Origin of the sequence: Nitrincola iocasae (assembly GCF_008727795.1) — a bacterium.
Lineage (GTDB): Bacteria > Pseudomonadota > Gammaproteobacteria > Pseudomonadales > Balneatricaceae > Nitrincola > Nitrincola iocasae.
In genome coordinates this window covers 2589694-2705036 of the sequence record NZ_CP044222.1, presented here as the reverse complement: position 1 = coordinate 2705036, position 115343 = coordinate 2589694, and the positions used below count along the sequence as shown (strand labels likewise).

95 protein-coding genes, 2 tRNA genes and 2 pseudogenes (2 of these 99 only partly in view) are annotated in these 115343 nt (G+C 50.6%); 73 read left to right on the top strand and 26 right to left on the bottom strand.

Annotated elements, in window-relative coordinates:
• Window positions 1-413 carry the 3' portion of a 23S rRNA (uridine(2552)-2'-O)-methyltransferase RlmE gene (rlmE, locus tag F5I99_RS12470; RefSeq protein ID WP_151056471.1) on the top strand. The gene continues 208 nt to the left of window position 1, outside the view, so the window shows 413 of its 621 coding nt (coding positions 209-621); its start codon lies off the left edge, out of view; the stop codon is at window positions 411-413.
• On the opposite strand, the gene F5I99_RS12465 is transcribed toward rlmE, so the two are convergent.
• From F5I99_RS12465 to F5I99_RS12455, 3 genes are all read right to left on the bottom strand, one after another.
• Entirely contained in the window at window positions 410-3175 is a 2766-nt protein-coding gene (locus F5I99_RS12465) for a bifunctional diguanylate cyclase/phosphodiesterase (protein ID WP_151056469.1), read from the bottom strand. The two genes, rlmE and F5I99_RS12465, sit on opposite strands and share 4 nt — an antisense overlap.
• Before the next feature lie 2 nt (window positions 3176-3177).
• Window positions 3178-3978, bottom strand: coding sequence for a PhnD/SsuA/transferrin family substrate-binding protein (locus F5I99_RS12460; RefSeq protein WP_151056466.1), 801 nt, complete (start codon window positions 3976-3978; stop codon window positions 3178-3180).
• 416 nt (window positions 3979-4394) lie between these two features.
• The gene (locus F5I99_RS12455) at window positions 4395-5336 is read right to left on the bottom strand and encodes a helix-turn-helix domain-containing protein (RefSeq protein ID WP_225307398.1); all 942 of its coding nucleotides are present in this window, start codon (window positions 5334-5336) and stop codon (window positions 4395-4397) included.
• Between F5I99_RS12455 and F5I99_RS19850 the strand changes: the two genes are divergently transcribed.
• The gene (locus F5I99_RS19850) at window positions 5335-5463 is read left to right on the top strand and encodes a hypothetical protein (protein WP_267903000.1); all 129 of its coding nucleotides are present in this window, start codon (window positions 5335-5337) and stop codon (window positions 5461-5463) included. The two genes, F5I99_RS12455 and F5I99_RS19850, sit on opposite strands and share 2 nt — an antisense overlap.
• 177 nt (window positions 5464-5640) lie before the next feature.
• On the top strand, window positions 5641-6756 hold the full coding sequence (locus tag F5I99_RS12450) for an alpha/beta hydrolase family protein (protein WP_151056462.1): 1116 nt from the start codon (window positions 5641-5643) through the stop codon (window positions 6754-6756).
• On the opposite strand, the gene F5I99_RS12445 is transcribed toward F5I99_RS12450, so the two are convergent.
• Complete coding sequence (locus F5I99_RS12445; protein ID WP_191905847.1) at window positions 6734-7255, bottom strand: Slp family lipoprotein; 522 nt, start codon at window positions 7253-7255, stop codon at window positions 6734-6736. The genes F5I99_RS12450 and F5I99_RS12445 overlap by 23 nt on opposite strands.
• A 157-nt stretch (window positions 7256-7412) precedes the next feature.
• On the opposite strand from F5I99_RS12445, the gene F5I99_RS12440 reads away from it, so the two are divergent.
• The 3 genes from F5I99_RS12440 (at window position 7413) to F5I99_RS12410 (ending at window position 14283) form a co-directional block, all read left to right on the top strand.
• On the top strand, window positions 7413-8054 hold the full coding sequence (locus F5I99_RS12440) for a DsbA family oxidoreductase (RefSeq protein WP_151056458.1): 642 nt from the start codon (window positions 7413-7415) through the stop codon (window positions 8052-8054).
• Between the two features lie 323 nt (window positions 8055-8377).
• On the top strand, window positions 8378-13054 hold the full coding sequence (locus tag F5I99_RS19845) for an autotransporter domain-containing protein (protein WP_191905846.1): 4677 nt from the start codon (window positions 8378-8380) through the stop codon (window positions 13052-13054).
• Window positions 13055-13278: 224 nt separating this feature from the next.
• Window positions 13279-14283: an AraC family transcriptional regulator gene (locus F5I99_RS12410; protein ID WP_151056456.1), complete on the top strand. Its 1005-nt coding sequence runs from the start codon at window positions 13279-13281 to the stop codon at window positions 14281-14283.
• Window positions 14284-14471: 188 nt separating this feature from the next.
• On the opposite strand, the gene fdhA is transcribed toward F5I99_RS12410, so the two are convergent.
• Window positions 14472-15671: a formaldehyde dehydrogenase, glutathione-independent gene (fdhA, locus tag F5I99_RS12405; RefSeq protein ID WP_151056454.1), complete on the bottom strand. Its 1200-nt coding sequence runs from the start codon at window positions 15669-15671 to the stop codon at window positions 14472-14474.
• A gap of 275 nt (window positions 15672-15946) precedes the next feature.
• Here fdhA and F5I99_RS12400 point away from each other — a divergent pair, with 275 nt between their 5' ends.
• The 3 genes from F5I99_RS12400 to F5I99_RS12390 all read left to right on the top strand — a co-directional run bounded on the left by F5I99_RS12400 (window position 15947) and on the right by F5I99_RS12390 (window position 20225).
• The gene (locus F5I99_RS12400; RefSeq protein WP_151056452.1) at window positions 15947-16339 is read left to right on the top strand and encodes a DsbA family oxidoreductase; all 393 of its coding nucleotides are present in this window, start codon (window positions 15947-15949) and stop codon (window positions 16337-16339) included.
• A gap of 328 nt (window positions 16340-16667) precedes the next feature.
• Complete coding sequence (locus tag F5I99_RS12395; RefSeq protein ID WP_151056450.1) at window positions 16668-19217, top strand: autotransporter domain-containing protein; 2550 nt, start codon at window positions 16668-16670, stop codon at window positions 19215-19217.
• Window positions 19218-19406: 189 nt separating this feature from the next.
• Window positions 19407-20225 (top strand): alpha/beta hydrolase family protein, encoded by an 819-nt coding sequence (locus tag F5I99_RS12390; protein WP_151056448.1) that lies wholly within the window; start codon window positions 19407-19409, stop codon window positions 20223-20225.
• Window positions 20226-20377: 152 nt separating this feature from the next.
• On the opposite strand, the gene F5I99_RS12385 is transcribed toward F5I99_RS12390, so the two are convergent.
• From F5I99_RS12385 to F5I99_RS12375, 3 genes are all read right to left on the bottom strand, one after another.
• Complete coding sequence (locus tag F5I99_RS12385) at window positions 20378-21031, bottom strand: peroxiredoxin (RefSeq protein ID WP_151056446.1); 654 nt, start codon at window positions 21029-21031, stop codon at window positions 20378-20380.
• A 239-nt stretch (window positions 21032-21270) separates the two neighbouring features.
• Window positions 21271-21347: transfer RNA gene (locus tag F5I99_RS12380), tRNA-Pro, on the bottom strand.
• A gap of 12 nt (window positions 21348-21359) precedes the next feature.
• Window positions 21360-21435, bottom strand: a tRNA-Asn gene (locus tag F5I99_RS12375).
• 182 nt (window positions 21436-21617) lie between these two features.
• Between F5I99_RS12375 and ycaO the strand changes: the two genes are divergently transcribed.
• The 4 genes from ycaO (at window position 21618) to F5I99_RS12355 (ending at window position 28936) form a co-directional block, all read left to right on the top strand.
• On the top strand, window positions 21618-23360 hold the full coding sequence (gene ycaO / locus F5I99_RS12370) for a 30S ribosomal protein S12 methylthiotransferase accessory factor YcaO (protein WP_151056444.1): 1743 nt from the start codon (window positions 21618-21620) through the stop codon (window positions 23358-23360).
• Window positions 23361-23470: 110 nt separating this feature from the next.
• Window positions 23471-24865 carry a Wadjet anti-phage system protein JetA family protein gene (locus tag F5I99_RS12365; RefSeq protein ID WP_151056442.1) on the top strand — a complete coding sequence of 465 codons (1395 nt, stop codon included), beginning with the start codon at window positions 23471-23473 and terminating at the stop codon, window positions 24863-24865.
• Window positions 24865-25515 (top strand): DUF4194 domain-containing protein, encoded by a 651-nt coding sequence (locus F5I99_RS12360; protein ID WP_151056440.1) that lies wholly within the window; start codon window positions 24865-24867, stop codon window positions 25513-25515. Before F5I99_RS12365 ends, F5I99_RS12360 begins: the two co-directional genes overlap by 1 nt.
• Window positions 25502-28936 (top strand): SbcC/MukB-like Walker B domain-containing protein, encoded by a 3435-nt coding sequence (locus F5I99_RS12355; protein ID WP_151056438.1) that lies wholly within the window; start codon window positions 25502-25504, stop codon window positions 28934-28936. The genes F5I99_RS12360 and F5I99_RS12355 overlap by 14 nt, the downstream gene beginning before the upstream one ends.
• A gap of 140 nt (window positions 28937-29076) precedes the next feature.
• On the opposite strand, the gene F5I99_RS12350 is transcribed toward F5I99_RS12355, so the two are convergent.
• The 3 genes from F5I99_RS12350 to F5I99_RS12340 all read right to left on the bottom strand — a co-directional run bounded on the left by F5I99_RS12350 (window position 29077) and on the right by F5I99_RS12340 (window position 33305).
• On the bottom strand, window positions 29077-29700 hold the full coding sequence (locus F5I99_RS12350) for a hypothetical protein (RefSeq protein WP_151056436.1): 624 nt from the start codon (window positions 29698-29700) through the stop codon (window positions 29077-29079).
• Between the two features lie 170 nt (window positions 29701-29870).
• A complete protein-coding gene (locus tag F5I99_RS12345) occupies window positions 29871-32519 on the bottom strand; it encodes an HD domain-containing phosphohydrolase (protein ID WP_151056434.1) in 2649 nt (882 codons plus the stop codon).
• A 129-nt stretch (window positions 32520-32648) separates the two neighbouring features.
• Window positions 32649-33305, bottom strand: coding sequence for a hypothetical protein (locus F5I99_RS12340; RefSeq protein ID WP_151056432.1), 657 nt, complete (start codon window positions 33303-33305; stop codon window positions 32649-32651).
• 133 nt (window positions 33306-33438) lie between these two features.
• On the opposite strand from F5I99_RS12340, the gene F5I99_RS12335 reads away from it, so the two are divergent.
• The gene (locus tag F5I99_RS12335; RefSeq protein ID WP_151059167.1) at window positions 33439-34764 is read left to right on the top strand and encodes a DUF3422 family protein; all 1326 of its coding nucleotides are present in this window, start codon (window positions 33439-33441) and stop codon (window positions 34762-34764) included.
• Complete coding sequence (locus F5I99_RS12330) at window positions 34761-35069, top strand: BolA family protein (protein ID WP_151056430.1); 309 nt, start codon at window positions 34761-34763, stop codon at window positions 35067-35069. Before F5I99_RS12335 ends, F5I99_RS12330 begins: the two co-directional genes overlap by 4 nt.
• 5 nt (window positions 35070-35074) lie before the next feature.
• Here F5I99_RS12330 and F5I99_RS12325 read toward each other — a convergent pair whose 3' ends face one another.
• Window positions 35075-36013 carry a LysR family transcriptional regulator gene (locus F5I99_RS12325; protein WP_151056427.1) on the bottom strand — a complete coding sequence of 313 codons (939 nt, stop codon included), beginning with the start codon at window positions 36011-36013 and terminating at the stop codon, window positions 35075-35077.
• A 78-nt stretch (window positions 36014-36091) separates the two neighbouring features.
• Between F5I99_RS12325 and F5I99_RS12320 the strand changes: the two genes are divergently transcribed.
• Together F5I99_RS12320 and F5I99_RS12315 are read left to right on the top strand one after the other, a co-directional pair.
• Window positions 36092-36673, top strand: coding sequence for a cytochrome b (locus F5I99_RS12320; RefSeq protein WP_151056425.1), 582 nt, complete (start codon window positions 36092-36094; stop codon window positions 36671-36673).
• The gene (locus F5I99_RS12315; RefSeq protein WP_151056423.1) at window positions 36660-37250 is read left to right on the top strand and encodes a YceI family protein; all 591 of its coding nucleotides are present in this window, start codon (window positions 36660-36662) and stop codon (window positions 37248-37250) included. The genes F5I99_RS12320 and F5I99_RS12315 overlap by 14 nt, the downstream gene beginning before the upstream one ends.
• Before the next feature lie 118 nt (window positions 37251-37368).
• Here the strand turns inward: F5I99_RS12315 and F5I99_RS12310 are convergent, their stop codons facing one another.
• Window positions 37369-37650: a hypothetical protein gene (locus F5I99_RS12310; protein ID WP_151056421.1), complete on the bottom strand. Its 282-nt coding sequence runs from the start codon at window positions 37648-37650 to the stop codon at window positions 37369-37371.
• Between the two features lie 398 nt (window positions 37651-38048).
• On the opposite strand from F5I99_RS12310, the gene F5I99_RS12305 reads away from it, so the two are divergent.
• From F5I99_RS12305 to F5I99_RS12245, 14 genes and pseudogenes are all read left to right on the top strand, one after another.
• Entirely contained in the window at window positions 38049-39026 is a 978-nt protein-coding gene (locus tag F5I99_RS12305) for a dipeptidase (protein WP_151056419.1), read from the top strand.
• A 55-nt stretch (window positions 39027-39081) separates the two neighbouring features.
• A complete protein-coding gene (locus F5I99_RS12300; RefSeq protein WP_151056417.1) occupies window positions 39082-39615 on the top strand; it encodes a 4-vinyl reductase in 534 nt (177 codons plus the stop codon).
• Window positions 39616-39637: 22 nt separating this feature from the next.
• The gene (gene dgcA, locus F5I99_RS12295) at window positions 39638-41707 is read left to right on the top strand and encodes a dimethylglycine demethylation protein DgcA (RefSeq protein WP_151056415.1); all 2070 of its coding nucleotides are present in this window, start codon (window positions 39638-39640) and stop codon (window positions 41705-41707) included.
• Window positions 41708-41721: 14 nt separating this feature from the next.
• Complete coding sequence (locus tag F5I99_RS12290; protein ID WP_151056413.1) at window positions 41722-43671, top strand: (Fe-S)-binding protein; 1950 nt, start codon at window positions 41722-41724, stop codon at window positions 43669-43671.
• A complete protein-coding gene (gene etfA / locus F5I99_RS12285; protein WP_151056411.1) occupies window positions 43668-44927 on the top strand; it encodes an electron transfer flavoprotein subunit alpha in 1260 nt (419 codons plus the stop codon). The genes F5I99_RS12290 and etfA overlap by 4 nt, the downstream gene beginning before the upstream one ends.
• Window positions 44917-45741, top strand: a complete 825-nt coding sequence (etfB, locus tag F5I99_RS12280; RefSeq protein WP_151056410.1) for an electron transfer flavoprotein subunit beta — start codon at window positions 44917-44919, stop codon at window positions 45739-45741. The genes etfA and etfB overlap by 11 nt, the downstream gene beginning before the upstream one ends.
• A gap of 198 nt (window positions 45742-45939) precedes the next feature.
• Window positions 45940-46965, top strand: coding sequence for a TRAP transporter substrate-binding protein DctP (gene dctP, locus F5I99_RS12275; protein ID WP_225307397.1), 1026 nt, complete (start codon window positions 45940-45942; stop codon window positions 46963-46965).
• On the top strand, window positions 46965-47510 hold the full coding sequence (locus F5I99_RS12270) for a TRAP transporter small permease subunit (RefSeq protein ID WP_151056408.1): 546 nt from the start codon (window positions 46965-46967) through the stop codon (window positions 47508-47510). The genes dctP and F5I99_RS12270 overlap by 1 nt, the downstream gene beginning before the upstream one ends.
• Window positions 47511-47579: 69 nt before the next feature.
• A complete protein-coding gene (locus tag F5I99_RS12265; RefSeq protein WP_151056406.1) occupies window positions 47580-48905 on the top strand; it encodes a TRAP transporter large permease in 1326 nt (441 codons plus the stop codon).
• A 240-nt stretch (window positions 48906-49145) separates the two neighbouring features.
• Window positions 49146-49922, top strand: a pseudogene (locus F5I99_RS19975) (PAS domain-containing protein); the annotation flags it as partial.
• 108 nt (window positions 49923-50030) lie between these two features.
• Window positions 50031-50465 (top strand): methyl-accepting chemotaxis protein, encoded by a 435-nt coding sequence (locus F5I99_RS19970; RefSeq protein WP_233282128.1) that lies wholly within the window; start codon window positions 50031-50033, stop codon window positions 50463-50465.
• 139 nt (window positions 50466-50604) lie between these two features.
• Window positions 50605-52323, top strand: coding sequence for an NAD(P)H-dependent oxidoreductase subunit E (locus F5I99_RS12255; protein WP_191905845.1), 1719 nt, complete (start codon window positions 50605-50607; stop codon window positions 52321-52323).
• Between the two features lie 3 nt (window positions 52324-52326).
• Window positions 52327-55113 carry a formate dehydrogenase subunit alpha gene (fdhF, locus tag F5I99_RS12250; protein ID WP_151056404.1) on the top strand — a complete coding sequence of 929 codons (2787 nt, stop codon included), beginning with the start codon at window positions 52327-52329 and terminating at the stop codon, window positions 55111-55113.
• 19 nt (window positions 55114-55132) lie between these two features.
• The gene (locus F5I99_RS12245; RefSeq protein ID WP_151056402.1) at window positions 55133-55363 is read left to right on the top strand and encodes a hypothetical protein; all 231 of its coding nucleotides are present in this window, start codon (window positions 55133-55135) and stop codon (window positions 55361-55363) included.
• Here F5I99_RS12245 and F5I99_RS12240 read toward each other — a convergent pair.
• Window positions 55351-55980, bottom strand: coding sequence for a CBS domain-containing protein (locus tag F5I99_RS12240; RefSeq protein WP_151056400.1), 630 nt, complete (start codon window positions 55978-55980; stop codon window positions 55351-55353). The genes F5I99_RS12245 and F5I99_RS12240 overlap by 13 nt on opposite strands.
• A 143-nt stretch (window positions 55981-56123) precedes the next feature.
• Here F5I99_RS12240 and F5I99_RS12235 point away from each other — a divergent pair, with 143 nt between their 5' ends.
• On the top strand, window positions 56124-56948 hold the full coding sequence (locus F5I99_RS12235) for a lipoprotein N-acyltransferase Lnb domain-containing protein (protein ID WP_151056398.1): 825 nt from the start codon (window positions 56124-56126) through the stop codon (window positions 56946-56948).
• Window positions 56949-57004: 56 nt separating this feature from the next.
• Here the strand turns inward: F5I99_RS12235 and F5I99_RS12230 are convergent, their stop codons facing one another.
• Window positions 57005-58261: an aromatic ring-hydroxylating oxygenase subunit alpha gene (locus F5I99_RS12230; protein ID WP_151056396.1), complete on the bottom strand. Its 1257-nt coding sequence runs from the start codon at window positions 58259-58261 to the stop codon at window positions 57005-57007.
• A gap of 275 nt (window positions 58262-58536) precedes the next feature.
• Between F5I99_RS12230 and F5I99_RS12225 the strand changes: the two genes are divergently transcribed.
• The 8 genes from F5I99_RS12225 (at window position 58537) to F5I99_RS12190 (ending at window position 68686) form a co-directional block, all read left to right on the top strand.
• Window positions 58537-59643: a hybrid-cluster NAD(P)-dependent oxidoreductase gene (locus F5I99_RS12225; protein WP_151056394.1), complete on the top strand. Its 1107-nt coding sequence runs from the start codon at window positions 58537-58539 to the stop codon at window positions 59641-59643.
• Window positions 59644-59811: 168 nt separating this feature from the next.
• Window positions 59812-61107 (top strand): serine hydroxymethyltransferase, encoded by a 1296-nt coding sequence (gene glyA / locus F5I99_RS12220; protein ID WP_151056392.1) that lies wholly within the window; start codon window positions 59812-59814, stop codon window positions 61105-61107.
• Between the two features lie 21 nt (window positions 61108-61128).
• On the top strand, window positions 61129-62379 hold the full coding sequence (locus F5I99_RS12215) for a sarcosine oxidase subunit beta family protein (protein WP_151056390.1): 1251 nt from the start codon (window positions 61129-61131) through the stop codon (window positions 62377-62379).
• A 14-nt stretch (window positions 62380-62393) separates the two neighbouring features.
• Window positions 62394-62702 carry a sarcosine oxidase subunit delta gene (locus F5I99_RS12210; RefSeq protein ID WP_151056388.1) on the top strand — a complete coding sequence of 103 codons (309 nt, stop codon included), beginning with the start codon at window positions 62394-62396 and terminating at the stop codon, window positions 62700-62702.
• Entirely contained in the window at window positions 62699-65716 is a 3018-nt protein-coding gene (locus F5I99_RS12205; RefSeq protein WP_151056386.1) for a sarcosine oxidase subunit alpha, read from the top strand. Before F5I99_RS12210 ends, F5I99_RS12205 begins: the two co-directional genes overlap by 4 nt.
• The gene (locus F5I99_RS12200) at window positions 65709-66335 is read left to right on the top strand and encodes a sarcosine oxidase subunit gamma (RefSeq protein ID WP_151056384.1); all 627 of its coding nucleotides are present in this window, start codon (window positions 65709-65711) and stop codon (window positions 66333-66335) included. Before F5I99_RS12205 ends, F5I99_RS12200 begins: the two co-directional genes overlap by 8 nt.
• 68 nt (window positions 66336-66403) lie before the next feature.
• Window positions 66404-67270 (top strand): formyltetrahydrofolate deformylase, encoded by an 867-nt coding sequence (gene purU, locus F5I99_RS12195; protein WP_151056382.1) that lies wholly within the window; start codon window positions 66404-66406, stop codon window positions 67268-67270.
• 36 nt (window positions 67271-67306) lie between these two features.
• Window positions 67307-68686: an L-serine ammonia-lyase gene (locus F5I99_RS12190; RefSeq protein WP_151056380.1), complete on the top strand. Its 1380-nt coding sequence runs from the start codon at window positions 67307-67309 to the stop codon at window positions 68684-68686.
• Window positions 68687-68752: 66 nt separating this feature from the next.
• Here F5I99_RS12190 and gbdR read toward each other — a convergent pair whose 3' ends face one another.
• Window positions 68753-69919 (bottom strand): choline metabolism transcriptional regulator GbdR, encoded by a 1167-nt coding sequence (gbdR, locus tag F5I99_RS12185; RefSeq protein ID WP_151056378.1) that lies wholly within the window; start codon window positions 69917-69919, stop codon window positions 68753-68755.
• A 255-nt stretch (window positions 69920-70174) separates the two neighbouring features.
• Between gbdR and F5I99_RS12180 the strand changes: the two genes are divergently transcribed.
• The 4 genes from F5I99_RS12180 (at window position 70175) to fghA (ending at window position 74254) form a co-directional block, all read left to right on the top strand.
• Window positions 70175-71059 (top strand): LysR family transcriptional regulator, encoded by an 885-nt coding sequence (locus F5I99_RS12180; protein ID WP_151056376.1) that lies wholly within the window; start codon window positions 70175-70177, stop codon window positions 71057-71059.
• Window positions 71049-72083, top strand: coding sequence for a CobW family GTP-binding protein (locus tag F5I99_RS12175; protein ID WP_151056374.1), 1035 nt, complete (start codon window positions 71049-71051; stop codon window positions 72081-72083). Before F5I99_RS12180 ends, F5I99_RS12175 begins: the two co-directional genes overlap by 11 nt.
• Before the next feature lie 127 nt (window positions 72084-72210).
• Entirely contained in the window at window positions 72211-73320 is a 1110-nt protein-coding gene (locus F5I99_RS12170; protein ID WP_225307658.1) for an S-(hydroxymethyl)glutathione dehydrogenase/class III alcohol dehydrogenase, read from the top strand.
• A 70-nt stretch (window positions 73321-73390) separates the two neighbouring features.
• A complete protein-coding gene (fghA, locus tag F5I99_RS12165) occupies window positions 73391-74254 on the top strand; it encodes an S-formylglutathione hydrolase (protein WP_151056370.1) in 864 nt (287 codons plus the stop codon).
• Here the strand turns inward: fghA and F5I99_RS12160 are convergent, their stop codons facing one another.
• A complete protein-coding gene (locus F5I99_RS12160) occupies window positions 74255-75388 on the bottom strand; it encodes a GNAT family N-acetyltransferase (protein ID WP_151056368.1) in 1134 nt (377 codons plus the stop codon).
• 106 nt (window positions 75389-75494) lie between these two features.
• Between F5I99_RS12160 and F5I99_RS12155 the strand changes: the two genes are divergently transcribed.
• From F5I99_RS12155 to nadA, 18 genes are all read left to right on the top strand, one after another.
• The gene (locus F5I99_RS12155; protein ID WP_151056366.1) at window positions 75495-75941 is read left to right on the top strand and encodes an HIT domain-containing protein; all 447 of its coding nucleotides are present in this window, start codon (window positions 75495-75497) and stop codon (window positions 75939-75941) included.
• A gap of 230 nt (window positions 75942-76171) precedes the next feature.
• Window positions 76172-78211, top strand: a complete 2040-nt coding sequence (locus F5I99_RS12150; protein ID WP_151056364.1) for a hypothetical protein — start codon at window positions 76172-76174, stop codon at window positions 78209-78211.
• A gap of 26 nt (window positions 78212-78237) precedes the next feature.
• Window positions 78238-80154, top strand: a complete 1917-nt coding sequence (locus F5I99_RS12145; RefSeq protein ID WP_151056362.1) for a DUF2207 domain-containing protein — start codon at window positions 78238-78240, stop codon at window positions 80152-80154.
• Window positions 80155-80282: 128 nt separating this feature from the next.
• Window positions 80283-82046, top strand: coding sequence for an aspartate--tRNA ligase (aspS, locus tag F5I99_RS12140; RefSeq protein WP_151056360.1), 1764 nt, complete (start codon window positions 80283-80285; stop codon window positions 82044-82046).
• Window positions 82047-82194: 148 nt separating this feature from the next.
• Window positions 82195-82932, top strand: coding sequence for a YebC/PmpR family DNA-binding transcriptional regulator (locus tag F5I99_RS12135; RefSeq protein ID WP_151056358.1), 738 nt, complete (start codon window positions 82195-82197; stop codon window positions 82930-82932).
• A 33-nt stretch (window positions 82933-82965) separates the two neighbouring features.
• Window positions 82966-83481 carry a crossover junction endodeoxyribonuclease RuvC gene (ruvC, locus tag F5I99_RS12130; protein ID WP_151056356.1) on the top strand — a complete coding sequence of 172 codons (516 nt, stop codon included), beginning with the start codon at window positions 82966-82968 and terminating at the stop codon, window positions 83479-83481.
• The gene (locus F5I99_RS12125; RefSeq protein ID WP_151056354.1) at window positions 83478-84179 is read left to right on the top strand and encodes a trimeric intracellular cation channel family protein; all 702 of its coding nucleotides are present in this window, start codon (window positions 83478-83480) and stop codon (window positions 84177-84179) included. Before ruvC ends, F5I99_RS12125 begins: the two co-directional genes overlap by 4 nt.
• A gap of 2 nt (window positions 84180-84181) precedes the next feature.
• Window positions 84182-84811, top strand: coding sequence for a Holliday junction branch migration protein RuvA (ruvA, locus tag F5I99_RS12120; protein WP_151056352.1), 630 nt, complete (start codon window positions 84182-84184; stop codon window positions 84809-84811).
• 16 nt (window positions 84812-84827) lie between these two features.
• Entirely contained in the window at window positions 84828-85841 is a 1014-nt protein-coding gene (gene ruvB, locus F5I99_RS12115) for a Holliday junction branch migration DNA helicase RuvB (RefSeq protein WP_151056350.1), read from the top strand.
• An 88-nt stretch (window positions 85842-85929) separates the two neighbouring features.
• A complete protein-coding gene (locus F5I99_RS12110; RefSeq protein WP_191905844.1) occupies window positions 85930-86205 on the top strand; it encodes a TraR/DksA family transcriptional regulator in 276 nt (91 codons plus the stop codon).
• 126 nt (window positions 86206-86331) lie between these two features.
• Window positions 86332-87009, top strand: a complete 678-nt coding sequence (gene tolQ / locus F5I99_RS12105) for a protein TolQ (RefSeq protein ID WP_151056346.1) — start codon at window positions 86332-86334, stop codon at window positions 87007-87009.
• A 6-nt stretch (window positions 87010-87015) separates the two neighbouring features.
• On the top strand, window positions 87016-87435 hold the full coding sequence (gene tolR / locus F5I99_RS12100; RefSeq protein WP_407670301.1) for a protein TolR: 420 nt from the start codon (window positions 87016-87018) through the stop codon (window positions 87433-87435).
• A 7-nt stretch (window positions 87436-87442) separates the two neighbouring features.
• On the top strand, window positions 87443-88402 hold the full coding sequence (locus F5I99_RS12095; RefSeq protein WP_151056344.1) for an energy transducer TonB: 960 nt from the start codon (window positions 87443-87445) through the stop codon (window positions 88400-88402).
• Window positions 88402-89700, top strand: coding sequence for a Tol-Pal system beta propeller repeat protein TolB (gene tolB / locus F5I99_RS12090; RefSeq protein ID WP_151056342.1), 1299 nt, complete (start codon window positions 88402-88404; stop codon window positions 89698-89700). The genes F5I99_RS12095 and tolB overlap by 1 nt, the downstream gene beginning before the upstream one ends.
• Window positions 89701-89757: 57 nt before the next feature.
• Window positions 89758-90282: a peptidoglycan-associated lipoprotein Pal gene (gene pal / locus F5I99_RS12085; protein WP_151056340.1), complete on the top strand. Its 525-nt coding sequence runs from the start codon at window positions 89758-89760 to the stop codon at window positions 90280-90282.
• Between the two features lie 10 nt (window positions 90283-90292).
• Window positions 90293-91093 (top strand): tol-pal system protein YbgF, encoded by an 801-nt coding sequence (ybgF, locus tag F5I99_RS12080; RefSeq protein WP_151056338.1) that lies wholly within the window; start codon window positions 90293-90295, stop codon window positions 91091-91093.
• Between the two features lie 14 nt (window positions 91094-91107).
• Window positions 91108-91800, top strand: a complete 693-nt coding sequence (gene queC / locus F5I99_RS12075; RefSeq protein ID WP_151056336.1) for a 7-cyano-7-deazaguanine synthase QueC — start codon at window positions 91108-91110, stop codon at window positions 91798-91800.
• Window positions 91801-91896: 96 nt separating this feature from the next.
• Window positions 91897-92940 (top strand): quinolinate synthase NadA, encoded by a 1044-nt coding sequence (gene nadA, locus F5I99_RS12070; RefSeq protein WP_151056334.1) that lies wholly within the window; start codon window positions 91897-91899, stop codon window positions 92938-92940.
• Between the two features lie 16 nt (window positions 92941-92956).
• Here nadA and F5I99_RS12065 read toward each other — a convergent pair whose 3' ends face one another.
• Window positions 92957-94441 carry a M48 family metalloprotease gene (locus F5I99_RS12065; protein ID WP_225307396.1) on the bottom strand — a complete coding sequence of 495 codons (1485 nt, stop codon included), beginning with the start codon at window positions 94439-94441 and terminating at the stop codon, window positions 92957-92959.
• A 77-nt stretch (window positions 94442-94518) separates the two neighbouring features.
• Here F5I99_RS12065 and F5I99_RS12060 point away from each other — a divergent pair, with 77 nt between their 5' ends.
• Entirely contained in the window at window positions 94519-94758 is a 240-nt protein-coding gene (locus F5I99_RS12060; RefSeq protein WP_151056332.1) for a sulfurtransferase TusA family protein, read from the top strand.
• Between the two features lie 30 nt (window positions 94759-94788).
• Window positions 94789-95892, top strand: a complete 1104-nt coding sequence (locus F5I99_RS12055; RefSeq protein ID WP_151056330.1) for an AI-2E family transporter — start codon at window positions 94789-94791, stop codon at window positions 95890-95892.
• Between the two features lie 37 nt (window positions 95893-95929).
• On the opposite strand, the gene F5I99_RS12050 is transcribed toward F5I99_RS12055, so the two are convergent.
• Window positions 95930-96397: a peroxiredoxin gene (locus F5I99_RS12050; protein ID WP_151056328.1), complete on the bottom strand. Its 468-nt coding sequence runs from the start codon at window positions 96395-96397 to the stop codon at window positions 95930-95932.
• A 192-nt stretch (window positions 96398-96589) separates the two neighbouring features.
• Between F5I99_RS12050 and dapA the strand changes: the two genes are divergently transcribed.
• From dapA to F5I99_RS12030, 4 genes are read left to right on the top strand one after another with little or no spacing between them, the layout of a single operon-like run.
• Window positions 96590-97465 (top strand): 4-hydroxy-tetrahydrodipicolinate synthase, encoded by an 876-nt coding sequence (gene dapA / locus F5I99_RS12045; RefSeq protein WP_151059155.1) that lies wholly within the window; start codon window positions 96590-96592, stop codon window positions 97463-97465.
• Window positions 97462-98877 (top strand): outer membrane protein assembly factor BamC, encoded by a 1416-nt coding sequence (bamC, locus tag F5I99_RS12040; RefSeq protein ID WP_225307395.1) that lies wholly within the window; start codon window positions 97462-97464, stop codon window positions 98875-98877. Before dapA ends, bamC begins: the two co-directional genes overlap by 4 nt.
• 59 nt (window positions 98878-98936) lie before the next feature.
• Window positions 98937-99650, top strand: coding sequence for a phosphoribosylaminoimidazolesuccinocarboxamide synthase (gene purC, locus F5I99_RS12035; protein WP_151056326.1), 714 nt, complete (start codon window positions 98937-98939; stop codon window positions 99648-99650).
• A 16-nt stretch (window positions 99651-99666) separates the two neighbouring features.
• The gene (locus F5I99_RS12030; protein WP_151056324.1) at window positions 99667-100614 is read left to right on the top strand and encodes a 2-hydroxyacid dehydrogenase; all 948 of its coding nucleotides are present in this window, start codon (window positions 99667-99669) and stop codon (window positions 100612-100614) included.
• 16 nt (window positions 100615-100630) lie between these two features.
• Here the strand turns inward: F5I99_RS12030 and F5I99_RS12025 are convergent, their stop codons facing one another.
• Window positions 100631-101251, bottom strand: coding sequence for an RluA family pseudouridine synthase (locus F5I99_RS12025; RefSeq protein WP_151056322.1), 621 nt, complete (start codon window positions 101249-101251; stop codon window positions 100631-100633).
• The gene (gene rlmD, locus F5I99_RS12020) at window positions 101248-102588 is read right to left on the bottom strand and encodes a 23S rRNA (uracil(1939)-C(5))-methyltransferase RlmD (RefSeq protein WP_151056320.1); all 1341 of its coding nucleotides are present in this window, start codon (window positions 102586-102588) and stop codon (window positions 101248-101250) included. The genes F5I99_RS12025 and rlmD overlap by 4 nt, the downstream gene beginning before the upstream one ends.
• Before the next feature lie 165 nt (window positions 102589-102753).
• Between rlmD and nfuA the strand changes: the two genes are divergently transcribed.
• The 4 genes and pseudogenes from nfuA to F5I99_RS12000 all read left to right on the top strand — a co-directional run bounded on the left by nfuA (window position 102754) and on the right by F5I99_RS12000 (window position 108317).
• Window positions 102754-103347 carry a Fe-S biogenesis protein NfuA gene (gene nfuA, locus F5I99_RS12015; RefSeq protein WP_151056318.1) on the top strand — a complete coding sequence of 198 codons (594 nt, stop codon included), beginning with the start codon at window positions 102754-102756 and terminating at the stop codon, window positions 103345-103347.
• Between the two features lie 149 nt (window positions 103348-103496).
• On the top strand, window positions 103497-105941 hold the full coding sequence (gene lon / locus F5I99_RS12010; protein WP_151056316.1) for an endopeptidase La: 2445 nt from the start codon (window positions 103497-103499) through the stop codon (window positions 105939-105941).
• A 127-nt stretch (window positions 105942-106068) separates the two neighbouring features.
• A pseudogene (locus F5I99_RS12005) lies at window positions 106069-106350 on the top strand (HU family DNA-binding protein); the annotation flags it as partial.
• A gap of 86 nt (window positions 106351-106436) precedes the next feature.
• Complete coding sequence (locus F5I99_RS12000) at window positions 106437-108317, top strand: SurA N-terminal domain-containing protein (protein ID WP_151056314.1); 1881 nt, start codon at window positions 106437-106439, stop codon at window positions 108315-108317.
• Between the two features lie 26 nt (window positions 108318-108343).
• Here the strand turns inward: F5I99_RS12000 and F5I99_RS11995 are convergent, their stop codons facing one another.
• The 5 genes from F5I99_RS11995 to F5I99_RS11975 all read right to left on the bottom strand — a co-directional run bounded on the left by F5I99_RS11995 (window position 108344) and on the right by F5I99_RS11975 (window position 114413).
• A complete protein-coding gene (locus tag F5I99_RS11995) occupies window positions 108344-109945 on the bottom strand; it encodes an ABC transporter ATP-binding protein (protein ID WP_151056312.1) in 1602 nt (533 codons plus the stop codon).
• 29 nt (window positions 109946-109974) lie between these two features.
• The gene (locus tag F5I99_RS11990) at window positions 109975-111381 is read right to left on the bottom strand and encodes a two-component system sensor histidine kinase NtrB (RefSeq protein ID WP_151056310.1); all 1407 of its coding nucleotides are present in this window, start codon (window positions 111379-111381) and stop codon (window positions 109975-109977) included.
• 102 nt (window positions 111382-111483) lie between these two features.
• Entirely contained in the window at window positions 111484-112098 is a 615-nt protein-coding gene (locus F5I99_RS11985; protein WP_151056308.1) for a hypothetical protein, read from the bottom strand.
• A gap of 33 nt (window positions 112099-112131) precedes the next feature.
• On the bottom strand, window positions 112132-112890 hold the full coding sequence (locus F5I99_RS11980) for a TSUP family transporter (protein WP_151056306.1): 759 nt from the start codon (window positions 112888-112890) through the stop codon (window positions 112132-112134).
• A gap of 11 nt (window positions 112891-112901) precedes the next feature.
• Window positions 112902-114413, bottom strand: coding sequence for a peptidoglycan DD-metalloendopeptidase family protein (locus F5I99_RS11975; RefSeq protein ID WP_151056304.1), 1512 nt, complete (start codon window positions 114411-114413; stop codon window positions 112902-112904).
• Between the two features lie 259 nt (window positions 114414-114672).
• Here F5I99_RS11975 and F5I99_RS11970 point away from each other — a divergent pair, with 259 nt between their 5' ends.
• Window positions 114673-115343, top strand: the 5' portion of a protein-coding gene (locus tag F5I99_RS11970; RefSeq protein WP_151056302.1) for a DUF294 nucleotidyltransferase-like domain-containing protein. It continues 442 nt past the right edge of the window; the window shows 671 of its 1113 coding nt (coding positions 1-671); the start codon lies at window positions 114673-114675; its stop codon lies beyond the right edge, outside the window.

Genomic DNA, 115343 nt, shown 5'->3' with positions numbered 1-115343 from the left:
TTGCACCCAAAGGCAAGGTGATTGCTTCCGATATTCTACCTATGGATGCCATGGCCGATGTAGAGTTTATCCAGGGTGATTTTACTGAACAGTCTGTTTTTGATCAGATCATGGCTGCTGTGAATGGTGATCCTGTCGATGTAGTGATTTCAGATATGGCGCCCAATATCAGTGGAGTAGCGGCTGCCGATCAGGCGGCGTCCATGTACTTGGTCGAACTGGCATTAGATATGGCCTGTCAAGTATTAAAGACTAAAGGCAGTTTTATCGCCAAGGTATTTCATGGTGAAGGTTATGATGCCTATATCAAATCGCTACGTGATCATTTCACCAGTGTAGTGATCCGTAAACCTGAAGCCTCACGTTCCCGCTCACGAGAAGTGTTTGTCGTAGGTAAAGGGTATAAAGGTTAATGCGAATGCAGATGTTTTTTTAACTGCTCAACAATTATGTTGGCAGGCTCAGGCTTGCCGAACAGATAACCCTGTAACAGATCGCAGTCATGAATGCTTGCCAGGAAATAGGCTTGTCCTTGCGTTTCCACTCCCTCTGCGACAACTTTCAAACCCAGCGCATGTGCCATAGAGATCGTTGCTTCGCTAATAGCGGCATCGTTGGGATCGGTTTCAATATCGTGAACAAAGCTGCGATCCAGCTTGAGGATATCAATCGGTAGACGTTTGAGGTATGCCAGAGATGAGTACCCGGTACCAAAGTCATCAATTGCTAAGCTGACTCCCAGATTACGCAGCGCCATCAATTGGCTAATGCAATGCTCTGGATTATCCATTGCAACAGATTCAGTAATTTCCAGTTCCAATTCGCCAGCTTTTATAGCATAGCGTTGCATACACTCAGCGACCTGAGTAACTATACTGGCTGAGCGCAATTGATGTGATGAGAGGTTCACGGCTATGTGAATGTTGCAGATACCTTCATCACGCCAATCTGATAATTGACGACAGGCTTCTTCCAGTACCCAGGCGCCGATTGTTTCAATCAGGCCGCTTTCTTCAGCAACTGGAATAAAGCGCAAGGGAGGGACGAGCCCTTGTTGTGGATGATGCCAGCGTATCAGTGCTTCGACGCCGAGTATTTGTTGTGAATGTGCACATACCTGAGGCTGGTAATAAAGTTCAAACTCGTCATTCTGTATGGCATGACGTAAGTCCTGCTCAATGGCTAAACGTTCAATAGCAGTCTGGGTCATCGCAGCAGTGAAATACTGCACATTATTACGTCCTTTCTCCTTGGCGTGATACATGGCCGTATCGGCGTTTTTCAACAACGTTTCCATATCCATGCCGTCAGTAGGAAAGATTGCGACACCCATGCTGGGTGTGCAACTGAGGCTGTACTGATCAATTTTATAGGCTTGAGATAGCGCGACTGACATGGCGTTGATCACATGGGGGATATCATTTGTACTGCGTAATCCGGTTAGAACCACTACAAACTCATCACCGCCCTGGCGAGACACTATGTCACTGTCACGGGTACGTTGCTTAAGTCTCTTGGCGACTTCTATCAATAATTTATCACCTACCTGATGACCAAGAGAGTCATTGATGGTCTTGAAGCGATCCAGGTCAATGAAAACAACGGCGGCCAATAACTGCTCACGCTGTGCGCTCAATATGGACTGCTCAAGGCGCAACTCCAAGCTGTAGCGATTTAGCAGGCCGGTGAGCGGGTCATGATGGGCTAAGCGTTCAATTTTATCTTCAGCCGCTTTGCGATCACTGATATTGGTAAAGCTGGCAATGTAGTGACTGATTTCTCCTTGAGAACGCATGGCTGAAATAGTTACCCATTTGGGGTAAAGACTGCCATCTTTGCGTCTATCCCAAAGTTCTCCTTGCCAAAAATCATGCTCGCCTAGTGCTTGCCACATGGCCTGGTAGGTTTCTGCAGGCGTATGGCCCGATGCAAGCAAGCTTGGATTGCTGCCGATTACCTCTTTTTCTGTGTAACCGGTCAGGTGAGAAAATGCAGGATTAATGGCGGTAATGCAGTTTTTGTGATCGGTTACCATGATCGCTTCACCACTACCTTCAAAAATATTGGCATAAAGAGATAGTTCAGATTCGGTAACCTGACGTCGGCATATGTCCTCTTGCAGTTGCAAGCGTTGGCGCAAATTATAAAAATACAGAACACCCAGTAGCAGTATCAACGCAGTTGCAACGGCCAGATTACTCAATAGTGTATTAAACAGGTGTGCAGGGGCATTACTTGGCTTAAAGCGGATCACATAGGCTATCGACTCTCCAGATAAACCCTGCACGGGGAGAAAGCTGATCATATAGTGTTGGTCAGCCTCTTTCGCACTGATCACAAAGGCTTTATGGTGCGGCATAAGCCTTTGTACCTTGGTGTTCTCGCGAAGTTGCTGTTGTAGTCGAAAAACGACGTCAGATTGGCTGAATAACTGATGTTCCGCTGTCAGTATTCGATTCTCCACCAAAAAACCGGGGTGAATGGTAGATTCGGAATAATACACGCGATTGATACTATCAACTGTAGCCAGTACCCGTTGCCGATCAAATACCAGGGCGAATTCACCACGACCGAGTAATCGGTTCATTTGTGTTTGTAGATAGCTGAAGGGCATCGACAGCTCGACACTACCCAGGTGCTTATTATTCCGTTGAAGCGGAAAAATATATCTGAATCCAGAAGTCGTGCTTCCTGTTTCCAGTCCATATACGGGGCGCTGCTCGGTGTGTACGATACGGATAGAAGGGCGTAGAGAGAATAGAGGGTCGCCCGATCGTTGTGGGTGGTGAAACCTGAGCAGTACACGGTCATCTGGAAGGTGAAACTGGAATTGCAGTAACCCTATCTCTTCCATCTCTCGATAAACCGGCTCTAGAAGTCGGTACAACTTGCCTCTTAATACTGGTAACTCCTGTTCAGTCGCATCGCCAGCGATAGCTACCAATTCAAGGACTTCAGGGCGCATTATCTGAAAACGAAAACGAGCTTCTATGTCCCGGCGAGTAGTTTCCACTATGGCTCTATAGGCCGTATCCAGAGCGATTTCCTGCTGCTCACCCAGTAGCTGCGTTTGTATGCTATGCTGCTTAAACAGAAATATGCCGACAAGTACTATTGCCAGTAATGTTGCAATTGTCGAATGTATTCTGGCACGCCACAAGGATGGTATCTGCATCTTTAGTTGGGTCCTGAATTCAGCGGTATTTGTGCAGGATCTCCAAAGTGTTTCAAAGTTTCAAAATCTGTATAAGACGCAGCCTCCATACCATATTGCATGAAATGTCCCCAGTTAGCATACTCCTGTACAGGTGTTGCCAGCAGAATTTCACGAATCCTGACTATTTGATCTTCACTGAGTTGTACGCTATTAGCGAACAACCCAACTGCTGGCACCCAGTCAGATGCGGCTAAAATCTCTAAGCCCAGTGATGCATAGTTGTAGGCAAACTCATCTTTTATGCCGGCCACATCGGCTCGACCGGCAATGACAGCGAGTGCAGCCGCCTCATGATTGTTATGATACGAATAGATTGTTTCTTCCAGATCATGTCCCGCCTCAGAATGTAGAATAGCGTTAGTGCCCAGATAGCCGCAGGTTGATAAGGGTTGAGTCAGAGCGACTCGCCGATTGCGTAGTTTCATGATGTTAATGTCATCGTCTGCAAAGGCTACCAGCATGCAACGATAGCGTGCTTTACCCGACGCCTCACGAAAAAATACCAGTGGCTCGATTTGCGCGTTCTTTGCATGTAACGTGACGAATGGCAGAGGACCCAGCATGGCTATATCAATTTGTCCGGCATCCAGTGCTGTAATTACATCTTGATAAGATTCCAGAAAGACCTGATGCACAGGCTGTTGTAGCTGTTGCTCTAAATAGCGTGCAACGGGTTCAAATGCAGAGAGGGTTGCATCACGACTTTCCATGGGTAAGCTGGCAATAAGCAAAGGTTCGCTTGCCGGTACAAAAGGTGCCATTATTAGCCAAAAAAATGCTGACAGCTTGAATAATAAAGGCTTTAGTATTTTTCGGAACAGCCGAAACTGGGATGTGTCTGGAGTGTGTTGCGTCAGACGTACCACTCGTATTTATCCTTGATATTCAGCTTAAAAGACTTAATGCGCTGTTTTAATTGCTTTATAGCTAAATAATTTACACTTACAATTTATGTGGGTCAATTATGCTGAATACAATAGCCATCTGTGCATTCAGCGCAACTCATTCTGCCTGACGCGTTCCTTAGGGACAAACGCGTGATGAACTAAGCTGGATAACCCTGCCAATCTGTCAGATTAATCAAAAAGAGAGATTGAATGTCAGAGGCTTAGTGGCTCATTGTGGCGGGAACTCCAATTAAGGTGAGTTAGAAATCTAGCCAAGCTGCATCTAGTGATCAAGGGGTACTCTTGCCTAGCGGGTTGCGTGCTTCCTGGCGATACTGGCTGGGGGTTTGCCCGGTGATCCGACTGAACTCACGGTTGAAGTTGGATTTACTATGAAAACCTGAGCTTAGGTAAATCTGGGTGATGCTGTCATCGCTTTCGACTAAGCGTGCTTGGGCATAAGCGATTCGATACTCATTAATGACTTTGGATAGATTGCGTGCATAGATTTGGTTGACCGCTATCGAGATGTGTTTTGCTGGAATGAGCAGTTTGCGGGCTAAACGATTCAAGGTGAGATCCGGGTCAAGAAAGACTTGTTTTTCAACCAGCAGCTGTGTGAATTGCTGCACGATGGTTTCGGCTTCCGCGGGTGTCAGCTGTGGCTCAGGAGTGTCAATCGAGGGCGGTGGTTCGCTAATTGCAGTTATCTCTTCGCCATCAACCGAGTGAGTCCGAAGTCCGACCCAAGCGATAATCACAACAATCATAGGTAATAAAATAGCGTAGCTTAATGCCAGAATATACGGTGCATGGACGCCCTCATAAAACATGAAGCTGATCGCCAGAGCACCATCAACCAGTGCTGAAAAGAGTAACGAATAACCGGCTACACGCTCGGCATGCGCAAACCCTTCTGTATCCGATAGCCTGACATCCCCCGCGATGGTTGGTGCTGAGCGTAATAAAGCGACGCCATAAACTATATACAAAAAGGTTAATAGAGCATCTAAGGGCGTTTGCAATATGGGATAACCCAGCGCGCCTAGTGCAATGATCCCGGGCAGTACAGCATGCCACCAGGATAGATGCATTTTTTGATGTGCACGCCTGAAACAATACCATGCGCAGACGGGTAGCAGCGAAGCCAGAATAGGTTGCAGGGTGCGAAAGATGGCCCAATCCAGACTCCAGCGCAAACCTACTATTGCTGTGGTTAATGCACAAAGCATGGCAAAAGCACTTGCTAATTTGGCGCTGCTTGATGGCCGCACCCACAAAAAAAATGCAAACAGCGAAAGCAATATTGATACGACAAAAGGAAGGGGGATCGCAATCATCGGTTTTCCTGTGCGTTAACATTTCGAATCAGGCCCTAGCCTAGTGGAATACTCAGCTCAATGGGAAGTAAATTCGACTGAATAGGGTTCTAAAACCGGATTGAGGACGTCGTAAAACCGGATTCAGGACGTTAGATTGAAAATCCGATGCCATAGTGGTCACTACTGACACGACTCAATCCAACGGGGGAACACTATGCATCGCCTTCAAGGTTTTAAGCGTTTATACCAGAGTTTACTATTTATCGGGTTGGGGTTATGCATTGCCACAGCGCAGGCGCAAGACCCTTATCCCACGCAGAACTACACCACGGGAAGGATAAACTTCAGTCTTGAAGATACGAAAACCGGACGAAATCTGGAGGGCTATATTTGGTACCCCTCAGTTGATTCCAGTGAGCCTGTTTGGGCGCATGGCAATACCGAACTTGTTTGGGAGCCCATTGCCGTGGTGCCTGATGCGGCACCAATTGCGGACTCTTTTCCTGTGCTTGTGTTATCCCATGGGCTGTTTGGCACAGCGCATAATCAGGCCTGGTTAGCCCAGGCGATGGTTGCTCAAGGCTATCTGGTGGTCGCTATCAACCATCCCGGTACTTCGCATTTTTTCCGAGACCCTGAGCAGCGTCGCGAGTTGTGGCAGCGTGCACACGACATCTCGCGGGTGATCGACTATATCAGCACGGATTTCGTTTTTGCTGACCAGGTTCGCCAGGATGAAATTTACATGGCTGGCCACTCTCTTGGTGGGCATACGGCAATGATGCTGGCCGGAGCGCGATACAGTGCGACGCAATTTGATGAATTTTGTCAGCTCAATCCCGTTGAACTCATTTGCGGTTTATTCACCGATTGGGGTGTTGCTAAAACCCCTGACGATATCCAGCAAATGGAGATGGATTGGTCTGACTCACGCATCAAAGCCTTTGCCATTTTTGACCTGGGTGGTAGTCAAAGTTTTGATCGTAACAGCCTGGCTGCTATTGATGTGCCTATGCTGATTTATGCGGCACCCAAGAACATTATGGGCCTCGATCTTGATATTGAATCACGCTATCTTATCACCCAATTGTTGCAACAAACGTTTCGCTATCACGAACCTGAGCAACTGGCGCATTTTGACTTTTTAGGGTTATGCACTGAAAAGGCGCTTCAGGTTTTGAAGGTGGAAGAACCTGACGATGTCTATGTTTGTATCGAGGGCCGCGACAAAAGGCGAGCCATGCACCGGCAGATCATAGAGCAGCTGTCGGCGTTTCTGCAGGTTAACGGTTCCAGCCAGGGGGATACTAATTATCCGCTGGAACAATAATGATCGGTCGCATCATAAAACTTCTGTGGAAGGAAAATGGATCGTAATTACAGTTGCAATTCGAGGGTTCCTCAATCTCGGGCCATAGGTGTAATTGTTCAGATTGGAGTACCGGGAACAGGTAGGCTTGATCTCCTACCTTATCCTCTTCGGTAGCTGAAAAGCTGCCCAGTACGGTTACCAAGCGTCCGGGTACATAGATCGCCGGGTCAATAAAACCGGATACCAGAATTCTAAACCGCCCCCCACTGGTATCCGCCTTCACTGGGCGTCCACTGGCGTTTAGTGAAAATTCAACTACTTCTAACAGGCTACCCTGTTGCAGATTACTTACCTTAGCAATCTCACCGCCCCAACGTGCGATTTGACCTGAAGGTTCAGTGGTGACTGTCGATGAAAAAGGCAGTAAGGTTTGTTCAGTTGCCGTACGCAAATCAGAGGGAATTGAAGCACAGCCGCCAATCAGAAGGGCGGTTATAAATAGCATCATGCGGTTCATGGCGGAGGCTCCTGTGAACATGGTTCTGCCTATACGCGGTTAGACAGTTAATTTGACTATTATATCCGTAAACTAACCGAACCTGTGGTGCTCATCGAGTGAGTCGTGAATAGTGTTCTGCGGCATTGGGTTTTTTAATTACTACTGGAGAGGTTCTATGCAACCCGTCAGAATTGATATTATTTCAGACATTGCCTGCCCCTGGTGTGCCATAGGTTATGCCCGACTGGAACTGGCCATGCAGCAACTGAAAGCTGAAATGACCTTTACCGTTGAATGGCATGCCTTTGAGTTGAATCCAGATCCCGATGGGGATGGCGAACCCATACTGCAGGCCCTTAGTCGCAAGTATGGTCGTAGTGTAGAAGAGATGCAGCAAGCTCAGGCTCAGATGCAAGAGATTGCCGAGGGTCTGGGGTTGAATTTTTCATCGCTGCAGCAGCGTCATACCCGCAATACCTTCAATGCACATCGGCTGGTGAAGTGGGCGGCGGAGCAGGGCAAGCAAACCGAGATGAAAAAAGCGCTGTTTGAAGCTTACTTTGGCTATGACGCCGAGATCAGTGATCCAGCGGTATTGGTTCATTGGGTGAAAAGCATTGGCCTGGATGGTCAAGCCGCTCAACAGGTGCTGGCATCAGATCAGTATGTGCAGGCTGTGCGTGAAGATGAAGCCCGCTGGCAGCAGATGGGTATCAGCTCTGTTCCGGCGTTTATTATCAATGATCAGTACTTGATATCTGGTGCCCAGGAGCCTGAAACACTGGTGAAAAGCTTGCGGAATATTGTTGCCAGCTAAGCAAAATCTGACAGGTTATTTGATTGTAGGAGCCCGGTCCCCGGGCGAATCAATTCTTTTCAGACAAACAACACACCCTCCTGTTTTGCAGCTTCGCACAGGCATCTGCTGGGTTTCTTTAGCAACAGGTTTATATTCTTTTGATTGGCCGTTTCTGATTCCGTAAGCCTTTCGATAACCCGTCTTATATATCCATTTTGCGCACCTTTATCCATATCACGCACATATCTACTTCCTCTTTAGGGTTGAGTGTTGAAGTCAAGCTTGGTTCACGTTTTTAATACCAGAGCTTGATGCCAAGCATTACTTTGTGGAAAACAATAATGAACAAAGTCTACCGACTAATAAAGAACAGTGTATCCGGTGTTGTCCAGGTTGCACCCGAAATTGCACGTTCACATGGCAAGGGTAGGAGCCTCGTTAAGAGTGCGGCACTGGCCGCTACACTCGCCTTCGCCACCCCAACAGCCTGGGCGGTGACAACACTTGTCAACTCATCGGGCACAGACGGCACCGCTGGAACGGTTGGAAGCACTGGATCTGTAGGCACGGATACCATCCCGACCGGTAGCAGCGGTGGCGATGGCACCCATGGTGGTCTTGGCTTTCAGTTTCCAGACGCCGATGCATACCTGTTAAACGGTACCATTCGCGGCGGTTATGGCGGTACCGGCGGTCAGGGTGGCGCTGGTGGTATCGGCTACAACTCTAGTGTCACTGGCAGTAATGGCAGCGCAGGCAGTGATGGTATCAGAGGTACCGATGGCGGTATCAACTGTTTAAACTTTGATGTTTTTAGCGGTAACTGTCTCTATGGTAACGGCATCGATGGCACTGATGGTACTGATGGCGGCGTAGGTGGCAATGGTGGAGCGGGTGATGCCGGGGGTGCCGGTGGCTTGGGCAGTAGCGGTGGCGATGGCGGTGACGGCGATATCGCTGTGTCTGGAACGGGGTTCACCCTGACCATTAACACTTCTGGCACGATTGTGGGTGGTGACGGCGGTTTTGGCGGCGCGGGCGGTATGGGAGGTACGGGCGGCAAGGGTGGCGACGGCGGCAGCGGTGGTGATGGCGGTAGTGGTGGCAGGGGTGGCAACGGTGGCTCCGGCGAAGCGGCTGGCAGCGGTGGTGACGGTGGTGACGGTGGTGACAACGGCAACGGTGGCTGGGGTGGCAACGGCGCCGCCGGTAGTGCTGGTGGCTTGGGCAGTAGCGGTGGTGATGGTGGCGACGGTGATATCGCTGTGTCTGGAACGGGCTTCACCCTGATCAATTTTGGCGCTATTTCCGGCGGTGCGGGAGGCAGCGGTGGTCATGGCGGCACTGGTGGCACGGGCGGCATGGGCGGCACAGGCGGCACGGGCGGCACGGGCGAAATTCAGACAAGCTTCGGTGGCACCGGTGGCACGGGTGCCCCCAGTGGTAGCGATGGCGATTACGGCAACAACAGCAACGGCGGCACGGGTGGCTTTGGCGGCACCGGCGGCACTGGTGGTCAGGGTGGTCAAGGTGGCAACGGTGGTGACGGTAATATAGCGGTGTTTGGAGATGGTATTACACTGACTAATTCCGGCACTATTTCCGGCGGGGCCGGAGGCGTTGGTGGCAGCGGCGGCAACGGCGGCATTGGCGGCACCGGTGGCAACGGTGGCACCGGAGGCGACTGTAGTACCACTAGCAACTTTTGCTACGGTGGCACCGGCGGGGCGGGCGGGGCGGGTGGTGTCGCTGGCAGCAGCGGCAGCTCTGGCAGCACCGGTGGCACGGGTACACTATGGGCTGGCGGATATGGCGGTAACGGCGGTACTGGAGGTAGTGGTGGCACTGGTGGCAACGGTGGCACGGGTGGTGACGGCGGTGACGGTGCATATGGCATAGATGTAATTGATTCTACCCTGACCAACTCCGGTAATATTTATGGCGGTGCGGGCGGTAATGGCGGCAGTGACGGTAGTGGCGGTTTTATTATCAGTGGTGGTGATGGTGGTAACGGTGGCGCTGCTGTCAGCCTTGATCATTCTGTTTTTACCAACTCAGGCACGATCGTCGGCGGCATTGGCGGTAACGCCGGTGGTGTTACCGGTAGTGGCGGTAACGGCGGCGTTGGCATTTCGGCCCTCGGTGCCTCAACCATTACTAACAGCGGTTCCATCGCTGGGGGCGCCCACGGCACCAGCCTCATCAGCGGCCCCCAGGCCAACGCCATCAATCTATCCGGCGGCGGTAATACGCTGATCCTCGAGGCTGGTTGGTCAATCAGTGGCAAGGTCGTCAGCAGCAGCGGCACCACCAATGGTGGCGATACCCTCGTCCTGGGTGGAACCGGGAACAGCAGCTTTAACATCGACAACCTTGGCTCCGGCCAGCAATACCAGGGTTTTCAAACGCTGGATATGACCGGTAGCGGTACCTGGACCGTGACGGGGAGCAACACCAGCGGCCTGGGCTGGAACCTGAAGGGTGGGACGCTGTTGATCTCTTCCACCTTCCCGAGTTTTGAAGAGTCTGTGTTTGCGATAGACCCCTACACTACCGAAAATGGTATTGCTCTCCTTGTCACCTACTCCACTGGCAGCGAGTTAGGCGACTCCACAATCAACTTCGACGGCGGCACCTTGCGCACGGCAAGAGCGACCATGCTGAATCAGAACATGATTCTTGCTGGCAACAATAATTTCGATAACGGTGGCAACAGCAATATCCTGTCTGGCGTTATCAGTGGTATGGGTAGCATGAACGTCGCCGGGACCGGCCACACGACGCTGACTGGCGCCAACACCTATGCGGGCGGCACTACAATTTCTGCTGGCACCTTGGTGATCGGCAATGGCGGCACTGTCGGTTCTATTACTGGTGATGTCACCAACAATGCGGCCCTGATCTTCAATCGTTCGGATGCCTTGAGCTTTGCGGGCGAGATCAGTGGCTCTGGATCGTTGACTCAGCAAGGCGCTGGCACTCTGACGCTGACCGGTAGCAACAGCTACAGTGGCGGTACCATGATCTCTGATGGCAGCTTGCAGATTGGTGATGCCGGGGTGACCGGTTCGATTGATGGTAACGTCACTAACAATGGGGCCCTGATCTTCAACCGTTCGGATGATCTGGACTTTGTGGATGAGATTAGTGGTTCTGGCTCGTTGACTCAGCAAGGTGGCGGCATCCTGACGCTGACCGGCAGCAACAGCTACACTGGAGGTACCACCATCTCTGGCGGCACCTTGCAGATTGGTGATGCCGGGGTGACCGGTTCGATTGATGGTAACGTCACTAACAACGGGGCGCTGGTCTTCAATCGCTCGGATGCCTTGAGTTTTGCTGGCGAGATTAGCGGTTCTGGTTCCTTGACCCAACAGGGAGTTGGAGTTCTTACGCTGATTGGTGCCAATACCTACAGTGGTGACACCATCATTTCTGCGGGTAAGCTTCTCGTCAACGGCAGCATCGCAGGGAATACTTTCGTCAACAGTGGCGCCATCCTGGGTGGCTCCGGCACACTGAGCAACCTTGTTGTCAACAGTGGCGGTATACTGTCACCGGGCAACAGCCCTGGCCTCCTGAACATTACCGGCGACCTCACATTGAACTCGGGCAGCACTACCGTCATGGAAATTGACGGCCCCACGCCGGGCACCGAGTATGACCAGATCAACGTCAGTGGCACCGCAACGCTGGATGGCACGCTCGACCTGCAGTTCAGCCATGCGCCAATTGCTGGCACTAAATACAATCTAATCAATGCAGGCAGCCTGGTACTGGCGGGCGATCCGCAGAACGGCTTCAATCCCATTATTGACAATATCAGCAACAATCTCGGTGCCACCCTGCAGCTCACCCCAGTGATTACGGGCACTGAATACGGCATGCTGATCGAACAGTTGAGCTTTGAGGCGGTAGTCAGTGAGCTACTGACGCCGAACCAGCAGAGCCTTGCGCTCAACCTCGACAGTTTCGCTACATCGGATCAGGCTGTAGACCTCTTCGATGCGCTCAATATGCTTCCAGCGGAACAGCTACCTGACGCCTACGGTAGCCTCTCTGGGGAACAGCATACTCACACCCTGCCGCAGGTGGCGCGTGCGTCCCATCAGTTCACTCGGGTCATTGGTGAGCAGTTGGCCTATAGCGGCGATGATGTGGCTAGCCTGCTTGATACATCCAAGCCGAGCCGGACTGTTTGGCTGCGAGGAATAAGCGGATTGGGTGACATCGACAGCGATGGCAAAGCATCGAAGGCAAAGCATAAAAGCCATGGCATAGTGCTGGGTTACGATAGCGAAATGCAGGATGGTCTAGTGGCTGGGGTCGCTTTCGGCTACACCCGTAGCAATGTCAACATGCACGCGGGTGGCTCTGGTATCGACAGTTACCAGTTGGCCGCCTATAGCCGCAAGCAGTGGACCGATAACTATCTCAATACCATCTTTGGCATAGGTCACCACAGTGTCAACAGTACACGAGAGGTGCAGTTCACTGGCTTCTCCGGTGCTGCAAAGTCCGAATACAACATCGATGCGCTTGGCTTGTCGCTTGAAGCGGGCAGGCATTACACCTTGTCCGATAACCATTGGGTGACACCGTTTGCCGGGTTGGAGTACGGCCATTATCGCCAGAAGGGCTTTACCGAAACCGGTGCTGGTGATGCCAGTCTGACCTATGGTGACGACCGCATGAATTCGCTGCGCTCGGTATTGGGAGCACGCATGAACAGTGAGCTGAAAAGTTCCAATGGTATGCAGTTCAATACCACACTGGGCCTGTCCTGGGTACATGAACACCTGTATCGCGAGGCTTCGCTCAACCCGGCCTTTGCCGCGAATGGCGACGTTTCGTTCAATATCAAGGGGCCAGCCACGGATCGCAACCGCGCACAGACCCTGTTGGGTGTTAGTACATACTTGAGCAAGTATTCGCAGCTGGATCTGGAGTACCGTGGAGAATTTGCCGACTCCGATCGACAGCACGCCATTGCCGCGACCTTCCGGATGAGGTGGTGATTTATCACCCTGCAAGCTAAGTGGATACCTCGCCGTGTGTGCGGCTATAGGCCTTGCTATCTGTTGGTTGAAAAAACGCGCTGTCAAGTACTTCTCGACCCGAGAATCCAATAGCTATATTATCATCGCTGGTGCGGTATTATTTAGTTGGGTGAACGCTTCGTAACTAACAAGCAAACGGACACGCCGCTATCTACCTGATAGATCAGACAGTGAGTGTAGTTATGGCTCAAGAGTTCGCCATGAACCTATTCAATCATCATGTTTTTTCTTCAACGAATATTGATGAGATCCGCCATGTGCTGGGGAAGCAGTTCACGCCGCATGAGCTAAATATCACCAATAAAAAAGCCCGCCTGAATTCTTCTGTTTGCAGCTGTGTTGTTAACAAACTTAGATTATCGTCGTTCTCGTATGGCGAGGGCGCACCAATAGAGGCCTTAGTAAAAGAGGATCAGTGTTCGGAGGTTATTTCACTTAATTTTCAAACATCCGGTTCCGGAAGATTGCAGCAACATGGTGAAGCCAGTGATATTTCAGCGAATCAGGGGCTGATTATCAATATGGATAGGCCATACAAGCTGGATCTGCAGGGTTATGCTGGTGATGCACTGATATTTAGCCATGATGCACTGCGGCAACATGCGCGTGGCTTATTGGGAGAGAAGGCAGGAAGTATTGATTTTAAACTGGCCAAAAGCGTTGATCTTACCAAACCTGCCGGGCAGGCTCTGAAGAATGCCGTGGCTTACGCAATGAAAGAAATGAATGGACCGCTTGGGGTCTTGATGAACCCCATCAGTCTTGCCAACCTTGAAAATTATCTGCTGACACAATTTATTAGCCTGCATCCCAATAGCTTTGCGGATATTGTTGAGTCAGCTGCAAATCCCGTGATCATGCCGCGCAATCTCAAGCGTGCGCGTGATTATATTCATGCCCATGCCCATGCAAAAATTACAGTGGAAGAGTTGGCGACTTATGCGGGCTGCAGCTACCGGTCACTTCAAAACATCTTCGGTAATGTCTTGGGCATGTCACCTATGGAGTACCTCAGAAGCGTTCGCCTGGAGGGCATTCGAGACGAACTGCTCAATACGAGCGACAAACAAAGAACGGTGACAGAAATAGCTAACCAGTGGGGGATTGTTCATATGGGACGGCTGGCCTACTTGTACAGGAAACAGTTTGGCGAATTGCCATCAGATACATTGAATTCACAAAAATAATCCCGTTTCACGAGAAAGAGTTCGCTCGCAGAGCGAGCTCCCACAGTATGTTGTAGGAGCCCGGTCCCCGGGCGAAAGCAAGCGCGGGTTGTTGTAGGAGCCCGGTCTCCGGGCGAAGGGTTCGCTCGCAGAGCGAGCTCCCACAGTATGCTGTAGGAGCCCGGTCCCCGGGCGAAAAGGTTGATCTTTTAAGCCGCAAACTCGGCGTGTGGGTCTATAACAAACTTCTTCGCCGCCCCACCATCAAAGTCGGCATAGCCTTTGGGGGCCTCATCCAGTGAAATCACTTGCACGTTAACGGCTTTGGCGATCTGAACCTTCTCGAACAAGATAGCCTGCATCAACTGACGATGATATTTCATCACCGGACATTGGCCCGTATGGAAGGAGTGTGACTTCGCCCAACCTAAGCCAAAGCGCATACTCAAGCTGCCCTGTTTGGAAGCCTCATCGACCGCGCCAGGGTCTTCAGTTACATAGAGGCCGGGTATGCCGATTTGTCCGCCAGCACGGGTTATGTCCATCATGGAGTTGAGAACAGCTGCAGGCTTTTCTTCATGATGACAACTGCCATGACAATGGGCCTCAAAGCCAACACAGTCAACCGCGGCATCGACTTCAGGTACACCGAGTATCTGTTCCAGTAATGCAGGCAGTTCGGCATCCTGGCGCAGGTCGATAGTTTCACAGCCAAAGCTCTTGGCCTGAGCAAGGCGTTCAGGAATCATATCGCCAACGATGACACAGGCTGCACCCAGTAACTGTGCAGAAACAGCTGCTGCCAGTCCTACAGGCCCAGCACCCGCAATATAAACAGTCGATCCAGGCCCGACGCCTGCCGTTACGCAGCCATGGAAGCCTGTCGGAAAAATATCTGACAACAGGGTCAGATCACGAATTTTGTCGCGGGCCTGATCGGAATCCGGGAATTTGAGCAGGTTGAAGTCAGCATAAGGGACCATAACGTATTCGGCCTGGCCACCAACCCATCCGCCCATATCCACATAACCATAGGCAGCACCTGGGCGGGCAGGGTTTACGTTTAAGCAGATGCCAGTTCGACCTTCTTTACAGTTGCGACAACGGCCACAAGCAATGTTAAACGGTACAGAAACAATATCACCCACTTTAAGAAACTCAACATCACGGCCACACTCGATGATTTCACCTGTAATCTCATGGCCCAGAACAAGGCCAGATGGTGCCGTAGTCCGACCCCGGACCATATGCTGGTCACTACCGCAGATATTAGTAGTGAGCACTTTGAGGATGACGCCGTGTTGGCATTGTCGTTTACCGAGGGACAGTTCAGGGAAGGCGATAGAGTGTACTTCGACCTTACCAGGACCTGTATACACGACACCGCGATTTCCGGTAGAAATAGCCATGGCTTTTCTCCTTTATGATTATTAGAGCGGTCTATAAATACTGCAGACACAAGTCAGTTTAAATGGACCTGAATGGCAGAACTTATGCGACCACGCCACTTAAAGAAGCAGAAACGACGGATGTTTTCGCGGTATGTCGGCATAATCTATGCTTAGTATTAGCGCTGGTATCCGCTTCACTATTGTATCCGTAAAATATCAAAACCAGCGTTGCCTTTCGGGTTAGTATTCCTCTTTGTGGCATTGCTGAAAGTTTTTTCATTAAGGAGGGCTCTATGCAACCCGTCAGAATCGATATTATTTCAGATATTGCCTGCCCCTGGTGTGCCATAGGTTATGCCCGACTGGTGAAATGGGCCGCGGAGCAGGGCAAACAAACCGAGATGAAAAAAGCACTGTTTGAGGCCTACTTTCACTATGATGCGGTGATCAGTGATTCGGCTGTGTTGGTTCATTGGGTGGAAAGCATTGGCCTGGATGGCGAGGCGGCTCAGAAGATGTTGGCATCGGATCAGTATGTGCAGACCGTGCGTGAAGAGGAGGCCCGCTGGCAGCAGATGGGAATAAGCTCTGTTCCGGCTTTTGTTATCAATGATCAGTATTTGATTTCTGGTGCACAGGAGCCTGAGATGCTGGTGAAGAGCTTGCGGAGTATTGTTTCCAACTAACGAAGTCTGACAGTCGATTCTATACCATTGATTATGTTGACCCTTTGCAGCATTAATATCAAATCAGCTGTCAACCTGAAAGACAAAGTCTGTAACTGATCTTAACTATGCTGCGCTAGGCGGTCATCTGAGTTACTATGAGATTCCATCTCGAAGTTGTGTTGTTACGATTCAGCAAACCTTGACGAGTCTGCCTCTATTGTTAACTCATGATTGAGTTGCTTCTGGGTAAGGCTCCACTCTAAGTTGTTATTTCGGTCACTGAAGCTAACAGGATCAGGAATAACTCTACGCCCTCCTCTAAAAATTTCCAAATAAGGTTGCTGCAGTGAATCAAGTTTATAACGTTATCTGGAATGTCAGCCACCAGGTCTGGATGGCTGTGAGTGAACTCACCTCTGCACGCGGCAAAAGCTCCGTATCGCTACCCGATAGCATACGCTCGCACGGCCTCTGTGTAACGGGTGCTATAGCTGCACTGGCGCTTGCTATCAGCACGGGGTCAGTATGGGCAGATGTGGAAACAACCGGGGATGTTAATCATACGCCGACCCCCAATCCTCTTATAGGGGATTGGAATCTTGGCGGGAATAATCTAATAGTTGGTGTTAATGCTACTGGTACGCTGACCATTAATGGTGGCAGTGCGGTAACTAATGGTGCTGGCATCATCGGCTACCTTGGCTCCATTGGCAACAGCTCAGTGACGGTGGAGGGGGCGGGTTCCCGCTGGACTAATAGCGGTATTGTGTCAGTGGGTACTGGTAGTACCGGTAGCCTGGCTATCAGCGATGGTGGTGTGGTGGCTAGTACTCGCGGCTACATTGGCCGCGAATTTTCTGGCAGCAGCGGCTCAGTGACGGTGAGCGGTATGGGCTCCCTCTGGACTAATAGCGTGGATTTGTTCGTGGGCCATGCAGGGACAGACAGTCTTGCTATCAGCGATGGTGGTGAGGTGGTTAATACTAACGGCTACATTGGTTTTAGTGGCAGCACCGGTACCGGCAGCGTGACGGTGGACGGTGAGGGCTCCCGCTGGACTAATAGCGGTGAGTTGTATGTGGGCATATATAGCATAGGTAACCTGAGCATTAGCAATGGCGGTGTGGTTTCAGCAAGCAGTGCCTTCATCGCTTATTTTGGAGGAACCACCGGTACTCTCAATATTGGCGCTGCTGCAGGTGATACCGCGGTAGCGGCTGGTACCTTAAATGCGGAGACACTGGCCTTCGGCAGTGTTTACGGTGTTGGTACCGGTAATTTGGTATTTAACCATACCGAGTCTGCATATAACTTTGCACCGAATATTACCGGCTTAGGCGCCATTCGCTTGCTCGCTGGCACTACACGCTTTACCGGTAACTTGAATGACTACACCGGCACCATGATCGTCGATGGCGGTATGCTGTCGGTCGCTGCTGGCGACACCCTGATCCTGGGAGGCAATTACACGCAAACGGCTGACGGGGTATTCAAAGTCGGTGTCACCGATGACACCACCTATGGCAAGTTGGTGGTCGATGGCACCGCTGCGCTGCCAAGTAATGCCCGGATCGATGTCGATGTCTCCAATCCAGGCTTCGGTTTCATCACGGCAGTGGACAATGGTATGGCGGGTATTATCAGTGCCACGATCCTGGACTCGGGTGGTACTTTCACTGTTACCGATAATTCCACATTGTTCAACTTCGGTGCCCAGAAAGTGGACAATCAGGTCAACCTCACCCTGTCTGCTGCTGCGGCAGGTGAAGGGGAAAGCAGTAACGGATTGACTGAGCAAATTGTTGTTGCCAAAGGTAATGCAGTGGCGCTTGGGGCCGCCCGTGCCCTCGATAGTATTTTTGTGAGTGACCCGAGCGGGCCTATTGCTACGCTGTTCGTTCCTTTTACAACCGACGAGCAGGTCAATACTGCGGTCTCTCAAACCTTGCCATTGTTGGTTGGCGGCTCGCAGGTGGCCGCGACCTCGGCTCTGACGGGTATGAACCGTGTGGTGCAGGCACGCATCGAATCCAACCGTGGTTTAAGCTCGGGTGATCATTTCTATGGTGATGAAAAGTTCTGGCTGAAACCCTTTGGTAGCTGGGCCGACCAGGATGACCGCAGGGGCGTCTCGGGTTACAAGTCCAATACAGCCGGTTTGGCTTTTGGTGGTGATACCACTGTTTCTGATGCCACGCGCTTGGGCCTGTCGTTCGCCTATGCCAGATCCAGCGTCGATGGTAATTCCACCCTTGCTCCTAACAGCGCCAAGGTTGATGTCTATCAGCTAATCGGCTACGGCAGTCATGCCCTGGATGAGGCTACTGAAATCAATTTCCAACTGGGTGTCGGTCAGAACCGCAACAAAGGTACGCGTGATCTCCTGTCTTTTGGTGAGCGAGCAACCTCCAGCTATGACAGTCTGGTGGCAACCGCCGGTGCAGGCGTGGGACGTAACATTACGTTGAGTGACACCACGACTTTTACGCCATCTGTGCGTGCTGATTACAGCTGGATCCGTGATGAAGGCTATACGGAGACCGGAGCGGGGCCACTTAACCTGAAGGTTACTAGTCGCACTACAGATGAATTGATCCTTGCTATGGATGGCAAGCTCACTCAAGAGCTTAAGCAAGATGTTTTGCTCTCGGCTAACCTGGGGCTGGGGTATGATCTATTGAATGAGCAAACCAGCATAACCTCAAGCTTCGCTGGTGCACCGGGCGCTGCCTTCACCACAAAAGGCATGGACCCCAGCCCCTGGCTAGCACGAGGTGGGCTGGGCCTGGCAACCCATACAGCGGGAGGCATGGAGATCTCCGCACGTTATGATGCTGAATATCGTCAGGACTTTCTGAATCAGACCGCCAGCATAAAATTGCGTTGGGCATTCTGATTTCTTATTGGTTTTCTTATTGGTTTTTTGTAGGAGCTCGCTCCGCGAGCGAATAACCCCCTTTCGTTCGCGGAGCGAACTCCTACAGAAGCTCCTACAGGCGGGGTGTGAGAGTCTGGTCTGTGGGAGCCCGGTCCCCGGGCGAAAAGGCTGGTATTATTCATTCTTAGACAGCTGAGATAAGTTCACATGATATGTCGGTTAGTTGTTACCATATTTTTGTCTCTTGTTCTTGTAGCCTGCTCCGGTATCCCAAGTGTTCAGGAGCGCCAAACCCATGCTGATGAACTGGCATCAGCGCATGGTTGGCAGGCTTTACGCCTTCCAGCGGGCGATTTCGATCTTATGGCGTACCTGTCTAAGGTTAGCGCTGATGAAGCCTTGTTGACTCTATACCTGGAAGGTGATGGTTTTGCATGGGTAAGTAAAAGCCAGCCTTCCTCTGATCCGACGCCCAGAGATCCGCTGGCCTTGCGGTTAGCTCTGGCGCAAGAGAGTGGTAATGCGGTTTATCTGGCGCGCCCGTGTCAATATATCAATGCCGAGAAGGAAGGTTGCAACTCGCGTTACTGGACCGAAGCGCGCTTTGCGACAGAAGTGATTGAGGCTACTAACATCGCCATCGATACACTTAAACAGCACTTTAATGCCAGTGAGCTGGTCCTGGTCGGCTATTCGGGTGGTGGTGCGATCGCTGCACTGGTGGCGGCTCGACGCACGGATGTTGTGCATTTAGTCACAGTGGCAGGCAACCTTGATCATCGTGCCTGGACAGCACTCCATCGAGTAGCTCCCTTAAGAGCATCGCTGAATCCTGCGGATGTTGCCGCGTCGCTCGCGGACCTTCCGCAAACCCATTATGTCGGTGGACTAGACCGAGTAATACCGTTGGAACTGGCTCAGCGATGGCCTGTGGGCTTCAGGGGTGCTAATAATAAAAACCTACGCCTTCTTGATTCAGCAGATCATAGTTGCTGCTGGATTCCTTTGCCAACAAGCTTATATTAATAGCTGAGCCAGCATTCGCTCGGAGACCGAGCTCCTACAATTCAGCGGGCAGCATTCGCTCGGTCCTCCGGGCGAAAGGGTTCGATTGTAGGAGCCCGGTCCCCGGGCGAAAGGCATCGCTCACAGAGTGAGCTCCTACACAGAGCGAGATCCTACGTAGGATTTTTGACCGTACGCAAGTAGGGCAGTTTTACATCCATTTCACCAAATTTGTCTTTGGCTTGTTCGTCATTTAAAGACAGCGCAACGATTACGTCCTGACCCTGAATCCAGTTTGCTGGAGTTGCTAGGGGTGCACCATAGGTTGTTTGTAGCGCATCCAGTGCCCGCAAAATTTCTGCAAAATTTCGGCCGACAGACATAGGATAAGTCATCGACAATTGCAGCTTTTTGTCTGGGCTAATGATGAACACCACGCGAACACTTGCGGAGTCTGCGGCGGTGCGACCATCTGGCAGGTAGGCGTCAGCAGGCAGCATATCCAGCGCTTTTGAAACGGCCAGGTCATCATCAGCAATAATAGGGAAGCTTGCCTGGGCGCCCGAATAAGTTTCAATATCGTTCTTCCACTGTTTGTGCTCTTCAACACCATCAACAGATAAGCCAATGACCTTGGTGCTACGTTTTGCCCACTCATCGGCTAACTGAGCAACGGCACCGAATTCCGTGGTGCAAACGGGAGTGAAATCTTTTGGATGACTAAACAAAATCGTCCAGCTATCACCGATCCAGTCATGTAGGTCAAAATTGCCCTGATCTGTAACCAGGTGAAGATTGGGGACGGTTTCATTGATACGAATTGCCATGGAGTAGCTCCTCTAGGTTGTTTTGCTTATTCCGTAATGCAACTTGGACTCTTCCAGTGCTAGAGCTTAGCCTACTCTGGAACAGAGTCTCTTCAGCTAATTAGTATATATCTGATAAAGGTATTAAAGTTGAATTGATCGAGAACTTATAGGAATAAACTTATAGGAATAAGGCTAAGCTCTAAAGTCACTATTTACAAGGGATGCAGGATGTTTTTGGAAGTCTTGAGAAAGGAAAGTGGTCGGAGTGGAGGGATTCGAACCCCCGACCCTCTGGTCCCAAACCAGATGCGCTACCAAACTGCGCTACACTCCGACAATTATGTTTTGGCTCCCCGAGCTGGACTCGAACCAGCGACCAATAGATTAACAGTCTACTGCTCTACCAACTGAGCTATCAGGGAATCGCTCAACACAGGCCGCGTATATTAATGATCGGAGAGGGTGTCGTCAACACAGTAAGCGAAAAAAATATAAATTTTTTAGTTCGAGGACGTTGCAGTATAATCTTTGATCAATCAATAAGATGCACTGGTCGTTGGTTTATCTGGCGATACAGTCTGGTTTTACCCTTGGGAGAGTATGAATGACGCAGATTCTGGGAAAAGATGCGCCGCTGGAAGAATCTATAGAGCGGATGAGCGCTGGTTTACAGGCGCTGGGGTTCGAGATAGAGGAAACACGGTGGCTGAATCCGGTACCCCATGTCTGGTCTGTATACATCCATGAAAAACACTGCCCACTGCTGTTTGCCAATGGTAAGGGCACTTCACGTGAGGCCGCGCTGGCGAGTGCTTTGGGTGAGTTTTTTGAACGGTTGAGCTGCAACTATTTTTTTGCTGACTACTTTCTGGGTTCAAAAATTGCTTCGGGTGATTTTGTGCATTTTCCCTATGAGCGCTGGTTTCCAGTCAAAAGCGCCGAGTGGCCTGAAGGTTTGCTTGATGAAGGAGCTCGCAACCATTACGACTTGAATAATGAAATTCACCCGGAAGCACTGATCGATATTAACTCCGGTAATGAGGCTCGAGGTATCTGTGCATTACCCTTTGTCAAACAGAGCACACGTGAGACGGTGTGGTTTCCAGTCAATATTCTAGGCAATCTTTATGTCAGCAATGGTATGGCGGCAGGGAATAGTATTTGGGAAGCACGGGTGCAGGCGCTGTCAGAAATTTTTGTACGGCATATTAAAAATACCATTATCTCCTCCGGTATCAGTCTGCCATTGATTCCCGAATCTGAAATTGCCAAGCATCCCAAAGTAAAAGGCGCTCTGCGGACTCTGCGCAGCAAGGGTTTTGTTGTCGAGGTGCGCGATGCATCCTTAGGAGGCAAGTTTCCGTTGGTGAACATCACCCTGATCAATCCTGTTGATGGCGGCTGTTATGCTGCATTCGGTGCGCACCCGAAATTTGCGGTGGCACTGGAACGTGCTGTGCTTGATTTGTTGCAGGGACGTGAACTGGAGCAGTTAATTGATTTTCCTATCCCTACACTGGATATTGAAGAGGCCGCTGATCCGCATAATCTGGAAACCCATTTTATTGACTCCAGCGGTGTATTTGCCTGGGATATGTTGTCGGCTACTACCGACTACCCCTACACCCCCTGGAATATAGAAGGGGATACCCAGGCTGAGTTTGACGAGTTGTGCTTCCGTATTCATCGGGTCGATATGGATATTTATATTGCCGATTACGAACATCTGGGGGTGTATACCTGTCGGATTGTAGTTCCCGGTATGTCTGAGATTTATCCGGTGGATGAGTTGATCTGGCGTAATAACAATGCGGCGGCTCCACTGCGACCCGCGTTGCTGGCACTGAGTGATCTGGATGCTGAGGGCTTTGCTGATCTGCTGGATGCCCTGGAAGATGCGGCATTCAATGAAGAGCAACTGGTGGCTGACTTGATCGGCGTGGTCCCTGATGCAGGCACTGTTTGGTCCTGGTTACGTATTGGCGAACTGAAAATGCGTCTGGCGCTGGCTTCGGGTGATCGTCAGTTAGGGTTGGAGTTATGTGAGTGGGTGCTCGGGTTTGCCCATATTCCGTCCAGGGCGCTGACTACTTATCGTTGCCTGCATCAGTTGTTGTCTATCGAGTTGGATGAGTCGCGTGATCTGGTCGATTTCTTACCTGTGTTTGAGCGCATCTATGGGACGGAAATGATCAGAATGGTGCAGGGTTTCCTGACAGGCGATGGCCTGTTTGATGACTTTGGCACCCATGATGAATCCTTGAAGGGCTTTATTTATCATCATAAGCTGCTGGACGCCTACGCTCGCCTGCAAGTAGCCAAACAGCAGTTAGTATTGACTGACTGAAGCAAGTCAATGCCATGAAAGGTTAGGAACAGAGCGAAATTTCCGCTAGAATCTGCCCTTGGGTTGTCGGTGCCGGACAGGTGCCGTCAGGTGATAAATCAGGGATCTGCATGCTCTTCAATAAATTACCCGATGCTATCTTTCTGCCGTTGTCCGGACAGAACCGTCAGATCTACCAGGCGGTGCTGCTGGAACTGGCTGATCTGTTTTTTGATGAGGATCTTATCGATCCGTTCATCCCCCGTGACCTGGTGCGCTCAACGATTGAGAATGCTGTGGTGCGCCTGGGGGTACGTCGCTGGGAATCTGAGTCCGACGATGATGCAGAACCACCGCGTTCCAGTGCCGATTACACCAATCGTATTTATCGACGCCTGGTGGAGTGTGGCTGGTTGGAAGAGGAGCAGCGCATCTACCGTCAATATGTGCTGTTAACGCCGTCAATCAGTTATCTGCTGCGTTCTCTGGTCGCCATTGCCCGCTTGGAAAAACGCAGTTACGGCGGTGCGGTACTGAACGTGCTCAGCTCGTTGGAAGCAGCCATCAATGATCCGGTCGGGCGGGGTATTACGCTGTCCGAGGCAGCGCAAACGGCGGCGGATTTCAGCGCCCACCTGACCGATATGCTGCTGGGCCTGCGTGAGATGAAAATTTCTCTGTCGGAAAGTAAGAATCCTCAGGAAATCGTGCGCGGCTTCTTTGACCGGTTTGTGGCAAACATTCTGGTGTCTGACTATAAAACCTTAAAAACCCGCAATAACCCGTTTCGTTACCGTCGGCAGATTATCTCCATGCTGCGTGACCTGCAGTTTGATCTGCTGCGCATCGAGCAGTTGTCGCAGCACTATCAGCTGCAGTATGAACTGGATTACGACAGTGCCGAAGCGATGGTGCATCAGCACATCAACCGTATTATCCGTATCTTCGAGTCAGTGGATCAGCGCTTGTCCGCCATCGATGACTTCCGCTATCAGTTGGAAAAACGTGTAGCGGATACCGTGCGCTACATGGATAAAACCACCCCGGGTATGGCGGCACGTTTATCCCGTCTGATTGCCGAGCTGGGGCAGAAAAAACGCGGTAAACTGCCGCTACCCACCACGCTGGAAGAGGTGGGCTTTATTTCACCGGCGAGTGTGCGTTCGCCGATGCGTCGCCGGGTTGAAGCCCAGCCACGGGTGATTACCCGCAATGAAATTGATCCCAAGGTGCTGGAACTGCGGCGTCTGTTCAAAGAGTACAAAGAGCGGCGCGAGGTTAAGGTTGACCGCATAGAGGCGTATCTGAGTCGTCACTTCAACGGCAGTGATCGGGTTAAGGCCACCGACTTTGCCATAGAGTCGGTTGAGGACTATATCTGCTTCAGTTATATCCGCCATCTGCAGTCACTGGGCAAGAAAGCCCGCAAGGTGGCCAGCCAGTACCGGATTGAATTTGATGATACCTATGTCTGCGTCGCTGATGTGGTTGAGTGTCGTGGCTTTGAAATACACAGGAATTCATAATGTTAGGTGATCTGCAAAAAGTTTTGTCTCGGGCCGAACAGTATGAGGCCGAAGATTTCACCCGCGCAGCCAACTTGCTGCTGGTCAGCCAGTTTCTGTATGCCGACCGTCCGCTGCATCGGGATAGCTACTTTCTGATCTCATCCCACGTGGACTATTTTCGTAATCTGTTTGAGGCCATTGGCTGGAGTTTGATCTACCAGCCGGATGAAGCCTACCTGGGCGTGGTTCCTCAGGCTGATGAGCGGGTATTGAAGCTGCGTCTGGATGAGTCGTTGCTGTTGCTCTGCCTGCGTCAGATGTATGAACAAAAGCTGGAAGAGTTCGAAATCCAGGATGGTAAAGCATTTATTACCACCGATTCGCTGTTGCGCCTGTACGAGAACCTGACCGGTAAAGAGATTCCCAATGAAACCCGGATGAAAGAGATACTGTCGCTGTTTACCCGCCATGGGGTGATCGAACGCGGCAAGGCCGATGAAACTGACCCTAAAAATATCCCTCTTAAAATCAGCCCGGTAATTCGACAGGTAGTCGTCGAAGACTATATTGGTCAGTTGGAAGCCTTGTGTGATATTGATCCGGAAGCTCCCAACGCACAGGACAACTCACAGGCCAGTTCAGAGGAGAGCACTGATGAAACAGCTTAACCGTATCGTACTGGTCAACTGGTATGTGCTGGGCGCGATTGAAGTGCCTATCAAGGGCAATGTGGCCATCGTCGGCCCCAACGGTTCGGGTAAATCTTCGTTGCTGGATGCGATACAGACGGTGCTGATGGGCGGGCACAAACGTAACCTGAGCTTCAACGCCTCGGCGGGTGAAAAATCCGAGCGTTCACTGCGAACCTACTGCCTGGGCTTCCTCGATGATCTGGGCAAGAAGGTGAATGCGCGTGAAGACTCACTCACCTATATGGCGTTGAGCTTTTTCGATACCGAAACCGCCAAAGAAAGCTGTGTCGGCATTGCCATTAGCGCCTCTACCGCCAGTGCTGATGAGGATATTCTCGGTCGTTTTATTCTGCCGGATTTCTCTGTCACGCTGGATGACTTTTCGGTGAAGCAAGGTGGTGGTCGCCTGCCGAAACCCTGGCCGGAAGTGCGCGAAAACCTGCTGAAGCAGTGTCCGGATATGGTGCTGGAAAAACGCGCCAGTCGTTTTGTCAAAGAGATGGTCACGCATCTGAGTCATGATGCGCAGATGCCTAATGATGATGAAAAATTCATTAAGAACTTTAAGAATGCGCTGAAATTCCTGCCGATCGACAGCCCGACGCGCTTTATCCGTGAATTCGTGCTGGACGAGAATATCGTCCACGTCGGTGCTTTCCGTAAATCGCTGGATGAATACCGGGCGATGGAGCAGAAAACTCGCGAGGTTGCCAACCGTATTGCTGAGCTGGAGAAGGCTCAGGAACTGTGTCAGGGCATCTCCCGTAACGTGAAAAACTCAGTCGAATATGAATGGGTGGTACACGAGGGCCGGTTTGAGCATGCTGACTTGAAAAAGGAAACAGCGGCCGAGCGTCTGGAAACCTACACTGAGCAGGAAGCGGCCCTGCAGACAGATCTGGAAAACAACAGCGAAGCGCTCAACACCACGCTGCAGGATCTGGCCAATACTCGCGCTGAACTGAACAATACCGACTCGGCACACAAGGTGAATGCCCTGGAATCACGGATTTCAGCGCGTCAACATGAAGTGTCAGTGGTGCGCGAAAAAATTCAGCAGGTCTATAACCTGATGCGTACTACAGTGGGTTTTTCCGAGCAGATGCACCTGTTGCCGGATAACTTTCGCCCGGTAGTGGAGCAATCCGTACAGCTATGGCGCTCGGGTGAAAACACCCTCAGTGGCATGTGGCCGGAAGCACCGGTGGAAGTGGATACCACCCTGGGTCAATTGCGTGAGCAGGTTGATCCGGTGCGTAAGGCCATAGCGCGGCGTTATGAAGAATCGGTGATACGTATCAATGAGCTGCGTACCCAGATTCAAAGCCAGAAAAGTGCCGTTGAGCAATTGCAGCAAGGCCGGGCACCTGTACGTCATGCTACGCGTGAGCTGATCAGCCTGTTGCAAGAATATGGTATTGAATGCACGCCTATCTGTGAGCTGGTGGATATCACTGAGGATAAATGGCGTATTGCTATCGAATCCTTCCTGGGGGCACGTCGTGAAGCGCTGGTGGTGTCGCCGGATCGGGTTAAGGAAGCCATTACCCTCTATCGCCGTAAGGGGCGTCATTTGAAAGGCTGCCGGATTATTAACACCACTAAAACCGGTGAGTGGATCAATCGCGGCAAGCGCGGCACGCTGGTTGAGTTTATCGAAACCGCCAATGACCATGCCCTGGCCTATATGAATCGGGCCCTCGGCGGGGTGATGGCGGTAGAAACAGAAAATGAACTGCTGCGTCATGAGCGCGCCCTGACCTATGACTGCATGTTGCAGACGGAAGGCTCAACCACATCGATCAACGAGCTGAGCCCGATTATGGGTATCCGCCGTCGTGGCGATCAGTTGGCACAGCAGGGCAAGCAGGTGGACGAGATGATCGCCGAGTTCACCACCCTGGGCAAACAGCATGAAACCCTGGAAAAACTGCGTGACTCTCTGATTCAGCTGGGTTCCGGCTTGTTGCAGGTGAATGAGCGGGTGTTTGATCTGACCAATCAGCGCGATCAACTCAATAGTGAGATCGATGGTTATCATCAAGCTATCGTCGATCTGCGCAATCATGATGACACGGGCATTCAACTGCGTATTGCTGAACTGGCTGAGCAACAAAAAACCATCGAAGCACGGCAAAAATCACTGATGGACAAGTTGCAGAAAGTCCGCACCGGGATGATCAAGGATAACGCTTCCCTGGAAGTGCTGGAGCGTGAACTGAGCGAACATGCGCAGGCACGCAGCCGCTGTGAAGACAGCGCCCATTTTGATGCCCAGTCCGCGCAGGAAAAACGTGATTACCTGGATGAAAGCTGTGACGGTGAGCTGGAGCGCATCATTTTTGAGGCGGCCAAGAAAGCTCAGAGTGAACTGCAGCTGCACGAGAAAAAGAAAAATGCGGTGCGCGACGCTGTGGCGCAATATAAAGCGCGTTATCATGGCGGTGGTATGACTCATCAGGGGCTGGATAATATCAGTGCCGATTCCACCCACGAAGACCTGGAAAAATACGTTAACGAAACAGTCACTGCGCTGCAGGAATCCGAGCTGGCGCTCTATACCCAGAAAGCCGAACGAGCCCGACTGGAGGCCGAAACCGCGTTCCGTTCTGACTTTGTTGCCCATCTGAATGATCAGATCGACAAGATTAAAGATCTGATTCGTGAACTGAACAGTCACTTGAAGAATCGTCCTTTCCATCAAGAGATGTACAGCTTCGAGATGATGCCGAACCCGGAACTAAAAGATATTCTGGAGTTGGTGGAAGCCTACACCCGTATGGATCAGGCCAACGTCGGTTCGCTGTTTGATATCAACCATGAACAGGATTCCGGTCACCGCGATGCGCTGACTAAAATCCATGAAGTGCTGAAGAATGAGGGTGAAAGTACCCTGCTGCAGGATTACCGTAACTTCTATAACTTCGAACTGGTGGTCAAGGATCTGCAGGGTAATCGCAAAACTACCCTGACCCAGCGTATCAAAACCGGTTCTGGTGGTGAGCATCAGGTACCTTTTTATGTCGCGATGGCGGCCGCACTGGGCGCAACCTATCGTCTTAAAGAGGGCAGTGATGGCAAGCCAGTCGGCGGTATGAGCCTGTCGGTGTTCGATGAAGCGTTCAATAAGCTCGATTCCGAGAACACCGTCACCTCGCTGGGCTTTATGACCGATCTGGGTCTGCAGACCATCATCGCCGCGCCGGATGAAAAGTATTCACTGCTAAGCTCGTGCATGGATACCATCATCAACGTCTGTCGTGATGGCCGGATTGTCGATCTGGATGTGGAGTTTCCAACTGAAAAAGGCAAGCAACTGCTGGCCGCTGATCATCCCTACAAGATGATCGACGTTGAATCCGACACCTTTGAAGAAACGGCTACGTTGGATTTATAAGTTGCAACAGGCCTGCCGAACAGCATTTCGGCAGGCCTGAGTATTTCATACGTTCTTAGACTGAGCCAGGTAAGCATGTATGGGTGCTCTATTTATGCCCATGATCGTAAAGCTCTTGGATTAGCTGCCATACTACAGTGTTAATATGAAGACCAAGGTTTAATATGAAGGTTTGAGAGCACAGCTTCATATAACTCTTCTGTTATTTCTCCAGCAATCATGTAAACAATCTCTTCATCATCAATAACAAAGTAGATCGTGTCATTGTTAGGCTGAACGGATTGAATCCGGTAGGCATGCACCGAGTCCTTTGATGTCTTGGTATATTGACTGGCTATATCCAGGTCCTTGATCTGTCGAAGAGCGGCTAGGGATTCGTTCTCACTTGGTCGTGCGCCTAAAGCATCGAAAAATTCTTCGTTGGTATTTATATTCAAACCATCCAGCAGACCGTTACTTTCAAACAGCGTTAACAGTTTTTCGGGTGGGATGGCGAGAAACAAAACGCTGTTCTGAGATGGATAGGATGGAGGTAAAATGTGCAAATTGGTGCCAGAATTAATGACATGCAATTTACCGATTAAATTTAACGGTAAACGCATTTCCATGGTCATAAACTGAATGGTAACGCAGGGTTCGCATTCTCGCTCGGTTGGCCAAGGTATCTCTTCAAGTGTTATCTCCTTAGCGGCTAAGGATTGGCTCAAAAATAGGCTTAAGAACAACAGCCACGCTAGTTTGCCGAATGAGCGTTTTATGTCCATGAAGGTAATACTCCCGGTTTAGCCGCCATGCCAAGTGATGCCATATCAAGTTCGGTTCTCCACGTACGAATAACATTGAATGCGCAACCAGGGTTTAAGCGCGATTTGTATCTGTTAAAAACACCGCTACCTAGCTGAATTGCAATACTCTTTATGAAGTATAAGGGTATTTATCTAAGATAATCCTGGATAGCTTCCAATCCGGCGGTATCACAGTTAAAGCGTTGTTGTTCAACCCCCACACCGGTTCCTGCCAGGGGGGAGTCAGTGACCGGATCGTGGTTCTGCAGCCAGCCATCGGGTGCATTGATAATCACAAAATCATCGCCCATCACCCGGAAAATCATTGCGCCAGGGCAGTGTGTCTGCAGCCAGCTTGCAAAGCCCTGGAGTAACTGGTTTCCTGCATGCCAGCCATGTTTTACATTAAAAGCGGCAAACTCGTGTAGCAATAGCATCTGCAGGGAATGAAAGTGCTGGTGCATCTCTCGTTGCAGCATAAAGCGCAGGTATTCAGCATTGTAGAGACCGGTCAATTGGTCATTAAAAAAGTAGGCGAAACGTTGACGCTCCAGATCCGAATCAGGGAGTTGTTCTGCGTTCGGTTGGCTGTCTAGATCAATGGATTTAAGCGTTTGCACTGCCGCATCAACCACAGTCGCATCATAATGGATATTAGTCAGGCTCTGCAGTTCAGTCAGCGCCTCATCGACCGTTTTGCGGGGTTTGTAAATGCGGTTGGAGGTCATGGCATCAAAGGAGTCGGCCACAGCCATAATCCGGGCCGGTAGGGGGATATCACCATCCTTCAACCCCTGAGGGTAGCCACTGCCATCGAGGCGTTCATGGTGGTGGCGCATCAATTCAGCCAGGTCTTTGTACATCTTAATAGCAGAAAGAGTTTCATAGCCCACACTGACATGCTGTTTGATCAGTTCGTATTCCAGTGGGGTCAGGCTACCTGGCTTCAGTAGTACCGCATCAGGAATGATGATCTTGCCGATGTCGTGCAGGGTTGAGGCTTTAATCAATTGTTGAACCTGTTCTTCTGCCAGCCCCATTTTGCGGGCAATCAACTCGGCATAAGTGGCTACCCGACGCGTATGGCCAGCGGTGTAGGTATCACGTTTTTCAATCAGGTCCACCATCGCCAGAATGGTTTCTTCATAGTTGCTGATGCGGGAGACTTCGGCACGCTCGCTCTCCTCGCGCCGGATAAAAGCATGCATGGCAAAGCCTAAGTCACCTGCCAGTTGTTCAAGCATACTGATCTCGTCAGCATCAAAACCGGAAGGGCGATGGGTATACACGCAGAGTACCCCCATGGGTGTCGAGAAAGCATCTGAACGCAGGGGCAATAGAGCTGCCGCAGTCAGATCCAGGCTATCCGAACCTGTTTCATGCAGGTCGGATGCCCCGAGTATTCTCAGGGTATTGTCTTGTATTGCTAGCCAGACCTGCCTCAGCGATACTGGATGCTGTGTGAGCGCCAGTAATTGCTCTGTGGAACCATAAGAACTAACCAGGCGTTCAGTGTCCTGTTCACGGGAATGCATTCCAGCTACCCAGGCGAAGCGATATTCAGGATGTGATACTAGCCGGTCACAAGCGGATTTAAGCATCTCTATCCGATGTGTTGAGGTAATAATAATCTGGTTCACATCGGCGACGGTCTGCACAATACGGCGTAAGTATTGCTCATGCTCCAACAGGCTTTCGATACGATTGGTGCGCTCCTCAACACGCTGTTCCAGTTGGCTATTGAGCTGGCTCAGGGTTCCTTGTTGTAACTGAAGACGCCGGTTGATATGAATGACATAGAACAGCACGACCGTGCAGGCTATCAGCGCAGACAGGGCTACCACCAAATACTGCCAGTAGCGTTGCAGTGCATCGATCAGGGACAAGTTATTCTGGTAGGCATAGGGCTCCAGACTTAGCTCCCGTAACAGATCATGCACCGGCTGGTAGTTTTGTGACAAAGTCCAGCCTGCGCCATAAGGAGAGTGAAATACTAAAGTACTCTCAGGCATACTGAATAGTGCAATAGCGACGTCCATGGCCAAGGTATCAGCGACGTGTGGGAGTTTAGCGAGCGGCCATTCAGGGTATAGAGCCGTACTCACTCGATAAGGAAAGTCCACCTGATTACGTTCGGCCAGTACAAAGAAGTCGGACAGCTGTATGGTGCTTTCTGATGCCATCTGCTCCAGTGTACCTGTGCGAATAAAACCTGCGTCCGCATCGCCCTGCTGAACGGCATTAACCACAGCGTCATGGGTATGCAGGAAGTTGAGTTCAGAAAAGCTGTTTGCAGAGAGTCCGTGGTGGTGAAGTTCACCCAAGCCAGTTTGCCAGCCGCCAAACGATGAAGGGTCCACTGCTGCAATGCGCTTATCCTTGAGGTCACTGAGCAGGCGAATGTCATCCCTGTCAACGCGTGTAAAAATTACACCGCCAAACTTATTAATGGCAACTGTATCTGCATTTCGGGTATAGAAAGTGGCAACTGCACTGGCACCATAGAGTTTTTCTAATTTAACAAAAAAAGATGAATTGGCAATGATAAAATCAACATTCCGTTGGCGGGTAGCCAGATGGACCTCATCAAACCCCAACGGGACCAGCTCAAAGTGGTGTTCCGGTAATGTGTTATTCAAGTGCTCCAGCATAGGTTGCCAGGCTTCAGTGACTTTGGCGTCACCTCGCAGACTCAGTACACCAATACTTACATCGGCAACTACCGGAAAAGAGAATAGTAGGGCAACCAGTATCAGTATCCAGCCCTTGGGCGAACTGTCGGTTTGAAATAGTGACATTGGACCTGACCTTAGGGCGAAACCAAAAAGTAGAAATCAGCTGATGACTTCCTGTCCCATTAACCCGTATTCTATAACCCTTATTCTGCCGGGGTTATAGCAAGATTATGGCATGTGTTCGGGTAAGACTCAAAGTTTTACCATCTGGCTGGAAAGACGTCGCGGCGGTGATGTACTTGTCAGGCGGCAATCGATGCGGGCCTGACCATCCAGGTAAAGAGTTAGCATTTGATCTCTTTGGTCCGCTTGCCAGCGATGTGGTTCAGTGCACAGAGACAAAATTACTGCGTGTGGGCTCAGTGGCGCGGTTGATTTCAGTGACAGCCAGGCGTCATATTGTTCATCATGTAATAGCTGGGCAACTTGCCTGACTGAAAAATGCTCTTTGGATAGTGAGTCTGCAGGGAACATGATTCGGCTTGCCGGTTGTAAGCGAGGTTCCCGGGCAAAACTCTTACGTACACTCAGATCAGCGGGGAGATTGAAATGGCTATTGTCGCGGACATTGCTATTGAATGCCAAGCTGTTCAGTCCCTCCAGAACAACCTTCAGGCTCCAGTCACAGCGTTTGATCAACTGCCAGGCAGGTTCAAGGCTGGAGCGTGCTCCCAGCGTGTAGCGGATAGGGTCTGATGAACCTGAGTTAAGCTGTGTCAGCTGCAAAAAGGTACTTTGAAAGTCTACCAGTACTGTCGGGTCATCGACCAGGCAGTAGGGTATTTCCCGGCTGAAAAAATTCAGCCAGGCTTCGCGGGATTCAAGTGAGGGCAAAATGCGGATCAACATGCAAAGTATTGTAACGCAACCTTTGTGGTTTAGCGCATTTCAGTGGTCCATAATCAGGTTAATTTTTGTCGAAAGGTAGTATACAAAGGTATACTAAGTGCCAAAAATCAGAGTAATAACTCAGAGCGTTGAAATGACTTTTGCCATGTTTAAACTTGAGCAGCACCCGCTGCGCACTGCGTTGTATGATGAGCTGCACTCCCGTCCTTTTCAGGTTATTCCCTGCCCGGCAAAAGTAACGCATATCGCTTTACTCACAACACCGGAGCAGAAAACAGCCCAGTTTGAGCATTTGTGTGAGTTGCATCGACTCATGGGAGTGCCAGAACCTAGGGAAGATGTTCGCTGTTATGAAAAAAGTTTTGGGAGTTTTCGTCTTCGCCGTGAGCAGCATATGGAGTTTGCTTCCTATACCTTTATCAATTTGTGTGCAGCCGGTGGACAGAGTGATCCTTTTGCCGAGACTGGCTTGACGCCCTTGCCAGCCGGGTGGCTGGATCAGTTAGCTGGACAAGTGGTGGCCGCGTTTCATCTTCAGTTACAGCATGTTACTCATCCACCCGAGGCTGATATCTCTATTATCCGTCCGGCTTTTGAGGGCAGCAGACTGGTTGGTAGCTGTCCACAAAATGGTAGTGCGAGAGTCTGGGGTAGCTTCCGTTTGCACAGTGATGGCTTCGGACGCTTTATGGTGCTTAACAATAGTATGTCTAACAGTCAGTTGGGACGCTTGACTCAGCGACTGATGGAAATCGAAACTTATCGTTTAATGTCACTCCTGGCTGTATCCTTGGCGCGCGATATTTCTCCTGATTTGAGTGACATGGATCAGCAACTGGCGCGTATTACCCAGAGCCTGGCAGATCATCATCATGTGGATGAAAAAGCAATTCTCGAGGAGTTGACGGATATGGCAGCGAGTATTGAGGCCTTTCGGGCCCGGTCTACCTTTCGATTTTCAGCGACCCGTGCTTATCACCGACTGGTGCTGACGCGCCTGGAAGAGTTACGTGAAAATGAAATGTCAGGCCACCTGACTATTCGTGAGTTTATGACACGTCGGCTCACACCTGCTGTCAAAACCTGTGAATCCGTGGCCTATCGCCTGGAAGACTTGTCGCGTCGCGTGGATCGGGCATCGGATATGATGCGGACACGGGTCGATCTGTCGATTCAGAATCAGAATCAGGCCTTACTGTCTTCCATGGATAAACGCTCACAAGTGCAATTGATGATGCAGCATACTGTGGAAGGTTTGTCGTTTGTGGTAATCAGTTATTATCTGGTTGGATTGCTCAAGTATTTGCTGGATGCTACTTATGATGCCGGGCTGACGTTTGACAAGTCACTGGTGATCGGTGGCATGATTCCGGTTGTGATGTTTCTGGTCTGGTTGAGTGTGCGCCGTATTCATCATAAATTTATAAAATTAGCCGAAAAGAAGCAGGATAAACTATGAGTGTTGCAGAACGAATTGAAACCTTGCTGCGTGAGGGGATGCAGGTAGACACAGTGCTGCTTGAAAATGAAAGTCACATGCATGCCGGGCCAGCTACTGAAAGCCACTTCAAACTGGCCTTGGTCAGTCCTGAGTTTGATGGCTTGTCTAAAGTGCGTCGGCACCAGAAAATCTATGGTCTGGTTGCCGAACTGATGCAAAATCCTATACATGCCTTGGCTATGCATCTCTATACACCGCAGGAGTGGCAGACTCAACAGGGTAATGTACCGGTTTCACCCAACTGTATGGGTGCTCATAAGTAACGGGTTTATACGGGCTTGAAGCCGGGTAATGCCTGGGCAATTTCAGCTATCTGTTCACGAATCCAGATCATTCTGGGATCGTGGTGGTGACGGGTGTGCCAGTAAAAATAAAACTTCACTGACGGTTGTTGTAGTTCTGCAGGCAGGCGGCGTAAGCAAAGCTCGCGGTCTGCTGCAATACGTTCTGCCAGGCGTTGCGGTAAAGTAAATACCAGATCAGTTGTTTCACAAAAATCTGCTACAGCCATAAAGCTGCTAAGCCTGAGAATGACTTCCCGCTGCATACCGATTTTTTCCAGTACCCTGTCCATATAACCAGGCCCTCTGCCTGTAATCGAAACCAGTCCATGAGCGGCATTGGCATAGTTTTCAGGTGTTAACGGCTGATCTGCCAGAGGGTGATTACGCGACATCAGGCACACGGCCGACATGTTGTCTAACAGAATACGATGCAGTGTACCGGTTGAAGCACTGGGTTCCAGTCCACTGAGGCTGAAATGTACATCATTCCGATCCAGCATAGCGAAACTGTCATCTTCCTGTTTAACAATTTCCAGATGCATACCCGGTGCACGTTCACGCATACGTTGCATCAGTTGGGGTAGGTAGAGTGCCAGTTCCAGATCCAGCCCCGTGACTTTAATCAGCCCATTATCGGCAGCGGGATCAAAAACAGGCTGCTGTACCAGAGACTCAAGAGCAATCAGGATTTCACCTAACTCGGGTTGAATTTGTTTTGCACGTGCGCTCAGGTCGTAGCCTTGTGAGGTGCGAACCAGTAGCGGATCATTAAAAATCTTGCGCAATCTGGCCAGTGCTCGACTGAGTGCTGGCTGGCTCATATTTAGACTCGTGGCCGCACGGGTGATGTGACGCTCGGTAAGCAGCCGGTCCAGTAGCAGGAGAAGGTTGAGATCAATTTTGTTTATATTCACTTCATGCATAGTGATTATCCAATTAATACATTGGACGAATATATAAGACGACGGTAAGGTTAGCAATGTAACCAGGGAGAAAATGCAATGCACTACATTCGACAAGTGAAAAACACAGTAAGCACCTTTGGTTGGGTGAGCATACTGCTGCATTGGTTGGTTGCTCTGGTTGTACTGGGCATGTATCCGCTGGGGTTATATATAGTCTCTTTGGGCTATTATGATCCTGGCTACCGTATCTATCCTGACTGGCATCGCAGTATCGGTGTGCTGTTGATGTTGGTGTTGTGCATGCGTTTGTTCTGGCGCTGGATTAATCCCAGCCCACGTCAGTTGAGCCAACATCGATGGGAGCGCCTGGGTGCTTCGTTGGGACACCTTGGACTCTATCTGTTGTTGGTTACGATACTGGCGTCGGGTTATCTATTTTCGACGGCGGATGGACGAGGGATTGAAGTGTTTGGCTGGTTCAGTCTACCGGCAATACCCGGACTTGCTCTCCGACAGGAAGAGTTGGCTGCTGAAATACACTTTTATGCTGCTACGCTGTTGATGGTACTGATTGCCATCCATGCACTGGCAGCATTTAAACACCATTTTATTGACAAAGACGCAACGCTCACACGTATGCTGGGCCTGCAATCGGAGAACATTGATGATAGCAACTAAGACGATAGCAACTAAACTGAAACCTTTGGCTCTGGCCAGTGCTTTTCTGGCAGCACCGTTGTTTGCCGCTGATTATACTATTGATACCCAGGGGGCTCATGCCTCTATAAATTTCAAAATATCCCATCTGGGTGTGAGTTACGTTGTTGGCCGTTTCAACGAATTCAGTGGTAGCTTCAGCTATGATGCAGATAATCCTGCGGTGACAAAGGCTGATGTGCTGATCAATTTAGACTCGGTTGACAGTAATCATGCTGAGCGTGACCGACACATACGTAGTTCCGATTTCCTGGATGTTAGCCAGTATGCTGAAGCTCGCTTTGTCAGTACCGGATATAAAGATCTAGGTGATGATAAAGGGACACTCACTGGTGATCTGACATGGCTTGGCCAGACCCAAAGCATCGATATTGACGTAGAGAAAGTGGGTGAGGGCGAAGATCCCTGGGGTGGATACCGGGCAGGCTTTACCGGTACTGCTGAATTGCATTTACCTGATTTTGGTGCCGAGTTTAACCTGGGCCCTGCGGCTGAAACGGTTTACCTGGATTTAGTGGTTGAAGGTGTTCGCCAGTAACACCACCACAACTCATTTCTAGCACAAAAAAAACGGAACGTATTGCCTTGGTATGCACCAAGATCAACGTTCCGTTTTGCGTTCCCCTAAGGGGAATGGGGCACTACAAGTTGTTCTGTTAGGCGACCCTTGATGCGCCTTGGCAGCAGTCTGGGTGCGTGGTCATAAAGTGACATAGCGTCTGACTCAATAAAGCCATTTTTACACTGTTACCCTGAGCTCTTGCCAATTCGATATCATCCAGGATGTACTGCTTGATTTGAGCGCTGGCATTGTGTTCAACCATATATTTACCCAGCGCCATCGCAACGATAGGTTCCAGATGCTCATGCTCTGCAATCGCTTCGATTTCGTCATCGCTGAGGCCGCACATTTCCAGGCATTCTGTATAGGTCAACATGATCGTATCCTCATAATGAGTCCAGTTGGCTTCGCGGTTTGATAAAACCGCCCACTAATCTGACTTAAGTTTAGTCCAGCGACTGAGGAGTTAAAGCCAGATAAGTAGATATAAATTCAAGACTTTCACTGCATTTAAACAAGGGTTTCATGCTGCATATGCACATTATCTTATGGAAAAATCTGTAATCAGTTTGTCATTAAGTACTTAGCACGTGTTGCTGTGCACCAGTGGTGAACATTTCAGATCCTGTTACTGATAAAAAAGTCGCTACTGAGTAAGTGCTGACGTTTTTAGAATTATTGCCGTCGTTTCCATAGGGTCAACTGAGTGGGGGTAGGGCTATTCTGCATCTCAATAGTTAATTGTGACTTGCGAGCTTAATCGGAGTAACTGCCATGACACCCGCTGAATTGCACCAGGATGCCATCATCATTGATGGCCTGATCATCGCGAAATGGAATCGCGAGTTGTTTGAGGATATGCGTAAAGGTGGTCTGACAGCCGCCAGTTGTACTGTGTCAGTCTGGGAAGGGTTTCAGGCAACTATCAATAATATTGCTGACACCAATAAGTTGATGCGTGATAACGCCGATCTGGTCATGCCGGTGCTAACCACGGCTGATATCCACAAGGCCAAGGAACTGAATAAAACCGGCATTATCCTGAACTTCCAGAATGCACATGCTTTTGAAGATCAGCTAGGCTATGTCGAGGTATTCAAAAAGCTTGGCGTGGGCATCGTGCAGATGTGTTACAACACCCAAAATCTGGTGGGTACCGGCTGCTATGAACGTGATGGCGGCTTATCCGGTTTTGGGCGTGAAGTCGTTGCAGAAATGAATCGCGTCGGAGTGATGTGTGACCTGTCCCACGTCGGCTCGAAAACCTCAGAAGAGGTGATTCTGGAATCAAAAAAACCGGTGTGCTACTCGCATTGTCTGCCGTCCGGTCTGAAAGAACATCCACGTAATAAATCTGATGAAGAGCTGAAGTTTATCGCCGATCACGGTGGCTTTGTCGGCGTCACCATGTTTGCTCCTTTCCTGAAAAATGGTATCGATTCCACCATCGATGATTACGCCGAAGCCATAGAGTACGTGATGAATATTGTCGGTGAGGACGCTATAGGCATAGGCACTGACTTTACCCAGGGCCATGACCAGCAGTTTTTTGAATGGTTGACGCATGACAAGGGCTACGCGCGCCGCCTGACACGTTTCGGCAAAATTGTTAATCCCTTAGGCATCCGCACTGTCGGTGAGTTTCCCAATCTGACTGAAACCCTGATTCAGCGTGGCATGAGCGAAGCACAGGTACGCAAAATTATGGGTGAAAACTGGGTGCGTGTACTTAAGGATGTCTGGGGCGAATAAGCCGCAAGCAACCCAATCAATCTGTCAATAAACAAAAAAATCTAAGGTGAGTGTTGTGACGAAAATGGCCCCTGAACTGCCGATCGAAGTGGATAGTGAAACCGGTATCTGGACATCGGATGCCCTGCCTATGCTGTATGTACCCAGGCACTTTTTTATTAATAACCATCAGGCGATTGAAGAAGAACTGGGTCCTGAGCGTTATGCCGAAATTCTCTATAAAGCCGGCTATAAAAGTGCCTGGCACTGGTGTGAAAAAGAAGCCGAACTTCACGGCCTGAGCGGTGTTGAGGTGTTTGAGCACTATATGAAACGCCTGTCTCAGCGTGGCTGGGGAAAATTCATCACTGAAGCCATCGATCTTGAGGCCGGTATTTGCAAGGTGCGTCTGGAACATTCCGCGTTTGTGTACCACTACGGCAAGGTAAATCGCAAGATTGAATATATGTTTACCGGCTGGTTTGCCGGAGCGATGGACCAGATTCTGGAAGCTCAGGGCAGTGCGCTGCGAACAGTGGCTGAACAGACCCAAAGCGGTGCTGAAGCCGGTCATGATGTGGGTTATTTCGTCACCCGTCCCAAGCTTTAATGTTGCTGTGCAGGAGTAACCTATGTCCCAGTTCGATGCCATTTTCCAACCGATTCAGCTCGGTAAGCTGACCATCCGTAACCGGGTGGTCAGTACCGCACATGCCGAAGTCCATGCCACTGATGGGGGTATGACCACCGAACGTTATGTGAAGTATTACGAAGAGAAAGCCAAGGGCGGCTGTGGTCTGTGTATCTGCGGGGGCTCTTCGGTGGTGTCCATCGACAGCCCGCAAGCCTGGTGGAGTTCGGTCAATCTTTCCACTGACCGTATCATCCCGCATTTTCAGAACCTTGCCGATGCGGTGCACAAGCATGGCGGCAAAATCATGATCCAGATTACCCATATGGGGCGTCGCTCGCGCTGGGACGGTTATAACTGGACAACGCTGTTGTCCCCCTCGGGTATTCGTGAACCGGTGCATCGCTCTACCTGTAAAACCATTGAGCCGGAAGAGATTCAGCGCATCATCGGCGACTTTGCTCAGGCAGCACGCCGTGCCAAAGAGGGAGGGCTGGATGGCGTAGAACTTTCCGCTGTACACCAGCATTTGATTGACCAGTTCTGGAGCCCTCGTGTTAACAAGCGTACCGATGAGTGGGGTGGCAGTTTCGAAAATCGCATGCGTTTCGGTATGGAAGTGCTTAAAGCGGTACGTGAGGAAGTGGGCGAGGATTTTGTTGTCGGTATGCGTATCTGTGGTGATGAGTTCCATCCGGACGGTTTAACACATGACGATATGAAGCAGATTGCTGCCTATTATGATGCCACTGGCCTGGTAGATTTCTTCGGTGTTATAGGTTCCGGTTGTGATACCCATAACACCCTGGCGAATGTGATTCCAAACATGTCTTACCCGCCGGAGCCTTTCCTGCATCTGGCTGCGGGTATTAAAGAGGTGGTCAAGGCACCGGTTATTCATGCGCAGAATATTAAAGATCCCAACCAGGCTCAGCGTATTCTGGAAGGGGGCTATGTGGATATGGTCGGTATGACCCGTGCGCATATTGCCGATCCGCACATTATTGCCAAGATCAAGATGGGTCAGATCGACCAGATACGTCAGTGTGTCGGGGCCAATTATTGTATCGACCGCCAGTACCAGGGGCTGGATGTGTTGTGTATTCAAAACGCCGCCACCTCACGTGAATACATGGGCTTGCCGCATATTATTGAAAAAACCGAAGGGCCTGTACGCAAGGTTGTTGTGGTTGGTGGTGGCCCTGCTGGTATGGAAGCGGCCCGGGTGGCGGCTGAGCGCGGTCATCAGGTGGTGCTGTTTGAAGCTCAGGCACAACTTGGTGGGCAGATTACCCTGGCCGCCAAAGCGCCGCAGCGCGATCAAATGGCGGGTATTACCCGTTGGTATCAGTTGGAACTGGCCCGTCTGAAGGTGGATGTGCGGCTGAATAGCTATGCTGATGAAGCGATGATCAAAGCGGATCAACCGGATGTGGTTATTCTGGCTGTCGGTGGCAAACCCTTTATTGAACAAGTACCCGACTGGGGTGCTGAAGAGGGTCTGGTTGTCAGTAGTTGGGATATTCTCGATGGCAAGGTCGCTCCGGGTAACAATGTGCTGGTGTATGACACCATCTGTGAGTTCACCGGCATGTCGACAGCCGATTATTTGTCTGAAAAAGGCAGCAAGGTGGAGCTGGTTACTGATGATATCAAACCCGGTGCCGCCGTCGGCGGGACTACCTTCCCGACCTATTACCGTAGCCTCTATCCGAAAGAGGTGATCATGACCGGAGATCTGGCGTTACACAAAGTCTACCGAGAGGGTGACCAGTTGGTAGCCGTGCTGGAAAATGAGTATACCGGTCAGTTGGAAGAGCGTGTGGTTGATCAGGTGGTGGTAGAAAATGGCGTCCGCCCGGATGAAGCGCTGTATTACGCGCTGAAACCCCAGTCGCTGAACAAGGGCCAAATCGATGTTGCCGCCTTGTATGACATCAAACCCCAACCCTGTTTGAGTGAGCCGACTGACGGAGACAGCTTTGTGTTGTTTCGTATCGGTGACTGCACGGCACCGCGTAACACCCATGCAGCCATCTATGATGCGCTGCGTCTTTGCAAGGACTTCTGATACAGGGCTGGGTTATGTTGAACGTGCTGTTACCTTTGTTGATAGGATTGGCGCTGCTGTTAGCGGTGATCGGTGCTGTACGCCGTATTCGATTATGGCGTAATGGCAGACCTTCGCCAGTGGCTTTACTGGCCGGTCTGGTCGCCATGCCACGCCGCTATCTGGTTGATCTGCACCACGTGGTGGCGCGGGATAAGTTTATTTCGCACACCCATGTGGCAACAGCCGGTGGCTTCGTTCTGGCGGCTGTTCTGGCCATACTGGTGCATGGTTTGCAGTGGCACAGTGCTATTTTGGCCTGGGCCTTACTGCTGGCAACAGCGGCTATGTTTTGTGGCGCATTGTTGGTGGCCAAACGCCGGATTAATCCACCGTCACGTCTGTCCAAAGGGCCCTGGATGCGCCTGCCGAAAAGCCTGTTGGCCTTCTCGCTGGGCTTCTTTCTGCTGACTCTGCCGGTTGCCGGTGTGCTACCGGCTGAAACGGGCGGTTGGTTACTGACGGTCGTGCTTCTGGTGCTGATCACCTGGGGGATGGGTGAAATGTTCTTCGGCATGACCTGGGGTGGTCCGATGAAACACGCCTTCGCTGGTGCCTTACATCTGGCCTTTCATCGTCGCGCTGAACGTTTTGGCGGCGGTCGCTCGACCGGCCTGAAACCGCTTAATCTGGACGATGTGGATGCGCCCTTGGGAGTAGAAAAGCCTGCCGATTTTACCTGGAACCAATTACTTGGGTTCGATGCCTGTGTTCAGTGTGGTCGCTGTGAAGCGGTTTGCCCGGCCTATGCCGCGGGTCAACCGCTGAATCCGAAAAAACTCATTCAGGACATGGTGGTAGGGTTAGCCGGTGGTACTGATGCTGGCTATGCCGGCTCTCCTTATCCTGGTAAACCGGTAGGCGAGCATCAGGGCAGTCCGTTTGCGCAGATTGTAGCGCGTGAAGGTCAGGGACTGGTGGATGCGGAAACCCTCTGGTCCTGCACTACCTGCCGTGCCTGTGTCGAAGAGTGTCCGATGATGATTGAGCATGTCGATGCGATAGTGGATATGCGTCGTCATTTGACCCTTGAGCGTGGACAAACGCCTAACAAGGGCGCTGAGGTGATCGACAATCTGATCGCCACGGATAATCCTGGTGGCTTTAATCCAGGCTCACGAATGAACTGGGCAGCGGACCTGAATCTGCCCCTGTTGTCTGATGTGAAACGTACCGATCTGTTGCTCTGGCTGGGCGATGGAGCCTTCGATATGCGCAATCAGCGCACCCTGCGAGCCTTCATTAAAATTCTGCGTGCCGCCGGAATTAACTTTGCCGTGTTAGGAAATGAAGAGCGTGATTGCGGTGATCTGGCACGTCGCCTCGGTGATGAAGCCACCTTTCAGTCGCTGGCTAAACGTAATATTGAAACCCTGTCTAAATACAGTTTTCGTGCCATTGTCAGCTGCGATCCACACAGTTTCCATGTGCTGAAAAATGAATATGCAGCATTTGGCGGTGAGTATGTGGTTTACCATCACACCACCTATATCAATCAGTTGCGCCAGCTAAGCAAGATTAAACTCCGTGCTCACAAAGGTGGTAAAGTCACCTATCACGATCCCTGTTACCTGGGGCGTTATAACGGTGAATATGAAGCGCCGAGAGATGTGCTCAAAGCGCTGGGTATTGAAGTCGTGGAGATGGAGCGCTCCGGTTTTCGTTCCCGCTGTTGTGGCGGTGGTGGTGGCGCACCGATCACCGATATTCCCGGTAAGCAGCGCATTCCCGATATGCGTATGGACGATATACGTACAACCTCTGCAGAGCAGGTGGCGGTTGGCTGTCCTCAGTGTATGGCAATGCTGGAAGGGGTGGTGGAACCCCGACCCCAGGTGCTGGATATAGCTGAAATGGTTGCCGATGCACTGGAAGTCTCTTTGGAAGCACCGGAAACATCGAAAGCAGAGGAGGTCAGCTTATGAGCGATATCCTTCGTCGGGATCCGCGTCGCGAGCAGATACGGCGTAACCGTTTACATCCACAGCATGACGCTGTGGTGGCTGCTCTGAATAGCACGGATAACCCTGCCGAATGGCTAAGTCCTCAGGGTATCAAGCGCCGCAACCCTCATCTGGTCGGATTTATCGGTCCGAATGGTCTGCGCCGTATTGATCGCAGTGGTGGGCAGGGGGGAAGTGTTTCAGCCGCTAAGTCGCCTAGTGTTGCTGCAGACAGTCGACCTTTGCAGCGTATCGAGTCACCGGCTGCTTATATAGTGGTGGTGCCCGATATGCAGGGTGGGCGTTTGAGCGCGCAAGATAAAGACCTATTCGGATTGGCACAGCAGTTGGCAGTGCGGCAACCGCAGACAGCGGTGTTGGCAGTAGTTTTCGGTTCCCATAAAGAGCAAGGTTTTGCTGATGCCGGGGTGGACAGGTTATTGCACCTGAGTGATACCACCTTCGATAATTACTCCCCTGAACTACGCCTGGCGCGATTGTTACAATTGGAGTCTGATGTGCAACCTGAATACTGGTTATTTCCCGATTCTGGATTAGGCGGTGGTGATTTGGGACGGCGTTTGGCTGTACAGATTAATGTCCGAGCTGCTACCGGTGTCTGGCAGGTACGGCTGGATGCTGAAGAGCCTCAGTGTATCTGTCGCGGCGCGGCAGCCACAGTGGATATTACCCGTGAATTGCCGCGTGTTGTGCTGGCGTTGTCTGAATGTGCTGAACCGGTCAGTGATACGCGGCATGAAGCTACCGAGTATACGCTGCGTGCTGCACAGGTTGAATCCTTACAACGGATTGAAGATCTGGGTCCGGTCGCCGTTGATCCGGCCAGTGTATCCCTGGCAGAAGCTGAATTTATTCTGTCCGGGGGGAACGGTGTGACTGACTGGCAGGGTTTCCATACCGCGGCTAAGGTACTGGGCGCAACAGAAGGGGCATCCCGAGTAGCGGTGGATGATGGATTTATGCCACGTGACCGACAAGTAGGAGCCACCGGAACCTGGGTGACAGCACGTGTTTATCTGGCCGTGGGCATTTCCGGTGCTATTCAACACCTTCAGGGCATTCAGACTTGCGACAAGGTGATTGCCATCAATACCGATGCCGGCTGCGATATGGTTAAACGTGCGGATCTGGCGGTGATCGGTGATGCCACCGCGATACTGGAAAAGCTCACTGAAAAAGTTACTGCACTGAAACAGGAGAAGCGCCATGTTGCCTAACCCGCCTTCCAGGTTTGCCTCACCTTGCAAGGTGGCAGCACTCTTGTCAATTGGTCAGCATCCGGTTACCGGTAGGGCTCGGCGTGCCGATCAGGATGCCAGATCACTGGAAATGGCACTTAGTTTGCCAGATATTGAGCTATTACCCGTGCATGCCGGGTGGGTTGATGACACCTCGGAAGCAGCGTTGCGAGGCTATTTGGGAATGGGGGTGCCTGAACTGCATCTGCTTCAACAACCTGTTGAAGCGGATGTTGTCCCGGTGTTGGAAGCGTTTGTTCGCCAACAGCAGGTCTCATTAGTGCTATGTGGTGGCCGAGCTGAATCGGGGGAAGGCTCCGGACTATTGCCTTACCTCTTGGCTCAGCGTCTAGGCTGGCCAGTTGTTAGTGGATTGGCGGAGATCGAGCATTTGCAAGCCGGTACAGTGACACTATTACAAGCGCTACCACGAGGTCAGCGTCGACGTCTGAAAGTTTCCTTGCCTGCTGTACTGGCCTTGGATTCGGCGGCACCGGTTGCACGACAGTCGGCGTTTGGTCCGGCACGTCGGGGTGAGCTGGTGCAGCTGAGTGCGGAAGTAAAAGCTGATCTGGATCGTAGTGACTGGGACTTTCAGCCCGCACGAAAGCGTCCCAAACGCTTGAAAATCATTAAGGCTAGCTCAGCAAGAGACAGATTCAAGGCCGCTGCGGCCAAAGCTGAAGCCAGTGGTGGGCAGGTTTTACAGAACCTGTCGGTTGATGCGACAGCTGATGCTGTGATGAAAGTGCTGCTCGAAGAAGGTGTATTGAGCCTGGATAAACCGAACTGATCCGGAGAATTTGCAAATAAATTCCGGAGTATTTTGCAAGACCTTACTAGGGCGGCTGTTTTAGAGTCCACAGTGGTGTTTTTTGGATTGATACAAATCGAGTTTTCGTGTTAGATCCGGCATGGATATGTACGGTTTAATGCAAACAGGGTGTTGTATATAAACACTCACCAACAACAAAGATAAGGTGACACATAAATGAGCAAACCTAACCTGAACAGACGTAATATCCTGAAAGCCGCAGCGGCAGGTGCTGTTGCAGCGCCTTTGGCAATGGCTTCCACGTCCGCATTTGCAACCACCAACTTGCGTATGCAAACCTACTGGGGTCGTGAAGCGTCTGATGTTTTTGCTGCTTTTGGTGGCGATGTGCGTACCGCTTCCAATGGTACACTGCGTGTTCGCCACTTTACCGGTAGTTCACTGGTACCTGATGCGGAAATGTTTCAGGCTGTCAGCAATGGCACCATTGATATGTGTCAGGGCTATGCAGGTTACTGGCCGGGTCAGTTGGATATCGCCGGTATTGAATCAGGCCTTCCTGGAGCCTGGACCAGCTATGATGAAGCACAATATGTGTTCCGTCACAAAGGTTTGCTGGAACTGATTCGTGAAGCCTATGCTGAGAATAATGTGCATTACATGGGTCCTATTTTTGGTGGGCCGTTTGATTTGCTGACCAAAGAGCCAGTGAATAGTCTGGAAGATCTGAAAAATATGCGTATTCGTGCAACGCCTGCCGTAGCACGTATCCTTCAGGCTTTCGATATTCCAACCGTATTCCTGCCAGGTTCCGAGCTTTATGTAGGTCTGAGCACCGGTACTATTGATGGTGTTATTTATGCCGGTACCAACGAATACGTCGGTATGAAACTCTATGAAGTGGCTAAGCATTACACGTCACTGGGTATGGTGTATCCGGGCTACTGCGACCAGATTCTGGTGAATATGGATGTCTGGAATGCCATGTCTGAAGAAGAGCAAAAAGTGATGGAGCTGGCTTACGAGAAGCATGCATCACACATGAATACCTGGATGGTCAGTGGTTCAATCGATGCTGGCGGCAGTGGCAAATTTGAAATGAACAAACTGAATGCGGAAGATTCTGCACGTCTTCGCCGTGCAGCTGAAGTGATTTGGGAAGATGAAGCCGCCAAGTCTGAACGCAACCGCAAGGCTATCGATATTCTCAAAGAAACAGCGTTAGCAACGGGTCGTGCCTGATGCTTTCGGTCTGTCACTTAGTTAGCTGGGTTGATAGACTCTCTGAAACTGTTGGTAAGGCCATCTCCTGGATGTGCCTTGCCATCATTGCAGTGATGCTCTATGAAATAGCTGCCCGCTATTTCTTCAACAGCCCAACATCCTGGGCACACGAAGTGACCACTATGCTATACGGTACATTCTGTATCATGGCGGGCACCTATACTCACCGCTATCAGGGCCATGTGCGTAGTGAAGCTCTCTATCATCTGTTTTCCCGTCGAGGTAAAGCCATCGTCGATACGCTGACAGGCTCTTTGGTGTTATTCGTTCTGATCATGTTTTTTGTTGCGTCTGTGGATTTTGCCTGGGACTCCTGGCAGCGTGCCGAAGTGTCTTCTCGCAGCACCTGGGCACCGCCTTTGTATCCTTTTAAAACTGTATTGCCACTGGCTGTCGGACTTATAGCCTTACAAAGTGCTGCACATTTGGTTCGGGACATTTGTGTCGCATTTAATGTCGGTTGTGATGCTTGTGCTGACCGAGGTGTGGAAGCTGAGCACTGAAGCATAGAGTATTATTGTGCGGTTAAGTCCGACCGCTTTATAAATCCATAACGATAAAAGGTACATAAGGTGTCAGATATTGATCCTTTATTGATAACACTCGGCATGTTTGCCGCGATGTTTGTCATGCTGTTACTGGGAACACCCTTATCTTGGTCTTTGCTGACTGTAGGTATGGGGTTTGCTTATTTCCTTTGGGGTTCAGGTGCGCTTGAGCTACTGACTATCAGTGCATTTTCATCTATGGATAACTTTATCCTGGTGGCACTGCCGATGTTTATTTTCATGGGGTTAATGCTGGAGCGATCCGGTATTACCGATGATTTGTTTGAAATGATGAACAAACTGATGGGAGCGCAACCCGGAGGCTTGGGTGTAGGGACTATTGTGCTCTGCGCACTGATCGCTGCAATGGCAGGTGTTTCAGGTGCAGCGACGGTCAGTCTTGGTGTAATTGCCCTGCCCGCGATGTTGAAACGAGGCTATAGCAAGAAGCTTGCGACCGGTACGATCATGGCTGGTGGTGCGCTGGGATTCCTGATTCCACCGAGCGTATTGATGATTTTATATGCTTTTCTTGCCAAAGAATCTATCGGTAAATTATTTGCCGCCGGGTTGATTCCAGGATTAATGCTGGCAGCTATCTACATCATTTATATCCTGATTGTGAGCCGTATTAACCCATCTATCGCTCCACCACTGGCTGAAGCGGAGCGAGTCGACTGGAAGGGTAAGTTGCGCTCGCTGAAGGCGTTGATATTACCCGGCACACTGATTGTCACCGTACTGGCCTGTATTATCCTCGGGATTACCACGCCATCTGAAGCGTCAGCGATTGGGGCCGCGGGTGCTGTTATCTGTGCAGCTATCTACCGTACGCTCACCTTTAATATGATGAAAGATGTGTTGCTGGATACAACCCGAATCATGGGGATGCTGATCTGGATTACATTGACGGCAATTTTCTTTAGTAAGGTGTACATCGGCCTGGGAGCGGGTTATCTGCTACAGGATCTGGTTGAAGACAGTAGCCTGGCACCTATGGCTGTTATAGTGGCTATGCTGGCCTGTTATTATGTGCTGGGTATGTTTCTGGATGACTTTGCCATCGTTTTTATCACCGTACCACTATTTGTGCCGGTAGTGGAATTGCTGGGTTTTGACCCTGTCTGGTTTGCCATCCTGTTCATCGTCAGTATGCAGTCAGCTTATCTGACACCACCCTTCGGCTATAATCTATTCTATATGCGATCGGTGGCACCGCCCTCGGTGACCATCTACGATCTGTATCTGGCCGCTATTCCTTTTATCTTGCTACAGATATTGGGGCTTGCTCTGCTGGTCATGTTTCCGCAGATTGCACTGTGGCTTCCGGAGTTGATTTACGGTTCTTAAAAGAGAAGGTGCTCAGCGTTTTTGCCTGGTAAAACATCCTTTCATTAAAGGTGGTTATATCAAGCAAAAGCGCTGTTTTTGTTGGATTTACTTATTTTTTGTGCGTATATTGATCCATGCTGTTTATATGGCACGTACATACAATAAGAAGAGCCCATAGCGTCTTAACAGCATGGAAGCGTTTTGTTCTCTGCGTCAGCAGAAACAGGACGTCAATGTGGTTTCTATAATCTGTCATTTATGGATTCACATATGCTGTTTAGAACTAAAGACGCACCGTCACTACCCGCCCTAAAACTATCACTGCAACGCCTTGAAAATGATCTTAATTCATTGAAAGCACATATGGCATTCATCGAATTCGATGTCCAGGGCAACATATTGGAAGCTAATGCGCTTTTCTTAAAGGCCACTGGTTATCAGGCGGATCAAATTTCTGGTCAGCATCATCGTCTTTTTTCTCCAAAGCATATTGCCCAAAGCCCGGATTATGCAAAACTCTGGCAAACCCTGGCATCCGGTCGTTCGGTAGCAGGCACCTTTGAACGAATTAACGCTCAGGGTCAGCCTTTATGGTTGGAAGCGACCTATTTCCCCGTCACGGATGCTAACGGGAAGGTCTATAAAGTTCTGAAAATTGCGGCTGATGTGACACTGCGTAAAATTGAATCAGATCAACAGTCGGCTGTATTGCATGCACTGGACCGTTCAATGGCGGTGATTAAGTTTACACCTGACGGCAGTATTATTTCTGCGAATGATAATTTTCTGAAAACTGTTAATTATCGGTTTGACGAACTAAAGGGCAAAAACCACCGTATTTTTTGTAAGGATGCCTTCTATCAGGAGAATCCGAATTTCTGGGCAGAGCTGCAGCGTGGTGAATTTAAGTCTGGACGCTTTGAGCGACTCGATTCCCGTGGACAGGTAATATGGCTGGAAGCCACCTACAATCCAATCAAAAACGACCAGGGGAAAGTTGTTGAGGTAATCAAATTTGCAGCCGATATCACTGATAAAGTTGAGTTGGACCTGGCCATACGTGAAGCCGCTGCACTGGCCAGTAGTACCTCTGAGGAAACGGCACAAATTGCCCAGCAAGGCTTGTCTTCATTGGACCTGGCCGTGCAAACTTCCCGGCAGATCGCAATCAAAGTTGACGAGGTCAATGAGTTGATAGTGAAGCTGAATGTGCAGTCTGAAAGCATTCAGTCGATTGTTGCCACCATCAAGTCCATCGCTGATCAGACCAACTTACTGGCATTGAATGCGGCGATTGAAGCGGCAAGAGCCGGAGAACAAGGACGAGGCTTTGCTGTCGTGGCTGATGAAGTGCGACAACTGGCCTTCCGCACCAGTGAGTCAACCAAGATGATTGCAGATGTAGTCAGTCAGAACCATAAGTTGCTCAGTACCTTGACAGGCAACACCACCGAAGCACGTCGGTCAGCAGAGGCAGGGCAAGAAAGTATCAGCCGGGTCAGCGATATCATGACTGAGATTTATCAGGGGGCGGAGAACGTGTCGCAAGCAGCAGCCAGGTTGGGTAATCTGAGTTAGACGAGGCGCTATACTCTAAGCGACACTGTCTTGTTCACCTGAGACATGTCAGTGTGGACAAGTACTGGATCAATTGCGATCCTGAAGCCTGGATGCGATCATTGGCCATTCGACTCGATAAGTATAAAAGAGACCTGTAATGAGCCAGAACACACCGGAAATTTCCCGTCCTGCCGGGCGGCGGAAAACTCGTGCCGGACAGCGTGGTCGGATGACTCAAGCGGCGGCGCTGGATACAGTCAATCAAATCCTGGGGGATTCGCCAAATCATCGTGATTTGCTCATAGAACACTTGCATCGCCTTCAGGATAATATCGGTTATTTGTCCCTGGCACACTTACGCGCTTTAGCCGAGCGTATGAATCTCCCTATGGCTAGCATTTATGAAACCGCCAGTTTTTATGCCCACTTTGATCTGGTGCATGATAATGAGTTGCCCCCGCCTGCTGTGACTATCCGTGTGTGTGATTCACTTGCCTGTCAGATGGCCGGGGCGGAGGCGTTGAGTCAGGCCTTGCAACAGCAACTGGACCCTGCCGCTGTACGGCTAGTGCATGCGCCCTGTATGGGCCGCTGCGATGCCGCGCCGGTACTGGAATTAGCCCATAATCACATCGAGCAGGCTACGCCTGAGAAGGTTGCTCATGCTCTGGCTGTGCAGGCATATGAGCCAGCCGAAGTTAACTGGCAGCCTTTAGCAGCTTATCAGAGCGAGGGCGGCTATCAACTGCTGGCAGCCTGTCGCGCAGGTCATCAAACAGTTGAAGAGCTGATGGCGATGATGGAGCAAGCTGGCCTTCGTGGCCTCGGTGGTGCCGGTTTTCCAACCTTTAAAAAGTGGCAGTTTGTGCGCGCTGAAGCGGCACCGCGTTACTGTGTAATCAATGCGGATGAAGGTGAGCCAGGCACCTTCAAGGATCGCTATTATCTGGAGCGTCATCCACACCGTTTCCTTGAAGGCGCGCTGATCAGCAGCTGGGCGATAGAAGCCAGTGCCTTATATATCTATTTACGTGATGAATATCCGGGTGTGAACAAACTCTTGCGGGCTGCCATTGCCGAGCTGGAAGAGGCCGCTATTATTGATCCTGGCTATATCGTCCTCCGTCGTGGTGCCGGGGCTTACATCTGTGGTGAAGAATCGGCGTTGATCGAGTCACTGGAGGGCAAGCCAGGTAAACCGCGTCATCGTCCACCTTTTGTGGCGCAAAAAGGCCTGTTTGACCGTCCCACCTTGGTAAATAATGTGGAGACGGTGTATTGGATTCCCCTGATTCATGCCAAGGGGGCTGAATGGTTTGCCTCCCAGGGGCGCCATGGGCGCAAAGGGCTGCGTTCTTTCTCTGTATCGGGCCGTGTGAATAAACCTGGTGTGCATCTGGCACCGGCGGGTATCACCCTGAATGAATTGATTGATGAGTATTGCGGCGGGCTACCCGAAGGGCAGCAGTTGCTGGGCTATCTTCCTGGTGGCGCATCCGGTGGTATTTTGCCGGCCAGCAAAGCCGATATTCCGCTGGATTTTGATACCCTGCAGGCCGAAGGCTGTTTTATCGGTTCAGCGGCGGTAATGGTGTTGTCCGATCAGGATAATCTGCAGCAGGTCGCCAAAAACCTGATGGCCTTTTTCCGTGATGAGTCCTGTGGTCAGTGTACTCCGTGTCGTGTCGGTACTGAAAAGATGCTGGATCTGCTCACTGAGCAGGAGTGGGATGTGTTGCAACTGCAGCGTTTGTCTCAGGTGATGATGGATGCTTCGATTTGTGGTCTCGGTCAGGCTGCACCCAATCCGGTGCTGGGTCTGCTCAAGGATTTTCGCGCTGAACTCAGTGCGGCCAATATCATCGTCAAGGGGTAAGTCATGACTGCATTTGAACTGACACTGGATGGCGTATCGGTAACGGCTTATGAAGGTGAAACCCTGTGGCAGGTTGCCAAGCGTGCCGGTGAAACCATTCCACACCTGTGCTTCAAAGATGCTGCTGGCTATCGGGCCGATGGTAACTGCCGTGCCTGTATGGTGGAAATTGAAGGCGAGCGTGTGCTGGCCGCCAGTTGTATTCGCGAAGCCACACCTGGCATGGTGGTACATAGCCTGAACTCCAAACGTGCCATGACCGCCCGGGAAGGTGTGCTGGAGTTGCTGGTAGCTGATCAGCCAGAGCGTGAGCAGAGCCCGGATCGTGCCAGCCATTTCTGGCAGATGGCTGACCTGTTGGCAGTGGATGCCACAGCAGTGAAGCAGAAGCTGCCTGCCAGAGCGGCAACGCCGGAGCGTATTGACCGTTCACACAGTGCCATGGCGGTGAATCTGAATGCCTGTATCGACTGTAACCTGTGTGTTCGCGCCTGTCGGGAAGTGCAGGTGAACGATGTTATCGGTCTGGCGCATCGTGGCTCTGAATCTAAAATCGTATTTGATTTTGATGACCCGATGGGTAACAGCACCTGTGTTGCCTGTGGTGAGTGTGTACAGGCCTGCCCCACCGGCGCGCTGATGCCAGCGTCCCTGGTGAATGCCGAGGGTGTGGGTGATTCCTCCGCCATAGATAAACAGGTCGACTCGGTCTGCCCCTATTGTGGCGTGGGGTGTCAATTGACCTATCAGGTGCGTGACGACAAAATTGTAAATGTAGTCGGGCGGCAAGGGCCCTCCAATCTGGGGCGTTTGTGTGTCAAAGGACGCTTCGGCTTTGATTATCCCAATCATGCCAGCCGCCTGACCCGGCCGCTGATTCGGCGTGAAGGGGTGCCCAAAGGAGTTGATCCCAATTTTGATCCGGCGAATCCGTTAACACATTTCCGTGAAGCTGACTGGGATGAAGCCCTGGATATGGCGGCCAGTGGCCTGTCGCATTTGCGTGCGGCCTATGGCGCCGAGGCTTTGGCGGGGTTTGGCAGTGCCAAGTGTTCCAATGAAGAAGCCTGGCTGTTCCAGAAACTGGTCAGAACCGGTTTTGGCAGCAACAATGTCGATCACTGTACCCGTTTGTGTCATGCCAGCTCCGTGGCGGCGCTGATTGAATGTATCGGTACCGGTGCGGTGACCGCCTCATTTATGCAGGCGACCCAGGCGGATGTGGTGATCCTGACCGGCTGTAACCCGGCAGTAAACCATCCGGTGGCGGCCACCTTCTTTAAGCAGGCGGCTAAAAAAGGCACCAAGATCATTATTATCGACCCGCGTGGGCAGTCACTGAGTGCCTATGCACACAAGGTGTTACGTTTCTCTCCGGGTACTGATGTAGCGTTGTTTAATGCCCTGCTTAATGTGATCGTGACTGAAGAGCTTTATGATCAGCGTTATATTGATGAACATACTCAAGGGTTTGAAGCGCTGAAAATCCATGTTGCCGATATGACCCCTGAGGCGATGTCCCCCTTGTGTGGTATCGAACCAGAAGAAATCCGTGAGGTGGCCCGCCTTTATGCTCAGGCCGACAAGGCGATGATTTTCTGGGGCATGGGCATTTCACAGCATACTCATGGTACAGACAACGCGCGCTGCCTGATCTCGCTGGCGCTGGCCTGTGGCCAAACCGGTCGCCCTGGTACCGGTCTGCATCCGTTACGCGGGCAGAATAATGTACAGGGAGCCTCGGATGCCGGTTTGATACCCATGGTGATGCCGGATTATCAACCAGTGACGGATGCACAGGTAAAATCAGCCTTTGAAGAACTCTGGTCTACGCCTCTGAGCAGCAAACCAGGGCTAACGGTAGTGGAGATCATTCATGCCATCGATGCCGGTAGCATCAAGGGCATGTATATTCTCGGTGAGAACCCGGCGATGTCTGATCCTGATCTTGAACATGCACGTGCGGCACTGGCTAAACTGGAACACCTGGTGGTGCAGGATCTGTTTGTTACTGAAACCGCTCAGTTTGCTGATGTTATCTTGCCTGCCTCTGCCTGGGCCGAGAAGGATGGTACGGTGACCAATACCAACCGTCAGGTGCAAATGGGTCGTGCCGCTGTGCCTTTACCCGGTGAGGCAAAACCGGATTGGTGGATTATTCAGGCACTGGCTAATCGTATGGGATTGAACTGGCACTATCAGCATCCCCGTGATGTATTTGCCGAGATGAAGCAGGGGATGGCATCGCTGGATCATATTAGTTGGGACAGGCTGGATGAAGAGCAATCGGTAACCTATCCTTGCCCCGCTGACGATCAGCCAGGGCTGGATGTGGTTTATACGGATGCTTTCCCGACCGAGACTGGCAAAGCACGTTTCTCGCCGACACGTCTTCTACCACCGGATGAGCCGGTAGATACCGACTTCCCGGTGGTCTTAACGACGGGACGTCAGTTGGAACATTGGCATACGGGCTCCATGACCCGCCGTACTCGGGTGTTGGATGCACTGGAGCCCGAGGCCGTGGCAAGCCTGGCACCGGCTGAATTGGCTAAATACGGGCTGCAACCGGGTGATGCGCTCACTATCACCACCCGACGTGGCGAAATCACCCTGGTCGCTCGTATCGATCCGCAGATGCCGGAGGGCATGGTGTTTGTACCTTTCTGCTATGTTGAAGCGGCCGCAAATATTTTAACTAACCCGGCACTGGATCCCTTTGGTAAAATACCGGAATTTAAATATGCCGCCTGCAAGTTGAGTGCCGCCGTGTTAGCCGAAGTGACTTGAGGGAAGTGAGGACTAAGCGATGATGTTTGCTGATTTGGTCGATGAGGTTGATTTTCGTGAGCGTTTGCAAGCACTTGGCGCAGATCTGCCTGCGGATGCTGATCCGTTAACCTGTGTTCGATTAGTGAAAGCTCAGCATGCTGACAGGCCCTTGCCAGGGCTGAATGAGCTGATCAGTGAACTCTCAGCGAATCCGGGCTTGTTGCAGCCCGAGGTAAAACAGGCACTGTTAGCCTGTCAGACGCTGTAGCTGACGTTCGGGCCACTTACCAGCAGTTTCAGCAGATCGCTGCGGCAGATAATACCGACTAAACGGTGCTCATCGATGCTGACCACTGGCAGAGCGGTGAGTTTCTGCTCGATAAAAAACTGCGCGATGTCCCGAACCAGAGTGTCAGTGGTAACAATAGCGACTTGGTGCGTTAGCAGTGAGGCGACAGCTTCTTCAGAGTCAATACCCGCTTGAATCAACTGGGTACTGGTGATCAGGCTAATGGGTTGCAAATTGGGGCCAACAACGATTAAGTGATCAATTTCTGCTGTGTGGATTGTTTGCCAGGCGCTGGATATTGAGGTAGAAGGGGTGATCGTGATCACTGGACTGCTCATAATGTGCAGTGCCTGAAGCTTTCTACGCTCCTTTAATGATTCGGATTCTCGTTCTGTATCCAGATAAATACGTGAGCGCCCTGATAACAGGCCTGGGTTTTCTCCTGTCAGGGGGAATGTTGCCTTGCCTAATTGCCCTGCGTGGTCAAACTGTCGATCTTTGCTAACGGCCTGAGTTTCTTCGACATTGCGCTCCCCGGTTAGCATGCGTGCAGGTGGGTTAGTGATAAGTCCGTTGTCATAAATCAGCAATGCCATGATATCTCCCTGGGATTATACTGTAGCTATTTAATCCATATCGGCCGATTGTGATTAAATTTTAATCAATATGATAGATTTTCTCTAAAAGGGTCACCCTTTTTATAAAGGGTGACCCTTTTAGGTATGATTAGGATATAAACATGCAAAAGCACTGGGGTAAAAGGATGGGCTGGAGTGTATTGCTGGGGGTGATTGCCACAGTGGTGCTGCTGGGTTTTCGTCAATCTACGCATCAAGGGCCATGGGTACTTGGGCAAACACAATTGCCTGAAGTGACAGTTGTAGCTAATCGCTATTTTCAGGTCAATCATCTACGTGATTTTCGCTATGACTCTTCTGGAGAAATACGCTCAGCAGACCTTAGGCAATCTACTTATGACATAGATCTTTTGCAGGATGTCTGGTTAGGCGTGTCGCATTTCTCCGGCATGGGCCTGGCTCATGCTTTCGTCAGTTTTGGCTTTGCCGATGGCCAATATCTGGCGGTTTCGTTTGAGGCACGTTTGCGGCCTGAGCAAGAGTACAGTCCGATGAAGGGGATGCTGAATCAGTATCCTAAAATGCTGGTGCTGGGCACAGAGGCTGACATTATTGGCCTGCGAAGCCACATTCGTGTCGAGCGGGTTTTGCTCTATCGTTTGCAACTGAATGAAGAGCAACAAGCCTATCTTTTTCGTGGCTTAATGGCTGATGTTACCGATATTCTTGAGAAACCACGTTTCTACAATACGTTACTGGATAACTGCGTCACCAGTTTGTTGCGTCATGATCCTGAGCATTCGATATGGACCGGCCTGCTGGATTATCGGGTGTTGCTGCCTGGATTTGGCGATGGTTTTGCACAGGAAAAAGGCTGGATCAGTGATGAACTGACGCTGGATCAACTACGTGAACAGGCCAGAGTAGATGGGACGATCAGCCCTGAAAGCCTGAATTATTCAGAGCTAATTCGTGTCCGAGAGTAAGCAAAAAGGGGTCAGTACCCTTTATTTAAAAAATAAAGGGTACTGACCCCTTTTTTTTAGTGGCCGGTGTTTTCGATGATGCGGTCGCTGTACCAGTTGATAAAGTCGATTACACCAAATTCGAAGGTTTCCGAGTAAGGGCCGGGTTGGTAAGCGATGGAGTTGATGCCACGCTGGTTCTCTTCTGCCAGGACACGGTCTTGGTCATTAGTGGCATCCCAGACTTTGCGCATATTCTCCGGATCGTAGTCGACACCTTCCACGGCATCCTTGTGTACCAGCCATTTAGTGGTAACCAGGGTTTTTTGCGGTCCCAGTGGCAGTACACGGAATACGATAGCGTGGTCACCCAGCCAGTGGTTCCAGGAGTTGGGCAGGTGCAGTATACGTAGTGAACCCATATCCGGACTGGTAATGCGGCCCATAAGTTTTTTGCAGGCGGGTTTGCCGTCCATGGTCATGGATACCACACCGTCTAGCAATGGCGTGCGTGTCATGCGGTTACGCTTACCGAAATATTTCAGTGTGTAGGGAACACCCATAGCGTCCCAGTCTGTTTGCTTGCGTGCTACCAGTGTTTTGTATTCCGGTGTAGCCAGCGGGTCGTCGGTGTCATCAAACTGTTGCAGGGAGTTCAGCAGCTCAGGGTGTGAACCGTTACAGTGGTAACATTCACGGTTATTTTCTATCACCAGTTTCCAGTTGGCATCTTCGACTATATCAGATTGAACGGCTACCTTGAGATTTTCTGTGTCATAGGGTTCCAGATAGTGTTTCAGTTCTTCAGTAAAGGCCTCAAATTCTGGTGGTTGCTCAGCCAGGCAGACGAAAATATAGCCTCCCGCCACTTTCACATGAACGGGTTTGAGATCGTGAGCAGCCAGGTCAAATTGCTCACCCATGTCGGAACCGGCAAATAGCAGACGACCATCCAGCTCGTAAGTCCACTTGTGGTAAGGGCACACCAGTTTCGCGACCTTGCCTTTTTCCGTGACACACAGACGAGAGCCACGGTGACGGCAGACGTTGAAAAAGGCATGCACGGCACCTTCTGTACCGCGGACGATGACTATCGGATTTTCACCTATATTCAGGGTGATGAAGTTGCCCTTTGTCGGGATTTCGCAGGTCATACCGGCAAATATCCACTCTTTTTCGAAGATCTCCTGAATATCGAGCCTGTAGATGCGTTCATCATTGTAAAACGGCTGTTCAAGCGAGTAGTTGGGTTTGCGTTTGATCAGCATGACAGCAGCCGTTTTGCGCACGCTTGCCAAAGGGTCTTCCAGCATCTGTGAGGTATTCAGGTTCATTATGCTTGTCCTGCTTTAGGGTCCAGGTTTAAAGTTTTACCGGGCTTCCGATATGTCCGTGAAGCAAGTGTGGAATAGAGCTGGATATGACAGTTATTCACTGACGACATCCGCAGATTACAAAGCGACCTGATGGATGAAAAAAACGCTTTAATCGGGGGGATTAGACTAGCTGATGTCGCAGACAGAACAATGGTCGTATCTGTGCAGGTCGACAATGTGCAGACAGGGCCAATAATGACAATGAACTGACCAACAGCTGATGGATGAACCGCATGACTGATACCTTCATGAACCCGATTACTACCCAGACCTGGTCTAACGGACGACACCTGGTGCGTTGCGTCAAGGTGATACAGGAAACCTGGGATGTCCGAACCTTCTGCTTTATGGCAGAGCAGCCGGTACTGTTTTTCTTCAAACCGGGGCAGTTCGTGACCCTGGAGCTGGAAATCGATGGTGTGCCGATTATGCGCTCTTATACCATATCCAGTTCGCCGTCGGTGCCCTACAGTTTTTCTATTACCGTCAAACGTATGCCGGGTGGCATAGTATCTAACTGGTTGCATGATAATCTTAAGCAGGGCGATAATCTGGCGGTGCACGGGCCGGTCGGTAATTTTAACTGTATCGACTATCCAGCCGAAAAAGCGTTGTTTTTATCTGGTGGTGTTGGCATCACCCCGCTGATGTCGATGGTGCGCTGGTATTTTGATACCAATGCAGCAATCGATATCAACTTCATTCACAGTGCCCGCTCGCCAAAAGACATTATTTATCATCGTGAGATGGAGCATATCTTTTCCCGTATCCCTGAATTCAAACTGCACATCGTCTGTGAACGCAGTGATGAATTAGGCGAGTCCTGGTATGGCCTGCGTGGTTATGTGAATCAGCGCATGCTGGAACTGATCGCGCCGGATTATCTGGAGCGGGAAATTTTTTGCTGTGGTCCAACGCCCTACATGAATGCGGTGAAGAATATCCTGCAGCAAAACGGCTTCAATATGGCGCATTACCATGAAGAGTCCTTTGGTGCGACGCCCATTGAAGTCGAAGAAGAGGTGCTTGAACTGGTTGAGCAGGCCGAGCAAGCGGCCGAGGATGTTCAGCAGGCCGATCTGCTGCAGGTGGAGTTTGCCAGTTCCGGCAAAAGTGTACGCATCTTGCCCACTGAAACCGTGCATGCAGCGGCGTCAAAACTGGGGCTGCATATTCCTAAAGCCTGCGGTATGGGGATCTGTGGCACCTGCCGGGTCGAGCTTAAATCAGGCGAAGTGGAGATGGAGCACAATGGCGGTATCACCGATGAAGATGTGGCCGATGGCTATATTCTGTCTTGCTGTAGCCGACCCAAAGGCAATGTCGTGGTGGATTTCTGACAGCCCGAGTTTGTCAGGCTAAACTACAGGCTGTGTCGCAAATTGATATCCATGTCGCAAATGTATCACCTACTGACGCAGGTACACATCTGATTTTAGCTATGTAGGGCTAACATCTGCTGCAAATGGCATTCAAGCCAGGTGTGGATGAATTTACAGGAGAACACAATGATCAACCGTGATGGTTATTCCCGACTCGACTCGATCCAGGCATATGATGCCGATCTGGCGCAGATGCTGAATGAAGAACAGCAGCGTCAGGAAGCGCACATTGAGCTGATTGCGTCCGAAAACTATACCAGTATCCGGGTGATGGAAGCGCAGGGTGGGCAACTGACCAACAAGTACGCAGAAGGTTATCCGGGAAAGCGCTATTACGGCGGCTGTGAAGCGGTTGATAAGGTCGAAGCGCTGGCAATTGAGCGTGCCTGCAAGCTCTTCGGTGCCCGCTACGCCAATGTGCAGCCACACTCGGGTGCTCAGGCCAACGCGGCGGTATTTATGGCGATGGTGAATCCTGGTGATACCATTCTGGGAATGAGCCTGGCGCATGGTGGTCACCTGACCCATGGTGCTGCGCCGAACTTCTCCGGCAAGTATTACAAAGCGGTGCAATATGGACTGAATCCTGACACGGGAGAAATCGATTACGATGAGGTGGAGCGGCTGGCACGTGAGCATCAGCCAAAGATGATCATTGCCGGATTTTCAGCCTATTCGCTGATTGTGGACTGGGCACGTTTTCGTCAGATCGCTGATGAAGTGGGTGCGGTACTGTTTGTGGATATGGCGCATATTGCCGGCTTGGTCGCTGCAGGACTTTACCCCAGCCCCTTACCCTTTGCCGATGTGGTCTCAACCACTACACACAAAACCCTGCGGGGTCCACGCGGTGGTTTGATTCTGACGGCAAGTGATGACGAGGCTCTGCATAAGAAGCTCAATGGTGCGGTCTTCCCAGGTCAGCAGGGCGGGCCCTTGATGCATGTGATTGCCGCCAAAGCGGTTGCCTTCAAAGAAGCGATGGAACCGGAGTTTATCACCTACCAGCAGCATGTATTGGGTAATGCCCAGGCGATGGCCGGCGTGTTTATTGAGCGGGGATACGAGGTGATTTCCGGTGGTACCAAAGATCATCTGTTCCTCTTGTCGCTGATCAGTCAGGGTTTGACCGGAAAGGCTGCTGATGCGGCTTTGGGGCGTGCGCATATTACCGTCAACAAAAATTCGGTGCCTAACGATCCGCAGAGTCCGTTTGTTACCTCGGGTTTGCGTATTGGCACACCCGCTGTGACTTCTCGTGGCTTTGGTGTGAGTGAATGTCGCACCCTGTCGGGTTGGATCTGTGACATTCTGGATGTGATGAGTGCCGGTCAAGCAACTGATGCAATCGAAGCCAGCGTACGCGACAAAGTGGCTGAGCTTTGTGCCCGTTTCCCCGTTTACACCGAAACCCGCGCCTAATCAGGCACAGGAGAATTTATCATGCAGCGTTATTCAGGTTTTGGTCTGGCTAAACAGGCTCTGTCACACAATGAAAACTGGCAGCGCATGTGGCGTAACCCGACTCCCAAGAACAAATATGATGTGATTATTATTGGTGGTGGAGGTCACGGTCTGGCAACCGCCTATTATCTGGCCAAAGAACACGGCATCACTAATGTGGCTGTAGTTGAAAAAGGTTGGCTGGGTGGTGGGAACACGGCACGTAATACCACTATTGTGCGCTCCAACTACCTTTGGGATGAAGCGGCTGCTCTCTATGAGCATTCGATGAAGCTCTGGGAAGGCTTGTCGCAGGATCTGAACTACAACGTGATGTTTTCCCAACGCGGTGTACTCAACCTTGGGCACACCCTGCAGGATATGCGTGATATTCAGCGTCGCGTCAATGCTAACCGTCTTAACGGTATCGATGGTGAAGTGCTGGATGCCAAGCAGGTGCAGGAAATTTGTCCGATTCTGGATTGTTCAACGGCAACGCGTTATCCAGTACTCGGTGCATCCTGGCAGCCGCGTGCCGGCGTAGCACGCCATGATGCAGTGGCCTGGGGCTTTGCCCGTGCGGCTGATGCCCTGGGTGTTGATCTGCTGCAGCAAACCGAAGTCACCGGCATGCGTATTGAAGATGGCCAGATTGTCGGTGTGGAAACCAATCGGGGCTTTATCGGAGCTGAAACCGTGGGTTGCGTTGCTGCAGGTAACTCCGGCGTGTTGTCACGTATGGCGGGTATCAAGCTGCCACTGGAGTCACATCCCTTGCAGGCTTTGGTGTCTGAACCGATCAAACCGATTCTGGATACCGTGGTGATGTCCAACCATGTACACGGCTATTGCAGCCAGTCGGATAAAGGCGATCTTGTCATTGGCGCCGGTATCGATGGATACAATGGCTATGGTCAGCGTGGTAGTTATCCGACCATTGAACATACCCTGCAGGCGATGGTGGAGATGTTCCCGATCTTCTCGCGGGTCCGCATGAACCGTCAGTGGGGTGGCATAGTCGACACCTGCCCGGACGCCTGTCCTATCCTGTCAGCCACGCCGGTGAAAGGCTTATTCTTTAACTGTGGTTGGGGAACCGGTGGATTCAAGGCCACGCCGGGCTCCGGCAATGTGTTTGCCTGGACTCTGGCGAAGGGTTACGCCCATCCGATTGCGGCACCTTTCAGTATTGACCGCTTTGTCAGCGGCAAACTTATCGACGAACACGGCGCTGCCGGCGTCGCCCACTAAGCAGAGGGAATACCATGTTACATATTTATTGTCCCTATTGCGGGGAGCATCGTGAACAGAGTGAGTTTCATCCCAAAGGTCAGGCGCATATCCTGCGCCCGAAAGATCCGGAAAACTGCTCTGATGAAGAGTGGGGTGACTACCTGTTTTACCGGGATAATCCGCGCGGTATCCACCATGAAATGTGGGTACATGCGACCGGCTGTCGCAAATTCTTTAATGTGACCCGTCATACTGTTAGTTATGAAATTCTGGAAACCTACAAAATGGGCGAACAGCCTCAGGTAACCGCACAGAGTCAGTCAACCGGAGGCGAAAAATGAGCCAGCCGAATCGTCTCGCTACAGGCGGATCTATTGACCGCAGCAAGCCCTTAAATTTCAGCTTCAATGGCATACGTTATACCGGTTATGAAGGTGACACCCTGGCATCGGCGCTGCTGGCGAATGGTGTCGATATTGTTAACCGCAGCTTCAAATATTCTCGTCCACGCGGCATTGTCGCGGCGGGTGCCGCTGAGCCCAATGCCGTGGTGCAGCTGGGCTCTACCGAGGCGGCACAAGTGCCCAACGTGCGTGCTACGCAGCAGGCGCTCTATGAAGGTCTTTCAGCTCGCAGCACCAATGGTTGGCCGAACGTCAACAATGATGCCATGGGGCTGATGGGAAAACTGGGTGGTCCTATGATGGGGCCAGGTTTTTACTACAAAACCTTTATGGCACCCGCTTCCATGTGGATGACTTACGAAAAAATGATTCGTAAGGCGGCAGGCCTGGGGCGTGCTCCCAAGGAAAGTGATCCGGATAGTTATGATCACTATAACCGTCACTGTGATCTGCTGGTGATCGGTGCAGGTCCTGCAGGCTTGTCGGCCGCATTGATAGCCGCACGCAGTGGCGCACGAGTGATTCTGTGTGATGAACAGGAAGCCCTGGGCGGTTCCTTGCTGGATTCAGCTGATAGTCTGGACAATCAGCCTGCAGCACATTGGGTTGACTCGGTAGTGACTGAGCTGTCAGGCATGGACGATGTAGTCTTGCTGCCACGCACTACGGCTAACGGTTATCACGACCATAACTTTGTTACCCTGCATGAGCGGCGCACCGAGCATCTGGCGGATACCGCACCGGATAAAAATCAGGTACGCAGCCGTATGCACCATATCCGTGCCAGGCAGGTTATTCTGGCGACCGGTGCACATGAACGTCCGGTGGTTTATGCCAATAATGATGTACCCGGTAATATGCTCGCCAGCGCAGTATCTACCTATATTCGTCGCTACGGTGTGGCACCCGGTAACAAGCTGGTAGTAACTACAGCTAATGATATGGGTTATCAGGCGGCCCTGGATTGGCATGCGGCCGGGCGTGAAGTGGTTGCTGTGGTGGATTGCCGTGCTAACCCGGAAGGTGATCGCGTCAAGGCGGCACGCCAAAAAGGCCTGCGTATTATTACGGGCAGTGCCGTGTTTGAAGGCAAGGGTAGCAAGCGTGTTACCGGAGCGCGGGTAGCCCGTATTGATCTGGACAATTATCAACTCAGTGGCTCGACTGAAAATCTGCCTTGCGATACGATTGCCAGCTCAGGCGGTTTCAGCCCTGTCGTACATCTGTCGGCACATACCGGTGTACGCCCGGTCTGGAATGATGACGCCATAGGATTTGTACCCGGTTCTGTTAAAGGGATGTTCCCTGCGGGCGGGGCAACGGCCATCTACCCATTGGCTGAGGTGCTTGAGTCCGGCGTGAATGCCGCTGGGCAAGCTTTGCAGGCCTGTGGCTATCAGCCAGTGGATATCAAACTGCCGAAAGCCAGCCGTGTACTGGAAGGCAAAGCTGCCGCGCTGTTTCAAGTGCCACACCTTAAGCCAACCACTCGTGCACCCAAACAGTTTGTTGATCTTCAGAACGATGTGACAGCAGCAGGGATTGAAATAGCCACTCGTGAAGGCTTTGAGTCCATCGAGCATGTCAAGCGCTACACTGCCCTGGGCTTTGGTACGGATCAAGGCAAGTTGGGCAACATTAACGGCATGGCGATAGCAGCCAGGGTGTTAGGGCAGACCATCCCTGAAACCGGCACTACAGTGTTCCGTCCCAATTATACCGGTATCAGCTTTGGGGCCATTGCCGGGCGTCACTGCGGTGATCTGTTTGATCCGGAACGTTACACAGCCATGCATGCCTGGCATCTGGCGCGTGGCGCCAAATTTGAGGATGTTGGTCAGTGGAAACGCCCCTGGTATTTTCCGCTGGGCAACGAGACCATGCATGAGGCTGTTGCCCGTGAGTGCCTGGCGGTACGTGAAAAAGTTGGCATTCTTGATGCGTCAACCCTGGGCAAAATCGATATTCAAGGTAAGGATGCACGCGAATTCCTGGCCCGTGTTTACACCAACAAGTGGGCACAACTGGGACTGAATAAATGCCGCTACGGACTGATGTGTAAAGATGACGGCATGGTCATGGATGACGGTGTTACTACCTGTCTGGGTGATAGTCATTTCCTGATGACCACGACCACAGGCGGTGCTGCAGGGATACTGGAGTGGCTGGAACTCTGGCACCAGACCGAGTGGCCGGAGCTGGACGTCTATTTCAACAGCGTAACCGATCACTGGGCCACCATGACCATCACCGGTCCACGTGCCCGCGATTTGCTCGCCGAAATCACTGATATTGATCTGTCCAAAGACAGCTTTAAATTCATGGAGTGCCGTGAAGGGCAGGTGGCCGATGTACCTGCGCGTGTTTATCGTATCTCTTTCACCGGTGAGCTGACTTACGAGATCAACGTGCAGGCCAATTATGCCATGCATGTCTGGAACGCCTTGTTCGAGCATGAAGCCAAGTATGGCCTGACCCCTTATGGCACGGAAACCATGCATGTGCTGCGTGCCGAGAAAGGCTTCATCATTGTCGGTCAGGATACCGACGGTTCGGTGACGCCAGAAGATCTGGGGATGCAGTGGTGTGTCGGTTACGACAAACCGTTTTCCTGGATCGGTAAGCGTGCATTGACCCGTCCTGACACCTGCCGTAAGGATCGGAAGCAAATGGTGGGCTTGAAGCCGGTTGATCCGACAGTCGTGTTGCAGGAAGGTGCGCAGATTGTATTGGATCCAAATCAGCGCATCCCGATGAAAATGATGGGACATGTGACCTCCAGCTACTACAGTCCAACCCTTGGACACGGCTTTGCGCTGGCGCTGGTGGTTGGTGGCGCTGAGCGTAAGGGCGAGAAAGTGTATATGCCGATGGCAGATGGCAAGGTGTATGAAGCCGAGATTGTCAGCCCTATTTTCCTGGATCCGAAAGGAGAGCGTCAGAATGTCTAACGTAGCTGTATTTGATCAATGCGCGGGTGCCGGTGTGAGTGCTGAGTCACCGCTCAGTCATGTCAGTGGTAAAAAGGGCGGTACAAATCCCGGTGTGATTTTGCGGGAAAAAGCGTTTCTGGGTTATCTGACCTTACGGGGTAATGCAGCTGATCAGGCCTTTGGTGATGCCGTACAACAGGTGTTGGGGATGACGTTACCCACCGAACCCATGGCCTTGCACCTCAGTGCTGACAAGAGCAGCAGTATCCAGTGGATTGCACCGGATGAGTGGCTGATTCTGTTACCGGGCGGTGGTGAATATGAAACAGAGCAGGCATTCAGAGCGGCGTATTCCGGGCATTTTGCTCTGGTTAACATTAGCGGTGGCCAGACGCTGTTGACGCTGACAGGCCCTGCAGCCCGTGATGTGCTGCACAAATCCACTGGTTACGATGTGCATCCACGTAACTTTCCGGTGGGTAAGGGCGTCACCACCACCTTTGCTAAAGCCACAGCGGTGATTCGTCGTCCCTCAGAGGATGTCTGGGAGCTGGTGGTGCGCCGTAGTTTTGCCGATTACTGCTATCGTTGGCTGGTGGATGCCAGCCGGGAATTCGGCCTGGATGCCGAAATATAACATAATAAACACGGGTGGCCGGTCGTGCTGAAATACACCATCGGACCACTCTGATTAAGAGGTAGTCTATGAGCAGAACACAGGGTAGCTGGATTTTTACCGCCCAATGTCCCAGTCGTATCGGCACAGTCGATGTGGTCACACGTTTTCTGCGCGAGGAAAACTGTTATATCACCGAGTTGAACTCTTTTGATGATAAGGAAAGTCTGGGATTTGTGATTCGTGTCGAATTCAGACCAGAGCAGTCTGGTTTTGATGCCGAGGGCTTTCTGCAGCGTTTTGCTCCCCGAGCGGCTGGTTTTGCTATGCAGTTTGAACTGACAGCACCGGATGCACGCATGCCAGTGGTGATTATGGTGTCTAAATCAGATCACTGCCTGAATGACTTGCTTTACCGTTACCGCACAGGGCAGTTGGCCATCGACATACGTGCAATCATATCAAATCACCCTGATCTGGAACCCTTGGCGCAATGGCATAAACTGCCGTATTACCATTTTCCAATCACGGCTGAAACGCGCGCCGAGCAGGAAGATCAGGTGTCACAGGTTATACAGGATACTGGCGCGGAGCTGGTGGTGCTGGCGCGTTATATGCAAGTATTGTCAGCCGAAATGTGTGAAAAACTATCGGGTAAGGCGATCAATATACACCATTCATTGTTGCCCGGCTTCAAAGGTGCGAGGCCGTACCATCAGGCCTATGATAAAGGTGTTAAGCTGGTCGGCGCGACGGCACATTATATCAATAATGACCTGGATGAAGGTCCGATCATTGCACAGGGAGTAGAACCGGTAACCCACACCCACTATCCGGAAGACCTGATAGAGAAAGGCCGCGATATTGAGTGTTTAACGCTGGCACGGGCCGTCAGTTACCATATTGAGCGCCGGGTATTTCTGCAAAAAGGCAAGACAGTGGTGTTTGCCAGTTAAACGTTATAACAATAAATAGGGTAGTTGAGAATCATCATGTCCATCAGTGTGTTTGATCTGTTTAAAATTGGTGTGGGGCCGTCCAGCTCCCATACCGTCGGGCCAATGAGTGCCGCGTGTGATTTTGTTGACGAGTTGATCAAACGCCAGTGTATGCCGCAAATAACACAACTGCAGGTGCGTCTGTATGGTTCGTTATCAGCAACGGGTAAAGGGCATGCCACAGACCGTGCCGTGATAATGGGACTAATGGGGGAACGTCCTGCCCAGATTGATCCAGACGTTATCGCACCGCGGATAGAGGCGCTGTTAGCGAGTGGTCAGTTGCTGCTGAATCAGCAACAAGCGATAGCGTTCGACTGGGACAGGGACATGATCTTCCTTGAAGAGGTGTTACCAGGCCATCCGAATGCGATGTCTATAACCGCCTTGGGGGATTCAGGGGTTATCTATGAGAATACTTATTACTCTATAGGGGGCGGTTTTGTGCTGACAGCCGCCCAGGCCGCCGAGGATAAGCTGGTGTTGCATACCTCTGCATTACCCTATGATTTCAATACCGCTGAAGAATTGTTGCGGCTGTGTAAACAGCACTCTTTGTCGATCAGTGAGCTGATGCTCGAAAATGAAAAAGTCTGGCGCAGCGAGCAAGAGATACGTGATGGTCTTTGGACTATCTGGCAGGCCATGCACGCCTGTGTTGAAAATGGTCTGAAACACGGTGGTATATTACCGGGTGGCTTGAATGTGCGCCGTCGCGCGCCAGCATTCTATGAACGCCTGAAAGCGGTTGAACAGAATAAAAACGTCATTGCCAGTAACTTCTCGGTCATGGACTGGGTCAATGTCTATGCTCTGGCGGTTAATGAAGAGAATGCCGCCGGTGGGCGCATGGTCACAGCACCAACCAATGGGGCGGCGGGTATTATTCCGGCAGTACTCTGCTATTACATGCAATTTGAACCCACGGCGTCTGAAAAGCATCTGGTTAACTTTCTGCTGGCCGCTGGTGCTGTGGGCATTCTGTGCAAGAAAAACGCGTCTATCTCTGGTGCAGAAGTGGGTTGCCAGGGTGAAGTGGGATCGGCGTGTGCCATGGCCGCAGCAGGCCTGTGCGAAGTCCTGGGTGGCACCGCTTCTCAGGTGGAAAATGCCGCTGAAATAGGTCTGGAGCATAATCTTGGTTTAACCTGTGATCCGGTTGGAGGCCTGGTGCAGGTGCCCTGTATCGAGCGCAATGCCATTGCATCAATCAAGGCCATAAATGCGGCTCAGATGGCACTGCGTGGCGATGGTGAACACTTTATCTCACTGGATAAGGTCATCCGTACCATGCGCGACACCGGCCGTGATATGCAGGATAAGTACAAGGAGACTTCCCGGGGAGGTCTGGCAGTGAATGCGATTGAGTGTTGATGACCTGAAAACTGCCCAGCACAAAAAATTGTGTTTGCGCTGGGCAGGAGTTGTGGATCAGATAGATCAGTGCAACAAAATACTCGCAAACGTGGGTTCGTCACGAGCCTGAGCCAGAGCTTTCATCGCGGCTGAAACTCTGACTTCAGGTGCTGGTGTTTGACCTGTAGCACCCGCCGCCAGTTCCGGTGGCAGCTTCTGACTGTGCAGCACTGGATTGAGTGGACGATGGTTGGTCATTCCCAGGCGTTCTTCACGTGGAGGTAGACCAAAATATTCACGGTAGCATTTGGAAAAATGCGGTGTGGACGCAAACCCGCAAGCGGAAGCCACCTCAATAATGGACAAGCCACTTTGCTTCAGCAATTGTCTGGCCCGAACCAGGCGTAACTTCAGATAATAGCGTGAGGGCGAACAGCTCAGGTATTTCTGAAACAGCCTCTCCAGTTGCCGACGTGACAGGCTGGCGTAGCTGGCCAGTTCATCCAGTGTCAGCAACTCCTCCAGGTTAGATTCCATCAGCGCAACGATCTCCAGCAGCTTCGGCTGGGTAGAGCCTAAAACATGCTTGAGCGGCACGCGTTGTTGGTCCTGCTCGTTACGTACACGGTCATAAATAAACATATCCGAGATACCAGCTGACAGGTCTTTGCCATGCTCACGGGCGATCAGGTTCAACATCATATCCAGGGGAGCGGTGCCCCCTGATGAGGTCATACGGTCTCTGTCTATACTGAACAGTCGTGATGACAACTCAATCTTGGGAAAGGCTTCTTTCAACGAAGCAATACACTCCCAGTGAATACTGGCTTCATAGTGATCCAGTAAACCCGCTTGTGCCAGTACCCAGCTGCCGGTGCAGATGGCACCCAGCTTACGGTGCAGGCGAGCCTGTTGTTGTAACCAGCTAAAATGCTCTCTGGATGCACTATGCTGAGCAGCATAACCGCCACAAACGATGACGATATCCAGTGCCAGCATCTCTTCCATAGGGGTATCCGGTGTGACAGTGAGGCCGTCACTGGCCTGCACCTGCTGACCACCGGGTGTCAGGGTAAACCATTGATAGAGCTCTGTTCCGGACAGCTGATTAGCCATACGCAGGGGTTCTATCGCGGAAGCGAGTGAAATCAGGGTAAAATTGTTCATTAACAAAAAGCCGATGGTAATCGGTTTTTTGGCAGGGTCGATGGATTTGCACAGCGTAGCTGCACCCTTGGGGGTAAAGGACATTGACATAACTCCAGGTTGTATTGTCAGCATTGCACACCGGACCGGTAATCCGGGTGTCGGACATGTTATTTTTATAATGGCTGGCATACAGTCAGTATGCACTGAACCTCGATGTCGTTTTCGGGCACGTTCAAACCTAAATGTAATGCAAATGTCGCAAATAGGCATGTAATTTTTATGCTGCATACATAAAATAACTATTGCTATATAGCAATAATAAATCGTTAAAGATTCAATGCATGAATAAGGGTGATAATGAATCATTGGGACAGGATAGAAGCCTTCACTGAAGTGGTGCGGCTGGGCACTTTCTCGGCAGCAGCCCGGCATCTTAATGTATCAGCATCCCATATCAGTCGGTTGGTAGTGAAGCTGGAGCAGCAATTAGGGACACAGTTGCTTTACCGTACCACGCGAAAGATCAGATTAACTGATGCCGGACGACTCTACTATGAGCATTGCAAACATCTGTTCGAAGGCTTCAGAGAAGCCGAATCAGCGATTAATGATTTGCAGAGCAGTCCGCGCGGGGTGCTGAAAATCACTGCCGGGTATACCTTTGGTGAGCGTTATATCGCCCCGTTGATCAATGCATTTATGCAGTTGCACCCACAGTTGGAAGTCCGCCTGCACCTGACCAACCGCCGTGTAGACCTGATCGAAGAGGGCTATGATCTGGCCATACGTATTGGACCCATGGAAGATTCATCCTTGATTGCGCGTCGCCTCTGGACGCGTGAAGAGCTGGTGGTTGCTTCGCCCGCATATCTTGCTCAACAAGGGAAACCTGTAACGCTGGCGGACCTCGCCAAACACCAGTGCTTGCTTGGGTCTCGGGATCGCTGGCTGTTTTCAGATCAGGGAACGCGTCGTGAAGTTCGGGTGCAGGGGCGCTTGCATGCCAACTCGGGTATTGCATTATTGGATGCCGCACTTAAGGGGCTAGGTCTGGTACAGTTGCCCGCCTATTACATCACAGAGTACCTGGAAAGTGGTGAATTAGTGCCGGTGCTGCAGGATTTTGCCTTTAAAGATTCTGCAATCTGGGTGGTCTATCCTCAGCACCGCCATTTGTCCTCCAAGGTCCGTATGTTTATCGATTATCTAGTTGAGGAAATTGAGCACAATCATGGCATCTAAAATTGCAACGCACCTGATTACCGGATTTCTTGGCAGTGGTAAAACTACGGCGATCAAGGCTCTGATTGCACAAAAACCACAGCATGAAAACTGGGCCATTATTGTCAATGAATTTGGTCAGGTGGGCGTTGATCCACTGGCTATTGAAGTGAGAGATGATCTGCAATTGACGCCGTTAGTGGGCGGCTGCGTTTGCTGCCAGCTCGGCAGTGAGCTACATGCCAGTCTGAAAACGCTGCTGGAGTCTCAACATTTTGATCGTTTACTGATCGAACCTACCGGCATGGGACATCCTGCTGGTATCCTGGATACCCTGCGAAAACCCTTTTTTAAGCAGCATCTTGATCTGCGAGCGGTCATCTGTCTGGTTGATCCGCGCCAATTGGCTGATGCCGATCTCAATCAGGATCAAACCTTCCTTGATCAAATCAATATGGCCGATGTGGTGATTGCCAATAAAGCTGACCTGGCGACAGACGAAGATTTAAAGGCTCTGGAGAACCTGGTTCAGTCGCTTTATCCACCCAAGCAACACTATTTAACCACCCGCCAGGGGCATTTTGATGCGGCACTGCTGGATTGTGTCCGTGATGGCCTGTTTCAGGCGGTGTTTCCAGCTTCGCATCAGCATCATGATACGCATCAGCATCACCACCCAGTGCCCGAAACCATAACACCGCCGCAACCTGAGCCCTGTCGCCCTGTGCGTCAAATGAGTGAAGGCCTGGGCCGGGTCAGTTGTGGCTGGGTTTTTCATCCGGAGGATATTTTCCCCTTTGATGAGCTGGAAACGCTGCTGGCTGGGATTGAAGGTGCAGAGCGGATTAAAGGGGCGTTTCGTCTGGGGTTGCCCTGGGTGTTTATCAATCGTGTGGGCGCTGAAATGGACTATGATCATATCAGCTACCGGCGTGATTCTCGGGTGGAAATCATTGCCCGTCAGCCGCTGGACTGGGATGCGATAGAGCGTGAGTTGATCCAGTTGACCCAGATTGGGGTTAATTCACCCTATCGGGACCTTTAGTCAATAAGTGATTGTTTCAGTATAGCAAGAGTCATTTTCAACTGAAGCTGCAATCACTGTGCTGTGAAAATTTATAATGGCGCGGAATCGATAACGATAATGAAATACTGGAGGCAACATGGAAATGATTAAAACACGAGCAGCGGTCGCTTGGGGACCGGGGCAGCCCTTGAGTATTGAGGAAGTGGATCTGATGCCACCGCAAAAAGGTGAAGTGCTGGTACGTATCGTCGCTACCGGTGTTTGTCATACCGATGCCTTTACCCTGTCGGGCGAAGACCCTGAAGGTATTTTTCCAGCCATCCTGGGGCATGAAGGGGCTGGTATTGTTGAAGCGGTCGGCGAGGGTGTCACCAGTGTAGAAGTGGGCGATCATGTGATTCCGCTGTACACCGCCGAATGTGGCAAATGTAAATTCTGCCTGTCTGGGAAAACCAACCTGTGCCAATCGGTTCGTGCTACCCAGGGCAAGGGTTTGATGCCGGATGGCACCACCCGTTTTTATAAAGATGGTAAGCCAATCTTTCACTACATGGGCACTTCGACCTTTGCCGAGCGCACGGTAGTAGCAGAAGTTTCTCTGGCAAAAATTGATAAGGCCGCACCGCTGGAAAAAGTCTGCCTGCTGGGCTGTGGTGTCACCACCGGTATGGGCGCTGTGACCAATACCGCCAAGGTCAAAGAAGGCGATACTGTCGCGGTGTTCGGATTAGGCGGCATAGGTCTGGCGGTTATCATCGGTGCGGTGATGGCCAAAGCCGGTCGAATCATTGCCATCGATCTGAACGAAGACAAGTTTGAGATAGCCAAAAAACTCGGTGCCACCGACTGTGTCAATCCGAGCAAGCATGACAAGCCTATTCAGGATGTGATTGTTGAAATGACCGATGGCGGTGTGGATTACTCCTTTGAGTGTATTGGCAACGTTAACGTCATGCGTGCGGCTCTGGAGTGTTGCCACAAAGGCTGGGGTGAGTCAGTCATTATTGGTGTGGCCGGTGCTGGCCAGGAAATATCCACCCGTCCCTTCCAGTTAGTCACCGGCCGGGTATGGCGCGGTAGTGCCTTCGGCGGTGTGAAAGGTCGCTCTGAGCTGCCGGGTTATGTTGATCGCTTTATGCAGGGTGAGTATGAGTTGGATACCTTTATTACTCACACCATGCCGCTTGAAGATATCAATGAAGCCTTTGAGCTGATGCATGCGGGTAAATCCATTCGCAGTGTAGTGCATTACTGATCTCGATGCCGTCTCCAGCCAGGGGTTGCCCTGGTTGGATTATCTTCACCCAACAACCACAGGATGTAATATGACTGATAGGCTTGATGAATCTCTGGAATTACTCAGTAGTGTGGTCTGTTTCGGCGGGCAGCAGAATCAATATCAACACCGCTCTGCGGTGCTGGATTGTACTATGCAGTTTAGCGTGTTTCTGCCGCCTCAGGCAGAGCAGCATCCGGTCCCCGCACTTTACTGGTTATCCGGATTGACCTGTACCGACCAGAACTTTGCCACCAAAGCGGGTGCGCAGCGGGTAGCCGCTGAGCTGGGTATGGCGCTGATCATGCCCGACACCAGTCCGCGGGGCGAAGGAGTGCCTGACGATGAAGCGGGTGCCTATGATTTTGGTCTGGGTGCCGGGTTTTATGTCAATGCCACCGAGGTGCCTTGGGCAACGCATTACCGCATGTATGATTACATCCTGACGGAACTGCCCGAGCTGCTTGAAAGTGCAATGCCCTTGACTGAGTTGCGTGCCATCAGTGGTCATTCCATGGGTGGCCACGGCGCACTGATGCTGGCGCTGCGTAATGCCGGTCGGTTTGTATCCGCCAGCGCTTTTTCACCAATAGTGAATCCCTGTGAATGTCCCTGGGGCCAGAAAGCCTTTAGTGGATACTTGGGCAGTGATGAGACCAGTTGGAAAGCTTATGATAGTGTCGAGCTTATCCGCAGTGGCGCAACACCGCTACCGCTGTTGGTCGATCAGGGCACAGCCGATAACTTTTTAGATGAGCAACTGAAAACTGATCGGCTGATTACGGCGTGTGAGGTGATGAACTTTTCGGCTGAGATACGCTACCAGCCAGGTTATGATCATAGCTATTACTTTATCGCCAGCTTTATTGAATCGCATCTGCGTTTTCATGCCAAACATCTTGGGCTGCGCTGATTAGTCAACCTGACGAAAGGGCAATCCTTCACGCAACTGCGCTTGATAGAGTCGCAGTTGCGTGGCCTCCTTGATAACAAAATCCTCTACGGCGGTACGCAATCCCGGGTGTTCTATATGGTGTACTGACCAGGTAGGCACCGGCTCAAAGCCACGGGCGATTTTGTGTTCACCTTGGGCGCCTGGATCAAAGCGCTCAAGCCCTTGCGCGATGGCATAGTCGATACCCTGATAATAGCAGGTTTCAAAATGCAGACTGTCGAAGGCTTCGGTACAACCCCAGTAACGCCCATACAGGGTGGTGCTATCACGAAAAAACAGCGCGCCAGCGAGCGTATTATCACCCTGTCGGGCAAAACAGAACACCAGCTTGTCAGCGAGTGATTGGCGTAACTGCTCAAAAAAAGCTCGTGTCAGATAGCCTCGGCGCCCACGTTTGAGGTGGGTCATTTGGTAAAAAATCCAGAAGTGTTGCATATCCTGATCGGTCAGATCCTTGCCGCTGACCCAGTCATGCTCAATGCCTTGATCTTGTACTTTCTGGCGTTCCTTACGTACATTTTTACGTTTGCGTGAGCTGAAATGGCTCAGGTAATCGTCAAAGCTATGATAGCCGCGGTTAAACCAGTGGTATTGCAGCCCCATACGCGCGGAGCAGCCTTGGGCTGCAAAGGTTGTGTGCAGCGAATCGGTGACAAATAAACCATGCCAGCTACTGGCTGTAATCTGTTGTCCTAATTGTTGGATACCGGCATAAAAAGCCTGACAGACTTCGGCGTCTGGCAGTTGGCTGCCGTACCTGGGTCCTTGCGCGGGCGTATAGGGAATAGCTGTCACCAGTTTGGGATAATAATCCAGTCCGTTACGCTCCCAGGCATCCGCCCAGCTCCAGTCGAACACATACTCACCGTAAGAGTGGTCTTTGATATATAGAGGCATGACCCCGACCACCTCATCGCCGCGCCATAGCTGCATATGCATGGGCTGCCAGCCGGTAGCCGCGGATACCGAACCTGAGTCTTCCAGTGCCTTAAGAAAAGCGTGCCGGATAAACGGGTAGTCGGTGTTGCAAAGCGCGTCCCAGGTGCTGGCGGGTATCTTGTCTATACTGTCGCAAAAGCGTATTTGATACATGATGTTCTGTCTGGTTTAGTGTAAAAAGTGAATCTAACGAACTCTATACGCTGTGATCCGGCCTTTTATATCATAAGGCCGTATTTAATATCCTAAGGAGAGTCCAATGGACGAACTGGAACTTGAATTTGAACTCCATCCACGCTTGCAGGCCGATACCTGGGTTCTGGGCGACTTTCCCCTGTGCCGCTTGTTACTCATGAATGATGCCAACTATCCCTGGTTTATTCTGGTGCCGCGCCGCGCAGGTGTTACCGAAGTCTATCACTTGTCAGCCTCGGAGCGTGCGCAGTTGATTGAAGAATCGTCGGCGTTGAGCGAAACCCTGGCCGACTTGTTTATGGCACGCAAGATGAATGTTGCCGCATTGGGTAACATGGTATCGCAGCTGCATCTGCATCATGTTGTGCGCTATGAGGATGATATCGCCTGGCCAGGACCTGTCTGGGGTGTGGCCGAGGCGCGACCCTACACAGCCGAACAGGCCGAGGAAATCAGTCGGAAACTTGAAGTGCTGCTGGATGGCGAGCTGGCATTTAAATTATCAGATTAGCATTTCGTGTGCTGTTTTGATCTTGGCGTAACTAACTCTTTAGCCTAAAATTTTTCAGATAATGTCGGAATGTTCAAGGATATTCCTGCCGTGATGCAAGCCATGTACCGCCTATTAGAAGGTGATGGCACCCTGTGTGCTATGGATGGATTAGATAGAAAATAATGAATATGACCAGCAAATGCTAAGCTAGGCTAATTAATTTAACTCATGAATTAGGGAGAGTGTTCATGATTTTGCCCCCTCAATATCCTGCTTACTTGAAGCGGTGCTTGCCTGCCGTGTCGATAATGAGTGCCAGTTTCTGGGTTGTTGCCAGCCTAAGCCAAAGCGCTTGGGCTTCTCAAACCTTTCCTGAGGCTGTGTTACCCATTGAACGCGTTGTGCTTTCCACCTCGGGTGTGGGATTGTTCCAACAAGGTGGCAAGGTCGATGGGCCGGTTCAAGTGCAACTTCAGGCCAGTTCAACTGAAATGAATGATCTGTTGAAATCCCTGGTTTTCTGGGACCAGGGAAATGGTCGAATCCTGGGTGTGAGTTATCCGGGTCAGTCAGCGTTGGATCGTACGTTATCCAGTTTGCGTGTTGATCTATCTGGCAACCCTGGTTGGGTGGAGGTGTTTACTCAATTACGCGGTCAAGCCATTCAGGTTGAAACCCTGCAAGGCAGTCTGTTAACAGGGCGTATCCTTGGGGCCGATAGACGCACCTTGCGAGTGGCTGATCAATTCGCAGAATTAGACTACCTTAATCTGGTAACCGAAACCGGCTTGGAAAGCTTAAGCCTGGATCAAATACGCCGCTTCGAATTGACCGATACGCGTCTGCAAGCTGACCTGAATCGTGCATTAAACGCCTTGGCACAAGATCGCCACAATGAGCGCAAAGCCGTCAACCTTTATCTTGAGGGTGAAGGAGAGCGTGACGTGGCGGTGACCTATGTGGCAGCAGCACCCGTCTGGAAAACCAGCTATCGTTTATTACTCAATGAGTCAGACAGTAAAGCGGCTAGCTTACAAACCTGGGCCTTGGTGGAAAATGCCAGTGACCAGGACTGGCAGAATATTAGTTTGGCCTTAATCAGTGGTCGCCCCCTGAGCTTTATTGAAGACCTTTACCAGTCTCGTTTTATTGATCGTCCGGTGTATGAGTCAGTGGCCTTTGAAGGTATAGCGCCGCAAGCCTATGCCCTCGCTCGTGGTGCCGCTCTAGATGAAGAGTTCGTGCCTTTACGCGCAGTAGCCGCAGCCCCTATGCGAGCACCGGCACCCAGTATGGAATCCGCCCCTAAAGCTGGTTCGATGGCCTCGGTCGAGGGACAGGATCTTGGCTCGCACTTTGAGTATCGACTTGAAAATGTCAGTTTGTCTCGGCAGCAATCGGCGATGTTGCCCATTTTGAATGCCTCGGTGGAGATCGCACCGGTTTCCATTTATGACACCAGTGTACATCCTCGTCATCCTTTGCGCGGGGCGTATTTAGCGAACACATCAGATAAGCCGCTACCTGAGGGCCCTATGACCGTGATGATGGGGCAAAGCTATGTGGGCGATGCGCGAATTGATCATATTCCACCTGGGGCAAAGCGGCTCATCAGTTATGCTGTTGATTTAGACCTTCAGGTTCTACCTCAAACAACCCAGCAGGAAACGCAGCTGACGCAGGGTAAAATAGAGCAGGGTGTATTGATGTTGCAACAGACTCGACAGCGCGAAACGGTTTATCATGCCATCAATGAGTCGGCTCAGGATCGAAATTTAGTGATCGTTCATCCACGTCAGCAAGGCTGGGAGCTGGAATCCGATGCAGAGCGGCTTGAACAAACAGAGGAACATTATCGGCTAGCGGTAGATCTGTTAGCACATTCAGAACAGCCTGTTCTGGTAAAGGAAGTAAAGATTGATTGGGAGCATTTTCAATTAGCGGCCTTATCAGAAACTCAACTTTTCTATTGGTCAAGTCAGGCACAGTTATCCGTGGAGTTAAAGTCTCAGGTTGAACGGGCGGCGAGCCTGCGTCAAGCTTGGTCTCGTGCTGAGCGTAGCCTGCAAGATCGAAAAGGAGCTATAGAGAGTATTTATCAAGAGCAGGCACGCATTCGGGCGAATCTTGAAGTGCTGGAGCCTGGATCTGCGCTTTACCAGCGGTTAGTGAATCAGCTCAGCGAGCAGGAGGATGAACTGCATAGCTTAAATGCTTCGGTAAAACAGGCTGAGGCAGAGGTGCATCTGGCAAGAGAGGCCTTTGAAACCTTTATTGCACAACTGTAAGTAACATGATTTTGTGAAGGGATTCTATGAAACGTTTAATACTAATGCTGTTTTTTTCTTTGATAGCGGTATCTGCTGGAGCTGACGAGCGCATTCTCGATTTTCACAGCGATATGACTGTTCGTGAAGATGGCAGCATGAAGGTCATTGAAACGATCAAAGTGCGCTCTGAAGGAATGTCGATTAAGCGCGGCATCTACCGCACTATTCCGACCCGTTATAGGGGTGCTTTTGGAAGCTACATTGAAACCCCTATAGCTATTATAAGTGTAGCCCGTGATGGTGAGCAGGAGCCTATTCGTGTTGAAGCAAGAGGACGATATCTCGATTTATACATAGGCAATAGAAATCGTCTGCTGAAACCCGGTGAGTATACCTATACTATATCCTATGTGATTGAACGACACCTCGGCTTCTTTGATGACTATGATGAGCTCTATTGGAATGTCAATGGTAATAAGTGGGAGTTGCCGATTGACCGCGTTAGTGCCAAGGTACACTTGCCTGAAGGTGCTGTGTCCGATGATTTTAGCGCTGAAGCCTACACCGGGCCTCTCGGTTCTAAAGATCAACTCTTTCAAAGCGAAATAAATACAACAGGAATTTATTTTGAAACCACTCAGCGATTGGCTAAAGGCGAAGGGCTTAGTATTGTTGTGACCTGGCCGAAAGGCGTTGTTAAGCATCCAACTCCTTTGCAGCGGTTTGGTTGGTATATAAGCGATAATCAAGATACCGTGGTCCTTCTTATGGGGCTCTTTACGTTAGTAATATTTTATCTGTTTATTTGGCTGGCTCATGGCCGAGATCCAAAACCGGGTGTTATTATCCCGCAGTACGACCCTCCGGCTGGTTACTCTCCGGGTGCCATTCGTTACATTATGAACCAAGGTATTGATACTAAAACCTTTAGCACGGCGCTGGTTAGTTTAGCCACCAAGGGATACCTCATCTTGGTGCAAAAAGAATCCAATTACGCCGCAAAGCGAACAGACAAAGCTGTTAGTGATGATCTATGTCCTGCTGAAAAGGCTTTATTGGAAAGTCTTTTCGAAGATTTGCTATCAACGACTGTGGATTTTGATCAGGAAAACCAAGAGCAAATTCAGGCTGCTATAGAGGCCAATCGACAGGCGTTAAGGCAGCATTGTGATAAAGAGTATTTTCGTAATAACAGACAATTTTTGCTACCAGGCATATTGATTACATTGTTTACGTTAATATCTTTTGTGGCGTCCAAACCGTTTATAGAAATAGGTATTTTGGTTCTGTTTTTATCCTTATGGATGACATTGTTTACGTTTGCTCTGGATTGGTTTGTGAAGAATTTTCGCCCATTTGAAGTTAAAATAGATTTCCATTCTATAAAGGATTTTGTTGCCCTTTTGATTTTTATGTTAACTCTATTTTTCTTTGTGGTGTTTTTGATTTTTGCTTTGATTATGAGTACTTCGCTGATAAATGTGGTTGCACTGCTGCTGCTTTTAATAATACATCATGTGTTTAGTAAGTTGATAAAAGCACCAACACTCGCTGGTCGAGATTTTTTGGATAAAATGGAAGGGTTTAAACTTTATCTTACCGTGGCAGAGCAAGATGAGTGGCAGCTCAAACATCCTCCTGAAAAAACACCAGAGCTATTCGAACGCTTGTTTCCTTATGCCATGGCTTTGGATTTAGAGCAGCCTTGGACGGATCGCTTCACTATGATATTTGCTAACATGAAAAGGCAAGGGCAGCCGTATAAATATACAGGGCTTTCCAGCCGTAGCTTGTCTCTTCCAGATGCAGCACTGGCATCTGCTTTAGCTAGCTCAATTAATCAAGCCACTGTAATTAAAAGCACTGGTTCGCGAGGCTCGAGTTCGAGTAGTTTTAGTTCAGGTAGCAGTAGCGGTTCGTCTGGTGGTGGTCGTGGTGGCGGCGGTGGGGGTGGCTGGTAATCGGTCTTGCGGCTATCTGAAATCCTAAACGAACATATTGGCCTTACACCGCTGTCAGCGCCCTCAATATAGGGTATAATTCTGCGCCTATTTTGCTTTTACAGTGACAGATACAGGAACAATCAATCATGCGCAGCCATTATTGCGGCGATCTTCGTAAAGAACATATCGGCCAGGACATTACACTTTCAGGATGGGTTCACCGTCGTCGGGATCATGGTGGCGTTATCTTTCTGGATGTCAGAGATCGTGAAGGCATCACCCAGGTGGTGTTTGACCCGGATCGTGAAGCCAGCTTTGCCCTGGCTGACAGTGTTCGTAATGAATATGTGATTGAGTTGAAAGGACTGGTTCGTGCCCGCCCTGAAGGTACCGAAAATTCGGAGATGCCAACCGGTGCGATTGAAGTACTGGGCAAAGAATTAGTGATTTTGAACAAGTCAGATACGCCACCTTTCCAGTTGGATGATCATCAGCAGGTGGGCGAAGATGTGCGTCTGCGCAATCGCTTTATTGATCTGCGCCGTCCGGAGATTCAACGTAAACTGCGTTTCCGTTCAAAAATTACCCACTATATCCGTAACTATCTGGAAGAAAATGGTTTTCTGGATATTGAAACGCCAATTCTGACGCGTGCTACACCCGAAGGTGCGCGTGACTATCTGGTACCTAGCCGTACCCACGAAGGGCATTTTTTCGCGCTGCCACAGTCACCGCAGTTGTTCAAGCAACTGCTGATGGTGTCAGGGTTTGACCGTTACTATCAGATTGCCAAGTGCTTTCGTGATGAAGATCTGCGTGCTGATCGTCAACCGGAATTCACTCAGATCGATATAGAAACCTCCTTTATGGACGAAGAAGGTATCATGGGGATTACTGAGCAGATGATCCGTGGCCTGTTCCTGGAACAGCTGAATGTGGATCTGGGAGACTTCCCGCGCATGCCTTACTCAGAGGCGATGCAGCGCTATGGTTCCGATAAGCCGGATCTGCGTAATCCGATGGAATTGGTCGATGTGGCTGATCTGGTGGCGGGTGTTGACTTCAAAGTGTTTGCCGCACCAGCCACTGACCCTAAAGGACGTGTAGCCGCCCTGAAAGTGCCGGGTGGAGCCGAACTGACGCGTAAACTGATTGATGACTACACTAAATTTGTATCCATCTACGGTGCTAAAGGCCTGGCCTGGATCAAGGTTAATGCATTGGAAAACGGTGCTGAAGGGCTACAATCACCGATTGTGAAGTTCCTGGGTGAAGATGTAGCACTGCAGATCATGCAGCGTGTTGGAGCCCAGAACGGCGATCTGGTGTTCTTTGGTGCGGATAAGGCCAAGGTAGTTAATGAAGCCTTGGGCGCGTTGCGTATTAAAGTGGGTGAAGATCTGAACCTGCTCACGCAGGAATGGGCACCACTATGGGTGGTCGACTTCCCGATGTTTGAAGAAGACAATAATGGTGGCCTGACCGCCTTGCATCATCCATTTACGGCACCCAGCTGCAGCCCGGATGAGCTGATTGAGGCTCCTGAGGGTAAGCTGTCCCGTGCTTACGATATGGTACTGAATGGTACTGAATTGGGTGGTGGTTCGGTGCGTATTCATGATCAGGTCATGCAGCGGGCGGTATTTAAAGTACTCGGCATTAGCGATGAAGAAGCTGAAGAAAAATTTGGCTTCCTGCTCAACGCCCTGCGATACGGCGCGCCGCCACACGGTGGTTTGGCCTTTGGTCTGGATCGTCTGGTGATGTTGATGACTGGGTCTGCCTCTATTCGTGAGGTGATTGCCTTCCCGAAAACACAGAGCGCTGCCTGTCTGTTGACCGATGCGCCGGGTGAAGTCAGTGCCGCACAGTTACGCGAACTGAATATCAAGTTGCGCAAGACGCCCTGATGACAAGGTGAATATCACTGTTTGGCACCTGGGTTGTCGTATAAGTCCTTAAAGGATATATCGCTCCAGGAAGACAGACGGTGAAGTGAAAACTACGAAGAACGAACGGGGCTTAGCGGCCCCTTCTTTGTTAATGAGGTAAGAGGTTATGGCAGGTCATTCCAAGTGGGCCAATATCAAGCACCGCAAAGCGTCTCAGGATGCCAAGCGCGGTAAAATCTTTACTAAGTTGATTCGTGAATTGACGGTAGCCGCCAAAGAGGGCGGCGGCGTGCCGGACGATAATCCACGTTTGCGGGCGGCTGTTGATAAGGCGCTTGGCGCCAATATGAAAAAAGACACCATTGAAAAAGCCATACAGCGAGGCGCGGGTGGGGGAGACGGTGATAATTACGACGAGCTGACTTATGAGGGCTATGGCCCCAATGGCGTAGCGATACTGGTTGAGTGCATGACCGATAATGTTAACCGGACTGTATCGCAGGTACGTGCTGCTTTCAGTAAGCATGGCGGCAACCTGGGCACTAATGGCTCCGTCTCCTACCTGTTTGATAAAAAAGGCCAGATTACCTTTGATAATGGTGTTGATGAGGATCAGATTATCGAAGCAGCACTTGAAGCTGGTGCAGACGATGTGGTGTCCCATGACGATGGCTCGATTGATGTATTTACCAGCGTCACTGAGTTTATGGAGGTGAAGCAGTCGCTGCTGCAATCAGGGCTTGAACCGGTTCATGCAGAGGTGGGTATGATTCCCTCCACAACGGTAGCGTTAGATGTTGAGTCTGGTCAAAAGGCATTGAAGCTCCTGGACGTGCTGGAAGATCTGGATGACACTCAGAACGTATACCACAATGCTGACATTCCGGAAGAGGCGATGCTTTGATCCTTGCCTCTAGTGATGGTTGGTCCTGTTGATATGATCATTCTCGGGATAGACCCTGGATCGCGCATTACCGGCTATGGTGTGATCAATTCACTAAAAGGGCATAACGAATACATTGCCAGTGGTTGCATCCGTATTCGTGAGGGTGAGTTGGCTGATAAGCTGCAGCAGGTGTACGCCGGTGTGCATGAGATTATTGAACGTTATCTGCCACAGGAGTTTGCCATAGAGCAGGTGTTTATGGCGCGCAATGCCGACTCGGCACTGAAACTGGGCCAGGCCAGAGGCGTAGCGATTGTTGCTGCGGCAAATCAATCTGTCCCCGTCTATGAGTACTCGGCACGAAAAGTGAAACAGTCTGTGGTTGGCTCGGGTGCGGCTGATAAGAGTCAGGTGCAACACATGGTGGCGCATATCCTTAAATTACCTGGTTTACCTCAAGCTGACGCGGCTGACGCACTTGCTATTGCGCTGTGCCATGCGCATTCACGCCGTTCATTGATCAGCGTAGCGGGTCAGCATAGCGGGCGCGGTGGGCGTTGGCGATGATAGAAATTGCAAATTTTGTCTACTATGCTGATCTGTTTGGCATAGCGATCTTTTCGGTTACCGGTGTGTTGGCTGCACGCGGCAAGCAGATTGATCTGTTTGGTATTATGGTGCTGGCGCTGGCGACTTCGCTCGGTGGCGGTACTCTGCGTGATCTGGCGCTGAATGCACATCCGTTGATCTGGATTGCTGATCCGATCTTGTTGTGGACGGCCATAGGTGCGGCCGTGCTGACCTTTGTTTACTGTCGCTTCTGGATGTTGCCGCGACGGGCCTTACTGGTGCTTGATGCGGCCGGTTTGGCGCTGTTTGCCATTGCTGGTGCTGAAAAAGCGATGGGGCTAGGTTTTTCGCCCCTGATTGCTGTGATTATGGGTGTCAGTACGGGTTGCGCGGGGGGCGTTATTCGGGATTTACTCACTGGACGTATCCCGGGTATTCTCCAGCATGAAGAGTTTTATGCGACTTGCGCTCTGATCGGCGCCACTTTCTATGTGCTCATGCAAGGACAAATGCAGCCGAATTTACTCGCTTTGTCAGCTATTGCATTGATTTTCTGCATTCGTATGCTGGCCATCTTTACTGGCTTTCGTTTGCCGGTGTTTGTGGTCACAGGCATAGATCGTACGCCGCGGCGTGTACTAACTGGGCGAAAAAAACGCCGACTGATATCAATAAAGTCCAAGGGTGATAAATAATTATGATCGGTCATTTGCGTGGCGTATTACTGGAAAAATACCCTCCATTTCTGATGTTGGACGTTGGTGGGGTTGGTTATGAGGTGGAAGCTTCGATGAACACCTTCTACCGCTTGGCTGATATCGGTCTGGAAGTATCCCTTTATACGCATCTGGTAGTACGTGAAGATGCCCAGTTGTTGTATGGCTTTACCGATCGTCAGGAGCGCAGTGTGTTCCGCGAGCTGATTAAAACCAATGGTGTGGGACCTAAGCTGGCACTGACCATTCTGTCGGGTATCAGTGGTGATGCATTTATCCGCTGTGTAGAGTATGAAGATGTGGCAACCTTGGTAAAACTACCGGGCGTTGGTAAAAAGACGGCTGAGCGTCTGATTATTGAAATGAAAGATCGTCTTAAACACTTCAGTGCCGTGCCAGCCGGGCTTCGGACGCCGCAAGATGCGGCAGCAGCCAGACAGCCAGTTGTAGCGGTGGTGGATGAACGTCGGGAGGCGGAAACAGCGCTGATCGCCCTGGGTTATAAGCCCGCCCAGGCCACGCAGGCCATTGAGCAAGCCAGCCGTTCTCTGGACGCGGAAGCCAGTGCCGAAGCACTGATTCGACTGGCGTTACGGTCCATGATCAGTTAATAAATGAGTAACAACAATGATAGAAGCCGACCGTTTTATAACACCGGTTGCGACCAGCCCTGTTGAGGAAAAGCAGGATCGTACGGTCAGACCGCAAACCTTGCAGGATTACGAAGGTCAGCCGGTGGTGCGTGAACAGATGGAGATTTTTATCCATGCGGCGCGTAATCGGTCTGAGGCGTTGGATCATACCTTGATTTTTGGCCCGCCGGGGCTGGGTAAAACCACCCTGGCACATATCATTGCTAATGAGATGGGGGGGCAAATCCGCAGCACCTCCGGGCCGGTTCTGGAAAAAGCTGGTGATGTAGCCGCCATGCTAACCAATTTGGAAGCGGGCGATGTGCTGTTTATCGACGAAATTCATCGTCTAAGCCCGAATGTGGAAGAAATACTCTATCCGGCGATGGAAGACTATCAGCTGGATATTATGATAGGTGAAGGGCCCGCAGCCCGTTCTATCAAGATCGATCTGCCACCTTTTACCCTGGTGGGCGCCACTACGCGTGCAGGCCTGTTGACTTCACCCCTACGGGACCGTTTTGGCATCGTGCAGCGGTTGGAATTCTACTCTGTTGAAGACTTGACGCGCATTGTCAGTCGGGCTGCACGCTTAACGTCTACACCAATTGATCCCGAGGGCGCACGTGAAATTGCCTGTCGGGCCCGGGGGACACCGCGTATTGCCAACCGTCTGCTGCGTCGAGCCCGTGATTATGCTGAAGTACGCGGAGATGGTGCGATTACCCGTGAACTAGCTGATCTGGCATTGAATATGCTGAATGTGGACGAAAAAGGCTTTGATCATATGGACCGGCGCATGTTGCTGGCGATGATTGAAAAATTTGGTGGTGGCCCGGTGGGGGTGGAAAGTCTGGCGGCTGCGATCAGCGAAGAGCGCGATACCATTGAAGATGTTTTAGAGCCTTATCTGATACAGCAAGGTTTTCTGATGCGAACACCCCGTGGGCGGGTGGTCACGGATCATGCCTACTTGCATTTCGGCATTAAAAAACCCTATACCGAATAAGTGTCTGCATGATCCTGATCAAGGTTTAAGGCCAACGGGCTGTTACTATTGTCGAATAAAGATCGATAAAAGTAACGGGATGGTGCCTATGTTGGCTTTACCTAAAGATCGCTTCGCCAGTGACTGTCGTCGTGAGCTGGTTCAGCTCCATACAACGCTTAAACAAGAGCTGTTGGCTGCATCGGGAAGTGAAAAAAAACAAGCAGCCTTGTTGGTCGAGCTGCGAGCTTGTGAGGAAGCTATAAAACGGATTGATAATGGTTATTTTGGTCTATGCAAGGTATGTGGCGAAGCTATAGAACTTAATCGCCTGAAAGCTGAACCGACCACCAGTTGCTGTTTGTCCTGCGAAAGCAAAAACTAACAACGTAACAGCCTGTATTCTGCAAAAAAAACGTTCTTGCGGCTTATTCATGCTTCACAGCTACTTGTATTAATTTATACGGCTGCTATTGTGAGCGCCTGCCTTCTGTCAGGTTAGGAGAGAACCGTGCAAGACAAGTTATCCATCTGGTCTCTTGTAGTAGAGGCCAGTTTTATCGTTCAGCTTATCATGCTGACGCTCATGATTACCTCATTTGTTTCCTGGGTGATGATCTTTCAGCGCCGCTCTGTGATTCGTGCGGCACAGCGCTCTATGCGTACTTTCGAAGAGCGCTTCTGGTCGGGTGCCGACCTAGGACAACTGTATCGCGAAGTCAGCCAGCAGCCAAATGAAAATTGTGGTGTCGAAAATATTTTTCGTGCCGGTTTGAAAGAATTTACCCGCCTTACCCAGCAGGGAAAAGCCGATCCCGATGTGGTCATGAACGGCATCCAGCGACGCATGCGGGTGGCGATGTCTCGCGAAGAAGAAAAGTTGGCAAAGCATCTGCCATTTTTGGCAACGGTAGGTTCTACCAGTCCTTATATGGGTCTTTTTGGCACCGTTTGGGGAATTATGAATACGTTCCGAAGTCTAGCTACTGTACCCCATGCAACAATATCGGTGGTGGCGCCGGGAATTTCAGAGGCATTGATCACAACGGCAATTGGTTTGTTCGCCGCTATTCCAGCTGTTATTGCTTACAACCGCTATGCGGCGCAGTCGGAAACACTGCTAAGCAACTATGAAACCTTTGCCGATGAGTTCTCCAGTATACTCTACCGTCGCCTGCATGCACTTTGAGGTCTGATGATGGAATGGCGTACTCGCAAAAAGCGTAGTCTAAATGCAGAAATCAATGTGGTACCTTATATTGAGGTCATGGTGGTTCTGTTGGTGATTTTTATGCTGACAACGCCGATGCTGACGCAGGGGGTGGATGTAGATTTGCCTCAGGCCAGCGCGGAACCGGTAGAAGCCGAAGATCAGGAGCCGCTGATCGTTTCGGTGGATAAGGATGGAAATTATTACATCAATGTGGGTGGTGATGATTCCGAGATTGCGGATGCAGATGCGATCAGACAGCGGATCACCAGTGTGTTGAATGAAAACCCTAACAAGCTTCTGCTGGTCAGGGGTGATAAAAATGTGACCTATGATCGAGTGGTGCAACTGATGGTGCTGTTGCAGCAGGCGGGCGCGCCCAGTGTTGGTTTGGTCACAGAGTAGGCCGGGCGTGGATAATTATCGCAATTATGTATTACCGGTTATTCTGGCGACGCTGGTCCATGTAATGATGTTGGCGTTGATTGCTGGACAGTGGTTTGATTTTTCCGAAGCTCAACGTCCACAGCCCCGTCATTTGCAGGCGCGCATGATCGATATGAGCAGCTTGCAGACGGATCAGGCCGCTGCCCAACAGGCGGCAGAGCAGGCTAGGGCGCAGGAGCAGGCACGTCAGGCCGAGCAGCAGCGTCAAGAGCAGGCTGTGGCTGAACAGCAGCGCCAGGAAGAACAGCAGCGTCAAGAACAACAGCAGCGCCAGGAACAACAGCAGCGTCAAGAACAACAGCAACGCCAGCAACAAGAACGAGAAGCTGAGCAACAGCGTCAGCAGGAGCTAGTCGCGCAACGGGAGGCAGAGTCACGAATTCGCGCCGAGCAGGAGCGCCAACAACAGGCTGAAGCCGAGCGTCAGCGTCGTGAAGAAGCTGAGCGTCAAGCGGCTGAAGAGCAGCAGCGTCAGGAAGAGCGTCGCCAGGCCGAAGAGCGTCAGCGTCAGGAAGCAGCTAAAGCACAGGAAGAGGCGCAGCAGCGTGAGGCTCAGGCTGCTCAGGCACAGGCTGAAGCAGAGGCCAGAGCAGAAGCCCAGCGAGCTGCTCAGGAAGCAGCTAATGCAGTCATTGGTGATATAGGTTCATATATCAGTGCTATGCTGACGCGCAACTGGAATATTCCAGCCACGGCACGTACAGGAATGCAGGCAACAGTTGAAATACAATTGATGCCAAATGGGGAGATTGCTGATGTGCGTATTGTGCAAAGCAGTGGCGATTTGGCATTTGATCGTTCAGCGGAACAAGCTGTTAGACGTACTGAGCGTTTACCGCGCGTAGCTGAAGTGGAACCAATATTATTTGAGCGTCGTCTGAGAAGAACACAGGTGATTTTCAGGCCTGAAGGATTGAGATGGTAATGACATTATTTAAAAAGCTATTATTTTTGTTGCTGTTTGGTTTCAGCTCAGCGTTGATGGCGCAGCAGTTGGTAGTGGAAGTGACTCAGGGCGTTGACAGCCCTGTGCCGGTTGCTGTGGCACCCTTTGGTTGGGGCGGCGATGCCCTGCCTGAAGATATTGCTGAGATCATCAGTCAGAATTTAGGACGCAGCGGCTTTTTTAAATCCATGAACCGTGAAAATATGCTGAGTTTTCCTGAACGTGAAGAGCAGGTGTTTTTTCGTGACTGGCGTATGGTAAATCAGGATTACCTGGTTATAGGTCGCATGGAGCCTTTATCTGAGAATGAAGTAAAGATTACCTTTGAGTTATATGATGTGCTTAAAGAAGAGCGCATTTTAGTGCGGGAAGTGTCTGTCGGTAAGCAAAGCCTTCGTGATGCGGCACACTATGTCTCGGATGCTGTTTTTGAAGCTTTAACCGGTATCAAGGGTGCTTTTTCAACCCGTATTGTCTATGTTGCTGCGGACCGTCGTGACGCTGAAAATCAACGCTATCGTCTGCGGTTAGCTGATTGGGATGGTGAGCGTGCCCGAACCATCCTGGAATCAAATGAGCCAATCCTGTCACCGGCCTGGTCGTTTGATGGTACCAAGCTCGCCTATGTCTCTTTTGAGACTACGCGCCCAGTTATCTATATACAGCATCTGGCAACAGGGCAGCGAGAACAGATTCAGTCCTTTCCTGGCCTAAATGGGGCGCCGGCCTGGTCACCCGATGGTCATAAGCTGTCGCTAGTCTTGTCTAAAGATGGCAACCCTGAAATTTATGTGCTGGATTTGAGAACCCGTGCGCTGGATCGAATGACACAAAGCAGTGCAATCGATACTGAGCCTTTCTGGGCGCCGGATGGAAAATCTCTCTTTTTCACCTCTGACCGTGGTGGCTCGCCACAGATCTATCGGATGGATCTGGCCTCGCGTTCAGTGGAACGTGTTACTTACGAAGGCAGTTATAATGCTCGCGGACGTCTCACGCAAGACGGGCGTTTTCTGGCCATGGTTCACCGTGGCAGTTCGCGTCGTTTCCAGATAGCCGTTCAGGATCTAAAGAGTGGACGTCTGGATATTTTAACCAACAGTGATTACGATGAGTCTCCAAGCATTGCGCCGAACGGCAGCATTGTTATGTATGCTACCCAGGATGGAGGTCGTGGCATTTTGTCCGCGGTATCTCTGGACGGGCGCATTCGTTTCAATATGCCAGTTCCACAGGGTGATGTCAGAGAACCGGCGTGGTCGCCATTTTTGAAATAAACTGTATCAACCTTAAATTGAATTGCTTGCTTATAAAGCGGGCAACAGGAGAAAAAAATGCGTTATGTTCATTTGACTAAAGCGCTAGCGTTGGCTGCTGTTATGGCGTTTGCTGCAGGGTGTAGTTCTACTGGCAGTAAAACTGATTCAGGGGCGATGAGTGGTACAGGTACAGGCACTGACACCAGTGCTTACGGTGCCGGAACCGGTACGGGTGTAACTCCAGGTAGCTGGGAAGAAGTGGCGACTCTGAAAAATGTGTTTTATTTCGAGTTTGACCGTGCTGTTGTGCGTCAGGAGTTTTTTCCTGACCTGGAAGGTCATGCCCGTTACCTGGCAGGTAATCCGTCTGCACGTGTAAGACTGGATGGCCATACCGATGAGCGTGGTACGCGTGAATACAATATGGCGTTGGGCGAGCGTCGTGCCAATGCTGTTGAGCGTCTGTTGATTGTCAATGGTGCCAATGCGGGTCAGATCGAAACCGTGAGCTATGGCGAGGAGCGTCCATCAGTTACCGGCAATCACGAAGGTGCCTGGTCGCAGAACCGTCGTGTTGAATTGAGATACCTGAGCCGCTGATAGACTGATTATGAAACCTTCACTGAAATACACAGTTGCGGGTTGCCTGAGTGCTGTGCTGACGTTGTCAGCACAGGCCCAGGTACCGGTGATCGAAATCCAGGGAAATGATGCTCAGAATACATCTGCAGCATCCACCGGTATTTCCAGTCAAAGCGAACTGATTTTACTGGTGCTTCAGTTGCAAGAGGATGTTCGTTACCTGCGTGGGGAACTTGAAACCACGCAGCATAAGCTGCAGCGCCTGGAAGCCGATTCCTCTGATCGCTACCGCGATATGGACAGGCGTCTCAGTGTGCTGATGCAAGCAGCCATGGATTCTGATGCATTGCCGCCACTGTCAGATCCCTCTGATATGCCGCCAGCCGAGACACCCGTAGCTGCTGAGACTGCTGCTGATGCTGAGCCTGGTATTACCGCTGAACCCGTTTCCGCAGATGATCAACAAGCTTATGACGAAGCCTTTGCATTAGTTCGGGCGCGTGAGTTTGATCAGGCCATTAGTGCTTTTGAGGCTTTTGTACAACGCTATCCGGAACATACCAATACCGCCAATGGTTACTATTGGTTGGGTGAGTTGCATCTGGCTAACGAGTCACTGGAGCAAGCCAGTATCGCGTTTGAGACTGTGCTGGAGCAGTTTCCAACTCACCACAAAGTTCCTGATGCTCTGTACAAGCTAGGCGTGACCCTTTCCAGAATGGGTGAGCAGGAACGTTCACGGCATATGATGCAGCGTGTGATCAGTGAATATCCGCAGAGTACCGCGGCGACATTGGCACAAAGTTTCCGTCCTGTCGAAAGTAACTGAAGAGGGTATTGATAATGACTGGCGAACGTGCCGTTGTACTCCTGTCCGGAGGGTTAGATTCGGCAACGGTTCTGGCTATGGCCAAAGATCAGGGTTATAGCTGTTATGTACTCAGTTTTGATTACGGTCAGCGTTCACTTACAGAGTTGAATGCAGCCCGTGCCGTTGCGATAGATGCCGGGGTTGTAGAGCACCGTGTGCTACGTTTGAACCTGGAAGACTTTGGCGGATCGGCGCTTACTGACCCCAGCATGAGTATGCCGGAATCGGAAACCGGTGAGGCGCAGGAAGGGGTTATTCCACTGACGTATGTTCCTGCGCGCAACACCGTTTTTCTTTCTCTGGCGCTGGGGTGGGCTGAAGTTCTTGATGCGAGTGCTATTTTTATCGGTGTGAATGCCGTCGATTATTCTGGTTATCCGGATTGTCGCCCGGAGTTTATTCGTGCATTTGAGGCCATGGCCGCTTTGGCAACACGCCAGGGGGTTGAAGGCAAACCGATACGCATTCATACCCCTTTGATTGATCTCACCAAGGCTGAAATTATTCAGGCAGGCGTATCGCTCGGGATGGATTATGCAAAAACTGTCTCCTGTTATCAGGCCGATGATGAGGGGCGAGCTTGTGGACGCTGCGACAGTTGTCGTCTGCGTGCCAAGGGGTTTGAGCAGGCTGGTGTGACGGATCCGACACACTATCAATCCTGACAGGTTAGCCGTCTATTCGTGTTTCTCTATGTGCTATAATACCAGGTTTTCATGCATGCCCTAGGCTGCTGACCCTAATTCAACTCGGAATGATTGATGCTAAGTAAACGAGATTTGGCAGACCGTATTCTTGTTCAGGAGCACTTTGCTCAGGAGCATTTGCCTGATGCTCTGGATCAACAGCAATCAGCCTCGCTGACTGATGAAATTCTGTCATTGCTGAAGCTGAAAGATGCCTGTCTGGTTGCGCATTACTATACTGATCCAGTGATTCAGGCACTGGCGGAAAAAAGTGGTGGCTGTGTTTCGGATTCGTTGGAAATGGCTCGTTTCGGCAGTCAGCACCAAGCGTCAACGCTGTTGGTGGCGGGTGTACGTTTTATGGGCGAAACTGCGAAAATACTCAGCCCGGAAAAGCGTATTCTTATGCCGACACTGGAGGCAACCTGTTCACTGGATCTGGGTTGTCCAGTTGACGAGTTTTCTGCTTTTTGTGATCAATACCCTGATCATGAAGTTGTTGTCTATGCCAATACTTCTGCTGCTGTTAAAGCCCGGGCTGACTGGGTTGTGACATCAAGTATTGCACTGCGTGTGGTGGAGTACCTGGCAGAGCAGGGTAAAAAAGTGATCTGGGCACCGGACAAACACCTCGGCGATTATATTCAACAGAAAACCGGTGTTGAAATGTTGCTATGGGATGGCGCCTGCATTGTACACGAAGAATTCAAGGCCAAAGGGTTGCGTGATCTGAAAGCCGTTTATCCGGATGCAGCTGTCCTGGTGCATCCGGAATCACCGGAAGCGGTAGTAGAGCTCGCCGATGTGGTCGGCTCTACCAGCCAACTGATTAATGCGGCCGCTACGATGCCAAACCCGATGTTCATCGTTGCTACAGATCGCGGTATTTTCTATAAAATGCAGCAGGCTGCGCCGGGTAAAACCTTAATTGAAGCGCCTACCGGTGGTACAGGGGCGACGTGTCGAAGTTGTGCCCATTGTCCGTGGATGGCCATGAATGGACTGGAAAACCTGCGGGATGTGCTGTTAAACGGTGATCAGGAAGTGCTTGTCAGCAAGGATCTGATCGCACGTGCGCGTATACCTTTACAGCGCATGTTGGATTTCCCGCTGAAATGATTAATCGTTAGGAAGACTACAAGTCTTCCTTGATTTGTCGGCGTATTTCCAGGGTTTCAGCTTCAAGCTGTTCGAGTCTGGCCAGATCCGAGGGGTGCAGGTTGGCTTCGCGTTTGGCAAAGGTGATCTGCTGTATGGCGCTGTCGATATTGCCCGTCAGCAGAAAGTATTCTATGCGCGCCTCGTGAACTCCGGTTATATTGCCAGATAGGCCTTCTGCTTCAGCGAGTTGGTACCAGCTGTCAGTATCTGTCGGGTAGTCCTGTAGCAGATGTTTGTAGATCGGAACGGCTCGTTCTGGTTGTCCTGTTGTATACATCACCCGCGCATGCATTTTCATCACGGGCATGCTATCTGGATATAAAGCCATCATTGCTTCAGAGCGGCTTTCAGCCTGGGTAAAATCATTTTCGGCCAGCAGTAATTCAAGTTCGCTTAATTTTATATACGCGTGCTGTGCCCATTGCTGCGGCAGTTGTTCGAAGTGCTGTCTGGCAAGTTCCAACTGATTTGTGCGCATGGCGGCCAGCATGGCGCCGTAATGTGCAATGGCTGGATTGTCACGTTGGGTATCAGCAATAAATCGTTTTAATATTTCACCGGGTTGATCACTGAAGTGTACCTCTATGCGGGTGCGGATAATGTCAAACTCTGGTGTGTATGGGCGTGGAGAGACGCGCGGAAGTGTCTCGGCCCTGTTTAATGAGTCGGCAATGCGGGCTTCGGTGACAGGGTGTGAGAGCAAAAATTCTGGAGGGCGCTGACCATAAAAACGGTAGCTGCGTTGCAGGCGTGAAAACATCTGAGGCATGGCTTTGGGGTCACGGTCAGCAGCAACCATGGTCTGCATGCCTATACGGTCAGCTTCAGCCTCATTGCGCCGACTAAATGTCAGTTGTGCCTGTGCAGAGGCACCCATAGTAGATGACAGGGCTGCGACCCCCCCTTGTTGGTCGGCCGCTGCAATCAGTATGCTCGCAAGTATGCCGGCTAATACCAGCGGGCGGTTGCGCCGCTCTTCTTCGATGCGTTGAGCAAAGTGACGTTGGCTTAAATGCGCAAGCTCATGAGCTAAGACTGATATTAGTTCATCTTCCGATTCGGCTGCTGTAATCAACCCAGCATGTACGCCAATTACGCCACCAGGTACAGCGAACGCATTGAAGGTCGGATTATCCAGAACGATCAATTCCAGTCGTCGATCCGTGAGTTGGCTATGAGGGGCGATATTCCAGAGCAATTCGTCCAGATAGTGAAAGATCAGGGGATCATGCAGCAGGGGGGCGCTTCCTCGTAACATCCGTGCCCAGTTGCGACCCAGGCGGTATTCCGATGCCATGGAAACCGATGCTGATGAGTGATCTGATAGCACCGGTAGATTGGTCGAAGCGCCGCTGGCTGAAGTAAACAGTAAGCTTGAGCCGATAGACAGCAGTGTGACTGAGAAGATAAATCTCAAATATAGATACTTGTTTGTCATAGTGATCAGTTGTAATACCATGTGCAGCACTTTAATCTAAGCATGGCGATTACGTCCAGCGGCTTCAGACGTTCGCTGTATTGAAATCCGAGGTTTGTATGTCATTTAATCCTGAACCAGATCATCTGCTCGATGCCAGCGAGCTTAACTGCCCCTTACCCCTGTTAAAGGCCAAACAAGCATTAAGTAAAATGGACGTCGGACAACTGCTGCAGGTGATAGCCACCGATGCGGGTTCCGTCAGAGACTTTAAGACTTATACAGATCAATCAGACCATGTGTTGCTGAAGTCGTTCACAGATCAAGGCAAATTTATCTATTTAATCCAGCGTGGTTGATAGTCATCAGCCTCAGGAGATGTTTTAACTATGTTAAAGATTTTCAGTAAGTGGATTCATCGTTATTTCTCGGATGAAGAGGCACTCTTACTGTTTCTTTTGTTGATTTTGGCCTTGGGGGTGATATTGACTCTGGGGCAAGCGTTAGCACCGGTGTTCTTCAGTATTATTCTGGCTTTTTTGATGCAGGGCGCGGTGCAGCGTTGTGCTTGCTTCATGCCTCGTAAGGTGGCCGTGCTCTTGGTTTTTACTACCTTTATGGCGGTTTTTCTGGCATTCATGTTGCTGGTCATGCCGCAAATCTGGCGACAGTTGGTCACCTTGCTGAATGAGGCGCCACGTATTATGTCGGAAATTCAAAATGTGCTGTTGTTGTTGCCTGAACGCTATCCCGAGTTGGTCGCCGAGCAGCAGATACGTCAGCTGATAGCGATTGCGGCAGCTGAGATAGGGAAGGCATGGCAGTGGGCATTAACTTTCTCACTGCACTCGATCACTAATATTGTTGCCTTGTTGATCTATCTTATTTTGGTGCCTATTCTGGTGTTTTTCTTCATGCGGGATGGCAACTATCTGGCCGGCAGCCTGACAGCCTATTTGCCGGAAAAACGTGACATGATGCGACGTATCTGGACTGAAATGGATGCCCAGATAGCAAATTATATTCGCGGTAAGTTCATCGAAATTCTGATTGTGGGTTCTGTTTCTTATGTCGTGTTTGTATTTATGGGGCTGAATTATGCCGCGCTGCTGGCGTTAATGGTTGGCTTGTCGGTCATTATTCCTTACATAGGTGCAGCTGTCGTTACCCTGCCAGTCGCGGGTGTCGCTTTCTTTCAGTGGGGCTGGGGTAGTGAATTTATTACACTGATGACCGCTTACTTTGTGATTCAGGCGCTTGATGGCAATGTGCTGGTCCCGATTCTCTTTTCAGAAGCTGTAAATCTGCACCCGGTCTCCATTATTGTGGCCGTACTGGTGTTTGGTAGTCTGTGGGGTGTGTTGGGTGTGTTCTTCGCCATACCCTTGGCTACGTTGGTGAAGTCTGTGGTCAATGCCTGGCCCAAGGCTATGGAGCATGCACATGATCATGATGGGCGGATTGATGCTCTGAACGCTGAGCAGGAGCGGTAATCCGTTCCTGTCAGCCTTTTTTGTCAGATGGGTCGCTTCAGAGCGCTTTGACGCTTTCGAGCACTTCGTCTGCGTGACCGGGTACTTTGACTTTGCGCCAGGCTTGCCGCAGTACGCCCGCTTTGTCGATCAGAAAAGTGCTGCGTTCGATTCCCAGATGCTCTTTACCGTAGAGCTTCTTTAATTTGATGACGTCAAATAATTTACATACCGCTTCATCCTTGTCGCTGATCAGGTCAAACGGAAACGCCTGCTTGGCACGAAAGTTCTCATGACTTTTCAGGCCATCACGTGAAACACCGAAAATATCTGTGTCTAATGCCTGAAACTGATCATAGAGATCGCGAAAGTTCTGCCCTTCGGTGGTGCAACCCGGTGTGCTGTCTTTGGGATAGAAATAGATAATGATATTGCGGCCTTTGAACTCACTGAGAGTAAAGGTAGTCTCACTGGTCGCCGGGGCACTGAAATTGGGCACGGGATGACCCGTTACAAGCTCACTCATGACTCGCTCCTGGAAAAAGTCTGTTGAAAAATGCTTCTGCTACTACGCTAAAGGGGCGTTATTCGTTTAGAATGATGGGTCATTCAGATAAGATAACGATAACAGAAGCTGGGCGTCAGGTTAACACTGTTTCTGTTTACGTCCGGTGTGATATTCAGATCGTCACCGTTAGGTATAAATATGGAGAATAAGATGATTCGCGGCAGTATTGTAGCGCTGGTAACCCCTATGACCCTCAATGGAGATATTGACTGGGACGCGTTGAAACGACTGATTGAGTTTCATATTCAAAAGGGTACAGCATCAATTGTTGCCGTAGGCACTACCGGTGAATCAGCCACACTGAGCTGCAAGGAGCACACGGAGGCGATCGGCTTTATTGTTGATCAGGTCGCTGGCCGCATTCCTGTCATTGCCGGAACCGGTGCAAACTCGACGCGAGAAGCGATTGAGTTAACCCGTGGAGCAAAAGCGATAGGCGCTGATGCCAGTCTGCTGGTGACGCCTTACTATAACAAGCCGACTCAGGAAGGTTTGTATCAGCACTACTGTGCCATTGCTGACGCCGTTGATATCCCGCAAATGCTCTATAACGTACCGGGACGTACCGCCTGTGACATGTTACCGGAAACGGTTTTGCGCCTGGTGTCTGTGGCTAATATTATCGGTATTAAAGAAGCAACCGGCAATCTTGAACGCGCTAAGGAGCTGATTGACGCCACACCGGACAACTTTGCGGTTTACTCGGGTGACGATGCAACCGCGATTGAGTTGATCCTGTTGGGTGGTCAGGGCAATATCTCCGTGACGGCAAATGTGGCACCTGCCGAAATGGCCGAACTGTGTCGTCTGGGGCTTGAGGGGCAGGCTGATGCCGCCCGTGAGCTGCAACACAAGCTTATGCCATTGCATACCCGTTTGTTTGTTGAAGCTAATCCGATTCCGGTGAAGTGGGCGCTGGCTGAAATGGGGTTGATGCAGCCCGGTATACGTTTACCTCTAACCCAGCTTTCATCTCAGTACCATGAAGTGGTACGCCAGGCACTTAAAGACAGTGGTATTGCATGAATACAAATAGCAAGATGAATGTAACGCAAATATTTGCGTTACCCTTGATGGCTGTCGTACTGGTGCTGACAGGCTGTGGTTCGGTAAAAAATCCCGTCTATGGAGAACACGGTATCATCCGTGATCGTAGTCAGGATTATGAGCTTGCAGAAGCTGGACAGCGGCTGGAAATTCCGGCAAATATTCAGGCGCGCGAAACCCGTGAGCAGTTGGTAGTCCCTGATGTAGGCACTACAGCAACACGGATTCAGGGGCGCTTCCGGGCACCGCGGCCAGAGTTTTTCTATGCGGACCCCGGCTCAGATTTGGTTAACCTGCAGCGCTTGGACGGTGAGCGCATTATCATGGTCGATGAGCCTATCGCTGATGTATGGACCAAAGTGATCGATTTCTGGGATTACAACGGCGTACGGGTTGCACGAACCGATCCTCGCCAAGGGGTAATTGAAACTGACTGGATACGAACGGAAGGTGAGGACTACAACATCGTAGATCGCTGGATGCGACGTTTGACCTTGCAGACAATAGACGGCCCTGCTGAAAACAAGCTCCGGGTCACAGTGCGACCCGATCCGGATAATTATGAACGTACCTCCATTCGCATGAAGCATGTCCAATACCCGTCAGGCCAGGAACCCGAAATGGTTAACTGGGATAGAGGTGTGCCGGATATCAGCTATCAGAGTGATATGATGTTTGAAATGTTACGTTACTTCAGTCGTGCCTCTGAGCCAACCACTGCTCGTACTTTGCTGGCGATGGAGCAGCAGCGTGCCGGTCGTGCTGAGTTAGGTCGTGATTCGCGTGGTAATCCGGCACTTCGAGTTAATGCACCAGCTGATCGTGCCTGGGGGCTTATTGATGCGGCGTTTGATAAAGCCGAACTCGATGTGGGTACCCGAGATCAACAGGCAGGTATTTTTTACATGACTTATACCACCACTACGCAGGTAGAAGATACCAGTCGTAAGGGGTTCTTTGATTGGCTCTTCTCAGACCGTGAAGATATCACAATCGATACCAGCTTCCTCAGTTCAGCTATTGGGGGGCAATCAGATGATGATGAAGAAGAGATAAACTACTCCTCACGGGGCACGCTAACTTCGGCTGAACTGGCTGAACAGGGTGAAGTACTAACTGATTTGAATGATCCAAACAATCCGGCTAACCGTGAAGGCTATAAGATCTGGTTTGGTGGCCGTGTGATTTATGTGTTTGGTGGCAGTGGCCGCGGTGTATTCAATAATAATACCGGTGAGTATGAACACGTAGGTCGTTATCAGGTCAACCTGAACCGTACCCGCTCTGGTGTTATGGTTACGGTTCTGACTGAGGAAGGTATTGCGGCTCCGGCCGTCGTTGCTGAAGAAATACTCTGGCAAATCAAAGACCAGCTGCCGCAAACGCTGTAGATAACAGGCATTTAATTACTTTCAGCCCTTATTCATAGGGGTGTGTATTGGAGAAAAGAATGGAAAAGCGTGAAGCACTTTATGCGGGAAAGGCCAAATCTGTTTACACAACGGATGATCCTGATCGCATGGTCATGGTGTTCCGTGATGACACCTCAGCCTTTGACGGAAAAAAAGTAGAGCAGCTTGATCGCAAAGGTAAGGTTAATAATAAATTCAACGCCTTTATTATGCAGAAGCTGGAAGCCGCGGGTATTCCAACGCATTTCGAAGCCTTGTTGTCAGATAACGAGAGCCTGGTTAAGCGTCTGGATATGATGCCGATCGAGTGTGTGATCCGTAATATCGCGGCGGGTTCTCTGTGTCGTCGCTTGGGTGTAGAGGAAGGTCTGGATCTGAATCCACCCACCTTTGAAATGTTTCTGAAAAACGATGCTCTAGGCGACCCTATGGTGAATGAATCGCACATTGCGACCTTCGGTTGGGCAGAACCTGAGCATATTGAAACTGCCAAGGCGCTGACATTCAAAACCAACAGTGTGCTGAAAAAACTGTTTGATGATGCCGGGCTGCTGCTTGTTGACTACAAGTTAGAGTTTGGACTCGTTAATGGGCAGGTTGTGCTAGGCGATGAATTCTCACCTGATGGCTGTCGCCTGTGGGATAAAGAAACTCGCACCAAAATGGATAAAGACCGCTTTCGCCAAGGGCTGGGTGGTGTGATTGAGGCTTACGAAGAAGTCGGCCATCGTCTTGGAATAGATTTTGGTTGAAAGGTGGACTTGATTGATGCGTGCTGTATTCCTGGATAGTTTAAGCTTGGATGACCTTGATCTGACCCCCCTTGAAGCAGAGTTGTCAGAACTGGTTGTTTATCCTGGTTCATTACCAGAGCAAGTAGCCGAGCGAATCCAGGGCTTTGATATTGTTATTACCAATAAGGCGTTGTTGCCGGCTGAGGTAATTCAAGCGTCTGCTGCACTGAAGTTGATTTGTGTTGTTGCAACGGGTGTGAATAACGTCGATATCGAAGCAGCAAACGCGGCGGGCATTCCGGTATATAACTGTCAGGGATATGGTACTGGATCGGTCGCGCAGCATGTATTGATGTTAATGCTGGTTATGCATACCCGCTTTGTAGATTATAAAGCGGCAGTAGAGCAGGGGCGCTGGAATCAGTCGTCACAATTCTGTTTGCTGGATTATCCTATTCTGGAGTTGCGCGGTCGAACCCTGGGTATTATTGGTTACGGTGAGCTGGGTGCTGAGGTTAAGCGCCTGGCTGAAGCCTTCGGCATGAAGGTATTGATTGCTGCCCGACCCGGTACTCAGGCAACGCCGGGACGCTTGCCCTTAGCTGAATTGTTGCCACAGATCGATGTATTAAGTTTGCATTGTCCTTTGACTGAAGCGACCCGCGATTTGATTGATGCTGATGCGCTGGCACTCATGCCATCGGGGAGCTATCTGGTAAATGCGGCGCGTGGTGGTATCGTCAATGAAACGGCCCTGGCTGATGCGCTTCGCTCTGGTCACTTGGCAGGTGCGGCAACGGATGTATTAACCGCAGAGCCACCGCAAAACGGTAACCTGTTATTGGATGCGGAGATACCTAATCTGCTGGTTACCCCGCACTGTGCCTGGGGTAGTCGCCAGGCGCGTGAAACCATTATTCGCCAGACCTGTGGCAATATTCAGGCCTGGCTGCAGGGAAGCAACCAGCGTCGCGTCAACTGATTCTGGCCTTTGGTGCTCAGAAGGGGCAGGGTGAGGCAAACTCCATCCATTGGCCGCTAACGGGATGCTCTAGTCCCAACTGATCCGCATGCAGCATCATGCGTTCATGGCGGCTGTGCTCGGCTTCTTCGGTATAAAACACATCTCCCAGAATCGGATGGCCGATAGCCAGCATATGCACCCGCAATTGATGTGATCGACCGGTATGCGGGTAGAGTAGCATTCGACTGGCATTATCCTGCTTATCAATACATTCCCAGTGTGTTAGCGAGGGTTTTCCTTGTTGGTGATCAACCAGCATACGTGGGCGACGTTCCCAGTCAGGGCCCAAGGGAAGGTTTATTTCACCGCCTTCTCCGCTAATTTGTCCAGCCACCAGTGCCTGATAGCGTTTCTTGGGAATGCGTTCCTGAAACTGAATGCTCAGTGCCCTGTGTGAACCTCGGTTTAAGGCCAGCACCAACAGTCCTGAGGTGGCATAATCCAGTCTGTGTACAATACGGATGGTAGGAAATTCAACCTGCAGGCGACTTACCAGGCAATCTTTTTTTTCTTCACCGATACCAGGCACAGACAGTAGATCGGCTGGCTTTGATACCACCACCATGACGTCATCGGCATAAAGGAGTTCAATCATGTGTTTCTCTCAAACAGTGCCATGGATTCTATGTGCGACGTATTGGGAAACATATCCAATACTGAAAAACGTTGTAAACAGTAACCTGCTTCCAGCAATACGGCTGCGTCCCTGGCGAGGGCTGCAGGGTTACAGGCAATGTAGAGCAGCTTGGCGGGTTTGAGCTGCAGGAGTTGTGGAAGTAATTCGGCTGCGCCGCTTCGGGGTGGATCCAGCAGGATCAAATCTGCCTGTCCTTGACGAAACCAGGTGCTGGCTTTGATAGGCTGGCTAAGGTCCGCACAATAAAACTCGGCATTGTTGATGCCATTACGCACAGCATTCTGACGCGCACGTTCAACCATGGTCAGACTGCCTTCTACCCCTATCACCTGTTTCAGATGGGGAGCTAGCGGCAGTGAAAAATTACCCAGACCACAAAACATATCCAGCAGAACCTGATCAGCTTTTGGGTTTAACCATTCCTGCGCGCGTGTAATCATGGCGCGATTGACGCTGGCATTCACCTGCAAAAAGTCTCCCGGCAGAAAGTGCAGCCGAGTCTGGTGGTTGGCTAGGAAGCTCAGTTCGGAGCTGGGAGATAGTTGCGTCAGTTGCTGTTGATTGTCTTCAGTCCAGGCTGACAACTGCAGTTGTGCTGCAATGGCGATCAGGCGTTCTTTTAACTGTTCGGAGGCTGGCCGGGTCAGTCGAAAGCGCAAGGCTCCTCCGGTATCGCCCAGGCTGACCAGCACCTCGGTTAGGTGACGTAAATCACTCAGATCATCCAGATACGCATGCAGAATGCTGAAGAGTTGATCCAGACGTGGATCTAGAACCGGGCAATGGTCAATATCCATCAGCTTGGCAGATTGGCGACGGCGAAAACCTGTGAGAAGTGCGCCATCACGCTGACGTTGATTGATACCAATACGGGCGCTGCGCCGGTAACTGGTAGCGGCAGAGATAATGGGTGCTTCAACAATAACGGGGGTACAATCAGCAAAGCGTTGCAACTGGTCCAGCACTAATTGCTGTTTGATTTCGGGTGCGCGCTCAGGATTCAGATGCTGCAGGTCACAGCCGCCGCAGCTATTGTAATGCGGGCAGGCGGGTGGCACTCTGTCGCTACTGAAATCAGTAATATCGATCGCATCGGCTTCATCGTAGCGTTTATAGGATTTCTCAAGCCTGACGCTGACTCGCTCACCTGGCAGAGCGTTGCGTACAAACAGAGTCTTCCCCTGATAACTGGTAATGCCGCGACACTCATGACTGAACCGATCCACGACAAGTGGCGTATCGATGCTGTGTAGTGGCCGGTAGGCTGGTTTTGAGCGCTGTTGTTTTCTGGGCATGTTATTCTGAAAAAAAGAAAGGGATTATAGCCTATTTTAAAGCCGAGCGCGGCATGGATTAACGAATTTAAAGTTGCCAACATAATATCCGATTAATTTACTAGGAATTGATTTCGGTGTATGCTGTCTGGCATATATCCACGATGCTTGTGAGTGTGAAAAACTATGACAATTACCGTAACAGATGGTGGTCAGGAATACTTGGCCAGCTTGCTTGAAAAACAAAACGTCGAAGGTATGGCTGTACGGCTTTTTGTTACGCAGCCAGGGACGCCCTATGCTGAAACTTGTCTGGCCTATTGTCGACCCGATGAGGTCAATGGTGATGATGAGGTCATGGAAACGACTAAAGTGCGTTTCTACCTTGAGCGTAATAGCCTGCCATTTCTGGAAGAAGCGACTATCGACTTTGCCGAAGATCGCATGGGTGGGCAGCTGACTATTAAAGCTCCCAATGCCAAGATGCCGAAGGTGTCAGCCGATAGTCCATTACAGGATCAGATAAACTACATACTCTACTCGGACATTAATCCGGGTTTGGCAGCGCATGGTGGTGAGGTTAAGCTGATTGAGTTAGTCGAAGAAGAATCAGGACAGATTGCTATACTGCAGTTTGGCGGTGGTTGTCAGGGGTGCAGTGCTGTCGATTTAACTTTAAAAGATGGTGTTGAAAAAACCTTGATTGAACGGATTCCGGGTTTGGCAGCCGTTAGAGATGTTACTGATCATAGCAACAGGGCAAATGCGTATTACAAATAAATTGTCTGGTTTTATCGACGATACCTAGGGGGCCGTATAGTTGAGTATCACTGTACGGCTTGTTTTTTTCAGCCCTGTCCCCATAGACTGATACTATCCAAAGAGCACAGCTCAAACCGAGCGCGTGCGCAGCACAGAGGCACAAAATTATGGATCACTTTGAAGCAAAAGATGACACTGCCAGTAGTGGTCGCGTTGCTATTGAGCTTCCGGTTCTCCCTTTGCGGGATGTGGTTGTTTATCCGCATATGGTTATCCCGCTGTTTGTTGGCCGGGCAAAATCAATTCGTGCCCTGGATAATGCTTTGGCACAAGATAAACAGATCGTTCTGGTGGCTCAGAAAAGTGCATCTGAAGATGAACCGGTTGCTTCTGACCTGTTTCATGTAGGCACAGTAGCAACCGTATTACAGATGCTTAAGCTGCCTGACGGTACGGTTAAAGTATTGGTTGAAGGTGAGTACCGTGCACGTATTGCTTGCCTCACAGATAACGATGAGTGCTTCTCAGCCAGCCTTGAAGTGATGGTTACGGAGCTGGCAACAGATGCGGAAAGTGATATTTATAAACATACCGCACTGGATCAGTTTGAACGTTTCATTCAGGTTAATAAGAAAATACCTGCTGAGGTATTGAACTCTCTACAAAATATCGATGACATTGGCCGCCTGGCGGATACCTTGGCTGCGCATATGGCGCTCAAGCTGGATGAAAAGCAGAAGGTTCTGGAAATGCTCAGTAGTCGTGAGCGTCTGGAATATCTGATGGCCAAAATGGAAGCTGAGATCGACCTGGTTGAGGTTGAAAAACGCATCCGTGGCCGGGTCAAAAAGCAGATGGAAAAAAGCCAGCGCGAGTATTACCTGAATGAGCAGATGAAGGCAATTCAGAAAGAGCTCGGCGATATGGACGAAAGTGGTGGCAGTGATATGGATGAGCTGCGCCGACGTATAGAAGCGGCTGAAATGCCCGAAGATGCGCTGAAAAAGACCCTTGCCGAACACAAAAAATTGCAGATGATGTCACCCATGAGCGCTGAAGCTACAGTAGTGCGCGGTTATATCGACTGGATGTTGCAAATACCCTGGAAGAAGCGCTCCAAGGTCCGCCTGGATATGCAGCGTGCGCAAACCATTCTGGATGAAGATCACTTTGGTCTGGATGAGGTAAAAGAGCGCATTGTTGAGTATTTGGCGGTACAGAAACGGGTCAAAAAACTCAAAGGGCCCATTCTTTGTCTGGTAGGGCCTCCGGGGGTCGGTAAGACCTCATTGGGTAAATCCATCGCGCGTGCCACGAATCGCGAATATGTGCGTATGGCGCTGGGTGGTGTGCGTGATGAAGCAGAAATACGCGGACATCGCCGTACCTATATTGGCTCTATGCCGGGTAAGCTGGTGCAGAAAATCACCAAGTCCGGGGTGAAAAATCCGTTGTTCCTGCTGGATGAAATTGACAAAATGGGCATGGATCATCGTGGTGATCCTTCGTCGGCCCTGTTGGAAGTACTCGATCCTGAGCAGAACAACACCTTCAATGATCACTATCTGGAAGTGGATATGGATCTCTCGGACGTGCTGTTCATCTGTACCTCCAACTCGATGAATATTCCAGGGCCCTTGTTGGATCGCATGGAGATTATTCGTATTCCTGGCTATACCGAAGATGAAAAACTCAATATTGCCAAGAAATACCTGATCACCAAGCAGATGAAGCAAAGCGGGTTAAAAGCGGGTGAACTGGAGTTTACCGATGAAGCCATTCTGGATCTGATTCGCTACTACACGCGTGAAGCGGGTGTGCGTGGTCTGGAGCGGGAAATTGCCAAAATCTGCCGTAAAGCGGTACGGGAGTTTGCCCTAAAACAAATGACGACTGACCTGCAGCGCGTAACATCGGACAATCTTGAACATTATTCCGGTGTACATAAGCACAGCTACGGTAAGGCTGAAGAGGAAGACCTGGTTGGCCATGTCACAGGGTTGGCCTGGACTCAGGTAGGCGGTGAAATTCTCAGCATTGAAGCCGCTCTGGTGCCAGGTAAAGGGCGTCAGATACACACTGGTTCGCTCGGTGATGTGATGAAAGAGTCTATTCAGGCCGCGCTGACCGTAGTACGTAACCGTTCGCGGCAACTGGGTATTCGTGCCGATTTCCATGAAAAACACGATATTCATATTCACGTTCCTGAAGGCGCTACACCGAAAGATGGACCGAGTGCAGGTATTGGCATGTGTACTGCGCTGGTTTCAGTGCTGACGGGCATTCCAGTGCGCTCTGATGTGGCTATGACTGGTGAGATTACGTTGCGCGGGCAGGTGTTGCCGATTGGTGGATTGAAGGAAAAACTGCTGGCTGCTCACCGTGGTGGCATCACTACAGTAATCATTCCTGATGAAAATAAACGTGATTTAAAAGAAATACCTGAAAATATTAAGGCAGACTTGGACATAATCGCGGTAAAATGGATTGATGAGGTTCTGGATATTGCTTTAACCCAGGTTCCAGAGCCTCTTTCAGAAAGTGAAACCGAAATTGTCAGTAAAGAAGGTGGCAGTGTAAAAGCTGAGCCAGGACAATTAAGTACTCATTAATCGCCTGAAGCCCCTACAAAAAGGGGCTCTGCGGTTGACACAGGAATCTGTGTGTTGGTATAAAGTGGCCTGAAGCGTTACTGGGCAAACCACGCGAACAGAACAAAATAATGATGCATTTAAGGGGAACAATGTGAATAAATCTGAATTGATTGATGCTATTGCTGCGTCTGCTGATCTACCAAAAGCAGCTGCAGGTCGTGCATTGGATGCTACTCTGGAGGCTGTAACTAAAGCACTTCAGAACAATGAATCCGTTGCACTGGTTGGTTTCGGAACTTTCTCTGTTAAAGAACGTGCTGCCCGCACTGGCCGTAACCCTCAGACAGGTCAGCCTATTGAAATTGCAGCGGCTACGTTGCCAACTTTCAAGCCTGGTAAGGCTTTGAAAGATGCAGTAAATAAGTAAACTGACCTTTCTGAGCGAAGAAAGAAGAAAGCGCATTCGAACGGGTGCGCTTTTTTTGTATGACAACAATAGGTGAAACGTAAACAATGCTTCAATCCATCAGGGATAACTCAAAAGGTATTATTGCCAAGACCATCGTCGGTCTGATTGCACTGACATTTGTATTGTGGGGCGCTGAGTCATTGATCAGTCTGGGTTCCAAAGAAAAGCCAGCCGCTGAAGTCAATGGTGAAGATATTGCCGTCATAGATCTGCAACGAGGTGTTGAATTACAGCGCCGCCAATTGCTGATGCAAATGGGGCCGGATGCTGATCCGACACAACTGGACGATAATCTGATGGGGCGTCAGGTGCTGGAAAGCCTGATTGAACAAACCTTATTGATTCAATCAGCCAAGCGTCAGGGGTTGTTTTTATCAGAACAAATGCTGGATCAATTAATTGTATCCACACCCGAATTCCAGGTAGACGGTAAGTTTGACCGTAACCAATTTGAAATGGTTCTACGCAACGCTGGCTTGACGCCATTGATGTACCGTGAACTGCTACGCAAGGAAGCTCTGACCAACCAAGAGCGTGCTGCGTTCATTTTGTCATCTTTCAGTACGCCCGATGAGGTTGAGCGGGTTGTCCGGTTGGATCAGCAAAAGCGCGATCTGGCCTGGGTTCGGTTGCCATTGCTGCAGTTGTTGAACGAAACCAGCGTAACTGAAAGTGAAATTCGTGACCTCTATGAGCAACGCGCGGCTGACCTACAAACATCAGAGCAGGTTGTACTTGATTACGTCGTGCTGGATAAAAATGATTTTGTAGATCCGTCTCAAGTCAGCGATGATGAAGTGCGCGCTATCTATGAACAGATGTTGGTTGATTTTGTCAGTGAAGAAGAGCGTTCGGTTTCACACATTTTAATCGAAGTCACAGATGAGCGTGATGAGTTGGCGGCCTTGGCCAAGGCTCAAGAGCTGTCTTTAGAACTGGAAGCTGGGGCTGATTTTGCTGAATTGGCAGTGCAAAACTCTGACGACCCAGGATCAGCTGATCAAGGCGGAGCCATGGGCTATTTGGCCCGTGAGGCACTGGCTGATGAGTTTGCCGACGCTCTGTTTGCGATGACTGAAGTGGGGCAGGTTTCCGAGCCTGTGCAGACCGAGTTTGGTTTTCACTTAATCCGTCTGGATGGCCTGCGTCAGGCTGAGCAACCTACCTTCGCCGAATCCGCGTATGATTTGCGACTTGAAATTGCTGAGCGTAACGCTGAATTAGACTATGTTGAAAAAATGGAACGTCTGGCCGACCTGTCATTTTCTGCAGCCGATTTGATTGTGCCAGCCGAAGAGCTGGAGCTGGATATTGAACGCTCTGAGCCGATCAGTCGCGATGGTGGCCCTGGTGAATTAGGACGTAATTCGCGTGTTGTTGAGGCGGCCTTCAGTGATGACTTATTACGTGAGCGTCTTAACAGTTTGCCTATTGAGCTGGATCGGGAACGTACGGTTGTTGTGCGCGTTCAGGAGCACCTGCCAAGCCGTCAAATCACGTTTGAGGAAGCTCGTGATGAGCTGGAGCTCGAATTGATTACAGCGAAAGCTACGCAGCAGCTTGAGCAGCAGGCCTCTGAATGGCTGATTGCCTTGCAGGGTGGTGAAGCACTGGCACAACTGAGCGAGGATTACAGTTGGGTTGAGGTCAGTGATGCCGACCGAGGTGACTCGCGGGTGCCAGCAGAAATTCGACAGCGTGCTTTTGCTATGCTGGATGACCAGGCACCAGCGTTTGAGCTGATGCAGTTGCGTGATGGTAACTTTGCCATTATTCGTCTGGATGCGGTACACCAGAGTGATGTTGAGCTGAGCGCAGATGAAATGGCTGTGATGATGTCGCTGCTGGGCGCTACAAAAGGTCAACTGGAATACCAGAATCGCGTGGAAGGTCTGCGTAATTCCGCCACTATTCAGCGCAACTAGTTATTAAGTTAACTGAATAATCAGTCTCAGGCGCAAGGACGCGCCTCATTGCCGAAAGCCGCCAGAAAAAGCTCTCTTGTATAAGGGTGTTCCGGGTTCTGGAAGATGGCTTCAGTATCTCCTTGCTCTACAGCAATGCCTTCTTTCATCACCAGCAGTGTATGACTCAGTGCTCTGATCACCGCCAGATCATGACTGATAAACAGGTAGCTGAGCTGATAGCGTGCCTGCAGGTCCCGCAATAGCGCTATGATTTGTTTTTGCACCGTTCTGTCCAGTGCTGACGTGGGTTCGTCGAGGACAATTAGCTCTGGCTTAAGGACCAGTGCTCTTGCTATCGCAATGCGCTGACGCTGTCCTCCAGAGAATTCGTGGGGATAACGGTTGCGGATATCGGTGGGTAATCCCACATCCTCTAATGCCTGGCTTATCCGCCGGTCAATGTCGGCTTTATCGGTAATGCCATGAACTTCCAGACCTTCTGCGATGGATTCACCCACCAGCATGCGAGGGCTGAGACTACCAAAGGGGTCTTGAAATACAATCTGCATCTGTTTGCGGTAAGGCTTGATGGCTTTCTGAGCCAGCTGATTAAGGTTCTGGCCAGCAAATTCAATTCTGCCATCGGAATGAATCAGGCGCAGGATTGCCAGTGCCAGTGTGGTTTTTCCGGATCCTGATTCACCAACAATGCCCAGTGTTTCACCTCGATGCAGGGTCAGATTGATGTCGTTCACTGCTTTGTGATACCCGCTGACACGTTTAAATAATCCAGTGTGGATGGGAAACCAGACCTTAAGGGATTGGGTTTCCAATACCTTGTGCGAGTTGTCAGCAACGTCGGCAGGGCGTCCATCCGGTTCAGCATCCAGCAGCTTGCGCGTGTAAGGGTGTTGTGGCTGTTCAAACAGCACTTGGCAGGGTGATGATTCAACCTGTCGTCCCTGATGCATCACACAAACGCGATCTGCATAGCGCTTGACAACATTCAGATCGTGAGTGATCAGTAACACCGCCATATTTAGTTTCTGTTGTAAGCTTTTCAACAGCTCCAAAATTTGTTTCTGAATGGTTACATCCAGCGCTGTAGTGGGTTCATCGGCAATTAATAACTGGGGTTCGTTTGCCAGGGCCATGGCAATCATGACGCGTTGACGCAATCCGCCGGATAGCTCATGCGGGTACTGTTTAAGGCGTTTTTCCGGGTCAGGTATACCAACCAGTTCTAATAGCTCAATAATCCGTGAACGAGCTTGTTTGCGGCTCATGCCTGCATGCAGTTGAAGTGTTTCTCCGATCTGTTTCTCAACACAATGCAGCGGATTGAGTGAAGTCATGGGTTCCTGAAAAATCATGCTGATACGATTACCGCGAATCGCACGGATTTTTGCTTCACTGATCTGTAGCAGATCTTCACCTTGAAAGAGTATCTGGCCTTGAGGGTGGCTGGCCAGAGGGTAGGGCAATAATTGCAGCACAGACAGGGCGGTTACTGATTTACCTGAACCTGACTCACCTACCAGCGCCACACATTCACCAGGATGAATGTGCAGATTGATCTGGTGAACGACCGGGTTGTCGGCAAAGGCAACTGACAGGTTCTTGATGTTTAAAAGTGCTTTATCCATACATCCTTCCCCGTACTGTTGGTGACTGATCAGCTATCCAGGCTAAGCTGCATATGAAAGGTCGTGCCGGACTCCGTATCTGAGGTGACTGCCATATGGCCTTCGTGCTGTTCTGTAATGATGAAATAGGCAAAGGATAGTCGCTTGCCAGCTTCATTGATATGCGGGTTGGACTCATCGTTACTGAAGAAAGGTTCAAATAAGGCCATCTGCTCTTCATCTGAGAGGGGGGTGCCATTGTGGTTGATGCGTATCCACAGCGTATCATACGACTTGCTGACATGGATACGTATACAGGGTGCATAGGTGGTGAGATTGCTTTCTGTTATGGCATCAAAAGCATGCCGGAAAAGACTCAGAAAGGCTTGTTGTAATTCGATGTTATAACAGGGCAGGCTTGGTAGATTGTCATCATAGTGCCTGGCGATCTGTATATCGCTGAAACGAAAATTATGGGTTGATACCAGCACGTCACCGGCCAGTTGCAACGCGTGTTCGAGCAAGTCAGGCACCTGGGCTGGCATTTTTTTGTCGGTACGTTGACGCGCAAAGGTTAGCAGATTGTTGATGATTGCTGCGACATTACGTCCTTTGTCTGATGCATCGGCAAGCAGGTGATTCAGTCGCTCGATTTCCTGACTGGTTTCACCCTGAGTTTGCATGAGTTTGCCGGAGGTCAGCAAGCTTTGAAAGCTGCTCAGGTCAAATAATATGGCCTGCAAGGGGGCATTGATATCATGTGCCATGGTAGCTGCCAGCTCACCCATTGAGGCGATTTTATCGTTATGTACCAGCATGTTTTCAGCTAGAATTTTCTGAGTGACATCATCAATAAGAATGACAGCGCCGGGCTCACCCTGTCCCTGTAGCGGATAAATGGTAATGTTAAAATAATAGAGCCCGCTTTGGCTTTGTTTGATATACATCGGCTCATTAGAATTTAGAGCCTGCTCTATCTGTGCTGGCGTGATACTGATGGTGGGATAAATCTGCCAGAGATCCATGCCCAGTGCCTCGGCTGTAGAAACACCGGCTATTTCTTCAGCCTGGCGATTCCAATGAGTGATCTGTCCCTTATTATTCAGTCCGACCAGCATCAATGGTAACGAGCGCAGGATATTGGCAATGTAGGATTCAGAGGCCTTCAGCTCAACAGTTCGTTGTTCAACGCGCAGTTCCAGTTCATTTCGGATGAGGGTTAGTTCGCGGTTGGCACGATGTGCCTTGCGCCAGGTCAGCAAGAGTATCAGTGCAACAACTGAAAGGATGATGATTAATACGCCACTGGAAAAATTGGCTACATACTGCCAATTGGTAGTGCCACGTTCATCTTTAAAATATTGTCCAAGACCCAGGCTGGCGTGCAGGGCGGATGAGGGCAGCAAAAACAGAGCCGCTATGAAAAAATAAATAAAGCGGTTGACTGATTGCTGCATGAAACACTCTCTCCCAGTGCATATGTAAAAATGTAGTTAAGTCAGTATTCTAACAGCTTTTGTCAGCTAACCAGAAGATTGCTGTCATTAATGATGCCAGGGTCAGCAGGCATTCAGGCGCATGTCGCATAGTTCGCTGCGTTTAAGCAGATCGGACCAGTATTGAATTTCTTCATCGGGTAAACCGATCGCTTCCACGGAACGAAAGGGGATGGTGCGCCAGGACTTATTCAGGCTGTAAAGGGTATTCTCCCCTGAAATAGTACGAGTTAATACTATCTCTCCCCATTCGGCATCAACAACCTGGCCACACCAACTGATCTGGATAGCCTCTGCGTATTTAGCAGAGTGGCTTCCGGACAGAATTCTGAAATGGCTGAAATCACAGCTACTTTGGAGTGCTTCACGGAGCTGGCTGAGGTAGTTTTCAGGAGAAGTAGTTACTTTGTCCATCACCTGAATGGCGAGCATTTCCTGCCAGTTTATAATCGTTTGGTCAGCCGGGACCACCTCTTCTACGCCCCGATCATTCAGCCACTCCTTATGTACCGTTTGCCAACCCGATGGTATATAGACTTTCAGTATTTCACCGCCTTCAGCTGAGTTAAGTACATCGGGCGTCGCCAGGATGTGAAACTCACCGGTTTGAGCTGCTGCGCTGCCACTTAATAAGCCGATTAAAACCAGTAAGAGGATAAGGCGTTGTAAGTAAGTCATGCTGCTGTTCTCCAAAGAGTTTGTGCTTGAGCGTCAGAAGTAGTGTTGCCAGATCAGTCGCAGGCTGATCACCAATGAAATACCGACCAGTAGTGGACGGATGAGTTTGGTGCCATGACTGACGACCAGGCGTGATCCGACCCGCGCCCCCAAGTATTGTCCAGCCGCCATAGCCAGTCCAACTGACCAGAGCACGTGGCCTCCCAGGGCAAAAAACAACAAAGAAGCGAAGTTGGAGGTGAAATTGAGTAGTTTAGTGTGGGCAGTAGCTTTGGCCAAGCCGTAGCCAGCCAGAGCAACAAAGGCTATGGCAAAAAACGAACCGGTTCCCGGACCAAAGAAACCGTCATAAAAGCCGACACTGGTGCCGATCAAGAAAGCAAAGGCCAAGGGTGGAAGGCGTTGTTGGCTGTCATCATTACTGATACGCGGTGAGAGTAAAAAATAGATCGAAAAGCCGATTAGCAGAAAGGGAAGTAATTTACTCAGGAAACCGGAGTCCATGCGCTGAATCAGCAGTGTGCCTATAGCGCTGCCACAAAATGTGCAGAGGATATGTGGCCACAGGGTGTTTAACTTGATTAATCCTTGACGCCAGAAATATAGAGTGGCTGTAAACGAGCCAAAACAGCTTTGCAGTTTATTGGTAGCCAGTGCCATAGCGGGAGGCATGCCCGTGGCTAGTAATGCTGGCACAGTGATCAGACCACCGCCGCCAGCGATAGCATCAATAAAGCCAGCCGCTAAGGCTGCCAACATCAGTAGCAGCAGGGTTGTGAGCTCAAGCTCCATAACGAGTGGTTTTAGGTTCCAGGCTGGCTTTCATCCCGGCGCATGGCAAACTGCTCTTCATGTGCAACTTCCATGATGGCCACCAGTTCATCAACCCGCTTGTTGAAGTCGGCGAGTTGTTCTTGAGGTACAGAAGTGGCCATAGGCAGGTTGGCTGTCATGGGGTTTACAGGGCGGCCATTGATGTGTAGTTCATAATGCAAATGCGGGCCGGTAACGCGACCAGTTGAACCCGACAGGCCAATTCGCTGACCGCGCTGGATAGAATCACCACGATTTACATCGATACGGTGCATGTGTAGGTAACGAGTTTTATAGGTGCTGCCATGCTGGATTTCGACATAGCGTCCGGCAAACGGGTGGTTTTCAACACGGGTTACCACGCCATCCCCAATACTAACGATTGGTGTGCCGGTTGGCATGGCGAAGTCAGTACCGTTATGGGGGGAAACACGGCCAGTAACGGGATGTAAGCGGCGCGGATTGAAGTTGGAACTGACTCGGAAATTCTGATTATGTGGGTTGCGACGAAATGCGCGTGTCAGACTTTCGCCATTGCTGTCGTAGTAGTTTCCATCTTCAAACAAAAAGGCAGTATAAGAGTTTCGGCGCTGTTGCAGACGTATACCTTCAATGGATGTCTGCCCAGTGAATTCATCATCAACATATTGGCTATTACGCACTATCTGAAAGCGATCACCTGCTTGAATCTGACGGTTGAAATCAATTTGTTCACCCAGGAGTTTATTGATTTCATGAATCTCGGCTTTACTTAAGCCCGCTCTGATTGCGGAGACATAAAAGCTGCCATAGATTTCGCCAGCTACTATTTCCTGTTCCCAGATGCCCTGGTTGATGACTTCTTCATACTCAAAATTATCGGCATCAACTCGGCGGTAAATAATCTGGTTACCCGGATGAATGTACAACTCCATCTCATCCAGCTCCAGTGTTTCAGGATGCTTGCGGAAGGTCAGAATATTGCCCGGACGAAGGATATCCAGTGCCAGTAGTTGCTCATCGGCAGAAAGAATCTGGTACATGGTTGTCTGGCCAATTTCCACCTGATCGAAGATGGTGCTCAGTGTGTCACCTTGATCTATGGCAATTTTCACTTCGAGTTCAGTGGGTTCTGTTACTGCTTGTTGTTCAGTGGTTGCGGTTGTATCAGGCTGAATAGTATCAGTGAGTCGCTGTGGCTCTTCACTTTCGAGCAGCATTTGCGGTTCTGAGCGCGTCAGTTCAACACTATCAGCTGTGGTGATGGTTGAGTTTCTGGTGTTGTTCGCATTAGTTGATTCTGCAGGAGTTGTGGTGCGGTAACGAATCTGCGGAGTGATGGGGGTATCTTGTATTGGGCTAACAACCAGAGTTTGTCGTTCGGTTATGGCGTTATTTGTATCTGTCCCAGGCCATAGGGCTGCAGCCAGAATAACTAGCAGCGCCAAAAACAGTGCGACGAGGTGCTTAATTGGAATACCTTGTATTCTGAGAGCTGACTTGGCTGTGTTTCTCAGTTGCATCCTATACCCTGAATATTATCAATTATACGTAAATATTATAATAGCAGGCCATTATCACGCGATCAACGGTGCTAATGCAATGTCAAATTGACCTTGTTTATCCCTATCTGCCCGATTAGAGAGCATTTATTGCGCCAGATCAGCAAATATTGCAGAGTGCAGCAGCAGACATATACACCTGAAAGGTCTATACCTATCTAATATAGTTGTTAAATGCAGGTGGCATTAATAATCGGCAAGGTGTGTTCAGAGGCATAATATGGCACAGACGAACTGGCGAATTCTATTCAGTCATGAGGGGCTACCGAATACAAACGCCTGGCCCGAGTGTCTGGATTCACTGAAACAAGCCTTTGCGTGTGTGAATGAGCAGACGTCCATGGCTGAAATGAAAGCCTGGCAACCGACGCTGGTTCGAGCCTTGCAGCAACTGGATCTGCCGGCCTGGCGGATCAGCCAGGTCATTAGTGATCACAATGATTGGATTTATCGCTATACCCTGCGTGAGTCTCTGTCTGAGATGCAACAGCAGGGGTGGGGAGTGCCGCCTTGCGATTATTGCGTGCTGACATTGGGGTCGGGCGCACGTCATGAAAGTCTGCTGAGTCCAGACCAGGATAATGCGATGATTATTGAGAACTACCCAGAAACCCGGCATAACGAAATAGACACCTGGTTTCAAGCGCTTGGTGAGCGTTTTACCGATAAGCTGGATGTCGCCGGAATTCCGCTGTGTCGGGGACATGTGATGGCGCGTTGGCCTTTGTGGCGTAAATCACTGGATGAGTGGTGTGAACAGATGCATCTCTGGAGTCGCCGTCGCACGGTTAAACTGGTGCAGTTATCCAATATTCTGCTGGATTTTCAACCTGTGTATGGTCAGTTCGCGCTGGCCGAAAAATTCAGGCAAGCCCTGCTGGAGTTGATGCC

Bases quoted from the DNA above. Each gene is read 5' to 3' on its own strand.
- F5I99_RS12465 (WP_151056469.1), bottom strand. From the start codon at position 3,175: ATGCAGATACCATCCTTGTGGCGTGCCAGAATACATTCGACAATTGCA.
- F5I99_RS12460 (WP_151056466.1), bottom strand. From the start codon at position 3,978: ATGGCACCTTTTGTACCGGCAAGCGAACCTTTGCTTATTGCCAGCTTA.
- F5I99_RS19850 (WP_267903000.1), top strand. From the start codon at position 5,335: ATGGCAAAAGCACTTGCTAATTTGGCGCTGCTTGATGGCCGCACCCAC.
- F5I99_RS12455 (WP_225307398.1), bottom strand. From the start codon at position 5,336: ATGCTTTGTGCATTAACCACAGCAATAGTAGGTTTGCGCTGGAGTCTG.
- F5I99_RS12450 (WP_151056462.1), top strand. From the start codon at position 5,641: ATGCATCGCCTTCAAGGTTTTAAGCGTTTATACCAGAGTTTACTATTT.
- F5I99_RS12445 (WP_191905847.1), bottom strand. From the start codon at position 7,255: ATGAACCGCATGATGCTATTTATAACCGCCCTTCTGATTGGCGGCTGT.
- F5I99_RS12440 (WP_151056458.1), top strand. From the start codon at position 7,413: ATGCAACCCGTCAGAATTGATATTATTTCAGACATTGCCTGCCCCTGG.
- F5I99_RS19845 (WP_191905846.1), top strand. From the start codon at position 8,378: ATGAACAAAGTCTACCGACTAATAAAGAACAGTGTATCCGGTGTTGTC.
- F5I99_RS12410 (WP_151056456.1), top strand. From the start codon at position 13,279: ATGGCTCAAGAGTTCGCCATGAACCTATTCAATCATCATGTTTTTTCT.
- fdhA (WP_151056454.1), bottom strand. From the start codon at position 15,671: ATGGCTATTTCTACCGGAAATCGCGGTGTCGTGTATACAGGTCCTGGT.
- F5I99_RS12400 (WP_151056452.1), top strand. From the start codon at position 15,947: ATGCAACCCGTCAGAATCGATATTATTTCAGATATTGCCTGCCCCTGG.
- F5I99_RS12390 (WP_151056448.1), top strand. From the start codon at position 19,407: ATGATATGTCGGTTAGTTGTTACCATATTTTTGTCTCTTGTTCTTGTA.
- F5I99_RS12385 (WP_151056446.1), bottom strand. From the start codon at position 21,031: ATGGCAATTCGTATCAATGAAACCGTCCCCAATCTTCACCTGGTTACA.
- ycaO (WP_151056444.1), top strand. From the start codon at position 21,618: ATGACGCAGATTCTGGGAAAAGATGCGCCGCTGGAAGAATCTATAGAG.
- F5I99_RS12365 (WP_151056442.1), top strand. From the start codon at position 23,471: ATGCTCTTCAATAAATTACCCGATGCTATCTTTCTGCCGTTGTCCGGA.
- F5I99_RS12360 (WP_151056440.1), top strand. From the start codon at position 24,865: ATGTTAGGTGATCTGCAAAAAGTTTTGTCTCGGGCCGAACAGTATGAG.
- F5I99_RS12355 (WP_151056438.1), top strand. From the start codon at position 25,502: ATGAAACAGCTTAACCGTATCGTACTGGTCAACTGGTATGTGCTGGGC.
- F5I99_RS12350 (WP_151056436.1), bottom strand. From the start codon at position 29,700: ATGGACATAAAACGCTCATTCGGCAAACTAGCGTGGCTGTTGTTCTTA.
- F5I99_RS12345 (WP_151056434.1), bottom strand. From the start codon at position 32,519: ATGTCACTATTTCAAACCGACAGTTCGCCCAAGGGCTGGATACTGATA.
- F5I99_RS12340 (WP_151056432.1), bottom strand. From the start codon at position 33,305: ATGTTGATCCGCATTTTGCCCTCACTTGAATCCCGCGAAGCCTGGCTG.
- F5I99_RS12335 (WP_151059167.1), top strand. From the start codon at position 33,439: ATGACTTTTGCCATGTTTAAACTTGAGCAGCACCCGCTGCGCACTGCG.
- F5I99_RS12330 (WP_151056430.1), top strand. From the start codon at position 34,761: ATGAGTGTTGCAGAACGAATTGAAACCTTGCTGCGTGAGGGGATGCAG.
- F5I99_RS12325 (WP_151056427.1), bottom strand. From the start codon at position 36,013: ATGCATGAAGTGAATATAAACAAAATTGATCTCAACCTTCTCCTGCTA.
- F5I99_RS12320 (WP_151056425.1), top strand. From the start codon at position 36,092: ATGCACTACATTCGACAAGTGAAAAACACAGTAAGCACCTTTGGTTGG.
- F5I99_RS12315 (WP_151056423.1), top strand. From the start codon at position 36,660: ATGATAGCAACTAAGACGATAGCAACTAAACTGAAACCTTTGGCTCTG.
- F5I99_RS12310 (WP_151056421.1), bottom strand. From the start codon at position 37,650: ATGTTGACCTATACAGAATGCCTGGAAATGTGCGGCCTCAGCGATGAC.
- F5I99_RS12305 (WP_151056419.1), top strand. From the start codon at position 38,049: ATGACACCCGCTGAATTGCACCAGGATGCCATCATCATTGATGGCCTG.
- dgcA (WP_151056415.1), top strand. From the start codon at position 39,638: ATGTCCCAGTTCGATGCCATTTTCCAACCGATTCAGCTCGGTAAGCTG.
- F5I99_RS12290 (WP_151056413.1), top strand. From the start codon at position 41,722: ATGTTGAACGTGCTGTTACCTTTGTTGATAGGATTGGCGCTGCTGTTA.
- etfA (WP_151056411.1), top strand. From the start codon at position 43,668: ATGAGCGATATCCTTCGTCGGGATCCGCGTCGCGAGCAGATACGGCGT.
- etfB (WP_151056410.1), top strand. From the start codon at position 44,917: ATGTTGCCTAACCCGCCTTCCAGGTTTGCCTCACCTTGCAAGGTGGCA.
- dctP (WP_225307397.1), top strand. From the start codon at position 45,940: ATGAGCAAACCTAACCTGAACAGACGTAATATCCTGAAAGCCGCAGCG.
- F5I99_RS12270 (WP_151056408.1), top strand. From the start codon at position 46,965: ATGCTTTCGGTCTGTCACTTAGTTAGCTGGGTTGATAGACTCTCTGAA.
- F5I99_RS12255 (WP_191905845.1), top strand. From the start codon at position 50,605: ATGAGCCAGAACACACCGGAAATTTCCCGTCCTGCCGGGCGGCGGAAA.
- fdhF (WP_151056404.1), top strand. From the start codon at position 52,327: ATGACTGCATTTGAACTGACACTGGATGGCGTATCGGTAACGGCTTAT.
- F5I99_RS12245 (WP_151056402.1), top strand. From the start codon at position 55,133: ATGATGTTTGCTGATTTGGTCGATGAGGTTGATTTTCGTGAGCGTTTG.
- F5I99_RS12240 (WP_151056400.1), bottom strand. From the start codon at position 55,980: ATGGCATTGCTGATTTATGACAACGGACTTATCACTAACCCACCTGCA.
- F5I99_RS12235 (WP_151056398.1), top strand. From the start codon at position 56,124: ATGCAAAAGCACTGGGGTAAAAGGATGGGCTGGAGTGTATTGCTGGGG.
- F5I99_RS12230 (WP_151056396.1), bottom strand. From the start codon at position 58,261: ATGAACCTGAATACCTCACAGATGCTGGAAGACCCTTTGGCAAGCGTG.
- F5I99_RS12225 (WP_151056394.1), top strand. From the start codon at position 58,537: ATGACTGATACCTTCATGAACCCGATTACTACCCAGACCTGGTCTAAC.
- glyA (WP_151056392.1), top strand. From the start codon at position 59,812: ATGATCAACCGTGATGGTTATTCCCGACTCGACTCGATCCAGGCATAT.
- F5I99_RS12215 (WP_151056390.1), top strand. From the start codon at position 61,129: ATGCAGCGTTATTCAGGTTTTGGTCTGGCTAAACAGGCTCTGTCACAC.
- F5I99_RS12210 (WP_151056388.1), top strand. From the start codon at position 62,394: ATGTTACATATTTATTGTCCCTATTGCGGGGAGCATCGTGAACAGAGT.
- F5I99_RS12205 (WP_151056386.1), top strand. From the start codon at position 62,699: ATGAGCCAGCCGAATCGTCTCGCTACAGGCGGATCTATTGACCGCAGC.
- F5I99_RS12200 (WP_151056384.1), top strand. From the start codon at position 65,709: ATGTCTAACGTAGCTGTATTTGATCAATGCGCGGGTGCCGGTGTGAGT.
- purU (WP_151056382.1), top strand. From the start codon at position 66,404: ATGAGCAGAACACAGGGTAGCTGGATTTTTACCGCCCAATGTCCCAGT.
- F5I99_RS12190 (WP_151056380.1), top strand. From the start codon at position 67,307: ATGTCCATCAGTGTGTTTGATCTGTTTAAAATTGGTGTGGGGCCGTCC.
- gbdR (WP_151056378.1), bottom strand. From the start codon at position 69,919: ATGTCCTTTACCCCCAAGGGTGCAGCTACGCTGTGCAAATCCATCGAC.
- F5I99_RS12180 (WP_151056376.1), top strand. From the start codon at position 70,175: ATGAATCATTGGGACAGGATAGAAGCCTTCACTGAAGTGGTGCGGCTG.
- F5I99_RS12175 (WP_151056374.1), top strand. From the start codon at position 71,049: ATGGCATCTAAAATTGCAACGCACCTGATTACCGGATTTCTTGGCAGT.
- fghA (WP_151056370.1), top strand. From the start codon at position 73,391: ATGACTGATAGGCTTGATGAATCTCTGGAATTACTCAGTAGTGTGGTC.
- F5I99_RS12160 (WP_151056368.1), bottom strand. From the start codon at position 75,388: ATGTATCAAATACGCTTTTGCGACAGTATAGACAAGATACCCGCCAGC.
- F5I99_RS12155 (WP_151056366.1), top strand. From the start codon at position 75,495: ATGGACGAACTGGAACTTGAATTTGAACTCCATCCACGCTTGCAGGCC.
- F5I99_RS12150 (WP_151056364.1), top strand. From the start codon at position 76,172: ATGATTTTGCCCCCTCAATATCCTGCTTACTTGAAGCGGTGCTTGCCT.
- F5I99_RS12145 (WP_151056362.1), top strand. From the start codon at position 78,238: ATGAAACGTTTAATACTAATGCTGTTTTTTTCTTTGATAGCGGTATCT.
- aspS (WP_151056360.1), top strand. From the start codon at position 80,283: ATGCGCAGCCATTATTGCGGCGATCTTCGTAAAGAACATATCGGCCAG.
- F5I99_RS12135 (WP_151056358.1), top strand. From the start codon at position 82,195: ATGGCAGGTCATTCCAAGTGGGCCAATATCAAGCACCGCAAAGCGTCT.
- ruvC (WP_151056356.1), top strand. From the start codon at position 82,966: ATGATCATTCTCGGGATAGACCCTGGATCGCGCATTACCGGCTATGGT.
- F5I99_RS12125 (WP_151056354.1), top strand. From the start codon at position 83,478: ATGATAGAAATTGCAAATTTTGTCTACTATGCTGATCTGTTTGGCATA.
- ruvA (WP_151056352.1), top strand. From the start codon at position 84,182: ATGATCGGTCATTTGCGTGGCGTATTACTGGAAAAATACCCTCCATTT.
- ruvB (WP_151056350.1), top strand. From the start codon at position 84,828: ATGATAGAAGCCGACCGTTTTATAACACCGGTTGCGACCAGCCCTGTT.
- F5I99_RS12110 (WP_191905844.1), top strand. From the start codon at position 85,930: ATGTTGGCTTTACCTAAAGATCGCTTCGCCAGTGACTGTCGTCGTGAG.
- tolR (WP_407670301.1), top strand. From the start codon at position 87,016: ATGATGGAATGGCGTACTCGCAAAAAGCGTAGTCTAAATGCAGAAATC.
- tolB (WP_151056342.1), top strand. From the start codon at position 88,402: ATGACATTATTTAAAAAGCTATTATTTTTGTTGCTGTTTGGTTTCAGC.
- pal (WP_151056340.1), top strand. From the start codon at position 89,758: ATGCGTTATGTTCATTTGACTAAAGCGCTAGCGTTGGCTGCTGTTATG.
- ybgF (WP_151056338.1), top strand. From the start codon at position 90,293: ATGAAACCTTCACTGAAATACACAGTTGCGGGTTGCCTGAGTGCTGTG.
- queC (WP_151056336.1), top strand. From the start codon at position 91,108: ATGACTGGCGAACGTGCCGTTGTACTCCTGTCCGGAGGGTTAGATTCG.
- nadA (WP_151056334.1), top strand. From the start codon at position 91,897: ATGCTAAGTAAACGAGATTTGGCAGACCGTATTCTTGTTCAGGAGCAC.
- F5I99_RS12065 (WP_225307396.1), bottom strand. From the start codon at position 94,441: ATGGTATTACAACTGATCACTATGACAAACAAGTATCTATATTTGAGA.
- F5I99_RS12060 (WP_151056332.1), top strand. From the start codon at position 94,519: ATGTCATTTAATCCTGAACCAGATCATCTGCTCGATGCCAGCGAGCTT.
- F5I99_RS12055 (WP_151056330.1), top strand. From the start codon at position 94,789: ATGTTAAAGATTTTCAGTAAGTGGATTCATCGTTATTTCTCGGATGAA.
- F5I99_RS12050 (WP_151056328.1), bottom strand. From the start codon at position 96,397: ATGAGTGAGCTTGTAACGGGTCATCCCGTGCCCAATTTCAGTGCCCCG.
- dapA (WP_151059155.1), top strand. From the start codon at position 96,590: ATGATTCGCGGCAGTATTGTAGCGCTGGTAACCCCTATGACCCTCAAT.
- bamC (WP_225307395.1), top strand. From the start codon at position 97,462: ATGAATACAAATAGCAAGATGAATGTAACGCAAATATTTGCGTTACCC.
- purC (WP_151056326.1), top strand. From the start codon at position 98,937: ATGGAAAAGCGTGAAGCACTTTATGCGGGAAAGGCCAAATCTGTTTAC.
- F5I99_RS12030 (WP_151056324.1), top strand. From the start codon at position 99,667: ATGCGTGCTGTATTCCTGGATAGTTTAAGCTTGGATGACCTTGATCTG.
- F5I99_RS12025 (WP_151056322.1), bottom strand. From the start codon at position 101,251: ATGATTGAACTCCTTTATGCCGATGACGTCATGGTGGTGGTATCAAAG.
- rlmD (WP_151056320.1), bottom strand. From the start codon at position 102,588: ATGCCCAGAAAACAACAGCGCTCAAAACCAGCCTACCGGCCACTACAC.
- nfuA (WP_151056318.1), top strand. From the start codon at position 102,754: ATGACAATTACCGTAACAGATGGTGGTCAGGAATACTTGGCCAGCTTG.
- lon (WP_151056316.1), top strand. From the start codon at position 103,497: ATGGATCACTTTGAAGCAAAAGATGACACTGCCAGTAGTGGTCGCGTT.
- F5I99_RS12000 (WP_151056314.1), top strand. From the start codon at position 106,437: ATGCTTCAATCCATCAGGGATAACTCAAAAGGTATTATTGCCAAGACC.
- F5I99_RS11995 (WP_151056312.1), bottom strand. From the start codon at position 109,945: ATGGATAAAGCACTTTTAAACATCAAGAACCTGTCAGTTGCCTTTGCC.
- F5I99_RS11990 (WP_151056310.1), bottom strand. From the start codon at position 111,381: ATGCAGCAATCAGTCAACCGCTTTATTTATTTTTTCATAGCGGCTCTG.
- F5I99_RS11985 (WP_151056308.1), bottom strand. From the start codon at position 112,098: ATGACTTACTTACAACGCCTTATCCTCTTACTGGTTTTAATCGGCTTA.
- F5I99_RS11980 (WP_151056306.1), bottom strand. From the start codon at position 112,890: ATGGAGCTTGAGCTCACAACCCTGCTGCTACTGATGTTGGCAGCCTTA.
- F5I99_RS11975 (WP_151056304.1), bottom strand. From the start codon at position 114,413: ATGCAACTGAGAAACACAGCCAAGTCAGCTCTCAGAATACAAGGTATT.